Genomic DNA, 112,889 nt, shown 5'->3' with positions numbered 1-112,889 from the left:
GCTACCTCACCGACCCGGACCACCGCCTCGACGACCGCGCCTGGGAGGCGCTGCAGATCCCGGTCGGCGTCGCCTTCTTCTTCCGCAACGCCGCGCTCGACCGGCTGGTGGCCCTCTATCCGAGCCCCGCCGGTGCCACCGAGAGCGAGCTCGATCCGGCGACCTGGACGGCCGTTCTCGGCGACAGCCGCCTCGCCGAGCTGCTCGAACCCGATGTGGAGGCGCTGCTGCTGCGCCGCGGCGACGGCCGCTGCTCGTGCTACCTCGTGCCCATCGACATCTGCTACGAACTGGTCGGACGGATGCGCCTGTTGTGGCAGGGCTTCGACGGCGGGGCCGAGGCCCGCGCGGCCCTCGACGCCTTCTTCGAGCAGGTCGCGCGCCGCGCCCGGACCGTGGGCCAGGAGGGGCGGCCATGACGGAGTTCTCCTTCGCCTGCGACGGCGTGCGCGCCGACCGGTTCGCCGCCGGACCGACCCTCGTCTTCCGGCTGCGCGTCACCGCGACCGGCGACGAACCGGTCCACGCGATCGCACTGCGCTGCCAGATCCGTATCGAGCCCGCCCGGCGCGGCTACGAGCCCGAAGAGGCCGAGGGCCTCGCCGACCTCTTCGGGGAGCGCTCGCGGTGGGGCAGCACCCTCCAGCCGGTGCAGTTCGCGCAGGTCTCCGTCATGGTCCCGGCCTTCACCGGGGAGACCGAGACGGACCTCGTGGTGCCCTGCACCTACGACATGGACATCGCCGCGACCCGCTACTTCGCCGCGCTCACGAGCGGCGAGGTGCCGCTGCTGATGCTCTTCTCCGGCACGGCGTTCACCGGAGCGGGCGGATTCCGTGTCGAACCCGTCCCGTGGGACCGGGAGGCGGTGTTCCGTATGCCGGTGGCCACCTGGCGGGAGATGGTCGAGCAGCACTTCCCCGGCTGCGGCTGGCTCCGGCTGCCCCGCGACACCATGGACGCCCTGCTCGCCTTCCGCTCCCGACGGGCGCTGCCCTCCTGGGAGGCGACCGTGCGGGCGCTGCTCGACGAGAGCGGCACGGCGCCCCCCGACCCACCCCGGCGGCCGGGTCTCGCCCTCACCGGCACCACGGGAAGGACCGCTCCGTGAGCGTGACCACGTTCGCCCCGGAGACCGAGGCACGCCTCGCCCTCGCCCGGCAGGTGGCCGACGCCGTCCTCTTCGAGGGCTATGTGCTCTACCCCTACCGGGCCTCGGCGGCCAAGAACCGGCTGCGCTGGCAGTTCGGCGTGCTCGTCCCGCCCGACTGGGGCGCCGACTGCGAGGAGCACGACTTCCAGCACACCGAATGCCTGATGGAACCCAAGGCGGACGCCACCCTCGCGGTCGAACTGCGCTTCCTGCGCGTCCGGCGGCGCACGGTCCAACAGGTGCGCCCCGACGGCGGCTTCGACACGGTCCCCGAACTCCGGCTCGGCGACCGGATCCTGGTCCCCTGGGACGAGGGAACCGAGGAACGCGTCGAGGCGGTCGTGCCGGTCGACGAACTCCTGGGAGACGGAGTCAGGGTCCCCTTCGACCGACCCGCCGGCGAGGAGACCGAGCCCGTCCTGGACGAGACCGGCGCCGCCGTCGGTCGCCTGGTCCGCCGCCACGAGGAGATCAACGGCGCCCTGCGGCTGTCGGCCCGCGCACTCGACGGGCCCTACCGGGTCCTGCGGCTGACCGCGATCGTGGAGAACACCAGCACCTGGACACCCCCGGACGGCACGGCCGCCGGCCGGGACGCGGCGCTCCCGCGCTCCCTGGTCGCCGCCCACCTCCTCATGGGCCTGAGCGCCGGGTCGTTCCTGTCGATGACCGATCCCCCCGAGTGGGCGAAGGGCGCGATCGCGTCCTGCCGCAATCTGCACACCTGGCCCGTGCTCGCCGGCGAACCCGGCCGCACGGATGTGGTGTTGTCCTCCCCGATCATCCTGGAGGACCACCCGGCCATCGCCCCGGAGAGCCCCGGGGCCCTGTACGACGCCACCGAGATCGACGAGATCCTCACCCTGCGCACGGCCGCGCTCACCGACGAGGAGAAGCGCGAGGCCCGGGGCACCGACGAGCGTGCGGCCGCCGTGATCGACCTGGCGGACACGATGCCCCCCGAGGTCCTGGAGCGCCTGCACGGGGCGGTGCGCGGTCTGCGCGAGGTGACCGGGTCGGCTCCCGCGCCGACCGCGGACGCCTTCCCCGACGAGTACGGCGTTCCGCGTCCGGACACCCCCTGGTGGGACCCGGCGAGCGAGGCCGGCTTCGACCCGGGACACGACCGGATCGTCGTCGACGGCCGGTCACTGGGCGCGGGAAGCCGGGTGCTGCTGCGACCGGGCCTGCGCCGCACCGACGCACAGGACCTGTTCCTGGCGGGGCGGACCGCGAAGATCGAGGCCGTCCTGCACGACGTGGACGGCGCAGTGCACCTGGCGGTGACGGTCGAGGACGATCCGGGCGCCGACGTCCGCCGCGAACAGGGCCGCTTCCTGTACTTCCAGCCCGACGAGATCACCCCGCTGGAGGACGAGGCATGAGCCTGCCAGTGGACCCACCCCGCCAGGAGAACGGCAAGGTCCTTGTCGCCGGAATCGGGAACATCCTCCTCGGCGACGACGGCTTCGGCGTCGAGACCGTACGTGCCCTCGCCGGGCGGCGACTGCCCCCGCACGTCGAGGCCGTGGACATCGGCGTACGGGGCGTGCACCTCGCGTACCAGGTCCTCGACGGCTACGACACCCTGATCCTGGTCGACGCCACCGCACGCGGCGAGGCACCCGGCACCCTGTACGTCATCGAGCACGACGGCGCCGACGCGGGCGAGCCGCACGGCGTACCGCTCGACGGCCACCGGATGACCCCCGACGCCGTGCTCGCACTGCTGGGGACGCTCTGTGCCGCAGCCGGCGGGCAACCGCCACGGCGCACGCTGGTGGTCGGATGCGAACCCGCCTCGGTGGAGGAGGGCATCGGTCTCAGCCCGCCGGTCTCCGCCGCCGTACCGGAGGCCGTCCGGCTGATCGAAGAGTTGCTGCGGGCCGACGAGCCGGGAGAGTCCGCGCCGCGGGCCACGGCCGTAGACGCCGCGAAGTGAGGAGAGACGCAATGATCAAGACCCTCATCGGCGGCGTGGTGGCCGCCGTTGTCGCCGTCGTCGTCGTGCAGTCCCTGCCCGACATCAGGCGCTACCTGCGGATGCACAACATGTGACGGGCCGTTGCGGCGAACGGCTTAACGCGGCCGGGCGGGACGGCGTGCCGGTCCGGCGCCCTCGGACGCCTCCCCTCTAATGAGGGGCGGCGGACGCCCTGCCCGACCGACAGGCCTCCGCCGGGACGGAGACCGATCGATGCACGAGATGTCCATCGCGCTGGCGGTGATCGGCCAGGTGGAAGAGGCGGCGGAGCGGGCCGGTGACGTCACGGCCGTGCGCTCGGTGCGGCTTCAGGTGGGCGAGTTGGCCGGTGTCGTACCCGACGCACTCTCCTTCTGCTTCGAACTGGCCTGCGCCGGAACCGTGCTGGAAGGCGCCGAACTGGTCACCGACGCGGTTCCGGGACGAGCCCGTTGCGCACCCTGCGCGCACGAATGGGCCGTCGGTATGCCGCCCCTGCTGAGCTGCCCGCGCTGCGGCGGCGCCACCACCGACCTGCTGACGGGCCGTGAACTACAGATCGTCAGCGTGCGGTGGGAGGACGGCCCGACGCCCGCACCCACCCGCGAACCGATCCCCGAGGAGGCTTGAGAACCATGTGCCGTGTGGTCGACCTGCAGCAGGCCGTCCTGGCCAAGAACGACGAGAGCGCGCACACCCTGCGCGCCGCACTGGCGGCCCGCGGCACCACGGTCGTCAACCTGCTGTCCAGCCCCGGCAGCGGCAAGACCGCCCTGCTGGAAAAGGAATTGGCGCTGGCGCGCAAGCGGTCCGTGCCGGTCGCGGCGCTCACCGCCGACCTCGCCACCGAGAACGACGCGGAGCGGCTGGCGCGCTCGGGCGTCCCGGTCAGACAGGTCCTCACGGACGGGCTGTGCCACCTGGAGGCCGGGATGCTCGGCCGCCACCTGGACGGCTGGCTGCCCGACGGCACCCGGCTGCTGTTCGTGGAGAACGTCGGCAACCTCGTCTGCCCGGCCTCCTACGACCTCGGGGAGACCCTGCGCGTCGTGCTCGCCTCCGTGACCGAGGGCGAGGACAAGCCGCTGAAATACCCCACCGCCTTCGGCCTCGCCCACCTGGTGGTGGTCACCAAGACCGACATCGCCGAGGCCGTCGAGTTCGACGAGGCGGCGTTTCGCGCGAACGTCGAGCGGGTCAACCCGGGAGTGGACGTGCTGCTGACCTCGGCCCGCCGGGACCGGGGCGTCGGTGCCCTGCTCGACCGGGCACTGGAGGCCGCGGACGGCGCGCCGCTCCACACCCCCGTCATGGCGCGCCGAACGGACGGCTCCTCACATACCCACGATCACGGCCACGGCCACGGTCATGAGCACCCGCACGGTACCGGCGCCGTGGCGCAGTCCCGCTCGTGAGCGGTCCGCCGTCCCCGACCGCCGTCGCCGATGAGACGCCGCGGCGCCGCCGGGTCGTCGTGCGGGGCGTGGTGCAGGGCGTCGGCTTCCGGCCGTACGTCTACACGCTCGCCACCGGCCTGGACCTGTCCGGGCACGTGACCAACACCCCGGAAGGCGTCATCGCGGAGGTCGAGGGAGCTCCCGCGGCCGTCGCCCGGTTCTGCGAACGAATCGCCGCCCAGGCACCGCCGCTGGCCCGCGTGGACTCCGTCGACCACCAGGAGGTGCCCGTCACCGGCGGGGCGGCGTTCACCATCCTCGCCTCCCGCACGGACGGACCGGCCAGGACGCTGATCCCGCCGGACACCGCGACCTGCGCCGCGTGCCTGCGCGAGCTCGCCGACCCCGCCGACCGGCGCCACCGCCATCCCTTCATCAACTGCACGCACTGCGGGCCCCGGTTCACGATCGTCACCGGGCTGCCGTACGACCGCGCCCACACCACCATGGCCGGCTTCCCGATGTGCTCCGACTGCGCCCGCGAGTACGCCGATCCCGCCGACCGGCGCTTCCACGCGCAACCCGTCGCCTGCCCGGCCTGCGGCCCACGACTGCGGCTGCTCCTTGCCCGGCCGGGCGTGAGCGGCCCTCCGGCGCCCGTCGCCGAGGCGGATCCGGTGGCCGAGGCCCGCAGGCTTCTGGCGAGCGGCGCGATCCTCGCGGTCAAGGGCCTGGGCGGCTACCACCTGGCCTGCGACGCCACGGATTCCGCAGCCGTCGCCGTGCTGCGCCGCCGAAAGGCCAGGGGGGACAAGCCGTTCGCCGTCATGGCCCGGAGCCTCGACGACATCGAGCACCTCGTCCGGCTCAGCCCCGAGGAGCGGAGCCTGCTCACCGGCGCCACCCGCCCCATCGTGCTGCTGCGCCGCCGTACGCGGACACCGGTCGAGCCGGAGTCGTCGCTTGTGCCGGAGACGCCGGTCGCGCCGGGGGCACCACGGCCCGCCGAACCGGTCGCGCCCGGCAGCCCCGACCTCGGCGTCATGCTGCCTTACACCCCCCTGCACCATCTGCTGTTCGGCCTGCCCGGCGACGCCGAGGGACCCCGGCTGCTCGTCATGACCAGCGGCAATGTGTCCGGTGAGCCGATCGTCACCGACGACGGGGAGGCGCTGGAGCGGCTGGCGCACCTGGCCGACGGCTGGCTCACCCACGACCGGCCGATCCATGTGCCGTGCGACGACTCCGTGGTGCGCGTGTGCGACGGCGAACCGCTGCTGGTGCGCCGCGCCCGCGGCTACGCGCCCCTGCCGCTGACCCTTCCGGTGCCCGTGCGCCCGGCTCTCGCCACCGGCGGGGACCTCAAGAACGCGCTCTGCCTGGGCGAGGGCCGCCAGGCCTGGCTGTCCGCCCACATCGGGGACATGGACGACCTCGCCACCCAGCGCGCCTTCGAACACGCCGTGACACAACTGGAGTCGATCACCCCGGTGCGGCCACAACTCCTGGCGGCCGACCGGCACCCCGGGTACCGCTCGGCCCAGTGGGCCGACCGGAACGCGACGGGCCGGGCCGTCGTACGCGTCCAGCACCATCACGCCCATGTCGCCGCCGCGATGGCGGAACAGGGGCTGGACGGCAGCCGGCCGGTGATCGGGGTCGCTTTCGACGGCACGGGCTATGGCGACGACGGGGCGGTGTGGGGCGGGGAGATCCTGCTCGCGGACTACGACGGCTTCACCCGGTTCGGGCATCTCGCGTATGTGCCGCTGCCCGGTGGCGACGCGGCGGTGCGGCGGCCGTACCGGATGGCGCTCGCGCACCTGCGTGCGGCCGGGATCGCCTGGTCGGACGACCTGGCCTGCGTGGCCGCCTGCCCGCCCGACGAACGGCTGGTGCTGCGGCGGCAGTTGGAGCGCGACCTGAACTGTGTCCCCACCTCCAGCATGGGCCGGCTCTTCGACGCGGTGTCCTCCCTCGCGGGCGTCTGCCACCGGTCCGGATACGAGGCCCAGGCGGCGGTCGAGTGGGAGGCCGCCGCGCTGCGGGCTCCCGCCGGGGACCCGGTCGCCTACGCGTTCGCGCTACGGCCGACCGAGCCGACCGACGGCGGGCTGTCAGCGAATGACGCACGCGTCCTTGTGGATCCGGGCCCTGTTCTCGCGGACCCGGCACCCGTGCTTGCGGCGATCGTCGATGACCTGCGGGCAGGTGCGGGGCCCGCCGTGGTCGCGGCGCGGTTCCACCGGGCCGTCGCCGGACTCGTACACCAGGTCTGTGCGCTGGCGAGGGAGCGGCACGGAGTGGAGACCGTCGCCCTGACCGGCGGTGTGTTCGCCAACTCCCTGCTCTCCTCGGCCTGCGCGGCGACCCTGGACGCGGACGGCTTCACGGTCCTGCGCCACCACCTGGTCCCGCCGGGCGACGGCGGTCTGGCCCTCGGCCAGCTCGTGGTGGCCGCGCGCGCCGAGGACCGTACCCGAGCCAACGACTGACCGACAGCGAGGAGAGGCCCATGTGCCTGGCGGTACCCGGCAGAGTGCTGGACATCGAGGAACGTGACGGCACCCGGATGGCCAACGTCGACTTCGGCGGGGTGGTCAAGGAGGTGTGCCTGGAGTACCTGCCCGACCTCCAGGTCGGCGAGTACGCCATTGTCCACGTCGGATTCGCCCTGCAGCGCCTCGACGAGGAGTCGGCGAAGCAGACGCTCGAGCTGTTCGCCACCCTCGGCCTGCTGCAGGAGGAGTTCGGCGACCCCTGGGACATGGCCGGGGAGGCGGGCGCGGCCCTGCCGCCAGCGGGAGAGGATGCGCGCAAATGAAGTACATCGACGAGTTCCAGGACCCCGACCTGGCGCGCCGGCTGCTCGACGACATCCACTCCACGGTGACCAGGCCATGGGCGCTGATGGAGGTCTGCGGTGGACAGACGCACACCATCATCCGCCACGGGATCGACCAACTCCTGCCGGACCAGGTCGAGTTGATCCACGGTCCGGGCTGTCCGGTGTGTGTGACCCCCTTGGAGGTCATCGACAAGGCGCTGGAGATCGCCTCCCGCCCGGGGGTGATCTTCTGCTCCTTCGGCGACATGCTCCGGGTTCCCGGCACGGGACGGGACCTGTTCCAGGTGCGCGGAGCGGGCGGCGACGTCCGGGTCGTGTACTCGCCGCTGGACGCCCTGCGGATCGCCCGGCGGAACCCGGACCGCGAGGTGGTCTTCTTCGGCATCGGCTTCGAGACGACGGCGCCGCCCAACGCGATGACGGTGTACCAGGCCCGCAAGCTCGGCATCCCGAACTTCAGTCTGCTGGTGTCCCATGTGCGCGTACCGCCCGCCATCGAGGCGATCATGCGGTCGCCGAGCTGCCGCGTCCAGGGCTTCCTGGCGGCCGGGCACGTGTGCAGTGTGATGGGGGTGGGGGAGTACCCGGAGCTGGCGGAGCGCTTCCGTGTTCCGATCGTCGTGACCGGATTCGAGCCCCTGGACATCCTCGAAGGCGTGCGCAGGACCGTGAGGCAACTGGAGCGCGGCGAACACAGCGTCGACAACGCCTACCCGCGAGCCGTTCGTCCGGAAGGGAATCCGGCCGCGCGGGCCATGCTGGAGGACGTCTTCGAGGTCACCGACCGGGCCTGGCGCGGCATCGGAGTGATTCCGGACAGCGGCTGGCGGCTGGCCCCGAAATACCGTGACTACGACGCCGAGTACCGCTTCTCGGTCGACGGCATCCAGACCCGCGAACCGGCCGAATGCCGCAGCGGCGAGGTCCTGCAGGGCCTGCTCAAGCCGCACGAGTGCGAGGCGTTCGGCACGCTCTGCACCCCCCGCACCCCGCTCGGCGCCACCATGGTCTCCAGCGAGGGCGCCTGCGCCGCGTACTACCTCTACCGGCGCCTGGACATCACCCCCGCGCCCCGGAAGGCGACCCCCGTTGTCTGAGACCACCGGCACCACCGATCTTCGTACACCACCTACACCACCTACACCACATACGCCGCGTACGTCGCGTACGCCCGTACCCGACCCCGCGGCCTGGACCTGCCCGGCGCCGCTGCGCGACCAGTCCCGTGTCGTCATGGGCCACGGCGGGGGCGGGGCGCTCTCCGCCGAACTCGTCCAGCACATCTTCGCGCCGGCCTACGGCGGTGATGTGCTCGCCCAGATGGGCGACGCCGCGGCACTGTCGCTGGGCGGTGTCCGCCTGGCCTTCTCCACCGACTCCTTCGTGGTACGGCCGCTGTTCTTCCCAGGCGGCAGCATCGGCGACCTCGCCGTCAACGGCACCGTCAACGACCTCGCCATGAGTGGCGCCCGGGCCGCGTACCTCTCCTGCGGCTTCATCCTGGAGGAGGGCGTCGAGATGGAGACCGTCGCCCGCGTGGCCGAAGCGCTCGGTGCGGCGGCGCGGACCGCGGGCGTCGAGGTGGCGACCGGCGACACCAAGGTGGTGGAGGCCGGTCACGGCGACGGCATCTTCATCAACACGGCCGGGATCGGTCTCATCCCGGCGGGCGTGGACCTGCGCCCGCAGCGGGTCGTGCCCGGCGATGTCGTGATGGTCAGCGGTGCGATCGGCGTGCACGGTGTGGCGATCATGAGCGTCCGCGAGGGCCTGGAGTTCGGGGTGGAGATCGAGAGCGACTGCGCGGCGCTCGGCGGTCTGGTCGGCGCCATGCTCGCCGTCACCCCGGACCTGCACGTCCTGCGCGATCCCACCCGCGGCGGGCTGGCGGCCGCGCTGAACGAGATCGCGGCGGCCTCGGGCACCGGGGTCGCCATCAGGGAACGCGACGTCCCGGTCCCGCCGGCCGTCGCCAACGCCTGCGCCGTGCTGGGCCTCGACCCCATGTACGTCGCCAACGAGGGCAAGTTGGTGGCGTTCGTGCCGCGCGAGCATGCCGACGCCGTCCTGGACGCCATGCGGGCGCACCCGCTGGGTACGGAGTCCAGGATCATCGGCGAGGTCGTGGACGCCCATCCGGGGATGGTGGTGGCCCGCACCGGGCTGGGCGGCACCCGGGTGGTCGACCTGCCGATCGGCGAACAGCTGCCGAGGATCTGCTGAGGCGTGGCGGGAGCGCGGTGCGGGCGTCAGGTGGTGAACCCCACGTGCACATGGTCGTGGTGGGTGTCGTCCGAGAAGAACTGATTGCCCGAACCGCCCGCCGGCAGCACCGGCCCGCCCACGTTGTACGACCCGGCCGCCGCCGCGTCCCGCATGAACGCCTCGACCAGCCGCCGCGACGTCCCGGGATCGACGACCGCGTGCCCGTCGATCTGCCACACGTCGAAGGCCCGACCGCGCGGATGGTCACTGGACCGGCTGGTGCCGAACACGTCCAATGGATGCCCGGAGCGGACCACGCTCAGGTACATCCGGTACGTCCCGGCCAGCTCCAGCAGTGCCCGTGCCACGCTCGCGTGGACGTTCCCGCTGCGCAGGTCGGCCCGTGCGGCGGGCGGCAGCACGATGCGGGGGTCGGCCAGCACCTGTTCGACGGCGGTGGGGAGTGACGCGGCGGCGGCACCGGGCCGCGCCGGGTGGAGGGCCGTGACGGTCCACCGGGGCAGTGCCCGGGACAGCCGTACGTCGACGGTGGTGCCGCCGGTGTGCCCCGGGGTCCGCTGACGGCACACCACCAGCACGCTCGCGGAGTCCGCCAGGATGCCGCCGTACTGCGCGTCCACCACTTCGAGCGCGGCCTCGTCGGCCGAGGACAGCAGGGCGCCCGCCTGGTCCACCAGCGAGGGCGCCGCGCCGAGTGCGGCCAACCGCTTCCGCGCCGCCGGGGCGCCGCCCTGCCCGGCCGTCCAGGCGCCGATGGCCTCCACGACCCGTACCGCCCGCAGCTTCACGGCGGGTTCGACGTCACCGCGGTTCGGGCGCCAGGCCGCGGTCGAGGGGAGGGACGGGGCGGCGGAAGGCGACGCGGAGGGGGCGGAAGTCGTGGGTGCGGAGGCCGCGGTGGACGAGGACGACGGTTCGGCCCGCGTCTTCGCTGTTCCCGACCGGGAGCAGCCGACGGCCGCGGCCATCAGTGCCCCGCCCGCACCCAGCAGCAGTGCTCGGCGGTCGACCGGATGCCCCATGGCGCACCCTCCTCACCCGCAAGCCCGTGGCGGTCACGCCCGCACGGCCAGTGTCCTACGCGAGACGCTCGGCGTCCCGGACGTCGCCCCGCGAGACGGCCAGGTAGCCGACGAACCCGATGATGGCGACGGTCCAGGACAGGGTGACGGGGCCCAGACCGAGGGCGAGGCCGCCGCGGGCGTGACTCAGGGCCATCCAGTCGGCGACCGAGGCGCCGAGCGGTCGGGTGATGACGTACGCCGCCCAGAAGGCGGCCACGGCGTTGAGAGCGCCCCACTTGTGCATGACGGCCGGCACGGCGATGGCGACGGCGTACAGGACGGCCGAGCCGAGGTAGCCGAGGCCGATCGTGGCGGAGAGGTCACCGGCGGCGGTGCCGAGCGCGAAGGTGGCCAGGACGGTGGCCCAGTAGAAGATCTCGCGGCGGCGGGTACGGATGCTGTGGATGGAGAGAGTCTTCTCGCTGGCGTACCAGAGGGCGAACACGGCGGCCAGCGCGACCATGAAGAACGGGGTCGAGATGGTGTACGGGACGCCGAGGCCGACGTGCAGGACGTCGGCGGCCATCGTGCCGAACACGCTGACCATGACGACCGCCGTCCAGTAGATCCAGGCGACGTAGCGGCGGGCGGTGAGCTGGAGGACGAGCGCCGCTACGAGGGCCAGCCCGCCGAGGCCGACGGCGGGGATCGGCCCGAGCTTCTTGGCGAGGAGGTCCGAGGCGGTCTCACCCATGCCGGTGGTCAGCACCTTGATCACCCAGAAGTAGACGGTGACTTCCGGAACCTTGTTCGCCAACTGGGTGGCGCCGGTGGCGTGACGATGGTGGGTGAGGTGCTCTGTGGTCATGCCCGCACGATGACATGGCGAACTGCCCTGGTCACAGGTGTTTTTGCCATTGCTTTGGGGCTTCTGGTGCAGGAGTTGCCAAGGGCCTTGGCGGGCCTGAACACAACCTGAACCCTTGCGCCGAAACCCCGGGATCCGTTGGTCAACGGCATGATTCCGATGATACGAAGAAGGGTCATGGCGGTTGAGTGACCGACACCTCCTGACTCCCCCTCCTGTTCCATTGCGCTTCCCGACGGCCCATGAGAATATCGTTCTCATTTAGAAGAATGTACTTCTTTTGGGCGGTTGAACTCAATGACGAGGGAGACACGTTGGAAGCGATGGAGTACGGGCAGGCGGCCGTCGGCCGGGTGCTGAAGGCCGAGGACCAGTTCCATCTCGGCATCGTCGTCGAGGACTTAGAGACGACCTTGGCCGAGTTCTCTTCCCTGTTCGGGTACAAGTGGTGCGGCGAGATCGGCGGACCGGTCCCGGTGACGCTGCCGGGCGGAGATGCCGTCGTCGAGCTCGGGTGCGTCTTCTCGACGACGACACCCCGCCTCGAGATCGTCCGGCGCGTCCCGGGAACCCTCTGGGAACCGGCGGCAGACGGCGCCGTCCATCACGTCGGCTACTGGTCCGACGACGTCGCCGCGGACGCCGGCGAACTGGAATGCCACGGTTTCGTCCGGGAGGCGACGCGTACGGGCGCCGACGGCGCCCCCTTCGCGTTCCTCCGCAGCCCGGCCAGCGGCTATCGCGTCGAGCTGGTGAGCCGGGTGGCACAGCAGAGCCTGGAGCGGTTCTGGGGGATGAGCGCATGACGACCGTCGGGATCGTCACCGGTGCCGGCCGCGGCATGGGGCTGGCCTGCGCGCGGCGGCTCATCGACCAGGTGGACATCCTGCTCCTCGTCGACCGCGACGAGGCGACCGTGACCGCCGCGGCCAAGGACCTGTCCACCGGCGCACAGGGTGCCGTCGTCGAGCCCTTCGTCCTCGACATCACGGATGCGGAGGGCCTGGCCGGGCTCGCCACGCGCGTCGGCGAACTCGGCACCCTGCGCGCCGTCGCGCACGCCGCGGGCATCTCGCCCACGATGGCCGACTGGCGTCGTATCTTCACCGTCGACCTCGTCGGGACCGCGCTGCTGGCCGAGACGCTCCGCCCGCTGGCCACCGCCGGCACGGCCATGGTGTGCTTCGCCTCGATGGCCCCGCTGCTCGGCGGCACCGAACCGGACCCGGCCATCGACGCGGTGCTGGACGACCCGCTCGACGAGCGGTTCCTCGACCGTGTCCACGAGGCCGTCGGGCCGCGCATCGAGGACACCGGGATCGCGTACACGTGGGCCAAGCGCGGGGTGCATCGCTTCGTCCAGCGGGAGGCGGTGCGCATCGGACCGCTCGGTGCTCGTGTCTGCTCGGTGTCTCCGGGGCTGATCGACACTCCCCAGGGCCGGCAGGAATCCGCGAGCCATCCGGGGATGGAGCTGCTCCTGCGGCAGACCCCGCTGGGCCGGCAGGGCCGCTCCGAGGACGTCGCCGCGGCCGTCGCCTTTCTGCTGTCGTCGGAAGCCGGTTTCCTCAGCGGTATCGACCTCCTCGTGGACGGCGGTGTGTGCGCCGCCGTCCGGACGCGAGCCGGTCGCACATGAACCCGTACCGAAGCAGGCCCGGAAGCGCCCGCCGGAGACGCGGGCGACGGTGGCGATGCCGGACGCCATGGCCACCACCGTCAGTCCACCGAGATGGCGCGCTCGGGACAACTGCCCATCGCCGTACGCACCGCCCCCTCGAACTCGGCGGGCACTTCGGGCGTGATCACCACCGCGTAGCCGTCGTCGGTCAGGTCGAACACCTCGGGGCAGAGCGACCAGCAGACGCCGTGTCCCCGGCAGCGGTCCTCGTCGACTTTCGCCTTCACCGCGCCCGCTCCCCGGCGAGGGTGAACTCCACGTTCAGGTTGGTCAGACCGCGCAGGATGTACGTCGGGAGATAGGTGTACCGGCGGGCGCCCTCGGGGCCGTGCACGCGCTCCGAGAGCCTGATGTCGGCCGTGCGGTCGAGCAGCCGCTCGATGGCCACCCGGCCCTCGGCACGGGCGAGCGGCGCGCCGGGGCAGGTGTGGATGCCGCGGCCGAACGCGAGGTGGTGGCGGGCGTTGGCGCGGGCGGGGTCGAAGGTCTCCGGCTCCTCGAAGTGGCGCGGATCCCGGTTCGCGGCCCCGTTCAGGATCATCACCGTGGAGCCGGCCGGGATGTCGACCCCGCCCACCGTGGTCGGCACCCGGGACAGCCGGAAGTCGCCCTTGACCGGGCTCTCCATTCGCAGTGCCTCTTCGATGAAGTTGGGGATGCGCTCGCGCTCCGCGCGCAGCAGTCGCTGGAGCCCGGGGTCCTCGACGAGGAGCTTGAGCGCGTTACTGAGGAGCCGGACCGTGGTCTCCTGGCCCGCAGCGAAGAGATTGGTCGCGACCCGCGCCACATCGGCGACGTCGGGCGTCGAGCCGTCCGGGAACGTCGCGGCGGCCAGACCGCTGAGCACGTCCTCGCGCGGTGCGCGGCGCCGGTCCTCGACATAGGACGTGAACCGCCCGTAGAGGTACTCCAGCGGAGAGTGCTCCATCTCCTTTTCCATGCTGCCGATGCCGGCATCGGACTGCGGCCGGTGCTCCAGACCCCCGACGAACTCCTCGCGGTCCTCGTGGGGCACGCCGAGCAGGTCGGTGATGACGCGCAGGGTGAAGGGACCGGCGAATCCGCTGATGAAGTCGCCCTCGCCGGCGGCGAGGAACGAGTCCAAGTGGCTGTCGGCGAGCTGCCAGATGGCCTCCTCGTTCTCCTTGAGGCGCCTCGGTGTGATCAGCCGCATCAGCAGCGCGCGGTGATCCGTGTGCTGGGGCGGGTCGAGCGTCGTGATCTGGTCACTGAAGGGGAGTTCGCCACGGTGCCGCTCGATCAGCTCGCTCACGTCGTCCCCTTCGAGGGGGACGGGGAACCCGGGGAAGGGACCGGACACCGAGAGGCACGATGAGAACTTCTCGCTGTCGTTCAGTACGTGAACCGCTTCGTCGTACCCCGTCACCATCACCACGTCATGGTGACTCTCGCGCTGTACGGGACACTTCCCGCGCATCGCCTCGAAGTACGGGTAGGGGTCCGCGACGAGCCCGTCGTCCCGGAAGAAGTTCATCGCCTCGAAGTCGTTCACCGTGTGCAACGCTCCCTTCGGACACCGCAACGCGTGTGTCCCGCCGGTGGTGAATTGAGTGGTTCGCTGAGCGTGAGTGGTGCGAGTGGTTATGCCAGTGGTGATGGAGTGGTTCATCGAACTGAGCGGCTCGGGCAGTCGTCGAGTCGGCTCAGGGCACTGGCTCGGCGTTGCGTCGGGTCGGACCGCGGGCTCGGCGATCGCGTCGCTTGTCTCGCGTTCGGCGAAGTCGGTCGGCGGCATCGGCGTGCGAAGTGTGGCACGGGGCTACCTCTCCTGTTCGGGCGCTGCGCCCACGCTGTCGAACGCCCCGACCGGCAGGCGGCGGACGCCCACGCTGAAGAGCCGCCGCGCCCGCCGCGGAATACTTTCGACCTCGCGGTTGGGAACTGCATTCTCTTCATTGAGCATTAGATTTCCACGGTGCGGCTGCGCAGTCAACGGTCGACGAGGTGCCGGGTGAATCCGGCATCGTGCGCACGGCGCGGCGGCTGCGGGGGCGGCACGGGAGACGCCACTCGGCCGGGCCGGTGCCAGTGCGGGCGGCGTCACCCCGGCTTCCGGGCCGCGGTCCCGTCGTCGATGATGGTGTGCATGACACCACAGAGGAGAGCCGAGATGTTCATCGACGAGGAGGGGGACCCCCGGTTCACCGGCAGTGCCACCGCCGACGAGCGCGCCCTGCTCGTCGACTTCCTCGCGGCCCAGCGCGCCACGCTGGGGCTGAAGTGCGCGGGTCTGGGAGGGGAGTTGGCGCGGCGGTCCGTGGCACCGTCCACGCTCTCCCTGCTAGGCCTGGTCCGGCACCTCGCCGATGTCGAACGACGCTGGTTCCGGAGCGTCCTGGCCGGTCAGGATGCTCCGCCCCGCTTCTCCTCCCCGGAACTGCCCGACGCGGACTTCGACGGCGCGGTGCCCGATCCCGCGGTCGTCGCGGCGGCGTGGGAGGCCTGGCGCGGCGAGGTGGCGTTCGCCGACGCGTTCGTCGACGCCGCGCCCGACCTCGACCTCGTGGGCGAGGACGCCTGGCGCGGACCGGTGTCGCTGCGCTGGGTACTCATCCACATGGTCGAGGAGTACGCCCGTCACAACGGGCACGCCGATCTGCTCAGGGAGCGGATCGACGGGGCGATCGGCGTGTGAAGACCGTGGGTCACCTGCTCAGGCGGCCAGGGGTACCGCCGCCGCGACCGCGACGACGGCGCCCCAGACGCCCGGCGCCTGGCCAGGCCGTACCGAGTCCTCACTGACACCCCGTACGGGTCACCAGAACGCGCCGACCCCCACCCGCCCTCGATGCAATGGACGGGTGACCGCGCCCCCGGACGACTGCCTCGCGCGCAACGAGTGGATCTGCGGTGCGTACCTGAGCACCCGCCGGCAGATCCTCCTCGACGCGGTCGTCCAGCACCTCCAGCTCACGGCGCTCTCCGTCCTCATCGGACTCGTCATCGCGGTGCCGCTGGCCGTACTGGCCCGTCTCTGGGGCTGGGCGGCCGGTCCGGTCCTCGCGGTGACCACGATCCTCTACACCATTCCGTCCCTCGCGATGTTCTCGCTGCTCCTGCCCGTGTACGGGCTGTCCGCCACGCTGGTGGTCGCGGGCCTCGTCCTCTACTCGCTGACCCTCCTCGTCCGGAACGTTCTCGCGGGCCTGCGCGCCGTTCCCGAGGAGACCCGGCAGGCCGCACGCGGCATGGGCTACGGCCCCATCCGCCTCCTCCTCACCGTCGAACTGCCGCTCTCCGTACCCGCCGCGATGGCCGGACTGCGCATCGCCACCGTCTCGGCGGTCTCGTTGGTGACGGTCGGCGCGATCGTCGGTTTCGGAGGACTCGGCAACCTCATCTACTCCGGCATGAACACCTACTTCAAGGCACAGGTCCTCACCGCGTCCGTGCTGTGCGTCGTCATCGCCGTCGCCGCGGACCTCCTCCTGCTCGGAGTGCAGCGGCTCATCACCCCGTGGACCCGAGCGGCCCGCGGATGAACACCCTCACCGACGCCTGGAACTGGCTCACCGACCCCGCACACTGGTCGGGCGACGACGGCATCTGGCACCGCCTCGCCCAGCATCTCGTCCTGACCGTCGTCTGCCTCGTCATCAGCTGTCTGATCGCACTGCCGGTCGCCCTCGTCCTCGGCCACCTCGGCAAGGGCGGCGCGCTCGCCGTCAACATCTCCAACATCGGCCGCGCCGTCCCCACCTTCGCCGTGCTGGTCCTTCTGCTGCTCACCCCGCTCGGTAAGTGGGGCGAGGGCCCGACCGTCGTCGCGCTGGTCCTCTTCGCCGTGCCGCCACTGCTCACCAACGCATACGTCGGGATGCGCGAGGTCGACCGCAGTGTGGTGCGCGCGGCGCGCGGGATGGGGATGACCGGGCGACAGATGTTGTTTCACGTCGAACTGCCCCTTTCGCTCCCCTTGGTCATGAACGGCGTACGCATCGCCGCCGTCCAACTCGTTGCGACCGCCACCATCGCCGCGCTCGCGGGCGGTGGCGGACTCGGCCGGATCATCACCGCGGGCTTCAATCTGGCGAGCACCCCACAGGTCGTCGCCGGTGCCGTCCTCGTCGCCGTGTTCGCGCTGGTCATCGAGGGGATCTTCGAGATCGCCGAACGACTGGCGCCGCGCTGGGCCAGGGGCTCGCGATGAAGCGACCCGCCGTCGTCATCGGCGCACTCCTGCTCACCGGCTGCACCACCGGCCCGTCCCTGGAGAACCGGGGCGCGGTCACCGCACCGCCCGGCGACAGCAAGCACCTGATCATCGGCTCGGCCGGATTCACCGAGAGCGACCTGCTGGCCCAGATGTACGCACTGCTGCTCAACCAGGCCGGATACAAGGCGTCCACACTGACCGTCGCCAACCGCGAACTCTACGAACCCGCCCTGGAATCGGGTCGGATCGATGTCGTACCGGAGTACGCGGCCACCTTCGCGGACTGGCTGAACGCCAAGACCCACGGCGCGGGCGCGCCACCCGTCGGCTCACCCGACCTCACCGCCACGATGAAGGCGCTCCGATCCCTGGCGACACCGCGCGGCCTCACCGTCCTCGACCCGGGCAGGGCCGTCGACCAGAACGCCTTCGCGGTGAAGGCGACGTACGCCCGGCAGCATCACTTGAAAACCCTCGGCGACCTCGGCGCGTCCCGACTGCCGGTACGGCTCGCGGCGGGCGACGAGTGCGTCCAACGGCCGTACTGCGAACCCGGGTTGAAGAAGACGTACGGCATCGACATCACCGCCGTCGACCCGAAGGGCGTGGGCACCACCCAGGCGAAGCGGGCCGTACAGAGCGGCCAGGACCAGATGGTGCTGACCACGACGACGGACGCCACCCTGGACGAGTTCGGCCTCGTCCTCCTCGCCGACGACAGGCATCTGCAGAACGCCGACTACATCGTGCCCGTCGTCAACCGCTCGCGCGCCGGCAGCGAGCGCGTCACCAAGGCACTCGGCAAGCTCAACGACGTACTCACCACGGCGGACCTGGCGTCGATGAACCAGCAGGTGGACAGCCGGCGACGGCTGCCCGAGGACGTGGCCCGGACCTACCTCAAGGACAGGGGCCTGCTGGCGGCAGCCTCTCCCGCCGCGGCCGGCGGCTCCAGCCCGGCGATCAGCACGGGGTCCTGCTCCGCCCCCGCCCGGCCGAGCCCCCACGCCGCGAGATCGGCGCGCGCCCGCTCCAACTGGGTGGCGATCACCTCCGCGTGCTGGAGCACGACCCGGCCTGCCCGGTCAGCCGGACACCCCGCCCGCGCAGCGCGACCAGTCGACGCAGGTCAATACTGAAGGTGCTGCTACCGGTCCCATGAAAAAACATTGACTGGACCGGATGGACGAGCAGGACGGACGATCACCACCATGACCTCGATCTCACGCTCCTACCTGATCCTGCACGGCTGGCAGAACCACCGCCCCGAGGGTCACTGGCAGCACTGGCTCGCCTCCGAACTGACCGCCCTCGGCCACGCCGTGACCTACCCCCAGCTCCCGGACCCCGACCACCCGCGGCTGGAGGTGTGGCTCGACCGGCTCCACACCCATCTCGACGCGCAGCGGCACGAGCGCGTGGTCGTCTGCCACAGCCTCGCCGTCCCGCTGTGGCTGCACGCGGTGGCCCGGGGCCGGGTCCGCGCCGACCGGGTCCTCCTGGTCGCGCCGCCGTCCGAGGAGGTCATCGCCGGTTACGAGGACATCGCCGGTTTCGGCGCACCCGCCGCCACCGCCGCACACCTGCGCACCGCCGCACCCGTCACCCGGCTCGTGGCCACCGACAACGACCCGTACTGCCCGCACGGCGCGGCCAAGGAGTACGGCGTCCCCCTCGGCCTGGACACCGACCTCATCCCCGGCGCCGCCCACCTCGACATGGAAGCGGGCTACGGCGACTGGCCGTCGGCCCTCACCTGGTGCCTGAACCCCACGACACGAATCTCCGCCCGCCCGACCAGGGCGTAACGCACCCCGCAATAACGCGCCCCGCACTGCAGCGCCCCGTAAGGGGCGCGGGGCTGTGACATGTGCGGCTCCGCCGCGTGGGCGCGCCCAGCCCCACAACCGGCACCCGGCAGACAACCCGCATCCCCGCCCCGCCCAGCGGAGCGCCTACGCATCGGACACCGAGTCGAACGACACCTGGCCCCGCGCCACACCACGCGCATCCGCGTCCACCGACCGCCGCAACGCCTCATGCAGCTTCGCCGGCGTCAGTACCCCCAGGAATCGCGCCCCGTCCAGCACCGCGACCCACCCCGCGTCGTGCTGAAGCATCACGCCGAACGCCTGCTTCAGCGGGGCGCCCACCGGTACCCACGAGTTCATGCGGTGCGCGCTGTCGCCGACGGACCCGCCCGCGGCCAACTCGTCGACGCCGACCCACCCGTGCAGTTCACCCTCCGCGTCCAGTACGACCGCCCAGCGCGCCCCCTCCGCGTGCAGCCGGGCGGCGGCCCGCTCGGCGGGCTCGTCCAGGCGGGCGACGGGCGGCTGGTCCAGGTCGGCGGGCTGGATCTCGGTGACCGACAGCCGTTTCAGCCCGCGGTCGGCGCCCACGAACTCGGCGACGTACGGTGTGGCGGGGGTGCCCAGCACGGCCCCCGGTGTGTCGAACTGCTCGATGCGCCCCTGTCCGTACACCGCGATCCGGTCGCCGAGCCGCACCGCCTCCTCGATGTCGTGCGTGACCAGCAGCACCGTCTTGCGCACGGTCTCCTGCATCCTCAGGAACTCGTCCTGCAACTGTTCCCGGACCACCGGGTCGACGGCCCCGAAGGGCTCGTCCATCAGGAGTACGGGCGGATCGGCGGCCAGCGCCCGCGCCACCCCGACCCGCTGGCGCTGACCACCCGACAACTGCTGCGGATAGCGCGAGCCGTACGTCTTCGGGTCCAGGCCCACCAGGTCGAGCAGCTCGGCGGCGCGCGCCCGCGCCTTCGCCTTCTTCCAGCCGACCAGCGTCGGCACGGTCGCGGTGTTGTCGAGGATCGTCCGGTGCGGAAACAGCCCCACCTGCTGGATGACGTAACCGATCCGCCGCCGCAGTCGCACCGGGTCGACCGTGGCGATGTCCTGGCCGTTCACGAAGATCCGGCCCGAGGTCGGTTCGATCAGCCGGTTCACCATCATCATGGTCGTCGTCTTGCCGCAGCCCGACGGGCCTACGAGGGTGACGAGTTCGCCCTCGGAGACCTCGAAGGAGAGGCCGTCCACGGCCGTTGTGCCGTCCGGATAGCGCTTGGTGACCTGCTCGAACCGGATCATCTCCTCACGCTAGCCGCGCCGGTCACTCCCCGCTCACCAGCACTACCTCCAGGGTGCGCGGACCGTGCACCCCCTCGACCCGGTCCAGCTCGATGTCGCTGGTCGCCGAAGGACCGGAGATCCAGGTCAGCGGGCGGGTCGGGTCGAGGCGCGCCAGGGCCTGGGGCACGGAGGAGACGACCTGGCCGGGAACGCGGACGACACAGATGTGGTGATCGGGGACCAGGGTGATGCGGCGGCGGCCCTGATCGGGGCCGCCGTCCAGCACGAGGGTGCCGGTCTCGGCGATGGCGAGCGCGCAGCCGGTGACCACACTCTCCACCCTGTCCAGCTCGGCAGGGGTGCTCGCGGCGCGGTCGTGGATCCGCGTGGGATCGGCGGCCGCCATCCACCCGGGCGGCAGCCCCGGCGGTACGAGGACGCTCTGCGAGCCGCGTGCGGCCAGCAGCCGCATGATCAGGTACGGCAACTCCTCGGTGTCCGTGCGGTGCACGAGGGCCCGGTAGTCGGCGAGGTTCTCGGCGAGCAGATCCACCGTCTCCTCGACGCTCCGCCCGCCGTGCTCGCGCAGATACCCGCGCTCGATGGCCTGCTCGTACGGCGTGTCGTCCTGCGGCACATCGGCGAGCGCGCGCCGCACCCGGCCCAGGATCAGATCCCTGCTGCTCACTTGTCCGTGTCCTTTCCGCCCTGCGTACGCTGCCACCAGTCGCGGAACGGCTCCGCGGGCACCGCCGGCAGATCACGGGTCCCGCTCCACGCCTTGCCCGGACCGGGCAGCGACCGCGGATGGAAGCGGCGCGTCCGGGACGCCAGCCGCTGGCCGGTGCGCAGCGCGCCGGGGTGACTGAACGTCCAGCGTGCCGCCCGCATCGCCGCTCGCTCGGCGGCGTGCCCCTTGGCGGGCTTGAGGACGACCTTGTTGCCCTCCCGCGTCACCTGACCGCCCTCGGCGACCCGTTCGCGCAGGTGGACGAGGACTTCCGGGATGTCGATGGCGACCGGGCAGACCTCGTAGCAGGCGCCGCAGAGTGTGGAGGCGTACGGCAGTGAGGCGTCGATCTCGCTGGCGGTGCCCCGGAGCTGGGGGCTGAGGATCGCGCCGATCGGGCCGGGGTAGACCGAGCCGTAGGCGTGGCCGCCCGCGCGCTCGTAGACCGGGCAGACGTTGAGACACGCCGAGCAGCGGATGCAGCGCAGGGCCTGGCGGCCGACCTCGTCGGCGAGTGTGTCGGTGCGGCCGTTGTCGATGAGGACCAGGTGGAAGGTCTGTGGGCCGTCCTCGTCGGTCGTGCCGGTCCACATCGAGGTGTACGGGTTCATGCGCTCGGCGGTCGACGAGCGGGGGAGGGTCTGGAGGAAGACCTCCAGGTCCTGCCAGGTCGGCACGATCTTCTCGATGCCGACGACCGAGATCAGGGTCTCGGGGAGGGTCAGGCACATCCGGCCGTTGCCCTCGGACTCGACGACCATCAGGGTGCCGGTCTCGGCGACCATGAAATTGGCGCCGGAGATGCCGACCTTGGCGCGCAGGAACTTCTCGCGCAGGTGGAGGCGTGCCGCCTCGGCCAGTTCGGCGGGCGTGTCGGTGAGGCCTTCCGGCGCGGGGCGGCCCCACTCGCTCATCTCGCGGGCGAAGATGTCGCGGATCTCGGCGCGGTTGCGGTGGATGGCCGGGACGAGGATGTGGGAGGGCCGGTCCTTGCCCAACTGCACGATGAGTTCGGCGAGATCGGTCTCGTAGGCGTGGATGCCCTCGGCTTCCAGGGCTTCGTTGAGGCCGATCTCCTGGGTGGCCATCGACTTGACCTTGACGACCTCGCTCTCCCCGGTCATTTTGACCAGGTCGGCGACGATCCGGTTGGCCTCGTCGGCGTCGGCGGCCCAGTGCACGATGCCCCCGGCCGCGGTAACCGACTCCTCCAACTGCACCAGATAGCGGTCGAGATGACGGAGCGTGTGGTCCTTGATCTGCTTTCCGGCCTCGCGCAGCGCGGCCCAGTCGTCGAGTTCGGCGACGGCGACCGCCCGCTTGGCGCGGATGGTGTGGGTGGCGTGGCGCAGATTGCCGCGCAGGGTCGGGTTGTTGACCGCATCGCGGGCGGCCACGGGGAAGGCCGGGTGGGCGGGTGGGGGAAACACAGGCATGCCAACGAAGGTGCCACTCATGCGCTCGGCTCCTCTTCTGTACTGGCCAGGATCTCCGCGATGTGCACCGGCCGCATCTCCGTCTCCAGCCGGGCCATCGTGCCGCCGATGTGCATCAGACAGGAGTTGTCGGCGGCGCACAGCACGTCGGCGCCCGTCGACTCCGCATTGCGCACCTTGTCCGCGCCCATCGCCGCCGAGACATCGGAGTTCTTGACGGCGAACGTGCCGCCGAACCCGCAGCACTCGTCCGCACCGGGCAACTCACGCAGTTCGAGCCCCTTGACGGCCTGGAGGAGCCGGCGCGGCCGGTCGCCGAGACCGAGACTGCGCAGCCCGTGACAGGTGGGGTGGTAGGTGACGGTGTGCGGGTAGTACGCGCCCACGTCCGTCACACCGAGTACGTCCACGAGGAACTCGGTGAGCTCGTACGTCTTCGGCACCACCGGGGCGAGCGTGGCCGAGAGGCTCTCCCCGCGGCCCTCCGCCCGCGCCCGCTCACCCATCCGCGGATACAGCTCCCGCACCATCGCGCCGCACGACCCGGAGGGCGTCACGATCGCCTCGTACTCACCGAAGACATCGGAGAAATGCCGGGCCAGTGGCTCGGCCTGATGTCGGTACCCGGTGTTGTAGTGGGCCTGTCCGCAGCAGGTCTGCGCCATCGGGAAGTCGACCTCGACGCCCAGCCTGGTCAGCAGTTTCACCACGGCGCGGCCGGTGTCCGGATAGAGCGTGTCGTTGACACAGGTCAGGAACAGGGCGACACGCATCGCAGCTCCTTGGGATCGATCATCGGATGAGTGCAGGGTACGCGGCGGGCGAGCGGCAGGGGAGCCCTCCCGCTCAGGGACAGGGGCGAGTCGCCGTTCACGGACGGGTGAGCCGGTCCTCCGCGGCACGCCAGGCCGCCGCGTCGCCCCGGGGCTCGTACCGCCGCAACGGCTGCGTACGGGCGAGGAGTCGCCGCATCGACGTACGGTCGCCGACCAGGCCGTGTGACCGGGCCTGTACGAGCACGTTGCCGAGCGCGGCCGCCTCCGCCGGGCCGGCCACGACCGGCAGTCCGCAGGCATCGGCGGTCAGTTGACACAGGAGCTCGTTGCGGGTGCCGCCGCCGACGATGTGGACGACGTCGACCGGGTGGTCGGCGAGCTCCTGCGCGTCGGTGACGGCCCTGCGGTGGGCGAGGGCGAGGGAGTCGAGGATGCAGCGGGTGATCTCGGCGCGCGACTCGGGCACGGCCTGCCCCGACTCCCGGCAGGCGTCGGCGATCCGGGCCGACATCCGGCCGGGCGCCAGGAACTCGGCGTCTCCGGCGTCCACGACCGACCGCAGCGCGGGCACCTCCGCGGCGGCCCGCAGCAGCTCACCGAGATCGGGCTGTCCCCATTCCCGTACGCACTCCTGGAGCAGCCACAGCCCCATGATGTTCCGCAGATAGCGGACCGTGCCGTCCAGGCCCAGTTCATTGGTGAAGTTGGCCGCGCGGCTCACCTCGGTGAGGACCGGCGCGTCCAGCTCCAGGCCCGCCAGGGACCAGGTGCCGGTGCAGATGTAGGCGAACCGCTCGCCCACGGCCGGAACGGCGGCCACCGCGGAGGCGGTGTCGTGCGAGCCGACGGTCGTCACCGGGACAGGGCCCCTCAGCCCGGTCTCCTCCAGGACGTGCGGCCGCAGCAGACCGGCCGCGTCGCCCGGCTGCCGCAGCGGCGCGAACAGCTTGAGGTCGATGCCGAGCCGCTCCGCGAGATCGTACGACCAGTCGCGGGTGCGCGGGTCGATCAACTGGGTGGTGGAGGCGTTGGTGATCTCCGTGCCGGCCTCGCCCGTGAGCCAGTACGTCAGCAGATCGGGGACAAGCAACAGCCGCCTGGCGGCGGCGAGTTGAGCCGTCGAGCGGGCCGCCGTGAGCTGGTACAGGGTGTTGAAGGGCGCGTACTGGAGCCCGGTCGCCGCGTACAGCTCGGCGGCGGGCACGGTGGCCCACACCTTCTCCGCGACACCCTCGGTGCGGGCATCGCGGTAGTGCACCGGGTTGCCGAGCAGCGCTCCGTCGGCGTCCAGCAGCCCGTAGTCCACGGCCCAGCTGTCGATGCCGACCGAGGAGAGCCGTCCGCCTGCCGCGGCGCCCGCCGCCCGCAGCCCGTCCAGGACCCCCGCGTACAGCGAGAGAATGTCCCAGCGCAGTCCCTCGGGAACCCGCACCGGCCGGTTCGGAAAGCGGTGCGCCTCCGTCAGCTCCAGCGCCTCGGGGCCGACGCGGCCGGCCATGACGCGCCCGCTGGACGCGCCGAGGTCGACCGCGGCGAAGGTCTTCACTTGCTCGCTCATCGCAGGAATGCCGCCGCGACACCGGCGTCGACCGGGACGTGCAGACCGGTGGTGTGGGTCAGGTCCCCGCCCGTCAGGGCGAAGACGGCGTTCGCCACATGCTCCGGCAGCACCTCGCGCTTGAGGATGGTCCGCTGGGCGTAGAACTCGCCGAGCTTCGCCTCCTCGATGCCGTACGTCGCCGCGCGCTGCGCGCCCCAGCCGCCCGCGAAGATCCCCGAGCCGCGCACGACCCCGTCGGGGTTGACGCCGTTGACCCGGATGCCGTGCCCGCCCAGCTCGGCGGCCAGGAGCCGGACCTGATGCGCCTGGTCGGCCTTGGTCGCGGAGTACGCGATGTTGTTCGGACCGGCGAAGACCGCGTTCTTGGAGGCGATGTAGACGATGTCGCCGCCCAGCTCCTGCTGGATCATCACCCGGGCCGCCTCACGCGACACGAGGAAGGAGCCGCGGGCCATGATGTCGTGCTGGAGGTCCCAGTCCTTCGCGGTGGTCTCAAGGAGCGGCTTGGAGATGGAGATACCGGCGTTGTTCACCACCAGGTCGACCCCGCCGAAGGCGAGCACCGCCGCCTTGAAGGCCTCGGCGATCTGCTCCTCGGAGGTCACGTCGACGGTGACGGCGACGGCCTTGTCGGGGCCGCCCAGCGAGGTGGCGACCTCGGCGGCGTTCTCGGCGTTGAGGTCCGCGATCACCACGCATGCGCCCTCGGCCACCAGCCGCTCGGCGATCGCCCTGCCGATCCCGCTGCCCGCGCCGGTCACCAGCGCCACCCGGGTGGCGAGCGGCTTCGGCTTCGGCATCCGCTGGAGCTTGGCCTCCTCCAGCGCCCAGTACTCGATGCGGAACTTCTCCGACTCCTTGATCGGGGCGTACGTCGAGACCGCCTCGGCGCCCCGCATCACATTGATCGCGTTGACGTAGAACTCGCCGGCCACGCGCGCGGTCTGCTTGTCCTTGCCGAAGGAGAACATGCCGACGCCGGGGATCAGCACGATCGCCGGGTCCGCGCCGCGCATCGCGGGGGAGTCGGCGTCGGCGTGCCGCCGGTAGTAGGCCGCGTACTCCTCGCGGTACTCGGCGTGCAGCTCCCCCAGCCGCGCGACGGCCTCCTCCAGCGGAGCGGACGGCGGCAGGTCCAGGACCAGCGGGCGGACCTTGGTGCGCAGGAAGTGGTCGGGGCAGGAGGTGCCGAGCGCGGCGAGCCGCGGGTGCTCGGCGCTCGCCAGGAAGTCGAGGACGACATCGGAGTCGGTGAAGTGGCCGACCTGCGGCTTGTCCTGCGAGGCGAGGGCCCGGATGTACGGCGCCAGCGCCGCGGCCCGCTCCCGGCGCTCACCCTCGGCCGGCGCCCCGTACCCCTCGACGACCGGTCCGAACGGCTCGGCTTTCCCGCGCTCGACGAGAAACGCCTCCGCGGTGCGGATGATGTGCAGCGAGTTCCGCTCGCACTCCTCCGCCGTGTCGCCCCAGGCGGTGATGCCGTGCCCGCCGAGGACGCAGCCGATCGCCTGTGGATTGGCCTCCTTGACCGCCGCGATGTCCAGACCCAGCTGGAAGCCCGGCCGACGCCACGGCACCCACACCACGCTGTCGCCGAAGCACTCGGCGGTCAGCTTCTCGCCGTCGGCGGCGCAGGCCAGCGCGATCCCGGAGTCGGGGTGCAGATGATCGACGTGCGCGGCGTCCACCAGTCCGTGCATGGCGGTGTCGATGGACGGAGCGGCCCCGCCCTTGCCGTGCAGGCAGTAGTCGAACGCGGCGACCATCTCGTCCTCGCGCTCCACCCCCGGGTAGACCTCCGTCATCGCCCGCAGCCGGTCGAGGCGCAGCACGGCGAGGCCCGCTTCGGTCAGGGTGCCGAGGTCACCGCCGGACCCCTTCACCCACATCAGCTCGACGTCACCGCCGGTCACGGGATCGGTGTCAGTACCCTTCGCGGACGCGTTGCCGCCCGCGTAGTTGGTGTTACGGGGATCAGCACCGAGCCGGTGCGACCGGGCCAGCAGAGCGGCGGCTTCGGGATGGGATGCCATGTTCTTGGTCCTTAGAGAAAAGAAAGGGTGAGGTGTGAGGTACCTGATGAGGTGAAGCGCACTGAAGGGGCGCGGGGCTGTGACCTTTTTGCGGCTCCGCCGCGTGGGCGCGACCAGCCGCATCGGACCCGCAGCCTGCAACGGTCCGAACCAGGCAGACGAGACTCAGCCGCTCAGGCCCCCCACCCCGCCTGCTGTCCACCCACCCGCTCCGCCGCGATCTTCTCCGCCCACCCGGACCGGCGGTACGCCGAGACGGGATCCGCGTCCAGCCCCAGCTCCTCGCGCACCTCCGCGAGCAACGGCCGCACATCCGTGTTGTACGCGTCCATGATCACGGCGTTCGCGGCCAGCACATCCCCCGTGCGCTGCGCCTCCGCCAGCTCCGCACGATCCACGAGCAGTGCCTTGGCCGTGGCTTCCTGCACGTTCATCACCGAACGAATGATCGCCGGGATCTTCGCCTCGATGTTGTGGCACTGGTCGAGCATGAAGGCGACGTCCGGTGTGAAGCCACCGCCCCGGATCACCTCGTACATGATCCGGAACAGCTGGAAGGGATCGGCCGCGCCCACCATCAGGTCGTCGTCGGCGTAGAACCGCGAGTTGAAGTCGAACCCGCCGAGCTTCCCCTCGCGCAGCAGCGTGGCGACGATGAACTCGATGTTGGTGCCGGGGGCGTGGTGGCCGGTGTCGACGACGACCTGGGCCTTGGGGCCGAGCTTGAGGCAGTGCGCGTACGCGGTGCCCCAGTCCGGGACGTCCGTCGAGTAGAAGGCGGGCTCGAAGAACTTGTACTCCAGCAGCATCCGCTGGTCGTCCCCGAGCCGCTCGTAGACCTGCGCCAGGCCCTCGGCCAGCCGGTCCTGGCGCGCGCGAATGTCGTCCTGACCGGGATAGTTCGTGCCGTCTGCGAACCAGAGCTTCAGGTCCTTCGAACCCGTCGCGTCCATGATGTCGACGCACTCGAGCAGGTGACCGACGGCCTTCCGGCGGACCGTCGCGTCCGGGTGGCAGATGGAGCCGAGCTTGTAGTCGTCGTCCTGGAAGGTGTTGGAGTTGATCGCCCCCAGCTTCAGGCCGCGCTCCTCGGCGTACTTCGCCAGCTCCGCGTAGCTGTCGGAGGCGTCGACCTTGTCCCAGGGAATGTGCAGCGCGACGGTCGGCGCGGCGCCCGTGAAGGCGTGCACCTGGGCGGCGTCGTCCAGTTTCTCGCGCGGATTGCGCGGGACTCCGGGCTGTGCGAACACCTTGAAGCGGGTTCCCGAGTTCCCGTACGCCCATGACGGCGTCTCTACTGCCTGGGTCTTGAGGGCGGTCTTCACCGCGGCAAGCTCGGTCACTTCGGGGCTCCTGTGACTTCGGGTGTGGCTTCGGTTTCGAATGACTGTGGAGTCGGGTCCGAGCTGCTCTTCTGCCTGATCTGAACAGCCCTTCTGTCTGAAACGATCTGAAACGATTCAGAACGCTGAAGCTATGAGCCCCCCGAAGGGCTGTCAACCCCCTGGGTGAAGCGGGCCCTCCGTGACTCGGTTGTGACCTTTGGCTATCGAAAATTTCGGCCCGAACCCATTGACGTGACCTGGGCAACATGTCTAACGTCCCGGCAACCTAGTTGAAACCTTTCACGACGTCGTGAGGCTTCTCCGCCCGCGTCGTTGAGGAGCTCCCATGACCCACCGGTCCGACGCGGGTCCGGCCCCCGTACTGGCGCTCGAGGACATCTCCAAGTCCTTCGGCGCGGTACGCGCCCTGCGGGACGTGTCCCTGGAACTGTTCCCCGGCGAAGTGCACGCACTCGCCGGTGAGAACGGCGCGGGCAAGTCGACCCTCATCAAGACGCTCGCCGGCGTGCACCGACCGGACGCCGGCCGGGTGCTGCTGGACGGTGAGCCCACCGTCTTCCACGGTCCCGCCGACGCCCGCGACGCGGGCATCGCGGTGATCTACCAGGAGCCCACGCTCTTCCCCGACCTGTCGATCGCCGAGAACATCTTCATGGGCCGCCAGCCGCGGCGCGCCCTCGGCCGTATCGACCACAAGGCCACCCACGCGGCGACCGCCGCGCTGATGAAGCGCCTCGGCGTCGACCTCGACCCCGACCGCCCGGCGCGCGGACTGTCCATCGCGGACCAGCAGATCGTCGAGATCGCCAAGGCGCTCTCCTTCGACGCCCGCGTCCTGATCATGGACGAGCCGACCGCCGCCCTCACCGGCAGTGAGGTGGCGCGCCTCTTCGGTGTCGTCCGCACCCTGCGTGAGCAGGGCTCCGCGGTGCTGTTCATCTCGCACCGCCTGGAGGAGATCTTCCAGATATGCCAGCGGGTCACGACCTTGCGCGACGGTGCCTGGATCTCCAGCGAGCCCCTCGACGGCATGACCGAGGACGACCTGGTACGCCGGATGGTCGGCCGCGATCTCGACGAGCTCTACCCCAAGCAGGACGTCGAGGCGGGCGAAGTCGCCCTGAGCGTGCGCCGTCTGACCCGCGAGGGCGTCTTCACCGACGTCTCCTTCGACGTCCGGCGCGGCGAGATCGTCGGACTCGCCGGACTCGTCGGCGCCGGGCGTACGGAGGTTGCCCGGGCCGTCTTCGGCGTCGACCGCTGGGACGCCGGAGAGGTCGAGGTCGACGGGAATTCACTGACGAACGGGGCGCCCTCCACGGCCATGGCCGCCGGGCTCGCCCTCGTTCCCGAGGACCGGCGCGCCCAGGGCCTGGTGATGGACATGTCCATCGAGCGCAACATCGGGCTCACCGGGCTGCGTACGACCGTCAAGGCGGGCCTGATGGACCGCGGCGCCGAGCGCAGCCGCTCCCTCGACTGGGCGGTCAAACTCCAGGTGAAATACGCCCGGATCGCCGACACCGTCTCCACGCTCTCCGGCGGCAACCAGCAGAAGGTCGTCCTCGCCAAGTGGCTCGCCACCGGCCCCAAGGTGCTGATCGTCGACGAGCCGACCCGTGGCATCGACGTCGGCACCAAGGCCGAAGTACACCGGCTGCTCAGCGAGTTGGCCGCCGACGGGGTGGCCGTCCTGATGATCTCCTCCGACCTGCCCGAGATCCTCGGCATGGCCGACCGCGTGCTGGTGATGCACGAGGGCCGGCTCACCGCCGAGATACCCCGCTCCGAAGCCACCGAGGAGACCGTGATGGCCGCCGCCACGGGGAGGGCTGCCGCATGACGTCGACAGCCACGGAGAGCGCCGCCCTCGGCGTGGCTCCGGCAACGACCGGGCCGGGCGGCCAGCTCGCTCCGGCAGCGGCCGAGCGGGCCCCCGGTACGGATTTCGGAGCCGCCGGTTCGGCCGCCCGAAGCGCGTCGGCTGCCACGCAGACGCCCGCCTCCCCCCAGTGGGGCGTTCGCATCACCTCGGTGGCCCCTCGGACGGCCGCCCGCCAGATTCCGAACATCCCCCGGAGGGCCGCCGCATGACGGTGACCGCACCCAACCCCGCCCCCGCCGCCGAAGTGCCCAAATCGAGTGGCACCCGGCTGGCGGACCGCGTTTTCAAGATGCGCGAACTCGCCATCCTGGCCGTCTTCCTGGTGATGATCGCCATCACCCAGATGGGCAACAGCGAGTTCCTGTCCGAGCAGGGCATCAAGGACCTGCTGCTGAACGCGACGATCCTGGTGCTGGTCGCCACCGGCCAGTCGCTGGTGGTGATCACCCGGAACGTCGACCTGTCGGTCGGCTCCACGCTCGGCATCAGCGCCTTCGCGGCCGGTACCTATCTGCACGGCGGTGGGAACCCCGTCGTCGCGGTGTTCCTGGCCGTCCTGCTCGGCATCGGCTGCGGTCTCGTCAACGGGCTGCTGGTCAGCCTCGGTCAGGTGCCCGCGCTCGTCGTCACCCTCGGCACGCTCTACATCATCCGCGGCATCGACTCCATCTGGGTCGGCTCCCGTCAGATCACCGCGGCCGACCTCCCGGGCAGCTTCGTCGACTTCGGCTCCGGCGGTATCTCGGCGGTCCCGTACCTCGCCCTGATCGCCCTGGCCGTGCTGCTGGTCACCGCGTACTACCTCAAGCACTTCGGCAGCGGCCGCGAGCTGTACGCGCTGGGCTCCAACCCGGAGGCCGCCCGGCTCGCCGGCATCCCCGTCCGCAAGCGGATCCTCACCGCGTACGTCGTGTGCGGCGGCCTCGCCGGACTCGCGGGCGCCCTGTACCTCGCCCGGTTCGGCAACGTCGACTCCGGCACCAGCACCGGCTATGAACTCACCGTCGTCAGCGCGGTCGTGGTCGGCGGTGTCGTCTTCACCGGTGGCTCCGGCAGCGTCTACGGCGCCGCGCTCGGCGCACTGCTGCTCACCTCCATCAACAGCGTGCTGCCCGCCCTCGGTGTCAGCTCCGTCTGGGTGCTCGCCATCAACGGCATCCTGCTCATCCTCGCGATCGCGGTCGACCGGATCGTCGCGCTGCGCGTGGCCTCCGCACTGAAGAAGAGGAACGCCCGTCATGGCTGACTCGCCCCTCGCGCGCGCCGTCCGCTGGGACACGGTCGTCGGCGCCCTCCTCATCGTCCTGCTGCTGTTCTCCTTCGGGTTCGTGGACGGCTTCGGCAACTCCCTCAACCTGTCGTTCCTGATCGGCAACACGCTGCCCATCGCTCTGATCGCGTTGCCGATGACCCTGCTGGTGGTGGCCGGGGAGATCGACCTCTCCGTCGCCTCCACGGCCGGACTGTCCGGCTCGGTGATGGGCGCCCTGTGGAACCAGGGCATGTCGATCGAGACGATCATCCCGATCTGCCTGCTCCTGGGAGTGGTCTGCGGGCTGGTCAACGGCCTGCTGGTGACCCGGCTCGGGCTGCCGTCCCTCGCCGTCACCATCGGTACGCTCGCCGCCTACCGGGGCATCGCACAGATCGTGCTCGGCTCGGACGCGGTGACCGACTTCCCCACCCAATACCAGGACTTCGCGTCCGGACGCATCGGGAACACCTTCATCCCGCAGGCCTTCCTGCCCTTCCTTGTGCTCCTCGCGATCGCCGTGGTAGTACTTCACGCCACCCCCTTCGGACGCTCGGCCTTCGCGGTCGGCGCCAACGAGGAGGCCGCGCGGTTCGCCGGCATCCGCGTCAAGCGGCAGAAGCTGATCCTCTTCGTCGCCACCGGCTTCATGGCCTCCCTCACCGGCATCTTCTGGGCCCTGCACTACGCCAGCGCCCGCTACGACAACGCCACCGGGCTGGAGCTGTCCGTCATCGCGGCCGTCCTCCTCGGTGGCATCGACTTCGACGGCGGCAAGGGCACGCTCGGCGGCGCGATCGCGGGAGTCTTCCTGCTCGGCGCGCTGCAGAACGTGATGAGCCTTCAGGACGTCTCCGCCCAGTCGCAGATTGTCGTCACCGGCATTCTGCTCGTCGTCTCCGTGCTCGGCCCCCGGGTCGCGCGGCAGATCTCCATAGCGAGGGCGGGCCGCAGAGCCACGTAAGCGCTCCGCTGGATCGGCCGTTCGCAAAGCCGCCGGCCGTCCGTGGCTGGTCGCGCGGTTCCCCGCGCCCCTTCGGGGCGCACCCACTCACCCCCGTAAAGGACCCCGCCATGCGCAAGTCTTCGATCCGCCGCACCGGCGCGGCGCTCGCCGCCGTCACCTCGCTCGCCCTGGCCGTCACCGCCTGCGGCGGCACCACCAAGGACGATGTGAAGAGCGAGGGCGGCTCGGCCGCCGCGACCGGCTCGGCCGACCCGAACGCGGCCACCAAGAAGGGCCTGACGGTCGGTTTCCTGCCCAAGCAGGTCAACAACCCGTACTTCACCTCGGCGGACAAGGGCGGCGAGAAGGCGCTGACGGAGCTGGGCTCCAAGTACAAGGAGGTCGGCCCGAGCAGCGCCACGGACACCTCCGGCCAGGTGAGTTACGTCAACACGCTCACCCAGCAGCAGGTCAACGCCATGGCCGTCTCCGCGCAGGACCCGGGCGCCCTGTGCACCGCTCTCAAGCAGGCCATGAGCAACAAGATCAAGGTCGTCACGTACGACTCCGACACCAAGCCCGAGTGCCGCAACGCCTTCGTCTCGCAGGCCAGCGCCGAGGACCTGGGCCGCACCGAGGTCCAGCTGCTCGCCGAGCAGATCGGCTACAAGGGCGAGATAGCGATCCTGTCCGCCGCGCAGACCGCCACGAACCAGAACACCTGGATCGACTTCATGAAGGAGGAGCTGAAGGACCCGAAGTACAAGGACATCAAGCTGGTCAAGGTCGCCTACGGCAACGACGACGCCCAGCAGTCCTTCCAGCAGACCCAGGGCCTGCTCCAGGAGCACCCGAACCTGAAGGGGATCATCTCCCCGACCACCGTCGGCATCAAGGCCGCGGCTCAGTACCTGTCCGGCTCCAAGTACAAGGGCAAGGTCAAGCTGACCGGCCTCGGCACCCCCAACGACATGCGCAAGTACGTCAAGAACGGCACCGTCGACGCCTTCGAGCTGTGGGACCCGGCGAAGCTCGGCGAGCTCGCCGCGCGTACGGCCGTGGCGCTGTCCTCGGGGCAGATCACCGGCAAGGAGGGCGAGACCTTCAAGGCCGGTGACATGGGCTCGTACACCATCGGCAAGGACGGCGTGATCAACCTGGGCAAGCCGACCGCCTTCGACGCCAAGAACATCGACCAGTTCAACTTCTAGCAGTCCACCTTCCAGCAGTCGTCCCAGCAGTTGTCCCAGCAGTCGTCTTTCTCGGCCCCGGAGGGTCTTTGATGCAGCGTGTGTGCTTCCTGCTGAAGGTCCGTGCGGACCGTCTCGACGAGTACCGCGAGCGGCACGCCGCCGTGTGGCCCGAGATGCTCCAAGCGCTCTCGGCCACCGGCTGGCACAACTACTCGCTCTTCCTGCGCGAAGACGGCCTGCTGGTCGGCTACTTGGAGACCGAGGACTTCGCGGCCGCACAGGCCGGCATGGAAGCCACCGACATCAATGCCCGTTGGCAGACGGAGATGGCGCCGTTCTTCGAATCGCTGGACGGCGCCCGACCCGACGAGGCCATGAAGCCCCTCACCGAAGTCTTCCACCTCGCCTGACACCCGCGCGAAGCCCTACCCAGGAGTCCCGGACATGAGAAGACGCACCTTGTTGGCGACGGCCGTGCTCGGCGCCGTGGCAGGCCCCGGTATCGCCGGTACGGCACGCGCGGCCGACCCCGGCCCCTCGGTCACCCTCACCGGCAGCACCCAACTGGACGCCCAGGCCCTCTTCTTCGTGTCGTACGACGGCCTGGTCAACAACAACTCGTTCCAGAAGAACGGGCTGTTGACTTACAAGGGCTATCAGTACGCCGTCTGGTACACCACCGACCGCAGCGCGGTGGTCGCCCGCCGGGCGCTCGGTGCGTCGAGCTGGTCGACGGTCACCCTCGCCCACCAGCTCAAGAGCTCCGACTCGCACAACGTGATCTCCATGGGCGTGTCGAAGACCGACGGCCGGCTGCACCTCAACATGGACTCCCACAGCGACGGCTTCTTCTACGTGAAGTCGGTGGCCGGGCTGCTCGACAACCCCGCCTCGACGGCCTGGACCTCCGCGGTCTTCGGAGCCGTAGGGACCTCGCTGGACGGGCTCGCGCTCACGACACAGTTCACGTACCCCCAGTTCGTCTCCACGCCCGACGGCAAGCTCCAGCTGAGCTACCGCGTGGGCATCTCCGGAAACGGGCGCAACGCCCTCGCGGAGTACGACGGCTCGTCCTGGACCGCTCTCGGGGAGTGGTCCAGCTCGACCGGCACGTACACCAGCGAGCACGGCTCCAGCACCGCCCGCAACATGTATCTGCACGGCATCGACTACGACGTCGACGGACGGCTGCACTCCTTCTTCACCTGGCGCGAGCAGAACGGCGCCGTGATGTGCAACAGCGGCGGCATCACCAACCACGACACCGGCTACGTCTACTCGACCGACCGTGGCCGCACCTGGCGCAACGACGCGGGCACCGTCGTCGGCACCACGGGCGGCTCCGACACGGTGGCCGTCACCGACGCCGGGCTCGTCGTCGACCCGCTCAATCCGGACCACTCCCTGATGAACCAGGAGAGCCAGGCCACCGACTCCACCGGCCTGCCGCACGCGATCATCAGCTATGTGCCCGGCCGCTTCGGACAGTGCACCACCGACTACGTCACCGACCGGACGAACAACGGCCGCGCCTTCCACCTGCGCAAGAACGTCTCGGGGACCTGGACCAAGACCGAGATCCCGATCGCGCTCAGCTCCAGCCAGCGCACCAAGCTGATCCTGGACAAGTACGACAACGTCTACGCGATCATGCCCTTCGGCCGGATCGCCGCCGCATCGAAGTCCTCCGGATACACCGACTGGAAACTCCTGTACGACGGCGGCGGTCTGAACGCCTTCGGCGAGGTCGTGATCGACGAGATGCGCGTCTCGCAGGACGGGACGCTGTCGGTCATGTACCAGGAGAAGTCCAGCGGGACCACGCCCTCGGCGCTCCATGTCGTCGATTTCCGGCTGCCCGCATGATCACCGAAGTCGGCGGACTCGCGGGTAATGTGAAGACCCGCCCGCCGCTACTCGTCCCCCTGGAGGTTCCTGCCTGATGGCCCAGTCGGTGGGTATCAAGGACGTCGCCCGCGCCGCCGGAGTCTCCGTGGGCACGGTCTCCAACGTCATCAACCGCCCGGACTCCGTCGCCTCCGAGACCCGGGCGCGCGTCCTGTCGGCCATAGACCGGCTCGGTTACGTCCGCAGCGAGTCCGCCCGCCAGCTGCGGGCCGGGCGCAGCCGGATCATGGGCCTGCTCGTCCTCGACATGGGCAACCCCTTCTTCGTGGACGTGGCCCGCGGCGCCGAGCGCGCCGCGCGGGACGCCGGGCTGGGCGTGATGGTCTGTAACAGCGCGCAGAGCGCGAGCGAGGAGGCCGACTACCTGTCGCTCTTCGCCGAGCAACGGGTCCGCGGCGTGCTGCTCACGCCCGCCGACGCCACGGGACGCAACATCGAGACGTTCCGCCGCAACGGCATCCCCTTCGTCCTGGTCGACCGGGTCGCCGAGGGCACCACCGAGTGCTCGGTCTCGGTCGACGACGTGGCGGGTGGCGCGCTGGCCGTACGGCACCTCGTCGACGCCGGTCACCGGTCGATCGCGTACGTCAGTGGACCCCCCGGGTTCAACCAGGTCAGGGACCGCCGCACCGGCGCCCTGAACGCGCTGGCCGAGGCCGGCCTTGCGCCCACCGCGCTGCGGGAGCTGCCGACCGAACGCCTCGACGTGGCCGCGGGCCGCGACGCGGGCGCCCGGCTGCTGGGCCTCTCCGACCGCCCGACCGCCGTCTTCTGCGCCAACGACCTGCTCGCGCTCGGCGTCCTGCAGGCCATGTACGCGGCGGGCGTCGGCGTCCCCGACGACCTCGCGATCGTCGGCTACGACGACATCGAGTTCGCCGCCGCCGCGGCCGTCCCGCTCACCTCCGTACGCCAGCCCGCCATGACCATGGGCGCCCTCGCCGCCGAACTGCTGCTGGAGGAGACGGAGGCCGAGACGGCGCCCACGCCGCACGAGCACCGCCGGGTGGTGCTCCAGCCGGAACTGGTGGTCCGCCGCTCCAGCCTGTCGGCGCGCTGAGGCGTGGCACGGTCCGCGTGCCGCGTGTGCTGAGCGACCATTCAGTACGGTTTTCTTGATCCCCGGACTCGGCCGGCCGGGGATCATGTGCTCAACTGGGACGCAGCCTGGATCCGTACGTCTCGGGAGCCCTGTTGACCGTCAGCTATCGCCAGCCCGGTGTCGCCCTGACCGACCACCGCTTCACCGTGCCCCTCGACCACGACGACCCGGCGGGGGAGAGCATCGAGCTCTTCGCCCGCGAGGTCGTCGCGAGCGACAAGGCGCGCCAGGACCTCCCCTGGCTGGTCTACCTCCAAGGCGGCCCCGGCTTCGGTGCCAACCGTTTCGTCGGCAAGCAGGCCTGGCTCGGCCGCGCGCTGAAGGAGTTCCGGGTCCTGCTGCTCGACCAGCGCGGCACCGGCCACTCCACGCCCGCCAATCGCCAGACGCTCCCGCTGCGCGGCGGCCCCCGCGCCCAGGCCGACTACCTCACGCACTTCCGCGCCGACTCCATCGTCCGCGACTGCGAGACCATCCGCCCCCGGCTCACCGGCGGCGCCCCCTGGACCGTACTCGGCCAGAGTTTCGGCGGCTTCTGCGCGGTGCACTACCTGTCCACCGCGCCGGAAGGGCTGCGCGCCGCCGTCCTCACCGGCGGCCTGCCCTCCCTCGACGCGCACGCGGACGACGTCTACCGGGCCGCGTACCCCCGTATCGAACGCAAAGTCGCGGCACACTACGCGCGATACCCCCAGGACATCGAGCGAGCCCGGCAGATCGCCGAGTTCCTGGGCCGCCAGGAGTCCGTCCTGAGCAACGGCTACCGCCTGATCGTCGAGGCCTTCCAGTCCCTGGGCATCCTCCTCGGCGGCGGCGAGGGCAGCCACCGCCTGCACTACCTCCTGGAGGAGGCCTTCGTCCGCACCCCGCAGGGCCCGGCTCTCTCCGACGCCTTCCAGGAGGAGGTGCAGAGCCTGCTGTCGTACGCCGGCCACCCCCTGTACGCGCTCGTCCACGAGGCCTGCTACGCCCAGGACGAGCGCCCCACCGCCTGGTCCGCCGAGCGGGTGCGGGCCGAGTTCCCGCAGTTCGACGCGGCCAAGACCCTCGCGGGCGACGGACCGCTGCTGTTCACCGGGGAGTCCGTACACCCCTGGATGTTCGACACCGACCCGGCGTTGCGCCCCCTGCGCGAGACCGCCGAGGAACTCGCCGCCCGCACCGACTGGCCGCCGCTGTACGACCCCGCCCGCCTCGCCGCCAACGAGGTGCCGGTGGCCGCGGCGGTCTACCACGACGACATGTACGTCGACACGGAGCACTCGCTGCGGACGGCCCGCGCCATCGGTGGTCTGCGTACCTGGGTGACGGACGAGTTCGAGCACGACGGGGTACGGGCCGGGGGGCCACGTGTCCTGGACCGGTTGCTGGCGCTGACGCGCGACGAGGTCTGACGGGAGAAGGGCGACGATGGACGAGAGCGAGCTCCGAGCGGCGTACATGAACCCCTTGGACACGCTCATCAAGCAGCACGTGGTGCCGGTCACCCCTCATGGGGTACCCCCATTGGCTCAGTACGCTGATGACATGCAAGAAGACAGCGGAACAGCAGTCCACGGCCGGCGCCTCGAGCTGCGGGCCGACTGCGGTCGGTGCTTCGGGCTGTGCTGCGTCGCGCTGCCCTTCGCCCGCTCGGCGGACTTCGCGATCGACAAGGATGCCGGAAAGCCCTGCCCGAACCTGCGGACGGACTCCCGGTGCGGGATTCACACGCAGTTGAGGGAGAAGGGGTTCAGCGGGTGCACGGTGTACGACTGTTTCGGCGCCGGCCAGCAGGTCTCCGAGGTCACCTTCGGCGGCCAGGACTGGCGCACGGGCTCGCGAGAGCGGGCCCGGCAGATGTTCGACGTGTTCCCGGTCGTCCGCCAGCTCCACGAACTGCTCTGGTACCTGAACGAGGCCCTGACTCTCCCCGCGGCCCGCCCGATCCACGCCGACGTCCGCCGCGCCCTCGAGGAGACGGAGCGGCTGACGAATCAATCCCCGGAGGAGCTTGGGGAGTTGGACGTGAACGCACACCGGCAGCAGGTCAACCCCCTCCTGCTGCGGACCAGCGAACTCGTGCGCGCGGGAGTCGGGCGCGGCAAGAAGAAGGACCGTCGCGGCGCCGACCTCATGGGCGCCCGCCTCAAGGGCGCCGACCTGCGGGGTGCCAACCTGCGCGGCGCCTACCTCATCGCCGCCGACCTCACCGGCGCGGATCTGCGCGGCGCGGACCTGATCGGTGCCGACCTGCGCGACACCGACCTCACGGACGCGGACCTGACCGGCGCGTTCTTCCTGACCCAGCCCCAGCTGAACGCGGCCAGGGGCGGTGCCGGGACCAGGCTGCCGCGGTCAGTCGCCCGCCCGGGCCACTGGACGGCTCAGGACTGAGTCGGGCGCGGGCGCGCGGGTGTCGAGGTGCAGCCGCAGCCCCTCCGGCATCAGCGTCAGCCGCTCGGTGATCCGCAGCCGGTAGTCCGGCTCGGGTCGCAGCTCATAGCGGCGCAGCAGCAGCCCCAGCACCAGCGTCGCCTCGTGCAGCGCGAACTGCCGGCCGATGCAGGCCCGCGCGCCGGTGCCGAACGGCTTGAAGGTGTGCGCGGGCCGGGACCGTATCGCCTGCGGGTCGAAGCGGTCCGGATCGAACGCCTCGGCGTCCGCGCCCCACACCTCGGGATTCCGCTGCAGCAGCGCCGTCAGCACCAGCGCCCACGCACCCGTCCGCATCGGGTGGACCCCGCCCAGCACGGTGTCCCCGCGGGCCTCGCGCGCGAAGGCGGGCGCCGTCGGCCACAGTCGTAGCGACTCGTCGAGGACCCGGCGGACGTAGCGCAACTTGGCGACCTGGTCGTAAGCGGGCAGGGGAGTGTCGCCCCAGACCCGGTCCACCTCGGCCCGTGCGCGGGCGGCGACGTCCGGGTGCTGGGCGAGATAGTGCAGGGCGAAGGAGAGCGCGCCCGAAGTCGTCTCGTGACCCGCGATCAGGAAGGTGATCACCTGACGCCGGATGTTCTCGGCCGTCAGCCGCTCCCCGGTCTCCGGATGGGTGGTCTCCAGCATCCGGTCGAGCAAGTCCCCCTCACCACTGGCGCGTTGACGGGCCGACACCACACCGTCGACCGTGCGGTTCAGATATGCCATGTCCGCCTCGTTGCGCCGGCCGGCACCGCGCAGCAGCACCGGAGCCAGCGGCGCGGGCAGCACATTGAGGCGCTGCGCGTAGGTGAGGGTTCCCACCATCGCGGTCACGAAGGGATGCGGGCGGGAGCGCTCGAAGGAGCCGAAGTCATGGCCGAAGCCGGTGCGGGCGATCGTCTCCAGTGTCAGTTTCGTCATGTCACCGGGTACGTCCACCGCGCGCCCCGCCGTCCGCTCCCCGTCCCAGCGGTCCATCAGCCGCTCGGTCACGGCGAGCATCATCGGGTGGTAGCCCTCCATGGCCTCACGGCTGAAGCCGGGGGCCAGGATGTCGTGGGCCAGCTGCCAGTTCGGTTCGTGGTTGTAGGCCGTGAACAGACCGTCCCCGGCGACCGGCCGGAGGTTGGCGACCCCGAGGCCGACGTGCTTGGCGAACCGTGTCTCGTCCGCCAGCTCGGCCGCGAGCTCGGCGCCCCACACGAAGACGATCTCCTTGCCGAAGCCCTTGCGCCGGAAGATCGGCCCGAGCCGGCGGCCGAAACGCATCGAGTCCTGCAGTGGAGAACGGACGTTGGCGCCGATCACATCCCCGACGAGGGGGAGCCGGTAGGGCGGACGGGGAATGCGGTGCAACTCCGGCCAGCCCAGCTCCGCACTCCGGAACCCCTTGGGCAGCACGGCCCCTGTCGTCTCCGCCATGACGCCATCTCCCTTGTGCCCGCGGCACGTCGACTCTGCTGCCCTGATCTGTTGCCCTGACCATGTTGTACGTGGGTTCAATAGCGGTTTTCAGTGTGATCCCGTTGTTGAACCGACGTCAAGTAAGGTGCGGCCATGATGGGCGAACAGGGGGAGCGAGGGGAACGCACGCGCCGTCGGCTGAGTACCGAGGAGCGCAGGGAGCAGCTGCTGTCCGTCGGGGCGCGGCTGTTCTCGGAGAGCCCGTACGACGAGGTGTGGATCGAGCAGGTCGCCGAGATCGCCGGGGTCTCGCGCGGTCTGCTCTACCACTACTTCCCGACCAAGCGGGACTTCTTCGCCGCCGTCGTGGAGCGCGAGAGCGAGCGGATGCTGCGGATGACGGCGGCGGTACCCGGCGTTCCCGTACGCGAGCAGCTCGGCGCCGGGCTCGACACCTTCCTGGAGTACGTCGAGGCGCACGCGCACGGTTTCCGCGCCTTCCACCGTGCCGACGCGGCCGGTGACCAGGCCGTGCGGAGGGTCTATCGGCGGGCACTGGCCGCGCAGGAGGAACAGATCCTGGCGGCGCTCGCGGCGGACCCGGACTTCGGCGGGGCGCCCGAGGACCGGCCCGAGCTGCGGATCGCCGTCCGCGGGTGGCTCGCCTTCACCACCGCCGTCTGTCTGGAGTGGCTCAGGGGGGCCGAGCTGACCCGGGAGCAGCTGCGCGATCTGTGTGCGCGGGCGCTGCTGGGCGCCATCGCGCCGTAACCCACAGGGGAGTCGGAGGTGTGTCGTGGTTGGCGTACACCCCGATCTCCGCTAAGTTAGGCAAGGCTTACCTAATAAGGGAGGTTGGGATGGGTGACCGCATGGGTGACCGTCATGCCTGGACGGCCGCGCCCGCCGCGGCCGAGCGCGCCCGCTCGGTGCTCGCCTCGGCATGGTCCTGCGCGGTGACCGCGGAGGGCGGCCGGGAGGAGCTCGTCGGCGCGCACACCGTCACTGCGGACGGGCGCCTGCACCTGCATGTGCCGCAGGACAGCGCGCTGCTCGCCGCCGCGTTCCGCGCGCCGCGCGGGGAACCGTCCGCGGTCCTGGAGTTCGCGGACGTCGCGCCCGTTGCGGTACGCAACAGGATCCGCGCCCGCCTCTGGATCGCCGGCTGGTTCGTCCTGGCCGACGGGCACCTGGAGTTCCAGCCCTCTCGCGTGGTGCTGCGGGAGGCGCCCGGCGCGGTGGTGGTCGACCTCGACGAGTTCGCGGACGCCGCCCCCGACCCCCTGGCCGCGGCCGAGTCCACGCTCCTCACCCACCTCGCCGACGCGCACCCGGACGCCGTCGAGCGGCTGACCCGCCTCGTCGAGCCCGAGGGCCTGCAGGGCGCGGTCCGCGTCCAGCCGCTCGCCGTCGACCGGCACGGCCTGACCCTGCGCATCGAACGGGCGCGCGGCAACGGTGACGTACGCCTGCCGTTCCACACGCCCGCCGACGATGTCTCGCAGCTCACCGAACGGATGCACGTGCTGCTCACCCAGGCGAGCTCCGCCTCCTGTCCCCGCGCTCTACAGCGGCAGCGCACAGACAGCGACCGGTGAGGCGAACGGCGCGCCCGCGAGCCGGAGTTCACCGCTCTGTTCGTCGACGTGGAAAACGCTGACCGTGCCCGACCGCTGATTCGCCGCGAACAACAGTCCCTCGTCCGGCGAGAAGGCGATGTGGCGAGGGAAGTCGCCGCCGACCGGGACGGTGTCCAGGAGCCTCAACCGGGCGCCGTCCGCCTCGACCGCGTACCGCGTGAGGCTGTTGTGGCCGCGATTGGCGAGATAGGCGTACGACCCGTCCGACGTCACCAGGAGCTGCGCCGGGTAGTTCGTGCCTTCGCCCGTGCCCGTGGACTGCGGGTCGCCCGGGGTGAGCCGTCCGCTCGGCGGGTCGTACGCGCAGACCACGACCGTGTTGTCGACCTCATTGGCCAGATAGGCGAAGCGGCCGGCGGGGTGGAAGGTGAGATGGCGAGGCCCGGCGCCCGGCCGGGTGTGCGCCTGGGAGACCTCGGCGAGCGTGCCCTTCGACGGGGCCAGCCGGTAGGTGTAGACGGTGTCGGTGCCCAGGTCGACGGCGAGGACATGGCCGCCGTCGGGGCTGGTGACGAACTGGTGGGCGTGCGGGCCTTCTTGGCCCGGGCCCGGCGCCGGACTGGAGTGCGTGACCAGGTCGGTGCGCTCGCCCAGTGCGCCCGAGGCGCCGATGGGGTGCACGGCCACACTGCCCGAGGTGTAGTTGGCGCTCAGCAGCCAGCGCCCGCTCGGATGCACGGACAGGTGGCAGGGGCCGGCGCCGCCGGTGCTCCGGGCACCCAGCACCCGGTTGTCGGCGAGCCGTACGGCCGTCACGCCGCCCTCCTGCCGCTCATTGACGGAATACAGCGTGCGGCCGTTCGGATGCACGGCGAGATACGACGGGTCGGCGATCTTGGTGAGAGTGCCGGTGGCCGTGATGCCGCCCGTCGCGGGGTCGTACGTGGCCAGGCCGATCCCCTTCCCGCCGCCGTCGACCGAGGTGTAGGTGCCGAGGAACAGCCGACGGGGGGTGGGGGAGGAGGCAGTGGAAGGAGTGACGGGAGCGGAGGGGGAGGGGGTGACGTCGGTGGGCGCGGTTGTGGCCTTCGCCGACTCGGTGCGCGGCGCGGCCGGTGCCGGGACCGTCGTCACCACGGCGGCCCCCGCCAGCACTCCGACGAACCGGCGCCTGCTCCAGCCGCCGCCCGTGCCCCGCGCCGGTTCTGCACCACTGCTCATGCCTGCACCTCGGGTGTCGGTTGCCTCAGCTGTGACAACAACCTTGGCGCGCGACACCCGAGAAGTGCAAAAAAGGCAATGGATCGTGCCAAAAAGGCAATGGATGGTGCACGGTGCGCAACGACCTGACCGGGCCGCCTACCAGTCACCGTCCTCGACCGGCTTGCCCGGCGCGTCCCCGAGCGGCTTCACCTGGCCGGGCGAGGGCTCCTGCCAGGGCTCGTGGTCGGCGCCGAGCCAGTCGCCGACCGGCTGCACCGAGCCCAGTGTGTCGGTGGGGGCGACGTCCTGCGCGTCGTTGTCGTAGTACTCGAACCAGGGCAGCCCGGCCCGTGTGCAGGCCGCGCGGTCGACGGGGGACGGCGGGGGAGCCTCGCCCGTGATGCGGCGCGGCCCGGTCTTCCTCACATAGAACGACTCGAGGCCGGGGGACGGTTCCGGTCGCGACGGGGCATCCGCGGCATCCGCAGACGTTCCCGCAGCCGGGCGAGGTGCGGTCGGCGTTCGCGCTGTTCGCGCGTGCCGCGGTCGAGCTCCTCCAGGAGCCGCCGTGAGCGGTGCTCCGTGTCGAGCTCGTCCAGGATGCGGTTGACCTCCGTGAGGACGGCGCCGTGCAGATGCCACTCACGGGCGTCCCGCTGGACCCCGTCGAGCAGCAGCTGGGCCAGTTTGTCGCGGGTCGCCACCGCCGTGGTGAGCTCCGCGGCGAGCCGGGCCTCCGCCGACTCGGCGCTGTCGCTGACGTCCGTGGTCACCAGGACGGCGAAACTCACCACGGCGTCGGCCACCTCCGACAGCAGCTGCTCCACCGTCGCACCCACCTGCGGTTCGAACAGAGGCTCGGGATCGCGCTCCTTGGCGAGGTCGGTCAGAGTACGGGCGAGTACCCGCAGCACCACCGTGCAGATCTCCAGCGTGTCGAGGCCCGTGCGCAGCACGATCCGGTGCAGCAGACCCTCCCGTACGCGGGGATTGAGCTTCAGACTGTCCTCGGCCTGCCGCAGCGCCGCGTCCACCTCGACGATGTCGTGGTCCAGGCGGCGCGCCTCGTGCAGCCGGGCGGTGGCGTGCTCGACGGGGGTGCGGCCCGCTGCCTCCTCACCCATCCGCAGCATCAACCGCCGTACCCGTCGGGCCAGTCCCTCGATGGACTCACCGGCCGCGCCCACCCACACCGGGGGAGCGAAGAGCAGATTGCAGCCGAGTCCGACGCCCGCGCCGATCAGCGTCTCCAGCACCCGGGCCCAGGCCGTGTCCCCGACCCTGGTCACGCCCAGCACGAGCATGGCGCTGATCGCCACCTCGGGCACGAACTCGCTGACCCGGACGAGATGACCGACGGCCAGCGAGGCGAGAATGAGCAGGGCCAGGCTCCACCAGGTCAGCCCCACGAGGACGCTGAAGCCGATGGCGACGACGACACCGGCCACGACGGAGTTCACCCGGCGGATGCCGGTGGTGAGGGTGGCGTAGAGCGTCACCTGCACCACCAGGAGCGCGGTCAGCGGAGCGGTGAGCGGCGCGGGCTCGGGGCTGAGACGCAGCGCGATCACGTACGCGATGGTCGCGGCCGCCGCCGACCGCACCGACTGGACGACCACGGGTTCCTGGTGCCACTTCCGAACCTGCGCGCCCACCTCGGCCCACGCACCACGTACGTCTCGCATCCTTGGCCTTTTCCCCTTTCGCAGGTGTACCGAACGTGATGATCGAGGACCGGATCTGTCCGTAAGGGAGCCTAGATTGTTCACCGGGGAATCAGGGGAATCGGGGGGATCAGGGGGATCAGGCGTACAGCTTCTCCAGGAAGGCGGAGAGGTTGCCGACCGTCCGGGCGATCTGCTGCTCCATCGTGAGGCTCTCCTCGAAGCGGCTCCCGGACTCCGGGACCTTCTTGCCGCGTACGTACAGGGAGCAGGCGAGGTCGGCGCACATGTACATGCCGACGGAGTTGCCCTCGCGGCCGGCCGCGCCCGCCTTGCGGGCCGTCATCAGCGAGACCCCGTTGCCCGGGTGGGTGGTCAGACAGAGCGAGCACATGCTGCGGTGCAGGAAGCCGCGTTGGGAAGAGGGGAAGCGCAGGGTGATGCCGATGAGCTCGCCGGCTCGCTCGGTGACGAGATAACTGCGGTCGGGCGCCCCGGGGTCGCGCCAGCCCAGGAAGTCCAGATCGTCCCAGGGGCGCAGGTCGAGGTCGCGAGGGGTCGCGAGCCGCTTGGCCTCCCCCTTGGAGCAGTTGATAAATGAGTTGCGGATGTCCTGCTCGGTGAGTGATCTCAAGGGGGTCTCCGTGGCGGGGGGCGATGGCGTGAGTAAACCTAGAGGTACTAGGTTTTTCCTTAAGGTACATAGCCGCAGGGGAGGGTTCCAGTGGATTTCGGAGGCGGTCGCACCGCGCGGGAGCGGGCCCTGCGCCATGTCGCGGCCCGCTCCCACGGCCCGGCGGTCGACCCCGCGCTGCGCGTCACCCTGAACTTCCACCCCGACCGGCTCGTACGCGGGCGGCCGATCCTGGAGGCGCTGGCCCAGGACGGCGCGTACCGCTCGCAGTTCGTCACGGGCACGAGCAACGGCGGGCTGACCGCGCACCCCGGCGGCGACCGCTGGCGCTGGGAGAGCCGGATCTTCGGTGCGGCGTACGACAGCGCGCCCGCGCACGAGCGCCCGGTGTACGGCGGCCTGAACTTCCGGCGCCAGGTCGTCGGCGCGGCGCCCCGGTTCGGCTCCTCGCACTTCCGGCTGACCGGCGCGGCACTGCGCCGGGCCACCTTCTGCTACCCGGACAGCGCGGCCGAGCCTTCCGCGTTCGGGGTCGCCGCCGGGATGTCCCTGATCGAGCTGGCCGAGGCGGACGAGCAGGACGCGCTCAACGACTACATCGAGGCGCAGGTGCACGGACCCGTCGCCCTGGCGAGCGACATGGAGGCGCTGGTCCTCGACGCGAGCTACCGCGGCACACCCGTCGAGACGGCCGCCCGGAGGCTGCCGTGCCCGGTCGAGTGGCACCCCGGGTACCGGCTCCCGGTCGAGGAACTGCGCCGCCACCCTGACTTCCGCGGCCCCGGGTTCGTCGCGCTCGGCGCCCGGATCGCCGAGGACGGGCACCTCGACCCCCGGATCATCGGGGACGCCGCCCGCACCGGCCGCCACGCACCGCAGGACCTGAAGATGGTGTGGCACTGCCTCGCACGCTTCGGCGCGCCTCGGGGAGCGGGCACGGCCTCCTCGGTGACATCGAGCGGGACACGTCCTTCCCGGCCGGATATCAGGAGGCGGGCGGCCGGGTCGAGTGCGACGCCCCGGCCCGACGACGCCTCGCCCGCCACCGGAGCCACCTCTGCGTGATCACGCTCATCGAAACCGTGCCCCGCGCGGTCGGCGAGGAACATGCCGCGTGGGGCGTGTGACAGGGTTCGGCATGTGATCAGCAGGGATGGCGGCCGCCGCCGCGCGGGCGTCCGGGAGCCGATGACCCCCGTCGCCACGATCGGCGGGTGACGGGGGCGGCGACTTTGCCGAGCCATCGGCTGACGTCAGGCCGCGCTGCGGCTCCTCTCCCCGTGGGCCCGGATGATGTCCGCGTACCGGTATCCGCTCCCCTTCACCGTGCGCCGCTGCGTCGTGTAATCGACGTGCACAAGACCGAAGCGCTTGTCGTAGCCGTAGGCCCACTCGAAGTTGTCGAGCAGGGACCAGGCGAAGTAACCGGCGAGGGGTACGCCCTTGCGGGCCGCGGAGGCGCAGGCGGCGAGGTGTCGCTCCAGGTAGCGCGTGCGCTCGGGATCGTCCACGGTGCCGTCGGGACGGACGGCATCGGGATAGGCGGACCCGTTCTCCGTGACATACAGCTTGCGGGCGCCGTAGTCGTCCGTGAGGCGGAGCAGGAGGCGCTCGATACCGGAGGCGTCGACCTCCCAGTCCATGCCGGTACGCGGGACGCCGGGCCGGCGGACCGTGCGGACACGCGGGGCCGGGCCGGTGGGGTCGTCGGCGGCGGTCGTCGGGAAGTAGTAGTTGAGGCCCAGCCAGTCCAGGGGCTGCGCGATGGTCTCCAAGTCACCCGGCTGTTCGGGGAGTTCGACGCCGTACACCTCGCGCATGTCCGCCGGGAAGCCGCGGCCGTGCACCGGGTCCAGCCACCAGCGGTTGGTGTGCCCGTCAAGGCGGCCGGCCGCCGCGACGTCCTCGGGGCGGTCGGTCGCGGCCTCGATGCTGGACAGGTTGTTGACGATGCCGACCTGGGCGCCCGGCGCCGCCGCGCGGACGGCCTGCACGGCCAGGCCGTGACCCAGGAGCAGATGGTACGAGGCGCGGACCGCGACCGTGAGGTCCGCCAGACCGGGGGCCATCCGGCCCTCCAGATGGCCGATCCAGGCCGAGCACAGCGGCTCGTTGAGCGTGGTCCAGTGCCGGACGCGGTCGCCCAGACGCTCCGCGACGATTGCCGCGTACGAGGCGAAGTGGTGCGCCGTGTCGCGGACCGGCCAGCCGCCGCTGTCCTGGAGCACCTGCGGCAGGTCCCAGTGGTAGAGGGTGACGGAAGGGGTGATGCCCGCCTCCAGCAGGGCGTCGATCAGCCGGTCGTAGAAGTCGAGCCCCTTCGCGTTGACCGGGCCGTCGCCGCCCGGCAGCACCCGGGGCCAGGCGATGGACAACCGGTAGGCGTTGGTGCCCAGCCGGCGCATGAGCGTGATGTCCTCGCGCCAGCGGTGGTAGTGGTCGCAGGCGACGTCCCCGTGGTCGTCCTGGTCGATCTTGCCCGGGGTGTGCGAGAAGGTGTCCCAGATGGAGGGGGAGCGGCCGTCCTCGGCGACGGCTCCCTCGATCTGGTACGCCGACGTGGCCGTGCCCCACAGGAAGTCCTCGGGGAGGGCGGCAAGGTCGATGGTCACGGAAGTCCCTTCAGGGGATGAGGAGTTGATCACTTGACGGCTCCTGCCGTCAGGCCGGCGACGAGGTAGCGCTGGAGCAGCAGGAAACCGGCGACCACCGGGACGCTCACCACGAGCGAGGCGGCCATGATCTGGTTCCAGTAGACGTTGTTGAGCGTGGAGTAGCCCTGGAGTCCGACGGCGAGCGTGCGGGTGGTGTCGTTGGTCATCACCGACGCGAACAGCACCTCGCCCCAGGCGGTCATGAAGGCGTAGACGGCGACGGCGACGATGCCGGGGATCGCGGCGGGGACGACCACCCGCAGCAGCGCGCCGAGCGGCCCGCAGCCGTCCACCAGCGCCGCCTCGTCCAGATCGCGCGGCACCGAGTCGAAGTACCCGATCAGCATCCAGATCGAGAACGGCAGGGAGAAGGTGAGATACGTGAGGATCAGGCCGCCCCGCGAGCCGAACAGCGCGATGCCCGTGGCGTTGCCGATGTTGACGTAGAGAAGGAAGAGCGGGAGGAGGAAGAGGATGCCCGGGAGCATCTGCGTCGACAGCACGGTCACCGTGAAGACGCGTTTGCCTCGGAAGCTGTAGCGGCTCACCGCGTACGCCGCGAAGACCGCGATCACCACCGAGCAGACCGTCGCCGCGCCCGCCACGATCAGCGAGTTCACGAAGTACCTCGCCAGCGGGACCGTCGACCAGATGTCGATGTACGGACGGATCGTCAGGCCGCTCGGCAGCCAGCGGAACTTCCCCGAGACGTCCGCGAGCGGCTTCAGGGAACTGGAGACCATGACGTAGACCGGCACCAGGACGAAGCCGGTGAGCAGGGTGAGGAAGATCCGCCGGGACCAGAGGAAGGACTGCGGGGGAGCCATCGGCGAGCGGGGCGCCTTCGAGGCACTGGACGCCGCCTGCGAGGTGCTAGACATCGGCCGTCTTCCTTCCTCGTGAGGTCAGCAGGAGGTAGACGCCCGTCACGACGAGCAGGAAGAGCAGCAGCAGGACCGACATGGCGGATCCGGTGCCGAAGTTCCAGGTGACGAAGGACGCCTGGTAGATGTGCACCGAGATGAGGTCCGCGGCCTCCGGAGCGGTCCTGCCGAACAGGACGTACGGCGTGTTGAAGTCGTTGAACGTCCACAGGAACAGGACCAGCACCAGCACCTGGTTGACCGGGCGCAGTGACGGCAGGGTGATGCGGCGCAGCTGCTGCCACAGACCGGCACCGTCGAGGGCGGCCGCCTCGTACAGCTCTCCGGGGATGTTCTGCAGGCCGGCCATGACGATGAGGAAGGCGAACGGCCAGCCCTTCCACACCGAGACGGTGAGCAGGGCGTAGAAGCTGTTGTCGCCGATGAGCCAGAAGGACGGCTTGTCGGTGAGGTGCAGCTGGTCGTGCAGCACGTGGTTCACCAGGCCGTTGTCGTGCTGGAACATGAACACCCAGGTGATGACCGCGGCGTACACGGGCAGCGCGTACGGGATGAGGAAGAGCGCCCGCAGCAGACCGCGGCCGCGGAAGGTGTCCTGCATGTAGATCGCGGCCGCCGTGCCGATCAGCCAGCACAGGCCCACCGACAGCAGGGTGAAGCCGACGGTGACGAGGAACGAGTGCAGCAGCGCCTTGCCCACCGGTGCGCTGAAGTCCACCGAGACCCTGTAGTTGTCGAAGCCGGACCAGGGCGCGGTGCCCCAGTCACGGATGTAGAACTGGGTGAGCTCCTTGAAGCTCATGAAGATGCCGATCACCATCGGCACCAGGTGGACCAGGAGTTCGAGGAGCAGGGCGGGCAGGAGCAGCAGATAGGGCAGTGCGATGCGCCGGATCCGCCCGGTGCGGCGCGGCCCGCGCGCCGCACCGGGGGAGCTCTTGCGCACCGTCCGTTCGCCGGATTCGCCGGATTCGGCGGAGGCGGTGGTCGTGGTGATCATGAAGTTTTCCGCGCTCACTTCGCCGGCATCTGCTGCTGGGCCTTCTCGAGCCCCGCCTTCACCGACTCGGTGGTCACCGCGCGTCCGGCGGCCGCGTCCGCGAACAGCTCCTTGACGGCCGTCCCGACCGCGGTCTCGAACTGGGACTCGTCGGCGACCTGTGGCAGCGCGGCGGCGCTCTGAGCCAGGGTGTCCTTGAGGACCGCGTTCGCCGGGGTGTTGAAGGTGGCGTCCGTCTGGGCCGTCTTCACCGGCGGGATCGAGCTGTACGCCGTGTTGAGGACCTTCTGCTCGGCGTCGCTCGTCATGAACTTCACGAACTTGGTGGCGCCGTCGAGGTTGTGGGTGTTCTTGAAGACGGCCAGGTTGATGCCCGCGACCATCGAGTTGACGTTCGTGCCGGTTCCCGGGGTGCCGGACTGCACGGGGACCGGGGCGATGCCGTACGCGTCGTCACTCATGCCCTGCGACTTGAGATTGGCGGACGCCGACTGCCACAGCAGCATCGCGTTCTTGCCCTTGGCGAAGTCGCTCACGGACTGGTTCTGCGCGTACTCGGCGTTGCCGGGCGCGATGATCTTGTCCTTCGCCATCAGGTCGACGTACTGCTTGACCGCCGCGACCGTGCCGTCCGAGGTGAAGTCCGGCTTCCCGTCGGCGGTGAAGAAGTCGGCCCCGTGCTGCTTGGCGAAGACGAAGGTGTGGTGGATGTTCTCCGAGGGGTTCGAGCCTTCGGCGCCGAGGCCCCACTTGCCGTTCTTGGAGAGCTTCTTGCCGTCGGCGATCAGCTCGTCCCAGGTGGCCGGCGGTTTCGGGATGCCCGCGTCGGCGAACATCTTCTTGTTGTAGTAGAGCGCGTACGCCATCGAGTAGAGCGGGACCGCGGCCGGGTCCTTGCCCTGGGCGCCCGTCGAGCCGAGTGCCGAGTCGACGAAGCGGTCCTTGCCGCCGATCTTGGCGAAGTTGTTCGCGTCCCACGGCAGCAGCGCGCCGGTGGCCTGCAACGAGGCGCTCCAGGTGTTGCCGATGTTGAGGACGTCGGGGCCCTGACCCGACGTGGTCGCGGTGAGAATCCGGTTCAGCAGGTCCGACCAGGGGACGACCTCCACCTTCACCTTGATCCCGGTCTGCTTCTCGAACTTGTCGAGTTCGGGCTGGAGGACCTTCTTGTCGACCTCGATGCTGGCGCCCTGGTTGGAGGCCCAGTACGTGAGCGTCTTCGGAGAGTCGTTGGACCCGCCGCCCGTCGACGAGCCGCCGCCACAGGCGGTCACGGCGGTCAGCAGGGAGACGGTGACCGCACCGGCGGCCGCGGCTCGGATTCTGCGCATGGCTGCGTATTCCCTTTCCCGGAGGGAGAGCCGTGAGAGGCGCCCGCGTTCACTTCTCGAACGACCCTCATGGCTTAATTTAGGACGTGAGTTAAGACCCGGAAGAAAGTCGCGTCAAGGGATCGCGCAGCGGTATCTTGCAGGTCGGGCAGGCCGGAAGGGATTCTCATGGCGGGGCGGAACGGGCGGACAGTGCGTGACCTGCGACGCGGCAATCGCACCGCCGTGCTGCAACGGTTGTATTTCGATGGCCCCATGAGCCGCTTCGAGCTGGGCCCGGCGACCGGGCTGAGTTCCGGTTCCATCAGCAACGTGGTCGCGGAACTCGTCGCGGACGGGCTGGTCGAGGAGGCCGGCAGCGTCGACTCGGACGGCGGCCGCCCGCGTACGTTGCTGCGGGTCGCGCCCGGCAGCGGCCACATGATCGGCGTCGACGTCGGCGAGACCCGCGTCCGCGTCGAACTCTTCGACCTGACCCTCACCGAACTCGCCCGCACCGAGCGGCCGTTGGAGCGCCCGGGGTACGAGGCCAACCGTTCGTCGAAGCGTCGGGAATACGACGTCGATGTCATCGTCGGCCACATCCGCGACGGCATCGCCGAGGTCCTCGCCGAGGCGGAGATCGCCCCCGGGCAACTCCTCGGCGTCGGCATCGGCGTCCCCGGCATCGTGGCCCGCACCCCGGAGCGCGGCGCGGTGGTGCACGGCCAGACGATCGGCTGGGACGCCGTCCCGCTCGAATCCCTGCTGCGCTCGGCCTGTGAACTCCCGGACTCCGTCCCGTACTTCGCTGACAACGGCGCCCGGACCCTCGGCCAGGCCGAGATGTGGTTCGGCGCGGGACGCGGCGCCCGCAACGCGGTCGTCGTCCTCTTCGGCTCCGGCGTCGGCGCCTGTCTCGTCACGGAGGAGGTGGAGAACGGCCGGTCCGTGGAGTGGGGCCATCTGACCGTACGGGTCAGGGGGCGCCGGTGCCGCTGCGGTGCCCTGGGCTGTCTGGAGGCGTACGCGGGCGCGGAGGCGCTGCTCGACCGCTGGCGCGAGGAGGGCGGGCATCCCCCGGAGGGCACCGACGAGGAGACGGCGCTCGCCGCGATGCTCGCCGCCGCCTACCCGGCCGGGGACGCCGAGGCCGACCCCGTGGCGCTGGCCGTCCTGGAGGAGACCGCCGAGTACCTGGGCGCCGGCCTGTCCGACCTGATCAACCTCTTCCAGCCCGAGCGCATCCTCATCGGCGGCTGGGCGGGCCTGCAGCTCGGCACCCGCTTCCTGCCCGCCGTCCGCCGGTACGCGGCCTCCTACGCCCTGCGCTACCCCGCCGAGCGGGTCTCCATCGACCTCGGCAGACTCGGCCCGGACGCGGTCACGGTCGGCGCCGCGATCCTCCCCCTCGCCGACTTCTTCGCGCGGGGCGGGCGACGCGCCGAACCGGTGAGCGAGGGGCCGGCTCCGGCTTGGCGCACGGTGCTGGAGGAGCGGGCTCCGCGCTGATCGTCGGCCGGTGGGTTTGCGGGTCGCTCCCGAGGTACTCGCGCCGGACCCGGAAACGGCCCGGCCGGCGCGTGCGGGCCGCGCCGATCTGCCGAAGAACGGAGCACGCCGTGACCGAACACCGGCTGGAGGGTTCGGGCGAAAACGGTGATCCGATCCCGCGGGACCTCTCCTCGCGGGCTCCGCCCGCACCCGCTTCGACATCTTCGAGGCCGGGATCGCCTCGGCCGAGGACCCGAAGTACACGGTGGTCCCGCAACGGGCGGGCATGACCTGAGAGGTAATCGACCCCGCCGCGGCCTCCCGGAATCATGAAGGGCGTACCGACTCGCCCCTCACGCCAGCGGAATCCGGGAGGATCCCCATGCCGTACTTCGAGAGCCCCGTCGACGGTGCCCGACTGCACTTCGTCGACTATGGCCCCGCCGCCGGGCAGGTGGTCGTGTTCGTCAACAGCGCCTACTTCGGCACGGAGATGTGGGAATACCAGATGCTGCCGCTCGCCGAGGCCGGGTACCGGTGCGTCGGGTTCGACCGGCGGGGACACGGCCGGTCCGACGACGTGTGGGGCGGCTTCGACCTCGACAGCCTCGCCGAGGACGTCGACGGGCTGCTGCGGCACCTCGACCTTCGGGAAGTGACGCTCGTCGGGCACTCCATGGGGGCCGCCGAAGTCGTCCGCTGCCTGACCCGGCACGGTGTCGAGCGGGTGTCCAGGGTCGCGCTGGTCGCGGGCCTGACGCCGGGGCCCGCGCGGTCGGCCGACCACCCCGGAGGTGTCGACCCGGCGCTCATCGAGGCCGGCAACGAGACGTTCCGCCGTGACCGGGCCGCGTTCTTCACGGACGGCGCCCGCGGGTTCTTCGCCCTGGACCTCCCCGGCAACGAACTCTCCGAGGCGTACGTCCAGTCCATGGTCAATCGGTGTCACGGAGCGACGGCGCGTGCCGGGTCGGCCCTGGGTGATCTCGTGGTCACCCTGAACCTGGCGCCCGAGCTGGCGAAGCTCGACCTGCCCGCCCTCGTCGTGCACGGCACGCACGACGAGTCGGCGCCGCTGGACCTGACCGGCCGCCGGGCCGCGGAACTGCTGCCCGACAGCACGCTCAAGGTCTACGAGCACGCCGGCCACGGCCTGTTCGCCACGCACCGCGAGCAACTCACCGTGGACCTGCGGGACTTCATGGCCCGGGGCTGACGTTCACGCACGTCACGCGAACGCGTTCACCCCGGTCAGTTCCGCCGACAGCGCCCACAGTCGCGCGGCCTGCTCGGGGTCGATCGCGTAGTCGCGAACGCCGGTCCGCTCACCGTCCGCCGGAGCGGGCTCGGCGATGTCGCAGTCCTCGCAGTACACCCCGCCCATTCCGGCCAGCTGCGGCGAGGTCGCGGCCCACACCTGGGTCGCCGCGCCCTGCTGCGGAGTCTTGAAGGCCTCGGGGTGCAGTACCTTGCCGTCCTCGTCGATCCAGCCGCGCTCCACCATCTCCTCCTTGGCGAGGTGGCGCTGCAGCGGGGTGAGGATGCCGCCGGGGTGAAGGGAGAAGGCCCGTACGCCGGACTCCGCGCCGAGCCGGTCGAGGTGGACGGCGAACAGGATGTTGGCGGTCTTCGCCTGCCCGTAGGCCTCCCACTTGTCGTAGCCGCGCTGCCAGTGCACGTCGTCCCAGCGGATTCCCGAGTTGTGGTGACCGAGCGAGGACACGGAGACGACCCGCGCGCCGCCCGGCTCGATCGCGGGCCAGAGGCGGCCCACGAGCGCGTAGTGGCCGAGGTGGTTGGTCGCGAACTGGGCCTCCCAGCCGGGCCCGACCCTGGTCTCCGGGCAGGCCATGATCCCGGCGTTGTTGATGACGATGTCGACGGTGCGGCCCGAGTCGAGGAAGCGCTCGGCGAAGGTGCGGACGCTGTCGAGGTCGCCGAGGTCGAGCTCGTCCACCTCGACCCCGTCGATGCCGTCCACCGCTTCCCGGGCCACGGCCGCGCGCCGCGCCGGGACGACGACGTGGGCGCCCGCCTCGGTGAGCGCGCGCGTGGTCTCCAGGCCGAGCCCCGAGTACCCGCCGGTGACGATCGCGAGCTTCCCGGTCAGGTCGATGCCCTGGAGGACGTCGTCGGCGGTGCTGTGGGCGCCGAAGCTCGAGCCGATCTTGTGCTGTGCAGTGGTCATGCTTCGACGCTACGGATTGGAGAGCACTCGAAGTCAAGTGGAGGCCCCCGTCCCGGGGCAGGGAAAAGGCCCCGACCGGACGGGGGAATCACGGTCGGGGCCGTCTGTGGTGGGCACGAATGGCGGTCGCGAGGCCCGGGGACACTGACCCATCCGCACCCACGGTTGGTTCAACGGGGAACTACCGGTGGGTGTTCCTCCGTGACCAGGGCATACGCGGTGATGTGTGTCACCCGGTGCGTGCGAGAGGGCCGGCCGGACGGCTCTTGCGACCGGCGCCGGCGGGCTGTCGGGCAGCAGGTGACGTGCAGGTGGTGGGTGTCGGCAGGGGTCCGTCACGCGTGCCGCGGCAGCGGCTGGGCACAGGGGCAAACGATCCGCTCCAGCAGGAACGCGATCCGGTCCAGGGCCTCGACGGGATCCATCCGCACCACCTTCAGTGAGCTCCCCACCCCTTCAAGCCTTGCCCAGCCGTCCTCGGCCCGCACGGCGGGGTGTCGCTCACCTCGGCCCGCTCGCGGGAATCGATCTACGCTCTAGGCATGACCGAAATCTCGAGCCCTCGCATCTCCTACCCGCGGGTCATGGTGCTTGGGGTGCAGCCGTGCGACCCGCCGTTTCGGATCGTGGAGATCGACCGTGAAATGGTGGGTGAGGCGAAGTCGATCACCGATGTCCTGACGATTGCCGCCGAACACGGGATCCACATCCACGATCTCGAGGACCCGGACGTGGTGCGCTGGGTGGGCGGCGACAAGTTCACCTGGTCGCCGCACTAGGCCCGGTCGGGCGGGACACGAGGCGAGGGCCGCGGAGCGTGCGGACCCCCGGGTTTCGCGCCGGTGCGAGCTGTCTCGGGAGGAATGACCCCACACCCCAGGAAAGATCATCAATCGGTGGGAACCGCGCATGGGCCGATTCCCGCGAGGGCACGGTTGGTCTTGCCGGGAGATCGAGACCGCCCCGGCGTCCCCCTTCCCTCTGGGAGTCGTCATGCCCCGTGGCTTCGCCGCGCCCACCGCCGCCCTCCTCGCCTCGACCGGCCTCCTGGCTTCGACCGCCCTCCTCGCCGCCGTACCGGCGAGCGCCGCGCCGCACGGCGCCTCGCGCGCCGGGGACGTGTGCTTCTGGACCGCCGCCGGACAGCACGGCTCGTCGTGGTGCTACACCCCACCGGGCTATACGGACGTCCCGGAGTTCCTGCACGACAAGGCCGCCTCCTTCCGGTCCAACGCCGACACCGCGGTGTACGCCATCGACTGGGGCCGCGGCACCTGTTACGCCCGGCTGATCCGGGCCCACGACCTGGCCGACAACTGGCCCTGGGGCGCCCGGCTCGACGGCGTCGCCGACACCGCGATGGGCTGCGAGGTCGGCTGACCCGTGCGACTCCTTCGCGCGCTCGCCGCCGCGCTGACGGTGCTGGCGCTGGCGGGGTGCGCCACGACGACGGCGCAGCGGACAGCGCCCCCGCTGCCCAGGACCGAGCGTGACCGCGACGACCTCATCGACGCCGCCCAGCAGGCGCTCGTCGACCACTGTCTGGCCCGGCAGGGACTGACCCTGCGGCACGCCTCGGACACACAGGACCGCCGACTGCAGGGCGCGCTCTTCGGCCGGGGCCGTCCCGAGCTCTCCGTCACCCTCGCCACCGGCTACACCGTCACCGCCCACACGGACGGCTGCCTCGCCGACGCGCAGCGCGAGCTGTACGGCGACCAGCGGCTCTGGTTCCGTACCCGGGTCGTGGTGAACAACCTGCGGGCCGAGGCCCAGCAGCGTATGAAACGCGACCCCGACTATCGCGCCGCGACCGCCCGCTGGACCCGCTGCGCCACCCCGGCGCACGGGGCCCGCCCCGGCCGCCCCGACCCCGATGTCTCCGCGCGCTGCGCCCGAGACAGCGGCCTCACCCGGCTGCGCGCGCGGCTGGAACCGTCCCTGCTGGCCCGGGTCCGCGCCGAGCGACACGGACAACTGACCACCTACTGGCAGTTGCGCACCCGCGCACTGCGCCGCGCGGCGGCCCTGTACGCCGAGCGGACCGTCCAGGCACCCCAGAAGAAAGGCAGTACCCCTTCGTGATCACCAAGCGCCTCGCCCTCCGCGCCGCCGCGGCCCTGCTCGCCCTCAGCGGTGGCCTCGCCCTGGCCACCCCCTCCGGCGCGGCCGACTGCCCCAGCGGCAACTTCTGCGTCTGGGAGAACGCCAACTTCGACGGCCAGCGTGCCAACTGGTCGGGGGACGACGGCTGGTGGGAGAGCTGGATCGCCGACACCGACTCCTCGTGGGCCAACCACGGCCTGTCCGGACCGGGCGTCAAGGACCATGTCAAGGTCTACGAGGACGCCTGGCAGGGCGGCGACATGACGATCTGTCTCGCACCGGGGGAGGAGGTCGGCTACAACGCCGTGGCGAACGACCGCGGTGACTCGCACACCTGGTCCATGGGCTGCTGACCGGCCGGCCCCGGCCGACCGGCGCCGTCCGTCCGTGGTGGGGACCGCGGGCGGACGGTCACGGTGCGCCGTCGCTCAGCCCTCCGGGACCTCACCCCGGTCGCGGCGGCCCCGGCGACGGCCCCGTGGATGCACCGCCCGGCCGATCCGCCGCCCCAGCAGCAGATAACCCACCAGCGCACCGGAGGTGTTCAGGATGACGTCGTCGATGTCGAAGGCGCGCCCGGTGATCAGCGTCCCCTGGACGAGCTCGACCAGCAGCATGACCGACGCGGTGAGCACCAGGACGCGCAGGATTCCCCGCGCCCTCGGAATCAGCACGGGCAGCAGCACCCCGAAGGGCACTCCGAGCACGACGTTCCCGCCGACCTGCTTCACCGCGTCGCGCAGCGCCGGCTGGTCGAGATAGGCCCGCAGGGAACGGCCGGGGTGCAGATTGGTGTGGATCAGCGCCGACGACGCCGGGGACGGCTCCAGCGTCAGCCGGGCCAGCGCCACTGCGAACGCCACCATGGCCACGAAGGCCAGCAGCATGACGAGCAGTCGCACGGGCAGCGGAAGCGCCTTGGGCTCCTGCGGCGGGACCGAAGAGCGGCGACCGGACTTCGCTGTACCTGTGGTGCGCAGGGTGCTCGAGGGTAACGCCGTACGGACCATACGATCCTCCCGGTTTCAACAGCCCTATGGACAAGGCGGTTACCCGGAAAGCGGGCTTCGATGCTGCCCCCGGGTGCCCCGCTCAGGCGACGTAGTTGACGCTCACCTCCTTGAAGCCGAGCGAGCGCAGCAGGCCGTCGAGCATGCTGGTGGTGTTCTCCTCGGCCCGCGTGGTGAGCTCGCTGTCCTTCGCGGCCTCGCCGATGTGCTTGACCGCGAGTTTCTGCACGGCCCGCTCGTTGTTCGGGTTGTCGGAGAAGAAGTCGCCGAGCCGGTCCAGCAGACCGCGCTGCTTGGAGACGGCGTACGAACGGTCGGGATCGAGTGCGGGTTTGCCGAGGGTCGCGTGCGGCAGCCGCAGGGTGGCCGTCGTGCGGTCGGAGTTGACCGTCACGTCCTTCTTGCCGAGCGTGCCGAGGTCGACGTACGCCTCGACCGTGCCGGCGCCCACGTACAGCGTGCGGGTGCCGCGGATCGCGTCGGGCAGGTACTTCGTGTCCTTCTCCAGGTCCACCACCACCTGGAAGTTGCCCGAAGCGGCGTCGTAACGGCTCATGTCCTGGATCGACTTGAGGAGGGCGGGCCCGGAGCGGTCGTGCGTCTGCGTACCGAACAGATCGCGCAGTCCGGGGAGAACGGCCAGCCGCAGCCCGGCGAACAGCACCACGAGCACCAGCACGAGGGCAGTGATCACCTTGGCCCACCCGGGCATGCGCCTGGGGATGCGCTTGATGGACGTCGTCATGTCGACGGTCCTCCTTTCCCTTCACCGGATGCCCCTCAAAACCCTTACTAGGCCGACGTGTTGGCGGACCCGCGGCGTCGACCGGAGCACGGGCGGGAGCGCGTCCACCTCCGGTGGCACCGGCCACCACAGTTCGCCGTACGCCGAATGAGCACCGCGTCCGCCCGTAGTACCGCGTCTGCCGCACTACACACGGCGGTCGCCCGCGGGGCGCGACCACCAGACCCCTTCCCCGTGGGTGAGCCCCGGCAGCCGCAGCTCGATCTCCCGTACCCGCCGGGCCGGCAGCTCGCCGGTGACCAGCCAGGAGGTACGGCCGCCGGTGGTCTCCCCGAACTCCGCCCCGCGTGAGGCGAGGTGAGCCGTGACCGGGGCCAGCGCGTCGAGCGGGAGCTCCACCTCGAAGGCGTGGTACGGCTCGTACACCCGCGTCCCCGCCCGCTCCAGCGCGCGCCGCAGCACGACCGGGGTGAGCCCGCGGAAGTCGGCGGCCGTGCTGAGGACGGAGTCGAAGCCGGAGCGCGTCAGCGTGACCTTGTAGTCCGTGACCGTCCAGCCGTGCAGACCCGTGACCAGGGCCGAGCGGGCCGTGTCCTCGATCGCCTGGTGGAAGGCGCGGGGGAGCGCGCCGAGCTCGGTCTCGTACGTGAAGACGCCGCCGGAGCCGCGCGGTCCCGGCTCGATGCGCAGCCCCACCGTGGCCCAGAAACCGGTGTGCCCGTGCCGCTGGATCTCCTCGTACGCCTCACCGGTGCCGTCCGGCCGCTCCAGGAATCGCACCCGGCTCGGTTCGAAGTCCGCCTCGATGCCGAAGTCCTGGGCGAGCGTGTCCGCGAGGACCTCCTTCTGGACCTCGCCGTAGAGGAGCAGCGCGGTGCCGCCGGACGCGGTGGGCCGGGCGTGCATCAGCGGGTCCTGGTCGGCCAGGGCGAGGAGGGCGGAGCGCAGGGGGGCCGCCTGGGCGGGCTGCCTGGCTCGCACGAGAGTCTCCAGAGTAGGAGCCGCGAACTGCGGTGCGCGGTCGGTGACTTCGCCGAGACGGTCGCCGACCCGGATGCCGTGGACGCCACGCAGCGCGGCGATGTTGCCCGCGGTGAGCGTGCCCGTCCCGGGCCGGCCCACGACCTCCAGCTCCCTTGCCCGGCCCGGGAACTGAGTGGTGCGGCCGTCGGTCTCGCGCCGGGTGAAGGTGAGCCGCTGACGGAGTGTCACCTCACCCGCGTACAGGCGGAGATATGCCGTGCGCTCGCCTCCGGGGCCGGGGCGCACGGCGAAGACCGTGCCCTGTGGCTCGGCGAGGACCGTGTCCCGGGGTTTTGCGGAGTCGGTCGCCGGCGGTCGCGGGGCGAGCCGGACCAGGCCCTCGACGAGCTCGGCGACTCCCTGCCCACCCAGGGCGGACCCGAAGTGGACCGGGTGGAGGGAGCCGTCGGCGGTGCGCGCGGCGAGCGCGGCGGTCAGCTCGTCCGGGGTCGGCGCGGGTCCGTCCACGACCGCGGCGAGGACGTCCGCGTCCACCTCCGCGAGGGTGCCGGCCGCCCTCTCGTCCAGCGGGTGCGGCACGACGGAGGCATGTGAGGTGCCGATGTCCCGGACGTCCGTGAGCGGGACGACGTGCGGCGTGAGGCGGCGCCGGATGTCGTCGAGGAGCCCCGCCTCCCGCGCCCCGGCCCGGTCGACCTTGTTGACGAAGAGGAGCGTGGGCAGCCCGAGCCGCCGCAGGGTCTTCATCAGGACGCGTGTCTGGGCCTGGACGCCTTCCACGGCGGACAGGAGCAGCACGGCGCCGTCCAGGACCTCCAGGGCGCGCTCGACCTCGGCGATGAAGTCGGCGTGCCCGGGGGTGTCGATCAGGTTGATCTGGACGTCACCGACGGTGAAGGCGGCGACGGCCGAGCGGATGGTGATGCCGCGCCGGCGCTCGATCTCCCCGTCGTCCGTGCGGGTGTCACCGGCGTCGACACTGCCGAGCCGGTCGATGGCGCCGGCGTGGAAGAGCAGCCGCTCGGTGAGGCTGGTCTTACCCGCGTCGACGTGGGCCAGAATGCCGATGTTCAGCGTGTGCATGCGTGATCGAGTCCTCGGGAACAGTCGTCCGGTGGGGGCGCTGAGAAGTTCCGAGGAATCGGCGCATGTCGTTCTCCCGTGGGTGAGGGGGCGCTGGCGCGGTCATCATGGCGTACACCCGGTGACCGTCCGCAACCGATTTTCCCCCGGTGGGGGTACCCGGCCGGGGCCAGTAGCATGAGGCACGCATCCCGGGTCGATCATGCCAACCGGCGGCGCACCCGGATCGATCTTGCGAGGAGCGGTCGTGCGTGACATCGCCGTGTTCAGCGGTAGTGCCCATCCCGAGCTGGCGGCAGAGGTCTGCACCCATCTCGGCGTGCCCCTCAGCCCGACCCGGGTCAGCCGGTTCGCCAACGACTGCCTGGAGGTGCAGCTCCAGGCGAACTGCCGCGAGCGCGATGTCTTCCTCGTGCAGCCGCTGGTCACCCCGGTGCAGGAGCACCTTGTCGAACTGCTGATGATGTGCGACGCGGCACGGGGCGCCTCCGCCGGGCGGATCACCGTGGTCATGCCTCACTATTCGTATGCCCGTTCGGACAAGAAGGACATGCCGCGGATCTCCATGGGCGGGCGGCTGGTCGCGGACCTGCTGGTGGCGGCCGGGGCGAGCCGTGTGCTGGCGATGACGCTGCACTCTCCGCAGGTCCACGGGTTCTTCTCGGTGCCGGTCGACCATCTGCACGCCCTGCGGGAGCTCGCCGCGCACTTCCGCGGGTACGACCTGTCGCGTACGACGGTCGTGTCGCCGGACCTGGGCAACGCCAAGGAGGCCGCGGCCTTCGCGCGGCTGATCGGCGCCCAGGTGGCCGCCGGCGCCAAGCAGCGGTTCGCCGACGACCGGGTGAGCATCAGCTCCGTCATCGGTGAGATCACCGGGCGCGATGTCATCGTGCTGGACGACGAGATCGCCAAGGGCAGTACCGTCCTCGAACTCCTTGAACGGCTGCGGGAGTTGGGCCCTCGCTCGATCCGGGTCGCCTGCACCCACGGGCTGTTCGCGGCGGGCGCGCTCAAGCGGCTCAGCGAGCAGGAGGACATCCTGGAGATCGTGTGCACCAACACCGTGCCGGTGCCGGACGAGGAGCACACCGAGAAGCTGCGGATCCTGTCCATCGCCCCGGCCCTCGCGGAGGCCGTGCGCCGCATTCACAACGGTGAGTCCGTCAGCGCCCTGTTCGACGCGCCTCCGAGCGAATAAACAGGAAGAGCGACACTTCCTGACCTCGTTCGGCGCTCGGCCTGACCTCGTTCAGCGCTCGGCACATCGCTCGGCCCCAGCCAGGAAGCGGCGCAGCAACGCTCGGCGTCACCCAGGTGATCAGGAGGGCTTGCAGTGGCGAAGGCGAAATTCGAGCGGACCAAGCCGCATATCAACATCGGCACCATCGGGCACATCGACCACGGGAAGACAACACTCACGGCGGCCGTGACGAAGGTGCTGCACGACCGGTTTCCGGATCTGAACCCCTTCACACCGTTCGACCAGATCGACAAGGCTCCCGAGGAACGCCGGCGCGGCATCACCATCTCGATCGCCCATGTCGAGTACCAGACGGAGCACCGGCACTACGCGCACGTCGACTGCCCCGGGCACGCCGACTACATCAAGAACATGATCACGGGAGCCGCCCAGATGGACGGCGCCATCCTGGTCGTCGCCGCGACCGACGGCCCGATGCCGCAGACCAAGGAGCACGTCCTGCTCGCCCGGCAGGTCGGCGTCCCGTACATCGTCGTCGCGCTCAACAAGACGGACATGGTCGACGACGAGGAGATCCTCGAACTCGTCGAGCTGGAAGTGCGCGAACTGCTCACCGAGTACGAATTCCCCGGCGACGACGTCCCGGTCGTCCAGGTCTCCGCGCTCAAGGCCCTGGAGGGCGACCCGAAATGGAGCGCCTCCGTCCTCGAACTCCTCGCGGCCGTCGACGAGTTCGTGCCCGAGCCGGTGAGGGACGTCGACCGGCCCTTCCTGATGCCGGTCGAGGACGTCTTCACCATCACGGGCCGCGGCACGGTCGTCACCGGCCGGATCGAGCGCGGGGTGCTCAAGGTCAACAACGAGGTCGAGATCATCGGCATCCACGAGCGGAAGACCAGGACCACCGTCACCGGTATCGAGATGTTCCGCAAGCTCCTCGACGAGGGCCGGGCGGGCGAGAACGTCGGACTGCTGCTGCGCGGGGTCAGGCGTGACGACGTCGAGCGGGGCCAGGTCGTGATCAAGCCGGGCTCGGTCACCCCGCACACACAGTTCGAGGCGCGGGCGTACATCCTGTCGAAGGACGAGGGCGGTCGGCACACGCCGTTCTTCGACAACTACCGGCCGCAGTTCTACTTCCGTACGACGGACGTGACGGGTGTCGTGACCCTTCCCAGGGGCACGGAGATGGTCATGCCGGGCGACAACACCACCATGAACGTGCAGCTCATCCAGCCCATCGCCATGGAGGAAGGGCTGAAGTTCGCCATCCGGGAAGGCGGCAGGACGGTCGGGGCGGGGCAGGTCACCAAGATCCAGAAATAGCCATGGGGCGGTCGGCCGCGGTCATGTCGTGAGGAGGCCGGAAACGGTCATAACGTGCCCGACGTGGCCTCCGGCAGTCCCAGCGCCTCGTCGAGCGTCGCGGAGGGCGGCAGGAGGTGCGCCAGGCCGGTCACCTTGAGGACACGCAGCGTCAGCGGGTGGTCGCACACGAGGTGCAGTCGTCCGTCCCGGGCGAGGGTCCGGTTCCTGGCCCGGTGCAGCAGGCGCAGCCCCGAGCAGTCGAAGAACTCCACGGGCCGCAGGTCGATCACGATCTGCGGCTCCGGGCGCCCCGTGACCGCGTCCAGGTACGGCATGATCTCCAGTGCCGCGAGGATGTCGATCTCCCCGTGGAACTCCAGCACGGTGTGGCCCCGGTCCCGGCGGACGCGCAGATGCCGGGTCAGCGGTGCGGGGTCGTGTGTCACGACGGCATCGCCTCCAACCGGCTGCTGACCCGCTCCTGGCGGTAGGGCCGATAAATCCGGTCCCTGCTCTGAAAGTTACCCTCGATGGAGTGAATTCCAGCATGTTCGATTGGTATCTGAGACGCCGGTGTAGCAGCGATCATCCCTGACGGCAAACGTGCAGGTCGCAGCGTTAGAGCCCCGGAGTGATCCGGGGCTCTTGCTCTACCCGTGCTGAGTGTGTGCTGACCTGGAGGCACCTGCGATCACCCCAGGAAACCTGTCCCGTGCTGGGTTGGTGCTGATCTCCTTGTGTATTCCCGTCTCGGGCGTGGCGTTGCCGTGGTGGTCGACTGCTGCGTCTGTGTGTAGCGGAGCGTCATCGCAGACCCGCCACCGCAACGCGCATCCGGCGTCGGGAGAGTAGGTGCCGGTCCGTGAGTGCGAGGCTCGCGCCAATCACGGTGCGCCTCTGTGGCCCGGACGTGGCTGCTCACGCCATCTTCACTCGCTCGAAGCCGTTCGCGGAAACAAGCCTGCCCCTCCGTGACGTTCTCGATCTTCGAGCCGAGGAGGGGAAGGTGTCGGGCCTGAAACTGTTCCACACGACGCATCACGTCGAGTGCGTCGCGATCCTTGAGCCTGCCGGAAAGGGCTCCTGACCTGCGGTTCCGCGTGTGCGCATTATGTGCGGTATTGTCGTTATTGGCGATATCTTTACGATGAAATGACGTCGTGACGGTCATTTGACGCTCGTTATGATGCGGTGTCAGGCATGCTGCGCCGCTGGTCAGGCGATCTCAGACATAGCCCGGTGAAGCAGCATCGCCGAGATTCCTTGGCGCCAAGCGGCTTACTCACCCACTTAACGCAGGGCGCCCAGCAGGTTCTTGGTCTGCTGGTGGTACAGCAGTTACACCCAAGCTGACCAGCGGAAACAGTAGATGGTGCGGCTCTCTGGCGGGGGCTGGTCCGGAAATGGTCCGGATCTTGGTCCGTATCGGCTTGCGCAATGTGCTGCTGCTGGGCGGGGCCTTCTCGGACCGGCGCTGTGATCGGCAGTGCGACGAGCTGGATTCCGCCGGGGACCTCCTCCGATTGCCGAGCGCGGCCGCCGGGTTCAGACGTTCAGGCGGCGCCGGGCAGGCCGTTGAGGAAGTCGGTCGCCTTGTGGCCTTCGGCGGTCAATGAGTCGCAGCGGAACCGTTCGGACGCTGCGGAGGCGGAGGCAGGAGCGGCAGCGAGGAGCATGGCGGCGCCAACCCCGAGGGACGACGCAGCACGTCGTAGGGGAGGAGCGGCCAGGGTCATTAGGCGTTGCTCCACCCGGTTGTGCTGGAATACGAGTCCAGCAGGTCCACCACGAAGACCAGGGTCGAGCCCGCCGGGATCAACGGCGAGTGCGACTGATTGCCGTAACCGAGACGCGGGGGAACGATGATCTCGCGCCGACCGCCGACCTTCATCCCCCTCACTCCCCGGTCCCAGCCCTTGATGACCTTGCCACTGCCCAGGGCGAACTTGAACGGCTGGCCCCGGTCCCAGGAGGCATCGAACTCCTTCCCGGACTCGAAGGTCACCCCGACATAGTGGACCCTTACCACCATGCCCGGCTTCACCTCAGCCCCGTCCCCGACGACCAGGTCCCGGATGGTCAGCTCGGTAGGAGTGTCACCCTCCGGAACGTCGACCTCGGGCTTCGTCAGTTCACTCATTGCAGCCTCATCACTCTCCGTCGGAAGCCGTCGCACGGACCAGCCGGACACATGGACACTCCATGCGGCAGATGGTCACGCTACCGAGAATGCCGGCCCCCGGAGCACACCAGATCCAGCGGCCATACGTGATGATCTTTCGCACAGCCGATGAACGCGACCGCCACGCACAGGTTACGCAGTAATCGCCAGCAGGCGCAGCTAGGTGAAGGCGCTGGACGGGTCGCCAGCGGCGAGCAGGGCGGGCGGTGTCCGTTGCGGCGCGGGCCGGCGATCGGGGGTGGGCAGGGTTGCGTGGGCGAGGTCGGTGTCGCTGAGTTCGTGGTGGATCCCGATTTGGTAGAGCGTGCACTGGGTCACCGACAACTTGTGGCGGGGTCCGGTCGTGTGAGTGCGGGCCAGGCGTCGGGCTGTCTGCTCGGCCAGGGTGGCTCAGTCCTGGGCGAGGAGCGGCTGGCGGGCCTGGGCGGCGGTCAGCGCGATCGTCCCCGCCGCGTCCCAGGCGGTGGGGGCGGGCCGGGAAGCCGCGGTCAACTGGTGCACTTCGTGAACCGCGGGGGATGGTGATCGGTCGGCCACGGCCTTGGGGAATTTTGCGCTGGTCGAGGTCCTGCTCCGCTCCGCCGACATGTTTCCGATGACGCATCATGTGGAGTGCGTGGCGATTCTGGAGCCGGTGGCGAAGGCTTCCTGACCTGCGGTTTTGTGCGTGTGCTTTATGCGCGGTGTGGGCGTTACGGGCGATATCTTGACGCTGAAATGACGCTCGTGACGCTCATTTGACGCTCCTTCTGATGGGGTGTCAGGTTCATTGGTGGGCTGGTCGGGCCACTTGAAATGACGAGTGCCAAGGGTTTCTCCGACGGAACAAGACGTCAGTCACCGAGGAGATCTTCTTGACGTTGTCTACCTGGTGGCGCTGACCTGCGGTGATGCTGCTGGGAACGTCTCTGGCCTGGGCTGATCCGTCTTTCTGGGCCTTTCACGCTCGTGCCCGGTTACCCAGTCGATTCTCCCCACACGCTCCCCAGGGCCGCTCGTTCCCCCCAGATTCTCCCCAGATGGCGGCTCGTTGTAGGGGCATGGGATGGGATTGTTCCGTGTGCGGCGCGGGGAGCCCCCTTCACAGTCCGTTATCGATGTCGCCGTGCAATGGCCTGCCGCCCCGTGCCGAAGTTCGTTCGACGAGTCGAGCACGGGGCGGCGTAGCCCACCTCGGTCAAGCTGTGTTTGGCTGCGAGTCGGTCAGGTCATTCAGGACCGCGTTTACCACGGGCCAGCACATGTTCAATGTGTCGCGGTCTGGGGCGTGGGTGGGCACGCCGCCGACCAGCGCCTCACTGCCCTCGTCCACAGGGCGAACGCCGCCTGACCCGCGCCGCCAGCGTCTGTCTTGGGTCGTCAGGGCCGGATCGGTGGCGCACTCATCGCTGCCGTCAGGAACGTGATCGCCCATCGCCGGGCCGCCTCGCCCGCTACCGGGGACACGCAGCCAGGGGAGGGCTGCTGGTGGACCTGGAGGCGGTCGACGGCCGTCACGGCAAAGATCCCCCGCATCCGGAACCACAGCTCCTCCGGGGAAAGGCCGGGCAGTACGCGCGCGAAGGCTGCGAAGTAGCGCTCACGGACCGAGTCCTCGGCCGGGCCGGTCCAGCTGCGTGCCTCCTCGGCCGGGTCGCTGAGGATCGTCACGATCAGCCGGGACGTCCGGGCGCCGCCCTCGTAGCCGGCCGGCATCTCGTCGAACAGCGGCCCCGCGAATGCCTCCACCAGTTCGCTGACCGGTGGGTCGGGGGTCCGGGCGAGCAATTTGTCGAGCCCGGCGCACTGGGCAGCGGTGATGGGCTCGACCACGCGGCGGGCGACTGCCGCCATCAGCTCCGCCTTCGAGCCGAAGTGGTAGCCGACGGCGGCCAGGTTCGCTCCGGCGAGTTTGGTGATCGCGCGGACCGAGGTGCCGCGGTATCCGTGCTCGGCGAAGAGGTGCTCGGCCGCGTCGAGGATCTGGGTGCGGGTGTCTGGGGTCGCCACACGAGGGACTATACATATGTTTGAATGAAACGAACGTATGAATCAAGCGGACGTATGAAAGAGGATTGTCATGAAGCTGCTCGTGTACGGCGCCGGGGTTTGCGGCAGCCTGTTCGCCGCCCGCATGCACGAGGCCGGCCACGACGTCTCGCTCCTCGCCCGGGGCGAGCGCCTGACCGCCCTGCGCCGGCAGGGAGTGCAGCTCGCCGAGGAAGACGGCCCTGTCAGGCGGGTGCCGGTACCGGTGGTCGAGCACCCGGACGGCGGGTACGACCTGATCACCGTCTTCGTCCGCACCCACCAGGTGGATGCAGTGCTGGAATCACTCGCCGGTGTCCAAGGTGACGTGCTGTTCCTGCTCAACTGGGCAGCCGGCCCGGAGGCGCTGGGTGCGGTGATCGGCCACGAGCGGGTGCTGCTCGGCTTCCCCACGACTGGCGGCACGATGGACGGCGACGTGGTCCGCTACCGCAAGAGCAATTTCATCACCCGCCGGGTCGCGATGCCGATCGGCGAGCCCGGCGGCCGTACCACCCCGCGACTGGTACGGATCGTGGAGACGTTCCGTACCGCTGGGATCAACGCCAAGGCCGAGCCGCAGATGGATGCCTGGCTCAGGACGCACGCCGCGTTCGAGGTCCCGCTCGGTCAGGCGGTACACGCGGCGGGCGGCCCGGTAGTGCTGGCCGACGACCCGGGCGCGGTCCGCGGCATGCTCCACCTCATGCGGCAGAACCTCGCCGCGATGGAGACGCCGCCGGTACCTCGCGCGTTCGCCGCGTTGCGGGCTCTGCCGCAAGGGCTCCTTGTGGCCGTGCTCCGGCGCTTCCTGAAGAGCCCGACGGCCGTGCACAGCGGACTCAACGACCCCTCGCCTGCCACGGCGGCCGAACTCGAGCGGCTGGCCGAACAGCTCCGTGCCCCGGCGGGAGCCCGCTAAGCGTGTGTAGGGGGAGGCCGTGATGGTCCAGGTGGGACGGTCGATGCTGGGGCCGGCCCAGTAGGTCCAGGTGGCGAGGGTGCTGTGGGGGTTCTGGGCGGCGAAGGCGTCGAATTGGACCCCCGCGTCCTGGGGCGAGTTCGTCCAGCGGATCCAGCGTCCGTCGACGGTGTGCCTCCAGCCGGCGTCCGTGAGGGGTTGGGTGGCGGTGGTGACGGTCTTGTCGGTGATGGGGCTGCCGATGGCGGTGTCCCAACCTTTGCCGTCGGCGAGATGGTTCAGCAGCGTCTGGAGCACGGGGGGCGGGGGAGGAACCGGTCGCGGTGAGGTGCCACATGCGGTCGGAGACGGGCGTCTCGTATCCGGCCACGGTCCAGGCGGTTTCGCGGGGGTGGCCTTCGTGTACGCGCTCGATGCGCACGGTTTGTGATTCGTGGATGGCGTGGGTGGTGTCTTCGGTCCAGGTGCGTTCCCTAATAGGACCTACCGAGGCTCCATCCGGCAGACTCGGCGCCTGGTAGCCGCCGGCAGGTGAGCACTCTTTGTTCCCTGGACACCGAGTCCTGTTGACAGATCGTGCCCCTGCCGGTCGGCCAGGAGCGAAATCGCTGATGGGATGTCGTGCCCGCCCGGTTGCGGCGTGAGCACAGCCTTATTAGGTCGCTGTTGGTTCTCCTGCGGGCTACTGCCGATCGAGGTCGATGACGGAGGACGAGTTGCTGTTCGTTGGGGATGACTGGGCCCAGGACCACCACGACGTCGAGTTGATGGACGCCGCGGGCCGTCGGCTGTCCAAGGCTCGGCTGCCGGAGGGCGTGGCGGGAATCGAACGGTTGCACGCGATGATCGGTGCGGAGCTCGACGAAGACAGCAAGGCCGAAGTCGTGATCGGGATCGAGACCGATCGGGGCCCGTGGGTGCAGGCGCTGATCACCGCTGGCTACACGGTGTACGCGGTCAATCCACTGCAGGCCTCCCGGTACCGGGAACGCCTGGCGGTATCGGGGGCCAAGAGTGACGCGGCCGATGCGCACATGCTCGCTGACATGGTGCGTACCGATTCCCACCAGCTCCGCCCGATCTCCGGGGACAGCGCCGACGCCGAAGCGGTCAAGGTCGTGACGCGTGCCCATAAGACCCTGATCTGGGAACGCACCCGCACCACGCAGCGGCTGCGGCACGCCCTGCTCGACTACTTCCCCGCCGCCCTGCTGGCGTTCGACGACCTGGACGCCCCAGACACCCTGGAACTACTGGCCAAGGCACCTGATCCGGTGGCCGCGGCGAAGCTGACGGCCACACAGATCGGCGCGGCCCTCAAGTGTGCCCGCCGACGCAACATCCCCGACAAGACCTCTCAGATCCAAGCCGTACTGCGCGCCAAGCACCTGAGTCAGCCCCCCGCTGTGACTGCGGCCTACGCTGTCTCCGTACGCGCGCTCGTCGCGATGCTGATCACTCTGAACGAGCAGGTCGAGTTCCTGCGCGGGCAGGTCGAGGCCTATTTTGGCCGGCATCCAGACGCTGAGATCATCCGCTCCCAGCCCGGACTGGGAGCGATACTCAGCGCCCGGGTACTCGCGGAATTCGGCGACGACCCTCACCGTTACGCCAGCGCCAAGGCCCGCAAGAACTACGCCGGCACCAGCCCGATCACCCGCGCCTCCGGCAAGAAGAAGGTCGTGACCGCGCGGTTCGTTCGCAACGACCGGCTCATCGATGCCCTGATCGCCCAAGCCTTCTCCGCGCTGCGGGTCTCCTCCGGCGCCAGGGCCTACTACGAGCAGCAACGCGCCCGCGGCATCGAATTCAACGCCGCCCTACGTCAACTCGCCAACCGGCTCGTTGGCATCCTGCACGGCTGCCTGAAAACCGGCACACCGTATGACGAGGCGACAGCTTGGCCTCACCGAGCCCACGCACTCGCCGCTTGACACTCCAGATCAGCTGAGACCGCGTCCACCGCCAGCACTAAAATAGCTCGTCGCGGGCACCAGGGGTTCGGCAGGATGTCGAGCATGGATCGGGTGTTCGCAATCGCGTGGCAGTACGTCGTCGGTCTTGTCTCGCCCGAGGATCTGCCGATGGAGGCGGCTCAGTTGCTGGCCGTCGGCTTGGATTCTCCCGCACTGCGTGACCTGGCGGGACGTTCCCGACGCGACGACACCGCCGAGTTCAGAGGACTGTTCCAGCAAGCCGTAGGCGAGCTCGGCACTGCCATCCCCGACGAGGAGACCGCCGAACGCTGCCTTCTCCATTACCTGGCAGGCCAACTGGCAGCCGGCGCCATGACGCCCGGAGAGGTGGCAGCCAGGGTCTGGCAGGGCCTGACAGCAGCGCAAACCGGTCCCGAACGCGCATTTCTTCAGGCCGTGGGCGACGAGTACCACGTCGACTTCATCGCGGGCGAGCAACCTGACGCCTTCCACGCTTGGGAGACCGCGCTCCGCTCGGCAGCGGAGCGGCTCAACCAGACAACCTCCGCCGAAGTCGGCGCCCTCCACGAAAGATCACGCTCGGCAGCAGACTGACCACAGCCAAGACGGCGGGACCCGTTCCCGGACCCCCTGGTCCCGCCGGCCCCACGCACTCGCTGTTTGACAGGCCAGCTCATGGGATGTCTGTCAAGTTCTGCGTGTTGAGCTGCTGTTGGACTGCACCGCTGGCCCATGGCTTTGGCAGCGGTTCGTGGCCCACTTGGCAATCAGGGCTGGACCCAACGGTGTTGACGGCAAGGTGATGTGGGGGAGTTTTGGCCCCACCGTCCTTGTTGCGGTCGGAGCATCGATGTGATCTCCGGCGGGAGGAGGCGTCGATGCGGCCGAAGTCCAAGGTCGATCTCTTGAGCGCGAGACCCCTCAGCCGCGACCAGGCGCGGCCTCATTCCGCACAGCAGGCCCCAGAGGTGCCCGTGCCAGGTGAACCGTCTCGTCCGCAGGGCCCGCTCGAACGCCGCGTCGTGGGCCGGCTCGTACTCGATGCATGCCGGCTCGGTGTTGCGCGTCAGCGGTGGTCGACGTAGGCGACGAGTCCGCCGACGGTCAGACCCACTGCGCATCCGTGGCGGAAGTATTGGTGGCGCATGCGCGGGGTGTACTGCGCGTCGGTCATCGCGTACGGTGCGCGGACCCCCAGTTCCACGCCGCACAGGCACACGACGTATCCGTGACGCAGGGCGGCGGCCTCCCACTCGGGGTCGTGCGGGACCCAGGTCCGGGAGTAGATCTCACCGTCGGGCGTCCGCAGTTCCAGCCTGGAGTAGGTGTCTCCGAAGTGCTGCCACGGTCCTGGCTGGTCATCGGGTATCTCGTGCAGTTCCCATCCGGGGATCGAGCGCAGGTCGGCGTAGCCGGGCGGCCTGCGTTTCATGCCGAAGTAGACCTCGTCGGGGTCGCGTCGCGGTGGTTCAGGCATGCGCAGCTCGTCGAATATGGTGGGCCGCTTCTTGTCGAGGCAGACGCCGTCATCGTCGGATCGCGGCGGGTCGGGCAGGCTCAGGTCGGAGAATTCAGGCGGTAGGCGCTGCATGCCGAACAGGATGGCGCCTTCGATCTGCGGTTCCTTGGGTACCTCGTCGATCGAGGCGGCCTGCGGCACCATGTACTGGATGCCATAGCCGCCCACGCTCGCGGCACGCCTGAACTCGAAGAGGGCAGCGGGCATGTGACGTGTCTGCGCGTGATCGAGGGTGACTGTGCCTTCCGCGGTCTCCAGACCCATCAGGACGCCCCCGAGCAGCAGCGCGGGGTCGTCGCAGAACAGGATCTGCCCGAGGTCGTCGACCTCTTCGTACTGACCGTACTGACGCCTGCTCATCTCCTTCACCTCTCCGGTTGGTTACCGTTCCGCGTCCGCGAAGCAGACGACTGGATGTTGAACCATCCTATTGAAGGATCGTTGAACAATCCATACATTGGAACGCGTGCACCACCAGGCCGGCGGTTTCATCGAGAACAGGGGTGAGGGTGAGCGCGGAGGAAGCAAGCCAAGGGCGGACAGGCGTGGGTCGGCGGGTGCTGGTGGGCGCCGCAAGCACCGGCGCAGCGTTGGCGCTGTGGGCGATCGTGCGTCTGATCGGGTGCACAGCCTTCGTCGCGCACGCCCCGTGGATCGACGCGCTGTGCGCGCTGGCGATCCTCCTCGGCTGCGTGTTCCTGTGCACGTGCTGGTACTTGGACCTCCGGTGGCTGCTGTGTGCGGTGTGCCTCTTCGGGGTGCTGTTCCTGCAGAACCTGGAGCTGGATCAGCAGGCACTGCACCAGCACGGGCGTACCGAACACGTCAGGGTCCGACAGATTCAGTGGTCCGCGGGCGACGGCGCGGGTGCGAGCGTCCACCGCTACACAGTCACCGTCATCGACGGCCCACCGCTGGCTCCGATCGAGGAGAACGGGCTCATGGGCTGGAAGTGGGCGGTAGGCGGCACTTACACGGTGACCGTCGATCCGCAGGGCCGTGCCCCGCTCAGGCGAGGGGACAAGCCCGGGCCTCCGGTAATCCAGCAGTTCCTGCAGATCCCACTCGTCCTCGGCCTGGCCTTCGCCCTGTGGCGGCCCGCAGGCCGACTCCTGCGCCGACAAGGTGTCCCGTCAGCCGGCCCCGCCCAGCCATAGGGGCTGTGATCGAGCGGCGCCCGGGCGCCGACGATCGCACCTGCTCTGGTCCCGGGAGTGTGGATGGTCGGCGACGGCCGCCATCGGACCGAACCACAAGATCAGCAACTGGCGGCTTTTGAGCTTACCTCGGCGATCCCCCAGTGGGCCCTTGAACGCAATCACGGGATCCGGTCGGGGCGAGGCTGGGACGGCAATGCCTTGACGGCGGCTCCGGGTTGGGACAGCGCACCACGCAGTTGCCGGTTCTCCACGGTCAACTGGTTGACAGCGCGTACGAGGTGGTCGACGTCGGTGCGCAGCTGGACCAGCTCCGTGGCGTCCTGCTGGCGGAGTTCCTTCAGTTTGACGATCTGCTTGCGCAGGCGGATCTCGGAGTCCGGGATCTGTCCGCGGGCCCTGACCTGCGCGTGGAAGTCGTTCTTGAGGTCGGGGTGGCGCTGGGTCAGTGCGTTGCGGGGTACGCCGGCTTCCAGGGCCAGGGCGACGACCGTCAGAGCGCCGTTGGAGTGCTGCGGCGTTCCTTGCAGGATGCGGTCCATGGCCGTGCGGATACGGTCGCGTTCGTCGGGTGCAGGGCTCATGCGGTTCCGTCCTGGAGGGTGACGCGGGTGCGGTGGTGGGCGTCGGCGAGGTTGCGCAGGCGCTCGGCGTTGCCGCGCAGCCGCTCGCCGAGCGGGCCGGGCACGTGGGCTGCCCGCTGATCGAGCACGGTGGCGCGGCGTAGGAGGCTGGCGGCGTGCTGATCGGTGCGGGCGATGTTCGCGCAGGTGGCCGCGAGCCGTACGGCGGAGCGGCAGCGCACCGCGGTACGCCAGCGGACGGGGTTGTCGTACGACAAGGCGAAGGCCCGGAAGATCGCCGAGGCGGTGATGCGGAGCGAGGCCGTGTCGAAGAACCGCCCGGCGGACCTGATCAACATCGCGCTGGAGAAGGTCGTCGAGGCCGGCCTGGAGCTGCCGGGCTTCACCACGCTGGACGCGCTCGCGGCGAAGGTTCGTACCGAGGTGAACGCCTCGATCTGCATGGGCATCTACGACCAGCTCAGCGAGGCCCACCGGGAGCGGCTGCTGGCTTTGCTGTCGGAGAAGGACGAGTCCGGCACCACGAAGTTCAACAGGCTGAAGCAGTCGGCGAAGGCCCCAACGTGGTCGCACTTCCGTGGCCAGGCCGAGCACCTGGGGTGGGTGGACGAGCTGGGCGAGACCGGGGTGTGGCTGTCCGGCGTCGCCTCGGGGAAGATCACGGACTTCGCCGGGAAGGCGGACGCCGCGGACGCGCCGGGGCTTCGGGACTACAACCTGGTGAAGCGGCTCGCGCTGCTGGTGTGCCTCGTGCACAAGGCGCGGATGCGGGCCCGGGACGACCTGACCACGATGTTCTGCAAGCGGATCGCGTTGCAGGTCAAGCGGGCCAAGGCAGAGCTGGAGAGTATCCGGGAGCAACAGCGGGCCATCGTCGAGGCGCTGATCGGAAACTATCGCACCATGCTCCAGCACATCGACGCCGGCGGCCCCGTACAGGCCGCGCGGGAGAAGGCGGCCACGCTGACGGCGGAGATCCTGGCGGTGGTCGGGGAACTCGATCAGGACGCGGATGCCGACGCCGTGGCCGCACGGTTCGGCGGCCAGCTCGCGCCCGGCCTGCACACGATGGCGAAGGCTCTGCGGGTGCAGGCTGGCGCCCTGGGGGTGCCCGCGGCGGCGGTGGACGACTTCGGAGGGTTCGAGGGGCAGTACGAGCAGATCGAGAAGGTCGCCGCCCACCACGGCAACTACTGGGAGGTGCTGCTGTACGGACACCTGCTCAAGGACCGCTCCACGATGTACGACCTGACCACCCGCCTGGAGCTGACGGCCACCTCGGAGGACAACCGCGTCCTGGACGCGCTCGCGCACGCCCGCCGGTACAAGACCTCCCGCGACTACATCCCGGAACGGCACGAGGACGGCCGCCCGGTCGACATCTCCTTCGCCACACTGAACTGGCAGAAGGCCATCCGGGACAAGAACCGGCCAGGCGCCTTCGTCCGCAAGCACTTCGAGGCGATGGTCTTCGCCGCGCTCGCCGGGGAACTCAGGACCGGCGACGTCGCGGTGGCCGGCTCCGAGGAGTACGCGGACTGGAGCGAGCAGCTCCTGCCGTGGGAGGACGTCGAGGTAAAGCTGGGCGACTACCTGGTGGAGGTCGGCCTCGCCGAGCCCGGCGACGATGCGCCGTACGACGCGGTGTCGTTCCGCCGGCAGCTGGAGGACAAGCTCACCGCGGCCGCCGCGACGGCCGATGCCGGCTACCCGGACAACGAGGGCCTGGTCATCGCCCCCGAGACCGGCATTCCCTCTCTCAAGGCCCACCGTTCCGAGGGCCAGCGGGCCTCAGCGAAGGCACTGGAGCAGGAGATCAAGGCCCGGATGCCGGAGCGCTCCCTGATCGGGATCATCTCCCGCACGGCGTACTGGGTGGAGTGGTGGCGCCGCTTCGGCCCCGCCTCCGGCAACGAGCCGAAGCTGAAGGACCCCTTCGGCCGGTACGTGATCACCACGTTCGTGAAGGGCACCAACATGGGCCCCTACGAGGCCGCCCGCCACATCCCCGGCGTGAGCGGGCACGAGCTGTCGCTGGCCGCGAACCGGCACTTCTCCATCCCGACGCTCAACGAGGCGATCGCCGACCTGGTCAACGCGCACGCCCGACTCGACATCTCCCAGGCATGGGGCGACGGCTCCACGGTCGCCGCGGACGGCACCCACATGGACACCTACCTCAACAACCTGCTCTCCGAGACGTCCGTGCGGTACGGCAAGCCGGGCGGCATCGCCTACCACCACATCTCGGACACGTACATCGCGCTGTTCACACACTTCATCCCGTGCGGCGTGTGGGAGGCCGTCTACATCATCGAGGGCCTGCTCAAGAACACCTCCGAGCGGAAGCCGACCACCGGGCACGCCGACACCCAGGGTCAGTCCTTCCCGGTCTTCGCGCTCGCCCACCTGCTGGGCTTCGATCTGATGCCCCGCATCAGGAACTGGAAGGACCTCACCTTCTACCGGCCCACCAAGCAGACCGAGTACGTCCACATCGACGCGCTGTTCGGCGAGAGCGGCCGCAACGTCATCGACTTCGACCTGATCGAGTCCCAGTTCCGGCACCTGATGCGGGTAGCGATCTCGGTGCGCGAGGGAGCCATCTCCTCCACTCTGCTGCTGCGGCGCCTGCGCGCGGGCTCCCGCAAGAACGCCACCTACACCGCCTTCCGCGAGGTCGGCCGCGTCATCCGCACCGTCCAGCTGCTGCGCTACCTCTCCGACGCCCCGCTGCGCCGACGGGTGACCGCGGCCACGAACAAGGTCGAGGCGTTCAACGGCTTCTCCCAGTGGATCGGCTTCGGCAACGGCGGCGTCATCACCGACAACGACCCCGTCGAGCAGGAGAAGACCGCGAAATTCAATGCGCTGCTCACGAACGCGGTCATCTTCCACAACGCCCTGGACATCGCCGAGATCGTCCGTCAGCTCCAAGGAGAGGGCGACGTCGTCGACCCCGAGGACCTGGCCCACATCTCGCCGTACCTGACCGAGCACATCCGCCGCTTCGGCGAATACTCCACCCACGAACTCGGCATCCAGCCCGAGGCGTACGACCCGCACCTCGACGTCGACTTCAGCCCGCTACGCGGCGACGACCGGGCCGGAGCCGACGGCTACGGACAGGCAGCCTGATCCCGAGCGAGCGTCGCGTCCCGTTCACGGCCGTCGTCGGCGGTGCGGATCCAGGCAGGATGCAGGGCCGCGAGGATCAGACACGCAAAGGACATGGCGCACCACAACCCGAGAGTTCCAGCATGCTCAAGCAGCTGTGTGCCGATGAGCGGGGCGACAATCCCGCCGATGCCCCAGCTTGTGCCGTAGACCGCCAGGTATCGCCCCTTCCCTCCGGCGGGGGCCATGCCGGCAACGAGTGCGTACGCGCGGCCCACGAGGAGCAGGTCGCCCACGCTCCACACGATGGTTGCCGCGATGTAGGCGACCAGGCCGTGAGCGAGAGCGTATCCGGCAAGCCCAAGCGCCAGCAGGAGATAGCCGCCGGCGAAGGCGGCAGGTGCCGGGAGTGTGGCGAGTCGTTTGAGCCGCAACAGTGGCTGCCCGGCGGTGATGGTGAGGGCGGACGTGGTGAACAGCAGCCCGGCGTCGGCCGGTTGCAGTCCGCGGAGTTCCAGGGACAGCGGCAGCGCGATCATGATCTGGAGGTAGACCACCGCGAACAGCGTCCCTGCCGCGAGCATCACGAGCAACGAGCGATCTCGCCAGGGGGCGACGGTGACCGCCTGCTCTGTTGCCGCTGCCGCGGAGGGGCGGTCCGCGGGCAGGACCAGGTGCACGGTCAGCGCGCAGAGCAGGCAGGTGAGGGCATCGACCACGAAGAGCCACCGCAGGTCCCAGCGCCCCAGCCCGGCCGCCAGAAGGCCCGCACCCATGCCCGCTACTGCCAGGGCCGCGTTCAGCAGACCGTAGACGCGGACCTGCTCACCCGGCGCCACGACATCCGCGATCATCGCCTGGCTGGGCGGCTCGTAGATTTCGAAGGCCAACCCCATCAGCACCGCGAAGCAGGCCGCCGGCACCAGCTCATTGGACGAGGCGATGCCCAGTTGCGCCACCGCGCACGCGGTCAGCCCGACCACGATCGTGCGCCGTCGGCCGATACGGTCGGCCAGGCGACCGCCGACCAGGCGCGAGGGAATCGTGGCGAGCCCGAAGGCGGCGCTGATGTACCCGGCGACGACGGTGCTGGCACCGAAACTCGTCGTGATCAGCACGGTGAGGAACGGCAGGGAGAACGCCCCCAGCCGGTTCACCGCCCGCGCCACAATCAGCAACCGCACCGCGCGCGGCAAGTGCTTCCCACCCTGTGCAGACCTCACGAAACCCCCTCGCCCGCGACCACCACGTCAGCCGCGGCGCCATCCGAACCGCCGTCGCCGACCTGCTGCCCGAGTACACGGCCGCCGATCCCCCGGACGCCCTGGCCCCGGAGTTGCCGGTCGTTCTCGACATGCCGGGCAAGATCGCCGACTTCCTCCGCGCGTCCGACCTCGACGACGCCGAGCGCGCCACGCTCGATCAGGGCGTAACCGTACGGCGCGGCCAGGGCTACACCCTGCGCGTCACCGCCCCGCCTGCGATCCACCGCCGACTCCTTGACCTCTGCCAATCCCTCGACGGCACCCCTGGAACCTCGGCGGTACCGGCGCAGCGCAAGGCTCGCCGCGAGTACGAGAACCGCGTCAACGCCCTCGCGACCGACACCCTGTAGCAAACTCCCCAGCCTCGAAGATCATCCCGTGGCGGGTTTCTGGCGTATCTGGGTCATGCCCCGGGGAGGGGCCCGCGAGCGGCGCGGCACGGATGCTGCCTCCTCCGCGCCGCTCGTCGGCCCCTGGGCCGTCTCTTTGCCCGCTGTCGTAGCTCCGCCTACCGCGCGGCAGTCGGGACTTCGGGGCGAGGGTCGATCGGCGTGAACACGCCGAGGCGGTCCTCGATCTCCTGGGCAGCGGCCAGGCATAGGTCTTCCCGGAACGCGCGCCCGATGATCTGTACGCCGGACGGCAGTCCGTCGCTGACTCCGGTCGGCACGGCGACCGCGGGAACGCCCACAAAGCTGGTCACCGTGCACAGGCGCATGCTCTCGGAGACCCGTTCCCGTCCCGCTTCGTCGCGTGACTCCAGTCCCGGTTCGACGGGCGGCTCGGTGAACACCGGTCCGAGCAGCAGCGGGAACTCGTCGAGGAACTCCGCCCAGGAGCGGCGGATGCCGAGCCAGGTCCCCATCAGCTTCGTGAGCTCTGCGGCGTTCGCGGGCGGAGTCTTCTCCATGGCCATCTGGATGTAACGGTCTCCGCCTTCGCCGAGCAGTTTCCGCACCGCTGGCCAGGGCGGCGCGAATTCGGTCACGGTGATCCGGCCGTACGCCGCGAGTGCCTCGTCCAACCGCGGAACATCCGCCATCTCCCGCACGTCGTACCCGGCGTCGCGCAACGCGTCCGCTGCCGCCGCGACGGCCCCGCGGACCGTGGGATGAACGCCGTGGCCGCCAGGGTCGGTCACGACCGCGACCTTGACCGGTCCCGGCAGCGGTTCGCCGTAGAGGGGCACGGGTACGGCCCGCGGGTCCCGCGGGTCGGTCCCGGCCAGCGCCTCGTATGCCAGCCGCAGGTCGGCGACCGTACGGGCAAGGGGCCCGTCGGTGACCAGCATCTGTGAGGCTGGTCCCGGGTCGTCCGGTCCGAGGACGCGGTGGTCGGCGGGGAACCGCCCGGTGGTCGGCTTCAGCCCCGTCACGCCGCAGAACGAGGCCGGGATCCGTACTGATCCGCCGGAATCATTGCCGAGTCCGAGCGCGGCCATGCCAGTGGCGACGGCCACTCCGTCACCGCCACTGCTGCCGCCCGGGGTCCGGCTCCGGTTCCACGGGTTGACGGTGTCGCCGAACAACTCGCTGCGGGTGTGCATCCCGGCCAGAACCAGGGTGGGCATGTTGCTGTGGCCGATCGGTATGGCTCCCGCCGCGCGGAGCCGGGCCACAGGAGGTGCGTCGGCCGGAGCCACCAAGTCGCGGAAGCGTGGCGTTCCGAGTGTGGTCGGCACGCCTTCGACAGCAGTGGACTCCTTCACCGTGAACGGCACGCCGGCCAGCGGCCCGAGTTCTTCGCCCGCTGCTCGCCGCTGGTCCGTGTGTGCCGCGGCCTCGCGGGCTCGCTCAGCCAACAGCTGCGTGACCGCGTTGACCTGCGGGTTGACCTCGGCGATGCGTTCCAGGTGGCTGTCGACCAGTTCGACCGCCGATATCTCTCCGCCTCGGACCGCCTCCGCCTGGGCGGCGGCCGTCATTGCCCACAGGGCGTTCTGCCTGATCATCGCGCTTCCCATCCACATGCCGAAGTGCTTGTGTCCGAACCCTGGCCCGGTAGCGATACGATCGTATTGGAATAAGGAGGCTGACCGAGCATGCCCAAACAGGTGGACTACGAAAGCCGACGCCGCCGGATCGCCGAGGCCGTCTGCCTCCTCGCCGACGAACACGGGCTGGAGGGAGTGAGCATGCGCGACGTCGCCGCCCGCGCGCAGGTCTCGCTGGGCGCCGTTCAGCGCTGCTTCCGCAGCAAGGGTGAGATGCTCCTCTTCGCCGTCGACCACGTCGGCGACCGCATCACCGAACGTGTGAGGACCCGCCTGGCCGTAAGCCCGGCCCAGTCGGCCGCCACCGCCCTGGGCCACGCGACCCACGAGATTGCCCTGCTCCACGAAGAACACCGCGCCGAAGCACGGATCTGGCTCGCGTTTGTCGCTCAGGCCGCTGTCAGCGAGCCACTCGCTGGCCCGCTGAGAACCAACTACGCGGCCCTCCAGAATCTCGTCGTCCGCCTCATCACGGAGGCCGCCGAGAGCGGCTCGGCCGACGAAGGCGCTACGCCGCCCGACCCGCAGCACGAGGCTTGCACTCTGCTCGCCCTCGCCGACGGCCTCACCACCCATGTACTCATAGGCCACTTGACCGCAGAGGAAGCCGAGGAAGTCCTGCACGCGCATCTGATCGGCCTCTGGGAACGCCTCGGCACCACCCGCCCCCGAAAGGCCGTCTGACACTCAGAGCGCTCATCGCCTTGCGCGTGCCGTGTCGGCTGCACCGAATTACCAGGGCCGGGGAGCTGTCACGGGAACCAGGTCGAGCCGCTTGTCCATGGCGAGCCGGAACGTCCCGTACGGGTTGACGTTCGACCAGAACAGCGCGGTCAGGCCTCACCGGTCTTCTCTGCACCGGCGACGTGGACGCCGTCTTGCGGCTGAGCCGGTAGCTGTACCAGGTCACCCCGTCCCTCCCGAGCACTTCGCCGATACCCGCGCCAGCCGTACACCAGCGCCCCTACCGTCCAGCCCGAAGATCGATCACGGGGCTTGTGGAAGGGACCGAGCTGTGGGGCGGGATCTGGGTCTGGACGGGGTGGTGGACCACTTCACCCTGTCCGGCGACGAGGCGGGCTGGTTAAGGAACAAGACCGGCGCCACGAGGCTGGGCTTCGCCGTCCAGCTGAAGTTTCTGACCTGGCGCGGTCGGTTTCCCAAGATGCGTCTGGAGCTGTCGCCCGATGCGGTCGAGCATGTCGCCAAGCAGGTGGGCGTTGCCGCGTCCGAGCTGGGGTTCTATGACTTCACCTCCCGCGTCGCGAAGCGGCACCACAGCGAGCTGCGGGATCTGACCGGGTGGCACGAGTGCTCGAAGACCGACCTGGTCAAGCTCGTCTCGCACCTGGTGGACGTGATCTGGCACGACGAAAGCCGCGAGGAACAGGTGCGGGCCGAGCTGCTGCGGCAGATGCGGGTGGACCTGATCGAGCCGCCGACCGCGGCCCAGATTGCAACGATCATCCGGTCCGCGCTGCACCAGGCCGACGACCGGGCCGTCGTCGAGGTCGCCGCACGCCTCGCGCGGGAAGAAGACTGCCCCCGCCGGCTGGACGCGCTGGTCTTCACGGATCCGACCGGCGACAGCGAGCAGGATGACGACATCGAGTCCGTGGACGGCGACGGTGCGGACGAAGACCTGGAGTCGGTGCTCTCCGACATCAAGTCCCATCCGGGCAACGTCAGCCTCAACTCACTGCTGGACGAGATCTCCAAACTCAAGCAGGTCCGCGCCGTCAGCATCCCGGCCAAGGCGTTCACCGGCATCGGCGTCCAGGTCATCAACGTCTGGCGGGCCAGAGCCTCAGCCGCTGCCCCGAGCCACCTGCGCCGCTTCTCCCCCGAGGTGCGGCACGTCCTGCTCGCCGCGCTGCTGTTCCAGCGTCAGCGGGAGATCACCGACACCCTCGTGGAGCTGCTGAACTCCACCGTGCACCGCATCAACGCGCGGGCGGAGAAGAAGGTGACCGAGGCATTCGTCGCCGAGTTCACCAAGGTCCGCGGCAAGTCCGGACTCCTCGGAAAGATCGCCGCCGCCTCGCTCGGCGCCCTCGACGGCTCGGTCCGCTCCGTGGTCTTCCCGGCGGCCGGCGGAGAGAAGACGCTGAAGGACCTGGTTGCGGAGATGAAGGCGACGAACGCCGAGTTCGCCCGCTCCAAGCGGGAGGTGTTCAAGTCCTCCTACTCCAACCACTACCGCAGCGGGCTGATGAAGCTCCTCGGCGTGCTCGACTTCCGCTCCTCCAACGACCAGCACAAGCCCGTCATGGACGCGTTGAAGCTGATCGAGCGGCACAAGGACTCCTCCACCACCTACCTTCCCCTCGGCGGGACCATCCCGCTCGAAGGCGTCGTACGCAAGGACTGGATGGAGTTCGCGCTCTTCACCCCCGACAAGGGACCCAAGCGAGTCATGCGCACCGTGTACGAGGCGTGCGTCTTCCAGGCCCTGCGCGACCGGCTGCGTTGCAAGGAGATCTGGGTCGTCGGCGCCGACAAGTGGCGCAACCCCGACGACGACCTCCCGGACGACTTCGAAGTCAGGCGCGCGGACTACTACGAGAAGCTCAACAAGCCGGGCGAGGCGAAGGTGTTCACCGCCCAACTCCAGGCCGAGATGCGCGCCGAGCTCGGCGCGCTGGACACCAAACTGCCGAAGCTGCCGTGGGTCACGATCAGCGGCAAGCACCGCAACGGCGCGATCAAGTTCACCGAGCCCGAGCCGCAGAAAGAGCCGAAGAACCTGCGCAAGCTCAAGAAGGCGATCCGCAAGAAATGGGGCACCGTCGCCCTCATCGACATCCTCAAAGAGGCCGCCCTGCGCACCGGGATGCTCAAGGCCCTCGCCCCGGTCGGCACGCGGGAGGCGATCGACGAGGCGAAGCTCCTGGAACGCCTGCTCCTGATCGCGTACGCCTACGGCACCAACTCAGGGATCAGCTCCGTCGCGTCCGGCGAGCACAAGCACACCGAGGAAGAGCTGCGCTACACGGCCCGCCGCTATCTGACCGCCGTCGGGCTGAAGGCCGCCGGCGTCGAGATAGCGAATGCCACCTTCGCGGCCCGCTCCGAAGCGGTCTGGGGCCAGGGCACCACCACCGTGGCCTCGGACTCCACGCACTTCAAAGCCTGGGACCGCAACATCTTCACCGAGTGGCACTCCCGTTACGGGGGCCGCGGCGTGCTCGTGTACTGGCACATCGAAAAGGGTTCGATGGCCATTCACAGCCAGCTTCTGAACTGCACCGCCTCGGAGGTCGCCGCCGCGATCGAGGGCATGATGCGGCACGCCACCACCATGCAGGCCGAGGGCAACTACGTCGATTCGCACGGCCAGTCGGAAATCGGGTTCGGACTGACCAGGCTCCTGGGCTACGACCTGCTGCCGCGCATCAAGCAGATCAACAAGGTCAAGCTGTACCGGCCCGGCCGCGAGGACGATGACACCTACGAGCGCCTGGCGGACGCGATGACCCGCCCGATCCGCTGGGACGTCATCGAGAACAACTACGACCAGCTCATCAAGTACGCCACCGCGATCCGGGTCGGCACCGCCTCCACCGAGGCGATCCTGCGGCGCTTCACCCGCACGGCCTCGCACCCCGTCTACCAGGCGATGCTCGAAGTCGGCCGCGCCCAGAAGACCATCTTCGTCGCCCGCTATCTGCGCGACCGCGACCTTCAGCGCGAGATCCAAGAAGGGCTCAACGTCGTCGAGGGCTGGAACGGCGCCAACGACATCATCTTCTTCGGCAAGAGCGGGGAGCTGAGCAGCAACCTCCGTGACCAGCAAGAACTCTCTGTTCTCTCACTCCACCTCTTGCAAACGGCGCTGGTCTTCGTTAACACCTTGATGATCCAAGACATGCTCGCCGATCCGGAGTGGGCAGACCTCCTGACTGACGAGGACAAACGCGCCCTGACCCCGCTGTTCTGGATGCACATCCAGCCCTACGGCGAGGTACGGCTAAATATGGGCCGCCGTCTTCAGCTCGCCCAGCTCGCCCAGCCCGTCCCGCAGGAGCCAGACCCCGAGCCAGCCGCCGTGTAGCCCGACCCCAGAACCTCAGAGGACCCCGGCCACGGCCGGGTCCTCTGACATGCGCGCATACGGAGCGTCTTCGATCCAAAAGCTACTGGCAGGTTACTTGTCACCTGGTTCGCCGCTCGTTAACGGCACCCCTACGGCTGCGGATCGACTTCACCCGCACCATCCACCCGGACACCTACGGCGGGCTGCGCGTCGCGGTCGTCCACACGGACCGCGTACCCCTCCGGTTGCAGCGCGCCACTTAAGGCTTCTTTACTAATAGGTACAAATCCATCTAAACCATGCGGTCCGTGAGCTAGGACGCGGAGGACTCCGTCGTCGGTTGGGGCGTAGCTGCTGCGTGCCGGCGCGCTGGGCATTCAGTCCGTCTCTGGTCGGGTTGCCGCAAGAGAGATGTGGGCATCATGGGACAGCTTGATGGCAAGATCAGCCTGGTGACTGGCGGCTCGACCGGGATCGGTCTGGCCATAGCCCGTCGGTTCGTCGCCGAGGGCGCCACCGTCTACCTCACAGGCCGACGTAAAAACGAACTTGATGCGGCTGTGGAAACCCTCGGGGGACGGGCCATCGGCATACAAAGTGATGTCTCGGATCTCGAGGCGCTGGATCACCTCTTCGAGATCATCCAGGGCGGCAGCGGGCGTCTGGATGTCGTCGTGGCCAACGCCGGCGGCGGCGAGCTGGCACGGCTGGAGGAGATCACCGAGGAGCAGTACCGTTCGACCTTCGACATCAACGTCAAGGGGACGATATTCACGGTCCAGAAGGCGCTGCCGTTGCTGCCGGAGGGGGCCTCGGTCATCGTGCTCTCGTCCACCAACGCCTCGATGGGCGTCCAGGCCATGACGGTCTACAGTGCCACTAAGGCCGCCATCCGCAACCTGGCCCGCACCTGGGCCGCCGAACTCGCAGGGCGCGGCATCCGTGTCAATGCTCTCAGCCCGGGACCGATAGAGACCCCGGGCATCCGCGGTATGGGCAGCCCGGCAAAGGGCGAACAGCAACTGGCGGACCGTCTCGCCGACGAGATTCCCCTCGGCAGGATAGGACGCCCCGACGAAGTCGCCGCCACGGCCGTCTTTCTCGCCTCCGACCAGAGCTCCTTCACCACGGGAGCCGAGCTCTTCGTTGACGGCGGCCTTGTCCAGGTCTGAATACGGCCGCCCTATGTCGGCATAGCCGCGAAGAGAGGCCGGAAGACGGATCGGCCCGGCTGCCAGCGGAGGCTGGGGAACTGCGCCCCGTCTTTGAAGGGCTAGTTCTTGCCGCAGGCATCGAAGAGCTCGGAGCCGGGAAGGGCCAACCCATGCCGACCAGTGGCTGCGATTGGTCAAGACCGCGCTCAAGAGCCTCCCGTCGTAGCGTGAGCCCCGTCGTGCCGGGGCCGTGCCCGGCCTACGTGCGGTGCACGCCGGGGCGGGCGGCCCCCATTATTGGACGACTGGCGCGTCAGTACAGTGTGGGGCCGGCTGCCGGTGTAATGCCTCGATCTAGGGGAGCAGATCATGCCCTCGCGACAACCAGGCCGCCGAATCTGGGGCGATAGAGCCTATCCTCACCTTGCGGGAGACCAGCTGGCCCGACTTTTTGAGTTCGGAGTTCCGCAGAACATCTCCGCAGGGCAGTTTATATTCCGCCTTGGAGATGACAAGTATGACCTGGTGGTAATCGAAGAAGGCCAGCTTGAAATCATCAGAGAGGCAGGTCCGGGTTATTCCGAGGAGGTGATTGTCACCTTCGGGCCCGGAGAATTTATCGGTGAACTCAGTATTCTCACGGGACAGTTCGTGTATCTCCCTGCCCGCGCTGCCACGGATGGCCTTATCTATCGAATTCCACCCGACCGGTTTCGCTTGCTGATGGAAACCGAGACCGCACTATCCGACATCCTGCTCACCGCTTTCAGGGCTCGACGTGAAATTTTGATGGAGTCTGCCTCGCGCACCATTGAGGTCATCGGAGGCGCTTCCTCTGCAGAGTGCCTGGCGCTGCGCTCGTACCTTGAACACATGGCACTTCCGTATCGCTGGGTGGACGACGCAACCCCAGACGGGTTGCTGCTGATGGGGCTCGCTTCGCTCACCGCAGGTGATTTGCCTGCCGTTCTCCTTCCGGGGCGCTCGCTGCGCAACGCCACGCCCGGAAACCTCGCGATGAATCTGGGACTGTCACATGAAGGAATCAAGGATGAAGAGATAGACCTAGCTGTCATCGGGGGTGGCCCTGCCGGGCTGGGTGCCGCGGTGTATGGATCATCAGAAGGACTCGGAACTGTCCTGCTTGATGCCGTGGGCCCTGGAGGTCAGGCAGCAGCAAGTTCCCGCATCGAGAACTACTTGGGATTCCCCAACGGAATCAGTGGCGCCGAACTGACCCGCCTCGCCGCTATACAGGCGCTGAAATTCGGATCTCGCCTGTACTCGCCTTCGCGTGCCGTAAGCCTCCAGCCCCTTGCCGACCGGATACAGATTTCCCTGTCCGACGGCACGGATATTCATGCGCGCGCCGCTATTATCGCTACCGGCGCCCGCTACCAGTCCCTTCCAATCGCCCGCTGGAAACACTTCGAAGGGGCGGGAATCTATTACGCTGCCACTGAGCTGGAAGTCCGTTCGTGTGCGGGGAGATCGGTGTCCGTGCTGGGAGGGGCGAACTCTGCAGGGCAAGCGGCTCTGTTCCTGGCCGGTAAATCAATTGCAGTCAACATCATCCTGCGCCGCGACAACATCAGGGCCCGCATGTCCTCTTATCTTGTTCGCCGCATCCTCGCGGATCCGCGCGTTACCGTGCATACGTCAAGCGAAGTGACAGCACTCGAAGGGGAAGACTCCCTGGAGGCCGTCAGGATCAGAAATTCCGCTACTGGCGTCGAATCTCTGCTGGGATGCAGCGGGCTTTTCTGCTTCATAGGTGCAACACCGGCAACTGATTGGCTAAATGCGGCCTGCGCAGCCGACAAGGACGGATTCATATATACCGATGTGCACATTGCTGAAAAAGATCTGGGGCCGTCCTGGCAGGAACTGCAACGTTCCCCGCTTCCCTTTGAAACGAGTATTCCCCGTGTCTTTGCCGCTGGCGACGTACGACATGGGTCAATCAAGCGTGTCGCCGCTGCAGTCGGCGAAGGGGCCTCTGCCGTTTCTTCCGTTCATCGGGTCATAGGGGTTCCCGGGGTGCCCTTCTGAGGGCGAGCGGGGCGGGCAGTACAAGCTTGGCCGTTCGGGCAAGCCGATGTTCGCAAGCCTCGAAACAGGCTCGTACTGTCCTGTCTTCGTCCCGTAATGCCCCGTACACGGCGTACAGTTTTCTTATGTCCCGGCCTCGGCAGTTTGACGACGAGGAAGTCGTTCGGGCTGCTCGCGACCAGTTCTGGTCCCACGGCTACGACCGAACCTCCATCGACGATCTGAGCGCCGTCACGGGCTTGGGACGCGGAAGCCTGTACGGGGCCTTCGGAGACAAACACGCCCTGTTCCTGCAAGCTCTGGACAGCTACAACAGTGACGCGATCGGAGCCTGGCGTTCGGCTCTGCGCGGCCCGGGACCGGCCCTCCCGCAGCTGGAACGCTTTGTATGCGACGTCTCCGAAGCGATCAGCAGGGACGTGGAGCGGCGCGGCTGCATGATGGCCAGGAGCGCCACGGAACTCGGCGCAGTCGACAAGACCGTCGCCGAGCGGATTGCTGCGACTGTCCGCGGAATGCACAGCCAGCTGTCGGACTGCCTTGCCCGGGCCCAGGAGGAGGGCTCGCTGGACGCCGAAGCGGACACGGACGGGCTCGCAAGCCTTCTCCTTGCTGTGCTGCGGGGACTGGAGGCCCTGGGCAGAGCGGGAGCCGCAGCGGAGGTTGTCATCGGGGCTGCCGAGCAGGCATTGGCCCTTCTTCCCCGCGTGTCCACGAGCGAGCCGGCGCCGGATCGGCTGGAGGACCGTTCAGCGCCGTGACCCGGTCCTATTCTGGACGGCCCTTGGGTTTTCAGTGCTACGGGCCGCACGCCGGGGAGGTCTTGCCTCGCCAGGCGTCACGGGCGTCGCCTGACGAGTCCGTCCGGTTGTGATGTCACTGTGCGTCTTTCTCTCAAGTAGCTTCCGTGTGCACGTCATTCCCAGTGGGCGGCACAGGCTCGGCTTCGAGGGGCCAGGTGACGGAGATGTGTGTGAGGTCGATGGTGACCAGGACCGGCTCGCTAAGGACCTGTCCGTTTTCGTTGGTGGGCACGACGTAGCGGTGGGTCGGAAACACCAGTCCGGATATCGTTGTGTGCTTCTTGCACAGGTGTGCGGCCGGTAGGCCGCCGAGCACGTCCGCGGTGTCAGACGCGGCCTACAACAACATCCACCAGTGGACAGCCGAAACCACCGCCGACTCTCGTGAGCAGTGGGCGCGCGCCGCCGAGAAACTCGCCGCACTGAACCCTGCGCACGTGATTGCCGGGCACAAGGACCCCGACCGCAACGGCAGTCCAGATATCCTGGCCGAGACAGCCCAGTACCTGCGGGAATTCAACTGCTTTGCGCCGCTGCGAGACGCGGGGAGGGGGGCCGGGCCTGCGCTACTTCTTTCCTGGAACGAGGTAAACCTTGCCTTGCCTGCCCGTCTGCTCTGCTTGAGTAACGGCGTCATGGATTTCTTCGAGCGAGTACTTACGCCCGGGAGAGGTCTTAAGGATTCCCTCGCGCATGAGCTCAATGATGTCCTGACCCAACTGCCTTCGCTCTGAATCATTGAATCTCAACAGCCAGTAGCCGAGCCAGAAGACTTCCAAAATACGGCGGCCCGCCAGGATGTACCGTGGATCCTCGCCTACGCGGATCGGCTCTCCCGTGAGTGAGCCGTAGACCAGCATGCGGCCATCCTCATGGAGCGCCTTGAAAATCTGGGTTCCGGTTTCACCTACCACAGGGTCGATGGCGTACTTGACACCTTCGGGATCGATCTTACTGCGGACCTGTTCGTCGATAGGCCCTTCCGTGGAGACGATGACGGCATCGGCACCAAGGCGCTCCAGTTCCGATGCCGATTCGCGCCTGCGGACAACATTCACGGTGCGGATTACCTGGCGCTTGGCCAACCTGATGATCATCCGCCCTAGTTCGGACCCGGCGGCGGACTGCAGCAGCCACTCGCCTTGGGGGACCGCTAGCACATGGCGGACCATGACGATGGCGGCGGCGGGATTGACGACGAAGGAAGCCGCTTGGTCATCGGGGACATCATCAGGCACGTGGAACAGGTCGCGAGCAGAGACGACAGCATATTCGGCCCAGTTACTACCGCCGAAGTTGACGATGGAAACTCGCTCCCCTGTGGCGAAGTCGTCCACTCCGGATCCGAGGGCTTCTACGATACCGACGCCTTCAAACCCGGTTGGCGCCGGAAAATGCGCTTGGATGCCAGCATAGTGCCCACGTACATACAGGAGGTCAGACGGATTCACTGGGGATTCCAGGATGCGAACCCTTACCTGCCCTGCCACGGGTTCCGGAACAGGCACATCTTCTACACGAAGGACCGAAGTCGGCTCCCCATATTGAGCGAAGCGGATTGCTCTCATGCTTCAATTCTCCCGTTCGCGCCGGTCGTCCCATACGAGATGGTCACTTGCTGCTGGAACTGCCCATGATCGACGCTGCAAGGATGCGCGGCGGAACAATGCTCGACTGCACCGCAGCCGCAGCGTCGCGGCGATTTAGTATCCGCAACTTCTACCGTAACTAGCGCATCGGCTTTGCGCATTCCGGTCGCGTATTTCGCCGACACCGGACCAGTGGAAGCCGAACCTCGGGCAGTCATTTTCCTGACATTCTCAGAACGTTCCCTGGGCGCATATCGTGAAACGGACCGCCGACGTCAAGGGCTTCAAGGTTCTGCCCCAGGGTGGCGTCGTTGCGTCGTTCAGGCGATGCATCCGGGGTGATGTGGATCCGAGGTAGGGGGACTGCCTGTCGAGGGAGGTGTCTGACAGCCAGTGGCCGATGCTCCTGCCGAGCAGCGTTGGCGATTTGTGTCCCTGGACGCGCGGGGCTCATGGGGCGACCAGGTCGTGGCTGCCCTCTATCAGCTCCCGGATCAGTTCGTCCGGGACATCGCCGGCCAACGAAATGTTGACCCAGTATCGCTTGTTCAGCTTGTACGCCGGGTGCACTGCATCGAAGCGGTGCTGCAACTCGGCGACCCGCTCCGGATCGGCCTTGACTGTCACCTGGTCGTCCGGGAACTCATGGCCACTGAGGATGGCAAACACCTTGTTGTTCGCCGCTGTCTTGAACACCACGCGGTCCGGGGCGAACGGACGCGACTCGCTGACTCCGGCGAAAGAGAGCGCCAGCTCCCGGACGTCGTCCACGGTCATGGCTATCTCGCTTCCATAACTGAAGTTATAGGACTCCCGCTCCTGGTAGCGGCGGCTACTACTAGGGGCGGATGAGGACGGTGCCGACCTTGCCGGGCTGCACCGCGTGCTTCACGGCGGTGGCCAGCTCGCCGAGGTCGTACGTAGCGGCCACGTCGAACTGGTCTTTGAACGCCAGCGCGATCAGCGTCGCGGCGACCGCGTCCGATGCCCGCCTCTCGGCGGATGCCTCCAACAGCCACCGGCCCAGGTTCGCGCCCCGCACCGTCAACGACTGGTAGAGCAGCGTCGACGCATGCACCGAGATCGGCTCCTCGGCCAGTTCCCCGTAAATGACCAGCCTGCCGCCCGGCGCCAACAGGTCTAGAAGGCTTTCCGTCAGCTTTCCGCCGACAGGGTCGAAGGCCACACTGAGCGGGCGGCCGCCGGCTGCCTTGCGGACCTCGTCGGCCCAGCCCGGATTCTCTGTCGCCACGACCGGGACGTCCGGGAACCGCTTGCGCAGCTCGGCGGCACCGCGGTCACTGCGGACGACGTTGACCAGGCCCACGTTGTGGTACTGCATCACGCCCGTTACCAGCCGCCCCACCGACGAGCCTGCGGCGGCCTGCACCAAATATCCGTCGTATCCCAAGGCCAGGTGCTGCTCCGCTTCACGGCGCAGCATCACCGCGGTGAGCGGGTTCGTCAGCATCTGCGCGGCGACCTCGTCCGACAGCTCATCAGGCACGGGGACGACAATCTCGGCGTCCGCCAGGATCCACTGTGACCATCCCCCCGGCAGGGGAAAGACGGTTACACGGCCGCCGACCTCGACGCCCTGAGCCACGCGCGCATCCGGGCCGATGGCCTCCACCACGCCGGTGGCCTCCACACCGACTGGAACCGGCTCAGGTGCGGTCCCGGGGTATGCCTCGACGGCCAGGAGATCACCACGGTGGACGGGGAAGGCCGTGGTGCGGATGAGGACCTGACCGTGTGCGGGCGCTTCCGGCTCGGGCTCCTCGATGACGGTCAGGACGTCGGCGGGCAACCCGCCGCGGGTGTAGACGACACGTCGGTTCATGATTGTCCTCCTGTGCGCTGGTGCGTATGAGGCTTGGCCGGGGCGTCAGCCGACGTCCATGAGCAGCAGGTGTTTCGCGCTGAGTGCTCCGTCCAGCTGCATCAGCCGGCCTCCCTCCCGTAGACCGCCGAGGTCCAGGGCGGCGAATCCGAATTCGTCGAGCAAGCCGGCCACGGCCGCCTTCGCGTCGGTGTCGTCGCCCGCGTAGAAGACCACCTGACGGCCTTCCTCGTGCTGGGGGTCCGCGGCGATGAACGCGGCGAACAGGCTGTTGAACGCCTTCACGATCCGCGCGCCGGGCAGGCGCTCGGCGACCCACTCGCTGCCCGTGAGGTCTCCGACGTCGTACCGGCCCCTCCAGGGGTTGGCCGCCGCGAACTGATTCGTCGTGTCGACGACCGTCTTCCCGGACCAGTCGGTAAGGCTGGTCAGGTCCGGCACTGCGGAGAACGGCACCGCGAGGAAGACGAGGTCTGGCTGCGCTGCCTCCTCGGCCGTCACCGCGTGGGCCTTCGGCCCCAGCTGCTCTACGACTGCTTTGAGTGTCTCCGGGCCCCGGCTGTTGCCGATGAGTACCTCATGTCCGTGACGGATGGCCTTGTCGGCGACGGCCCGGCCGATCTCTCCCGCGCCGACAATGCCGATAGTGCTCTGTGCGGCCATGCTGCCCATCCTTGATCGTGTGTCGGGGGTCGGTGCCCCGGCAGCGGCTGTGTGATCGGCTCCGGCCGCTTCCTGCCGGGATGGCCCCGGCCTCAGCGGCAGGTGCGGCGGCGCCTACGCGCGATGCGGGTTGAAGTCCAGGAGGACCTTGCCCTTCTCCCGGAAATACGCGAGCGCCTCGGGAAAATCCGCCGCCTTGTAGACGGGAGCGGAGGGCAGGACGAGTCTTCCCTCGGAGACCAGCCGCGCGGACTCCGCGTTCAGTGCCGGAAGCCGGGGAAGGAACTCGTCCTGGTACATCCAGAATTCCGTCGTGGTGATGTTCTTCGTCCTCAACACGTCAGGATCGGGCGTGAACGGCCGGCCGCTCAGATACCCGTAGATCGCCAGCAGGGCGCCGTCGGTCAGTACGTCCAGCAGCAGTGCGGTCGCCGCACCGCTGACACCGTCAAGGCCGAGGAGCACCGGATCGGATCCGATGGCTTCCCGCACGCGCGCGTCGGCGTCCGCCGAGTCGACCACCACGATGTCGGCGCCGAGGTCACGGAGTTCGCTCACGAGTTCCGCGCGGCGCACGATGTTGATCGTGCGCAGCCCTCGTTCCTTGGCGAAGACGATGACGGACCGGCCTACCCCGCTGTTGGCCGCGTTCTGCACCACCCAGGAACCGGCCGGAAGGTCACGCAGGCCGACCAGGAGCCCCGCGCTGACGGGATTGATGGTGAGCATCGCTGCCTGTTCAAGACTGATGGACTTGTCCACGACGGTCAGGTCCGCTGCCTCGGCCAGGACCCGCTCGGACCAGGAAAAGACGCCGAAGGGAAGCAGGACCCTATCGCCGGGGCTGACCTCCATGACGCCGGGCCCTGCGGACACGACCGTCCCGACGCCCTCGTTTCCGATAGCCGTCGGCAGCTCAGGGCGTACGGGGTAGATACCTTGCGCCAGGAGAAGGTCGTGGTGGTCGAGCGGGGCATACTCGACCTGGACCAGCGCCTGTCCGGCGGTGAGAGCCGGGGGCTCGGGCACGTCCACCACCTTCAGGCTCTTCTCCGGCTCCCCGAACTGAGTGAGATGAATGGCGAGCATGGGACACGACTCCTTGCTTCGTCGCTTCCTCGCAATTCGAGACATCGCTTTGGATGCCGACGGCCCGGTCCCCGAGGGTTTCCACGGCTGTATCCAGCTCGGTTCTGCTCAGGCCCGTGAGGACCACGGTGGAGCCCTCGGCGACGAAGCGACGGACTATAGCCAGACCGATCCCGGTCGAGCAGCCACCAAACTGACCTTGCGGTCAAGCTGTCCCAGGATGTCCACTTCTTCCTCGATGTAGCTCACCCGGAGACCTGCAGAGAGCACATGACGCCGACACGCGGCAACCCATGCCCGTCCAGCTAGTGAGCCCTCGTCGACGACGGAATGCTCCGCCACGCCACCTCACGGACCGCACGGTTTAGTGAGATTTGTACCTACTAGTAAAGAACCCGAACCGGGGCACTGCAACCGGAGAGGCACTCGCCCTGCCCGGGCTCGCAGCTGGCTGAACGGAACGGGCGCCGTCGAGGGTTTCGAGCATCATGCGGTCGAGCCGGATGCGGCTGTCGCGCCACCAGACCGTGGGGATGAAGAGGTGCGGCGCGTCGGCGGTGACCAGCGTCCACAGGGGCTTGAGCCTGCGGCAGTCAAGGCGGTCGCTTCGGGTGGTGGCCAGGACCATCCGGCCGAGGGACTGGTTGGCAGCGATGCCGCTGAGGATGGTGGCGACCCAGGAGGCGTCGGCGAGGACGTCGAGTGCATGGTCGCCGCGGATGAGCACGCTGGCCATGGAGCCGAGGGTGAAGGCGGCGGTGGCGAGGTCCAGGCCGACGGCGAGCGCGAACCACAGCACGCACCGGCGGACGTCGTGGGCGAGGTCGGGCCGGTCGGGCAGCGCGACCTGACGGCACAGGACCATCGTGGCCACGATGGCGCCGATGAGGGCGGTGAAGTAGACGATCTTCAGGGCGGTGACGGCCGGGACGCGCGCGTAGTGCGGAGCGAAGTGGAGTGGGGCGGCCGCGCCGGGGAGGTCGGCGATCGCGTAAAGGATGAGCATGAGGGCAATCGCTGCCAGGTAGAAGGGCCGCCACGCTCGGACCGCCTGGCGGCGGGCCTCAGGGGTGTGCCGCTGGGGGTGCCACAGCAGGGTCATGTAGTGCGCGTGGCCGACACAAACCAGGGTGAACGTGTCGATGGCCAGCGCCGGCAGGTTCGACGAGTGGGCGGTGCTCCCGAACCACCGGTAGATAGGCGGTGTGGCCAGCAGGAAGATGACACCCGCGAACAGCAGCACGGACGCCGTCAGTTTCAGCGCGGGGCCGGGCTGCCGACGCGCGGCAGCGGCCTTGGTCACGCCCAGGCTGAGCGAGACGATCGCGATAGTCAGGCTGACGGTGGTGAGAGTGGTCTGCCACATGTCACCAGGAGCGGTTGGAGAAGGCCGAGCGGATGGCATCGGTCGGGTGGTCCGTTCCGCCGCCCGGGGCCAGCAGCCGCGATACGGCCGTGGCCCAGGCCTCGGCCGCCAGCTCCGAGCCGGTATCGAACCGGGCGCGTTGCTTGATCGACTGATTCGGGTTCAGGATGTCCTGCACCAGGTCGGAGGGAAGGGTTGCCAGCTGGTCGGTGAGGGCTTCGTGGTCGAGATCGATGCCGTGGCCCTGGCCGTGTCCGCTGACCATGCAGTCGTCGGAGGCGGGGTCGATCCACGGCAGCAGATGCCCCAACTCGTGGACCTTGACGCGCCAGCGCTGCCAGTCGGTGTTGTCCCGGCTGACAATGATGCGGTCTTCCTCCGGTCCGCGCAGGCACAGTCTGCTGAAGACCGGGGCGAGATCACGTTCTTCCATGGTGATCGTCCGCTGGTTGTGGGCGGCGATCGCGTCCACGAGCTGCTGCAGATGGGCGCCTGGCGCGAGGCCGAGCCTTGTGCGGTAGATCTGGCACGACGTCGTGCTGATGGAACGTCGCGGCCTGCCGTTGGATGCGTCACCACACGGTGTCAGGCGGTCGGCGCTGCGGAAGCCGCCCGGGTCGCAGCCACGGTCACCGATCACGCGCTGACCACACCGACTGCGCCGCCCTGCCCCCCTGGTCCGTCACGCCTGGGGCATTGCCGTGCCTGGCTCCTGCTCGCCGGATGGAGTGCCAGGCTTGAGGATGACGGAGGTGTAGTGGTTGGCGAAGAAGTACGAATAGGACAGGGCTTCGTCGATGTTGCCGAACTGGTTGCTCATCATGGACATCAGCGCTGTCGTGCGGGTGCCGTCGCTGGCGTAGGCGGTGAACTGTTGGTTGGGCGGCAACCCAGCGGCTCCGATGGTGACTTCGTTGATGCCTGGGAGTGCCCGGATCAGGGCCGTGCCCTGGCCGGAGCTACCGGAGACGCGCAGGGGGAGGTTCTGCGTGCGCATGCCCAGGCCTTGCCGGCCCAGGTTGTTTGTGCTGGTGGCTGGAGTGCTGCGGGCCACGTACACCAGCGCCATCGGCGACTGGCCGATGGGAAGGGTCTTGATCACCGAGTTCGTGTGCGTGTCGATGACGTCGACCGCGTCGGAGTTCTGCAGGGCGACGTAGATCCTGGTGTTGTCGGGGCTCGGCCAGATGCCGTGTGGACCGTGGCCGTTGTTGTGGATGGTCTTCACCAGGGTGGGCGGCGCCCCGTTGCGCGATCGGCGGTAGACCAAGGTCTCGTTCAGTCCGCCCACGGTCTGGTAGGCATAGTCGACACCGCCAACCGTGACGAAGTTGGGGTGGTTGGTGCGCGGCCCGGTGTGCAGCACCGCCTCCACACGGGAGGTGGCCGTATTGACCACAGCGGTGGTCCGGCCATTGGTGGGCATGCCGAGCCAGACGTCCCGGCCGTCGGGTGAGATGGCCTCGTCGGAGGACCCGCCCGCCTCAGCGGGGATCGGCACGCGCCTGATGATCCGGTGGGAGGCCACATCAATCACGTCCAGCACCAACGTGCGCAGGTGGTTGACGTAGGCGAGTTTGCCGTCGGGGCTGAACACCACCTTCGACGGCGCGTCCTCGGTGGGGATCCGGTCGACCTCCTTGTCGGCCCGCCAGTCGATCACCGAGACGTAGTCCTGGCCGCGCACGGCCACCCACAGTCGTGTGCCGTCCGGCGAGAAGAATCCCTCGTGCGGCGCCCGGCCGACGTACATGGTGCGCACTACTTTGTTGGTTGCGGTGTCGATGACATGGATGGCGTTGGTGGTCACGTCGATCACGTCGAGCCACTTCCCGTCCCGGGAGAAGCCCAGGCCGTGCACGTCGATCTCCCCGTCGTACATCGCCCCCAGCACGTCCTTGCTGGGGGCCAACCGCGGCTCGCCCAGAGCGATCGTGCCCAGCACCGTGTTCGTCGCGGGATTGATGACACTGACCGTGTTGGAGTCCTGGTCGGCGGTGTACACCCGGTCGTTCCCCGAGATCGGCTGCGCCCCGGGCAGCGCCGGAGGTTGGATCAGCGTGCCATGCACTGAGGGGTTGGCGTTCGACCCCACTATGGGGCCTGGCACCGGATCCAGGTGGGAGGCCCCAGATTCCTGCGTCCCGGTCGTCGTGCAAGCAGCGATTGACGCGGACACGACCGTCGCCACGAACGCGCGGGCCAAGATGGGTTTTATACCCATGTTCACTCCTTGTGGTCACGTCGCCGGCGGATAACCCGCGTTGCAAGCTGCCACCGGCGCTTGGCTCGTGGGGACTGTGCCGCGTGGCGTGAGAGGTTGCGGCCGAGACTGGTCGCTGCGTTCATCAAAGGCCGCTGGCGAGAGCAGCGCCTGTCATCGCGGCGCCGAGGTCACTTCTTCCGAACGCGGTCAGGCATTCCCGAACAAGTGACCGATGACGTCTGACGTCGGTAACCTGAATCATCATCGAGCCATCAAGAAATCTAACGGACACTTTCGACATCCTCACCTCGGCCCGAGGTTTTCACTCGGACGGCCCGTCTGTCGGCGAACGGCGGACAAGTGCACGGCCGTGCAGACTTCGTGCGGTGTACGCCGAACGGCTTCACGATGACTCACGACGGGCCGACCCCAACTGCGATCGCGGCCACACGGGGCAGTACCCGGCGCGGTCGGCGGAGTCTTAGGACTCAGATCAAAAAGAGGCTTTGAGGCGTCGCCAGCAGATGATGGCGCAGCCGAGGGTGAGGAAGGCCTGGTGGATGTCGGCGCGGATCTCCCAGCGGATGCGTAGTCGGTGGAACCAGTGCAGGAGCGCGAAGGCTGCTTCTACGACCCAGCGGTTCTTGCCCAGGCCGCTGCCGTGTTCGGTGCCGCGGCGGGCGATGAGCGGGCGGATGCCCGGCTTGCGGACCTGGCGGCGGTAGATGTCGTGGTCGTAGCCGCGGTCGGCGTAGAGCACGTCGGGGCGCTGGCGGGGTCGTCCGCGTTTGCCACGGATCGGCGGCACGGCGTGGATCAGGGGCAGGAGCTGGGTGACATCGTTGCGGTTGCCGCCGGTCACGGTGGCGGCCAGCGGGATGCGGGTCTGTTCCGTAGTCGGTGGTGACGCTGCGTCCTTGTTATTGGAGGAGGATGCGGTGGCGGAGGAGGTCGAATCCGGCACGGCCGTGCATCTGGCGCCTGATCTTCTTGGTGCGTGTGTTGACGCCTTCGGTGCGGCCGTTGTGGTGGGGCAGCGTGAGGCCGGCGTTCACGGCGGCGCGGTCGAGTTCCAGGCCGTTGCAGAAGCTGTGCAGGTGGGGCAGGTCGGCGGCGCGGACGTCGGCGATCCACTGGGTGAGCTTGGTGTCGTTGCCCTGGGCCGGGGTCAGGAGGGCGGCGAACTCGCCAGCAAGGCAGGTGAGTTCGGTCATTTCCGGGCAGGCCGCTGTGAGGAGGCCGAGCAGGTCGGTGTCCTTGGTCCACAGGTGCTCGGGGTGGGTGAGCAGGAGCCAGGTGGCGCGCTGCGGGGTGGTCACCGGCCGGTCGCCCTCGGCCCGCCCTTGGGTGAGGTAGCGGTAGAGCAGGTTGAGGCCGCCGGTGTAGCCGAGTTCCTTGATCTCGCGGACCGGCACTTTCACATTGGCTGGCGCGTGGGATGATCTCCGAGTTGATCCGGCTGGAGGAGGGTGTCCGTGGGGGACGACGCGTCGCGGTCGTGGAAGGGGCACCGGTAACCGGTCGAGGTCATCTCCCACTGCGTATGGCTGTACCACCGCTTCCCGCTGTCGTTCCGCGAAGTCGAGGAACTGATGCTGGAGCGCGGCGTGATCGTCTCGTATGAGACGGTCCGTCGCTGGTGTGGGAAGTTCGGGCAGCAGTACGCCAATGCGCTGCGTCGCCCCCAGCCCCGGCCCGGGGATACGTGGCATCTGGACGAGGTCTTCATCAAGATCAACGGGGAGCGGCGCAGAACCCGACAACGCCTCCGGCCGACAAGCCAGACGATCTTCGCCGAAGTCATCCGCCCGCGACCAGCACGAGCATCCCGAACCCCACGCACACCAGATCCGTGACCTGCAACTTCACGATGCACACTGCCCAGTGCTTCTGGCCCTTGTACCTACGGAACGTCCGCCACGGACAAGCCGACTGCAGAAGGTCGACAGGTGCCGTACCCCAGTCCCGGTCCTCCACAAGAGCACCACGCTGCTGACGGATACTCACCGTCGCCGTGACACTGTCCATCGCGTACCCCCGCCCCACGGGCAACGACCCGTACAGCCAAGGGTGTCAGCCAGGCACTGACGGGCGGAGCGGGCCGGAACCCCGCCACCCGAAAGGGTGAGAACCCCTGTCCGTTCTCATCCATCGTGTCAGGGAGCCATGTCGGCGAGCTGCGCACTGACAACTGCCTTGAGACAAGACGGGCGAGCGATCCGGCTGGGATCAATGGGCTTGGACGTCACGGGGTCGATGTCTCAATGGTCTTGTCAGCTCCGGTGAGCGCCGACCAGGCAAGTGACAGAACCACAGAGACCCCGCGCGGTGGATTCTCATCGATCTTGTCAGTTTTCCGAGCCAACACCGCCTCATCTACGGGCGCGCCAACGCGCACCATGCGGCATGAGCGGAGGTCGTCCGGCGGTGTCCTACCGAAGCGTGGTCCCTCTCGACACGTTATGTGACACCTACGGCTTGGCCGACGAGGTGATCGGCGATCCGGCCGGGGCTGCGGAGTCCGGCACCCCCGCGTAGTCGGGCAGCTCGACGCCGTTGATCGCGCGTCCGACCAGCTCGGTGAACCATTCGCTGGCGAAATCGGGGCACGGCTCGGCGTCTGGCCCGGGGACGTCGCGGCTGCGGACGTTCAGCCGGCCGATCTCCTGGTTGGCCTCGACGAACGAGCGCATCCGCGCCTCGTAGCGGGCGAACCCGGCGTCGGGGTCCCAGCCGGCGGCGGCCAGCTCTCCGGCCAGCAGGTAGGCACCGACCAGGGCCAGCCCGGTGCCCTGCCCGGACATCGGCGACGAGCTGAACGCCGCGTCCCCGAGCAACCCCACCCGTCCACTCGACCAGCGGTCCATCACCACCTGGGCGACCTGGTCGAGGTAGAAGTCCGGAGTGTCGTCCAGGTGCGCGAGGATGTCCGGGGTCAACCAGCCCAGGCCCGCCATCCGCTCCCGCAGCAGGACCTTCTGGGCCGCGACGTCACGGTGGTCGACGTCGAAGTCAGCCGAGGCGAAGTAGAACATGGCCATCGCCCGGGTAGCGTCCTGGATGGGCCGCAGGAGGGCGGAGCGCCCGGACTCCTGATCCTGGTACTCCAGCAGCCAGCGGTCCAGCCCGAACTCGTTGGGCACACTGTAGAAGGCCAGCACGTGCCCGAGGTGGCGGAGGAACCGCTCATGCGGCCCGAAGACCATCGCTCGCAGCGCCGAGTGCAGCCCGTCGGCCCCGACCACCAGGTCGAAGCGCCGCCGGTCGCCCCCCGCGAAGACCACGTCGACCCCGTCCGCGTCCTGGGCGAGCCCGGCGATTCGGTCGCCGAAGACGTACTCGACGCCGTCGCGGGTGTCGTCGTAGAGCACCTGGGACAGGTCCCCGCGCAGGATCTCGATGTCCGCGATGAACCCGTCGCCACCGTCGTCGTCGGCACGGAAGGTCTCCAGCACCTGCCCGTCCGCGTCCACAGTGTGCGCGCCGGCGGTGTCGGTGCACGCCGCGCGCACCGCCGCGTCCAACCCCATGCGCCCGATGACCTCCTTGGCGACCCCGCGCGCGTCCACCGCCTGCCCGCCGGGACGCAGCTCGGGAGCCCGCTCCACCACGGTCACCTCGGCCCCCCACCGGCGCAGCCAGTGGGCCAGCGCAGGTCCCGCGATGCTCGCCCCCGCCACCAACACCCTGGGACCGCTCACCCGCGTCCCCTGCCCGCCCGTCCGGATCGCGTGCCCCTGGTCGGAGTCGTCGACGCTCATCACTGCCTCCATCTGCTTCCTCCCGCGCTGGAACGTCCCCAGCACAGGCCCACTGCTGTCGGTGTATCCAGCCGTATCGACCACGGATCCGCACAAAACTCATCGGTCACGGCAGACATTGATGAGAAACGCCAACTCCGATGAGACTCACATCAACCCAGACTGGTGCAAACCAGGTGAACCAGCCTGTCAGCTAGGCCGTCGCCTGAGAATTCGCCAGATCTGCGCGCAACACAGTGAGACGCTGAAAGGACCAGTGAGAACGGACATCAGACCAACGGCCCGACATCACCAATAGTGAGAATCCGCCAGCTGCACTGCGACAGGACACCAGCGAGTCTCACGAAGACGGCATAAGTGCCGCCGATGTGCCATCGGAGATGAGACTGTGCCGCGAAATCTGAGACCCTACACGAGGCGGTGATTGGGCAGTTGGCCTGTCGCAGTGAAGTTAGTCGGCCGGGTTGTGCTGACCTGCGTGGACTAGTGCCGCATCAGGCAACGTTCGCCCGGTCGAGCCGCGGGGCGGGGGCGCCGCAGTGGAGTGCGTAGTCTCGCGGCATGCATTCACATCTGCGTTTCCAGAACCCTCCTGCCCTGCCGCATGACGTGGTAGTCGAGACGTTGGAGCGGGCGCTCGGGGACCGGGCGTATGAGTCCGAGGCAGCGAGTGTCTTGGTCGGGAGTGCCTTGAACGACGACGATCAGGAGTTCGTTGAGCACTGGTGCATGCAGGTCGGGACGCGGGCTGTGTCCGGCAGCCCGCTGCTTGGGCTGGCCGGCCTGTGCCTGGGACATACCGCTCGACGGTTCGGACATCTCAGCGATGAGGCCCTCGCACTGGCGCAATCGTTGGCGGCGCGTGCTGAGGTGGATCCGTCGGACGTGGACGGTCGGGCGCTCGACGGCCTCGACGACGTCCGGAGCTTCCTGCACCTCTGGTGAGGCTGGCTGCTGCAGCGTTGGGTCAGGCGACGTTCGCCCTGGCCACGACCTGGCGGAGGCGCTCGTCGGTGGCGTGCTTGTTCCGCCAGATGATGTAGCGGCGGATCATGCTGCCCTGTTCCTTGTGGCTTGCGTGATCGGTGCCGTCCAGCGCGAAGTAGCGCAGCGCGGTGAACTGGGCCTCGATACGGTTGAGCCACGAACTGTTGGTCGGTGTGTACGCGAACTCGACGTTGTTCGCCGCGGCCCAGTCTCCTACCCGGGTGTCCTTCTTCGTGGTTAGGCGCGGAGAGAAGTTGTCGAGCACGATTGCGATGCGGACCTGGGGCGGGTAGAGGCTGCGCAGGTAGCGGCAGAACTCCAGGAACTTCACCCGGTTCTTCCTCGGCTTGATGTGCCCATAGAGCTTGTCCTTACCCAGGTCGTAGGCGGCGAACAGGTGCCGGACCCCGTGCGGGCGGGTGTAGGTCGCCCGGCGGCGGGGCCTGGGCTCCCGCTCGGGGTCCTTGCGCTTCCCGCCGCGTTCGGCCCACTGCCTGCCGGGGTGGGGTTGCAGGTTGAGCGGGCCGAACTCGTCCAGGCAGACGACGACTTCGGGTTCGCCTTCCTCGGGTATGACATCGCCGTCGGCGATCGCGTAGAGGTGCTCGACCCGGGCCTTCTTGGTGGCGTAGTCGGGGTCGCGGGATGTCTTCCAGGTCTTCACGCGTTGAAAGGACACGCCCTCCTCGCGGAGCAGGACCCGAAGGCCCTCGTGGCTGATGTCGTCGACCACCCCCTCGGCGACCAGGAAGTCGGCCAGCTTGGCCAGGCTCCAGGTCGAGAACGGCAGGCCGTGCTCGGCCGGCTTGGACTTGGCGATCTTCTTGATCTCGCGGCGTTCGGACAGGGTGAAGGTACTGGGCCGTCCGCCCTTGTACTTCGGGTAGAGGGAGTCGAAGCCGTCGGCGTTGAAGTTGTGGATGACGTCCCGGACCCGGTCCGGGCTGGTGAACGTGACCTCGGCGATCTTCGCCACGGTCATGCCCTGCGCGGACAGAAGCACCATCTGGGCCCGCCGCCAGATCACCACCGATCCGGTGCCCCTGCGGATGGTCCGCAGCAACCGCCGGCCCTCATCGTCATCGATCTCACGAACGCGTACTCGATCTGCCACCGGCACACCATGCCGGGGGCGCACCGACTGGGAGATCAATCCAGACGGCGCGCCACATCACGACAGGGCAAACGTTCCGGATGCTAGGCGTCCACCCGCTCCTCCAGGCGGACGGTCACGGTGTCCCCTTCCTCCTTGCCGATCGCCTTGCGCACTTCCGCCTTCACAGGCAGCTTGTGCGTGCCGTCCCCCAGGGCCATGAACGAACTCCGGAAAGGATGACCGTCGATCGTGCCTCGGACCTTCACCAGGCCGCGGGTGCCGAAGAACTCAGCCGACTCGGGCCACACGACGTAGGTCCAGCCGCCCTTGTTCGGACTTTTCTGCAGGATCGCGGTGAACTGCTTGTCCATCATGGATACCGCCTGTTCAGGAGCTCTCGACGAGAATGAGGCTGTTGCCGTCCGGGTCACGCACAGCGAACATCGCAGGCACTGCGGGTCCCATCCGCAGGACCCCCGCATCCGCATCGACGCCGCGTGCGCGCAGGTCCGCGTGGTCGGCGTCGGCGTCCCGGGTCGTAAGACGGATGCCGGCCGGGACCCCTTCGGGAACGAGCGCGATAGTCGTCGTCGCCCCAGGCGGTGCCACCTCGATCCAGCGCCCGTTGCCGAACGGTACGTCCCGGCGTACTTCGAAGCCGAGCTCGTCGACGTAGAACTCTGTTGCTTTCTGCTGGTCGGTGACGTGAATCCCCACCGTGGCCACCTGTGTGATGCGGGTGGTCTCGCTCATCCCATGCCTCCGCTTCCTTGGTGTTCACCAGGTAAGACGGAGGCAGGCGGGGAAACTCATCGCTGACCACGAAGATCGACCGGACAGGGCTCGTCAACAGGGCGAACGTTGCCTGATACGGCACTAGGAACTGGTCGCGGATCGGGTCGAGGATGCATGATTGGATGGCAGGCACGGGTCCCTCGGTGATCATGAAGTGTAGAGAATTCGATGGTCGGGTGAACCGTGCTTGCGCTGCTACTGCCGCTCAGTTCGGCACCTACTGCGGGCGGATGGCTCTCTCGGGACCGTGTGCATCGCGATCCGTGACTCCTGTGCTGCGCAACCCTCGAGATTCCTTGCCGAACGTGGAATCACCTTGGTTCTCGCCGGTGAGGACCTGTCGGCGGCTCGGGCCGAACCACCAGCGTCTGCGGGTCCTCGGCCAGTGGGCGCGGGACTGATCAGGTCCGGTGGTCTGCTCGGGTATCGTGCGCCGGCACCGCCTCCCTGCTGTCGGCGCGCCGTGCGCGGCGGCGGCGCTCGGCGCGGTTGGCCGCGGTTGGCGGTCAGGCGACGCCGATGTGCTGGACGTGGCCTCCGGCCGGTTCGTGGACGGGCCAGCCGGGATTGCCGGTCTCGGCGAACCGTATCCACGATCGGTGGATCTGGGCGGCGAGTGGGGCGGGCGGTTCGGCGTTGCCGAGGAGCCCTCGTGGGCCGCGCAGCGATGGCAGGGACAGGCGGTCGAAGACGAAGGGCAATTCCATGACATGGCTGGCGCCCAGCCGCCCGTCGATCGCGTCGGAGCGCCAGACGAATTCGTAGCAGTACGTCCGTCCGGCGGCGGCGCTCGCGTGTGCGGCGGCCATCTTCCGGGTGCCGGCTGTGAACAGCCCGTCACCGAGGATGATGGTGCGCAGATCGGCGGCTGAGGCGGACGGGTGCTGTGCCCGGTAGGCACGGACGGCTTCGTCGGGGTCGGGGTGGAACCGTGCCGCGGTGTCCCGGACATCGGCGTCAGTGGTATTCGCCAGGAGTCCCAGTGGGGCCAGGTAGAGACTGCCCTCGTCGAGATTGGCGCCGATCAGCAGGTCGACCTCGCCTCCCTGGCCGGCGGCGACCGCGGTGACCGGCTGGTGCTCGCTGACCAGGCTGAAGGAGGTGATGCCGCCGAGAGGGTCGTGGTGGGTGGACGTGCGCAGCTCCAAGCCGGTCAGGCTGGCCATGACGGTGACCAGGCGCTCGTCGGGGATGTCGGCCAGGGTCTTGGCGGTGGGTTCGAGGTCCAGCTCGCGTCCGATGGCCGCGGTGACGATGTTCGCCTGGTCGGGAGTGAAGGCGCCGGTGCCGCTGCCGCTCTGGATGATCGCCCGTCGGAAGAGGCCGGAAGATGCCGGGTCGGCGAGGATGCCGCCGACGATGATGGCTCCGGCGGACTGGCCGAAGAGCGTGACGTTGTCGGGGTCGCCGCCGAAGCGTGCGGCGTTCTCCCGGATCCAGTGCAGGGCGGCCTGGACGTCGAGCATGCCGCGGTTGTCCGGGGCGTCGGGCAGGTGCAGGAAGCCGGGGATGCCCAGGCGGTAGTTGACGGTGATCAGGACGACGCCGTCGCGGGCGAAAGCCGTTCCGTCGTAGAGCGGTGCACGGCTGGAGCCCGCGACGAACCCTCCGCCGTGCACGAACACCATGACCGGCCGGGTCGGTCCGTCCGGTTGCGGGGCCCAGACGTTCACGGTGAGGTAGTCGTCGCCGCGCTGCCAGCCCGGGCCGAAGTAGGGCGACATGTCGAGGGTGCCGAAGGAGTCCCGGGCGGGCTGGGGCGCGGTCGGTCCCGGTTGCGTCGCGTCTCGGATCCCGGTCCACCGTTCGTGCGGGCTCGGCGCGGCGAAACGCCTGCATCCGGCGGGCGGTGCGCCGTAGGGCACATTGAGGAAGACGGACCCGTGTCGGTGGAGGCGACCGCGGATCGGGCCTGAGGTGGTGGTGACGGTGGCGGGATCGGCGGGTGACATCTCGGTTCTCCTGGCTGCTGGTTGGTCAGGTGGGTGCCGCCGCTCCGGGGTGGCAGGAGCGGCGGCGGGGAGGAGCCGAGGTCAGTACCGGGTGATCGGCGCCCACTTCTTGATCGCGAATCCGCTGCCCTTGTGCTCGACTTCGAGGGCGCTGTGGCCGCTGAAGTGGGCGGGCAGGACGAGGGCGCCTGTGTCGGCCGCCCAGCCGAGCAACCTGCGGCGGGTGGTGCGGGCCTGGGCCGGGTCCTGGCAGAAGCAGCTGTTGTGGTCGGGGTGTGTGATCTGCAGGGGGGTGTGCATCAGGTCGCCGGCGAACAGGGCCCGGTCGCTGCCGGAGGTCAGCTTGACGACGCTGGATCCGGGAGTGTGGCCGGGGGCTGCTTCCAGGCGCAGGCCGGCGTCGATGGTGTGGCCTTCCTCCCACAGCTGGACCTGGCCCGCGGCGTGCACGGGGGCGACGCTGTCCTCGAAGACGTTCTCGTTGACGCCGCCGGTGATGTCCGGGTTGTTCGCCGGGTTCCAGAACTCGAAGTCGGCCTTGGGCATCAGGTAGGTGGCGTTCGGGAACGTGGGTACCCAGGCGCCGTCGATCAGGCGGGTGTTCCAGCCGACGTGGTCGACGTGCAGGTGGGTGTTGACCACCAGGTCGACGTCCTCGGGCCGCACGCCGGCGCGGGCGAGGTTGCCGAGGTAGTCCAGTTGCAGGTGGTCCCATCCGTCGACGGCCGGGCGGGTCTTGTCGTTGCCGACGCCGGTGTCGATCAGGATGGTCTGGCCCTCGCTGCGCAGCAGCCAGGTCTGCATCGCGACGTTGACTATCGCGTCGTCGGCACCCAGATGATCGGGCACCAGCATCTCGCGGTGTTCCTGCCAGGCGTGCTCGGGCAGGTCGGGGAAGAACTGGTCCGGGGGCATGATCGGACAGTGCATCTCCTCGATGCGGGTGACGGTGACGTCGCCGAGTTTGAGCTCGCGCGTGTTCTGCATGGCGTTCTCCTGACGTGCGGGCTTTGGGGGGATCGGGGTGGCCGTGACGGGCTGAGCCGGAGTTGACGGAGCGGGCCGTCCCGAGGGTCCGGTGTGCTTCCCCGGGTGGGCGCTTTCGGCCGGCGCGGTGCTAGTCGTTCAGGTGGGCGAGGAGAAGGTTGGGGTCCTTGGCGGTGACGTAGGCGGCGCTCAGCACGTAGGCGGTGTCGCCGCGCAGGGCGATGGATGTGGGGTTCTGCAGGCCGTCGGCCGGGGTCAGCACGATGGAGTGGCTGCCGTCGGGCTGGACGAGCGCGACCTCACTGGGGCCGTTGAGCGCGGCCAGCAGCTGGTCGCCGTGGCCGGTGAAGGCGAAGTCGTCGATCCCCGGCAGGCCGGTGGCCTCCTTCCGGACCGAACCGGCGCGCCCGTCTTGGAGGATGGGGATGCGCAGGACGGTGCCCTTGTCGAGGTTGGTGGCCCAGACCGCGCCGTTGTGGATCTTCAGGCCGTTGGCGCCGAGGAAGCTGGTGGAGGCCAGTTCGGGGGCAGTGGACCACGCGGTGGGGGTACCGCCGGCGGTGGGCAGGCTCCAGACGGTGCCCAGCACGGAGTCGGTGACGTAGAGGGTGTGGGTGCGCGCGTCGAACGCCAGGCCGTTGGGAAGGCCGTTGGCGGGCAACGCGGCGATCCGCTGGGGTTCGCCGCCGGGGCGCAGGCGCCACACGCCGGTGAGGTCCGGGGTGCCAGTGGCGTAGAGGAAGTACAGGGTTCCGTCGTGGGCACGGACGATGCCGACGGTCAGCGGGAAGCCCAGGACCGGAGTGTGGATACCCCCGTCGGCGGGCTTGGGCAGGGTGGCCAGGATCCGGATGGTGCCCTTGGGGGAGACCTCGGCGATCTGGCGGCCCTCGGCGAAGGTGACGTACGCGGCGCCGCCCGGTGCCAGGGCGACGTTCTCCGGCGTCTGGCCCTTGGCCAGGTCGAAGTGCACGGCGATCCGCGCGCTGCTCAGCGGGGCGGAGACGGCAGACGCCGCAGCCGGGCTGAGCGCTGCGGCAGCGGCCGCGACAAGGACGGCCGCCGACACGGCGGGCGCGGAGAGCTTCTTGAACATGGTTCCTTCACTGGTTTTCGGGCATGCGGCAGCAACACGCCGACGCACGCGTGGAGATGGGTGGATTCCGCTCGGGGCCCTGTGGCCCCGGGGGCTGATGCCGGCGGCTGGTCGTCGGCCGTGCCCGGGTGGGACGGGTGCTCGCAAGTGCCGACCGAGCGCCCGGTGGCGTTGTGTGAGGTCAGCCGGCGTCGGCCCGTGGCGCCGACTGCGCCGGGTCGGCCGGGACGGTGTCCTGGGTGATGGCCTGGGCGAGCAGGGCCAGGGCGGCCCGCGAGGGCGAGCCCACCTGCGTGGTGGCGACCACCATGTTGGGGCCCGGTCCGTGGCTCAGGGTCTGCTGAACGACGGTCAGCGGGCCGACCAACGGGTGCCGCATCTCATAGGCGGCCACGGTGCACGCCTTGACCCGATGGTCGGCCCACATCGACGCGAACTCACCGCTCTTTGCGCTCAGTTCACCCAGCAGCGCGTGCAACGCCGCGTCCTGCGGGTGCTGGCCCGCCACCAGGCGCAGATTCCCCACCACCGCCCTGGCCTTGCTCGGCCAGTCCGCGTACAGGTCGCGGGTATGACAGTCGAGGAACACCAGTCTGGCCATGTTGGGACGCTGCGCCGACAGGTCAGGGGCGCCAGGGTCCAGGTGCCCGGCGAACAGCGCGTGGCCCAGGCGATTCCACGCCAGCACGTCGCTGCGCAGGCCGAGCACGATCGCGGGAACGTCCGCCAGCACCTCCAGCAGCTGAACTGCCGCCTCCGTCACACGCTCCGGCGCAGGCCGCCGGCCCCGAGTGCGATTCCTGTCCGCCCGGGCCAGATCGTGCAGGTACCGCCGCTCGGACTCGTCCAGCCGCAGCGCCCCGGCGATCGCGTCCAGCACCTCCGGCGACGCGCTCAGCGACTGCCCCTGCTCCAGCCGGGTGTAGTACGAGGCGCTCACACCCGCCAGCAGCGCCAACTCCTCGCGCCGAAGCCCCGGCACACGCCGGCGCTCCCCATAGGTGGGCATCCCGATGTCCTCGGGACGCAGCTGGGAGCGCCGCGCCTGCAGGAAGTCCCCGAGCTGCGATTTTCCGGTCATGGATCCGAGTATGGGCCGACTCGAAACCCACAGCCTGCCCCAGCTGTGGATAGGCACCAGCCGGTCTGGCTCCCCGGCAGGACTGGTGATGACGTAGGCATCGCCGACCCGGCACCACCCCGCACGCACCCAGGAGGACGCCTTGAGCGCCACCACCAGCGAACACGACCTCTTCGAGGCTCTGGACGCATCAGGCTTCGCCTTCACCAGACGCACATGGGTGGATGCTGCACCCGCCCGGGTCTACGACCTGGTCAGTGACGTGTCCGCGATCGGCCGCTGGAGCCCCAACGCGACCGACGTCACGTTCGACCAGGGCGCCGGACCCCGGGCCGGCGCCTGGTTCAGCGGCCGCAATCAGAAGGACGGCCGGGAATGGACCACCCGCTCCCAGGTCGTACGAGCCGACCCCGGCGACGCCTTCACCTTCGTAGTCGGCGGCGCCGAAGACGGCATCGTGCAGTGGAACTGGACCTTCCACCCCCAGGGACGCGGAACCGTCGTCGAGCAGTCCTGGCAACTCCTCCGCCTCGACCCGGTACTGGGCACCACCCGCGGCGACCTCGACGCACTCCGCGACTACATGACGAACAGCGTCGAAACCACCCTGCTCTCCCTCGCCCAATGGATCGCCGAAGAGTGAGGTTCCCGGGTGCGGCTTCGTCGACGGCGGCAAGCGCGAGCGACACGCCTGGACCCTCTACCGCTGGGATACCCGCCCACGAAACCCCGTATCCGATGACCTACTGGCGGACGCTCTTAAACGGTTGACGTGCCCTTCGACGACCCCGGAGCTGTAGTCGAGCGTCATGCCGGCGAGGACGGCGTCCCAGTCCTGGCGGAGGAACCCGGCGAAGCCCCGCACGGGCCCGGGGCCGTTGGTCTCGGCCTCGCGGACCCAGTCGGCGAGAAGGTGTCCGCGGCGGTCGCGGACCAGGCCGGTGAAGACGCGTGCCTGGTCACAGGCGGTGGCGATGTCCGGGCAGGCGATGCGCACCTCGTCGAGCTGGTCTTGTTCCTCGCGGCTGAGTCCGTCGCGTGGCCTCATGATCCATGAGGTGATCTTGCGTGGTGTGGGGATGGGACGAGGAGGCTCGGCTGCGGCAGTGCCGCCGCGCATGGTGCGGATGTAGAGACGGACGGCCTGGTGGTTGCCGCGGTAGCCGTGTTCGTGGATCTCGCGGTAGGGCGCTGTCACGTTGGCTGACCGGGTGAGATGATCTTCGGGTTGATCTGCTGGAGGGGGGTTGTCGGTGGCGAGTGCGTCGCCGTCGTACAGGGGGCACCGGTACCCGGTCGAGGTGATCTCGCACTGCGTGTGGCTGTACTTCCGCTTCCCGCTCAGCTTCCGCGAGGTCGAGGAGCTGATGCTCCAGCGAGGCGTCATCGTCTCCTACGAGACAGTGCGCCGCTGGTGCGCCAAGTTCGGCCAGGCCTACGCGAACGGACTGCGCCGCCGCCGTCCCCGGCCCGGGGATAAATGGCATCTGGACGAGGTGTTCATCAAGGTCAACGGGGAGCGGAAGTACCTGTGGCGGGCCGTCGACCAGGACGGCAACGTGCTCGACATCCTCGTGCAGAACCGGCGGGACAAGGGCGCGGCCCGGCGCTTCTTCCGCCGTCTGATGAAGAGGACGCGTGCGGTGCCGCGGGTGGTCGTCACGGACAAGCTGCGTTCCTACGGCGCGGCCCACCGTGAGGTCATGTCCTCCGTCGAGCACCGCTCGCACAAGGGCCTGAACAACCGGGCCGAGAACAGCCACCAGCCCACCAGGCAGCGTGAACGCGTGATGAAGGGCTTCCGCAGTGTGGGCGCGGCCCAGCGGTTCCTGTCCGCGTTCAGCGGCATCTCACCCCACTTCCGACCCCACCGCCACCTGATGACAGCCTTCGACCACCGAGCCGAGATGACCATCCGCTTCGCCATCTGGGACCAGATCACCGGCACTGCCAGCCGGCCCGCCACGGCCTGAACACAGGCCCGGACCGCAGACCCACCACACCCCGACGCACCATCAGACAGTCACGCACCCAACAACGTGACAACGCCCGGACGAGTTCCGCCGGGAGTGGGCGCTCTCCGTCTGGCTCATGGCGGGCCTCGGGCTCCGGAAGGGCGAGATGCTCGGCCTGCGGGTCGGAGACTTCCTCGACGACCGTGTGAGGCTCCGCCGCCAGGTTATACGCGTCAAGGGGGCCGTCCTGGGCCCGCTGAAGCACCGTAGGAAGGGGGTCTGGCGGGACATCCCGTTGGCGACGCACCTGTCCGACGCCGTGGGTGAGCACGTGGCTCGTTACGGCACCGGTCCGGACGGCGCCCTGTTCCAGACGATGACCGGAACCCTGGTGGCCACCTCGAACTACTCGTATGCTTTCCGTAAGGTAGTGAATACCTTGGGTTACAAATGGTCGCCTCACGACCTGCGCCGCTGGTTCGCCTCGACCGCGCTCAGCAACGGCTTGCCACTCTTGGACGTGTCCCGGTGGCTGGGGTACAAGAGCATCACGGAGACGGCGGACACGTACGGGCACCTCACCGCTGACGCCACCGGCCGGGCGGTCATGGTGATGGATGCGGCGCTGATCTAGCGTTTCCGCAGGTCGGACGGCCAGCTTCGATATGTTCGATCGACATATGTCTGCGATTTGAGCGACGAGTCGGCCCGCAAAGTGAGCGGACGGATCACGACAGTGCGTGCCACGCCTTGGACAGCGCCTCGCGGAACTGATCCGTCTGGTGCGTGGTGAGCTCCCGGACCATGCGTTCCTCCAGCTCCCGCACGGCCCCGGCGAACCGCTCCAGCAGCTCGCGCCCCTCGTCGGTCAGCAGGATCAGCAGCTCGCGCCGGTTGCGCGGATTGCGCTCGCGGCGCACCAGGCCTCGGTTCTCCAGTGACCGCACCAGGTCGGCCATGGACTGTGCGGTCACGAACGAGTCGCGCGCGAGCTGCGCCGCCGAGAGGCCGTCGTGCCGCTCCAGCACGGTGAGCGAGGTGTACTGCAGTGCGGTGATCCCCGCCGGCTTCACCAGTTCGTCGAGGTGGGAGCGGACGACCAGCTCCACCTGCTTGACCATGTAGAGCAGCGACGGAGGTGCCTTTGTTGCCTTGGTGCCGACCATGGGTTCAGCCTATGGCATTGACAGGAAACCTGTCTGTAATGAGACTGCGAACACGCAGGAATCCTGTTGGTTGAAACCTTAGCGATCAAGGTGTCGGGATCACGGCACGAAGGCACGAAGGCACGAGGGCGCGAAGGCATGAAGGCATCAAAGGCTGAGGAGTGGGCAATGACGACCACCTTCGAGAGCGGGCCCGGGCGGCTGTTCATCGGCGGACAGTGGCGTGAGGCGGCCGACGGTGCGCGTACGGACGTGATCGATCCGTCCACCGGCCAGCTGGTCACGACGGTCGCGGAGGCGGGTGCGGCCGACGTGGACGCCGCCGTACGCGCCGCCCGGGAGACCGCCTTCATGCCCGCCTGGTCGGCCTCCATCAGCATCCGCGCCGCCCGCACACCGAGCCGCGCGGCCTCCTTGTAGAACTCCTCCGGTCCCATCGGCAGGATCGACACCACGATCCCGCCCTCGCGCAGCACGCGCGGCGAACGGAAGGTGGTCTCCCCGCCGATCGCGTCCAGGACGACGTCGACCTCCCGCACGGCCTCGTCGAACTCGGTCTCCCGGCTGCTTGCTGAGCGCCGAACGATCACCGTCCCTCGTGCGTCGGAGACCAGACCGACCGGCACCACCGTCGCCGCTGAGAACCTCGTGGTCGCCGGCACGCCCCCGGCCACGCCGTACGCCGGGCAGGGGGGAGGCGTGGCCCGCGACGAGGGAAACGGTGACCTGCGTGTGCGCCGGTGGGGGAGGCGTCACCGGCTCATGTGCAACGCGACCAGCAACTGCCAGACCTGGTGGGCGACTTCCTCCGGGGTGCCCTCCAACAGCCCGTGCAGCCAGTCGGCGAGGACCCCGGCGAAGGTGGCGGCGACGGCGGAGGCGACGAGCGGGGCGTCCGCGGCGCCCGCGAGGGTGCGTTCGGCCAGGCTGCGGGCGCGCAGGTCCCGGTGCAGGACGAGGCCGAGCGGGCCGCCTCCGCCCGGGCTCAGGAGTGCGCGGTAGAGCCCGGCGTGCGGGGCGAGATCCGCGAAGAACGCGAGCAGGGCAGGCGGCGCGGACACCGGGTCGGGCCGACCGCGCCACGCGTGCAGCGCTTC

The 112,889-nt window shown here is 69.3% G+C and carries 107 protein-coding genes and 9 pseudogenes (2 of these 116 cut by a window edge); 58 read left to right on the top strand and 58 right to left on the bottom strand.

Annotated elements, in window-relative coordinates; genetic code table 11:
* The 11 genes from OG747_RS03475 to hypE all read left to right on the top strand — a co-directional run.
* Positions 1-419, top strand: partial view of a DUF5947 family protein gene (locus tag OG747_RS03475; protein ID WP_405877657.1) — the 3' portion only. Its footprint begins 238 nt before the window's first position; only the last 419 of its 657 coding nucleotides appear in the window; its start codon lies off the left edge, out of view; it ends in the stop codon at positions 417-419.
* Positions 416-1,111: a DUF6084 family protein gene (locus OG747_RS03470; RefSeq protein WP_405877655.1), complete on the top strand. Its 696-nt coding sequence runs from the start codon at positions 416-418 to the stop codon at positions 1,109-1,111. Before OG747_RS03475 ends, OG747_RS03470 begins: the two co-directional genes overlap by 4 nt.
* Entirely contained in the window at positions 1,108-2,538 is a 1,431-nt protein-coding gene (locus tag OG747_RS03465) for a hypothetical protein (protein ID WP_405877653.1), read from the top strand. Before OG747_RS03470 ends, OG747_RS03465 begins: the two co-directional genes overlap by 4 nt.
* Positions 2,535-3,095, top strand: coding sequence for a hydrogenase maturation protease (locus OG747_RS03460; RefSeq protein WP_405877651.1), 561 nt, complete (start codon positions 2,535-2,537; stop codon positions 3,093-3,095). Before OG747_RS03465 ends, OG747_RS03460 begins: the two co-directional genes overlap by 4 nt.
* Before the next feature lie 11 nt (positions 3,096-3,106).
* Positions 3,107-3,211: a DUF6893 family small protein gene (locus OG747_RS03455; RefSeq protein ID WP_405877649.1), complete on the top strand. Its 105-nt coding sequence runs from the start codon at positions 3,107-3,109 to the stop codon at positions 3,209-3,211.
* A 139-nt stretch (positions 3,212-3,350) separates the two neighbouring features.
* On the top strand, positions 3,351-3,746 hold the full coding sequence (gene hypA / locus OG747_RS03450; protein ID WP_405877647.1) for a hydrogenase maturation nickel metallochaperone HypA: 396 nt from the start codon (positions 3,351-3,353) through the stop codon (positions 3,744-3,746).
* A gap of 5 nt (positions 3,747-3,751) precedes the next feature.
* Positions 3,752-4,531, top strand: coding sequence for a hydrogenase nickel incorporation protein HypB (gene hypB / locus OG747_RS03445; protein ID WP_405877645.1), 780 nt, complete (start codon positions 3,752-3,754; stop codon positions 4,529-4,531).
* A complete protein-coding gene (hypF, locus tag OG747_RS03440; protein WP_405877643.1) occupies positions 4,528-7,008 on the top strand; it encodes a carbamoyltransferase HypF in 2,481 nt (826 codons plus the stop codon). The genes hypB and hypF overlap by 4 nt, the downstream gene beginning before the upstream one ends.
* A 20-nt stretch (positions 7,009-7,028) precedes the next feature.
* The gene (locus OG747_RS03435) at positions 7,029-7,337 is read left to right on the top strand and encodes a HypC/HybG/HupF family hydrogenase formation chaperone (RefSeq protein WP_405877641.1); all 309 of its coding nucleotides are present in this window, start codon (positions 7,029-7,031) and stop codon (positions 7,335-7,337) included.
* Entirely contained in the window at positions 7,334-8,458 is a 1,125-nt protein-coding gene (gene hypD, locus OG747_RS03430) for a hydrogenase formation protein HypD (RefSeq protein WP_405877639.1), read from the top strand. Before OG747_RS03435 ends, hypD begins: the two co-directional genes overlap by 4 nt.
* 112 nt (positions 8,459-8,570) lie before the next feature.
* On the top strand, positions 8,571-9,584 hold the full coding sequence (gene hypE / locus OG747_RS03425) for a hydrogenase expression/formation protein HypE (RefSeq protein ID WP_405885435.1): 1,014 nt from the start codon (positions 8,571-8,573) through the stop codon (positions 9,582-9,584).
* 26 nt (positions 9,585-9,610) lie between these two features.
* Here hypE and OG747_RS03420 read toward each other — a convergent pair whose 3' ends face one another.
* Together OG747_RS03420 and OG747_RS03415 are read right to left on the bottom strand one after the other, a co-directional pair.
* Entirely contained in the window at positions 9,611-10,609 is a 999-nt protein-coding gene (locus OG747_RS03420; protein ID WP_405877637.1) for a hypothetical protein, read from the bottom strand.
* 55 nt (positions 10,610-10,664) lie between these two features.
* Complete coding sequence (locus OG747_RS03415) at positions 10,665-11,459, bottom strand: hypothetical protein (RefSeq protein WP_405877635.1); 795 nt, start codon at positions 11,457-11,459, stop codon at positions 10,665-10,667.
* Between the two features lie 323 nt (positions 11,460-11,782).
* On the opposite strand from OG747_RS03415, the gene OG747_RS03410 reads away from it, so the two are divergent.
* A complete protein-coding gene (locus OG747_RS03410; protein WP_405877633.1) occupies positions 11,783-12,265 on the top strand; it encodes a VOC family protein in 483 nt (160 codons plus the stop codon).
* Complete coding sequence (locus tag OG747_RS03405) at positions 12,262-13,098, top strand: SDR family oxidoreductase (RefSeq protein ID WP_405877631.1); 837 nt, start codon at positions 12,262-12,264, stop codon at positions 13,096-13,098. Before OG747_RS03410 ends, OG747_RS03405 begins: the two co-directional genes overlap by 4 nt.
* Positions 13,099-13,178: 80 nt before the next feature.
* On the opposite strand, the gene OG747_RS03400 is transcribed toward OG747_RS03405, so the two are convergent.
* Entirely contained in the window at positions 13,179-13,367 is a 189-nt protein-coding gene (locus tag OG747_RS03400; RefSeq protein ID WP_405877629.1) for a ferredoxin, read from the bottom strand.
* Positions 13,364-14,653, bottom strand: a complete 1,290-nt coding sequence (locus OG747_RS03395) for a cytochrome P450 (RefSeq protein ID WP_405877627.1) — start codon at positions 14,651-14,653, stop codon at positions 13,364-13,366. The genes OG747_RS03400 and OG747_RS03395 overlap by 4 nt, the downstream gene beginning before the upstream one ends.
* A gap of 594 nt (positions 14,654-15,247) precedes the next feature.
* Here OG747_RS03395 and OG747_RS03390 point away from each other — a divergent pair.
* From OG747_RS03390 to OG747_RS03370, 5 genes and pseudogenes are all read left to right on the top strand, one after another.
* A complete protein-coding gene (locus OG747_RS03390) occupies positions 15,248-15,796 on the top strand; it encodes a DinB family protein (protein WP_405877625.1) in 549 nt (182 codons plus the stop codon).
* Positions 15,797-15,962: 166 nt separating this feature from the next.
* Positions 15,963-16,643 (top strand): ABC transporter permease, encoded by a 681-nt coding sequence (locus OG747_RS03385; protein WP_405877623.1) that lies wholly within the window; start codon positions 15,963-15,965, stop codon positions 16,641-16,643.
* Positions 16,640-17,311, top strand: a complete 672-nt coding sequence (locus OG747_RS03380) for an ABC transporter permease (RefSeq protein ID WP_405877621.1) — start codon at positions 16,640-16,642, stop codon at positions 17,309-17,311. The genes OG747_RS03385 and OG747_RS03380 overlap by 4 nt, the downstream gene beginning before the upstream one ends.
* A pseudogene (locus OG747_RS03375) lies at positions 17,308-18,237 on the top strand (ABC transporter substrate-binding protein); the annotation flags it as partial. The gene OG747_RS03380 and the pseudogene OG747_RS03375, both read left to right, overlap by 4 nt.
* Before the next feature lie 291 nt (positions 18,238-18,528).
* Positions 18,529-19,125, top strand: coding sequence for an RBBP9/YdeN family alpha/beta hydrolase (locus OG747_RS03370; RefSeq protein ID WP_405877619.1), 597 nt, complete (start codon positions 18,529-18,531; stop codon positions 19,123-19,125).
* 147 nt (positions 19,126-19,272) lie between these two features.
* Here OG747_RS03370 and OG747_RS03365 read toward each other — a convergent pair whose 3' ends face one another.
* From OG747_RS03365 to rhaI, 7 genes are all read right to left on the bottom strand, one after another.
* On the bottom strand, positions 19,273-20,427 hold the full coding sequence (locus tag OG747_RS03365; protein WP_405877617.1) for a betaine/proline/choline family ABC transporter ATP-binding protein: 1,155 nt from the start codon (positions 20,425-20,427) through the stop codon (positions 19,273-19,275).
* A gap of 22 nt (positions 20,428-20,449) precedes the next feature.
* On the bottom strand, positions 20,450-21,097 hold the full coding sequence (locus tag OG747_RS03360) for a lactate utilization protein C (RefSeq protein ID WP_405877615.1): 648 nt from the start codon (positions 21,095-21,097) through the stop codon (positions 20,450-20,452).
* On the bottom strand, positions 21,094-22,596 hold the full coding sequence (locus tag OG747_RS03355) for a LutB/LldF family L-lactate oxidation iron-sulfur protein (protein ID WP_405877613.1): 1,503 nt from the start codon (positions 22,594-22,596) through the stop codon (positions 21,094-21,096). Before OG747_RS03355 ends, OG747_RS03360 begins: the two co-directional genes overlap by 4 nt.
* Entirely contained in the window at positions 22,593-23,348 is a 756-nt protein-coding gene (locus OG747_RS03350; protein WP_405877611.1) for a (Fe-S)-binding protein, read from the bottom strand. Before OG747_RS03350 ends, OG747_RS03355 begins: the two co-directional genes overlap by 4 nt.
* A 97-nt stretch (positions 23,349-23,445) precedes the next feature.
* On the bottom strand, positions 23,446-24,909 hold the full coding sequence (locus tag OG747_RS03345; protein WP_405877609.1) for a rhamnulokinase family protein: 1,464 nt from the start codon (positions 24,907-24,909) through the stop codon (positions 23,446-23,448).
* On the bottom strand, positions 24,906-26,945 hold the full coding sequence (locus OG747_RS03340; RefSeq protein ID WP_405877607.1) for a bifunctional aldolase/short-chain dehydrogenase: 2,040 nt from the start codon (positions 26,943-26,945) through the stop codon (positions 24,906-24,908). The genes OG747_RS03345 and OG747_RS03340 overlap by 4 nt, the downstream gene beginning before the upstream one ends.
* Before the next feature lie 173 nt (positions 26,946-27,118).
* A complete protein-coding gene (gene rhaI, locus OG747_RS03335; protein WP_405877605.1) occupies positions 27,119-28,288 on the bottom strand; it encodes an L-rhamnose isomerase in 1,170 nt (389 codons plus the stop codon).
* Positions 28,289-28,616: 328 nt separating this feature from the next.
* Between rhaI and OG747_RS03330 the strand changes: the two genes are divergently transcribed.
* The 10 genes from OG747_RS03330 to OG747_RS03285 all read left to right on the top strand — a co-directional run bounded on the left by OG747_RS03330 (position 28,617) and on the right by OG747_RS03285 (position 38,953).
* On the top strand, positions 28,617-30,134 hold the full coding sequence (locus tag OG747_RS03330) for a sugar ABC transporter ATP-binding protein (protein WP_405877603.1): 1,518 nt from the start codon (positions 28,617-28,619) through the stop codon (positions 30,132-30,134).
* Positions 30,131-30,385, top strand: a complete 255-nt coding sequence (locus OG747_RS03325) for a hypothetical protein (protein WP_405877601.1) — start codon at positions 30,131-30,133, stop codon at positions 30,383-30,385. Before OG747_RS03330 ends, OG747_RS03325 begins: the two co-directional genes overlap by 4 nt.
* Positions 30,382-31,422, top strand: coding sequence for an ABC transporter permease (locus OG747_RS03320; RefSeq protein ID WP_405877599.1), 1,041 nt, complete (start codon positions 30,382-30,384; stop codon positions 31,420-31,422). Before OG747_RS03325 ends, OG747_RS03320 begins: the two co-directional genes overlap by 4 nt.
* A complete protein-coding gene (locus OG747_RS03315) occupies positions 31,415-32,392 on the top strand; it encodes an ABC transporter permease (RefSeq protein WP_405877597.1) in 978 nt (325 codons plus the stop codon). Before OG747_RS03320 ends, OG747_RS03315 begins: the two co-directional genes overlap by 8 nt.
* Positions 32,393-32,502: 110 nt before the next feature.
* On the top strand, positions 32,503-33,585 hold the full coding sequence (rhaS, locus tag OG747_RS03310) for a rhamnose ABC transporter substrate-binding protein (protein ID WP_405877595.1): 1,083 nt from the start codon (positions 32,503-32,505) through the stop codon (positions 33,583-33,585).
* Positions 33,586-33,656: 71 nt separating this feature from the next.
* The gene (locus OG747_RS03305) at positions 33,657-33,977 is read left to right on the top strand and encodes an L-rhamnose mutarotase (RefSeq protein ID WP_405877593.1); all 321 of its coding nucleotides are present in this window, start codon (positions 33,657-33,659) and stop codon (positions 33,975-33,977) included.
* Positions 33,978-34,011: 34 nt separating this feature from the next.
* Positions 34,012-35,433 (top strand): BNR repeat-containing protein, encoded by a 1,422-nt coding sequence (locus OG747_RS03300; RefSeq protein ID WP_405877591.1) that lies wholly within the window; start codon positions 34,012-34,014, stop codon positions 35,431-35,433.
* Between the two features lie 76 nt (positions 35,434-35,509).
* Entirely contained in the window at positions 35,510-36,535 is a 1,026-nt protein-coding gene (locus tag OG747_RS03295; RefSeq protein ID WP_405877589.1) for a LacI family DNA-binding transcriptional regulator, read from the top strand.
* 134 nt (positions 36,536-36,669) lie between these two features.
* Positions 36,670-37,971, top strand: a complete 1,302-nt coding sequence (locus OG747_RS03290) for an alpha/beta fold hydrolase (RefSeq protein ID WP_405877587.1) — start codon at positions 36,670-36,672, stop codon at positions 37,969-37,971.
* Between the two features lie 133 nt (positions 37,972-38,104).
* Positions 38,105-38,953, top strand: a complete 849-nt coding sequence (locus OG747_RS03285; RefSeq protein ID WP_405877585.1) for a pentapeptide repeat-containing protein — start codon at positions 38,105-38,107, stop codon at positions 38,951-38,953.
* Here the strand turns inward: OG747_RS03285 and OG747_RS03280 are convergent.
* The gene (locus tag OG747_RS03280) at positions 38,915-40,399 is read right to left on the bottom strand and encodes a cytochrome P450 (protein ID WP_405877583.1); all 1,485 of its coding nucleotides are present in this window, start codon (positions 40,397-40,399) and stop codon (positions 38,915-38,917) included. The two genes, OG747_RS03285 and OG747_RS03280, sit on opposite strands and share 39 nt — an antisense overlap.
* Positions 40,400-40,534: 135 nt before the next feature.
* Here OG747_RS03280 and OG747_RS03275 point away from each other — a divergent pair, with 135 nt between their 5' ends.
* Positions 40,535-41,152, top strand: coding sequence for a TetR/AcrR family transcriptional regulator (locus tag OG747_RS03275; protein WP_405877581.1), 618 nt, complete (start codon positions 40,535-40,537; stop codon positions 41,150-41,152).
* Between the two features lie 101 nt (positions 41,153-41,253).
* Positions 41,254-41,979 (top strand): DUF2470 domain-containing protein, encoded by a 726-nt coding sequence (locus OG747_RS03270; protein WP_405885434.1) that lies wholly within the window; start codon positions 41,254-41,256, stop codon positions 41,977-41,979.
* Here OG747_RS03270 and OG747_RS03265 read toward each other — a convergent pair.
* The 4 genes and pseudogenes from OG747_RS03265 to OG747_RS03250 all read right to left on the bottom strand — a co-directional run bounded on the left by OG747_RS03265 (position 41,947) and on the right by OG747_RS03250 (position 45,462).
* Complete coding sequence (locus tag OG747_RS03265; RefSeq protein WP_405877579.1) at positions 41,947-43,182, bottom strand: lactonase family protein; 1,236 nt, start codon at positions 43,180-43,182, stop codon at positions 41,947-41,949. The two genes, OG747_RS03270 and OG747_RS03265, sit on opposite strands and share 33 nt — an antisense overlap.
* Positions 43,183-43,320: 138 nt before the next feature.
* Positions 43,321-43,575 (bottom strand): annotated as a pseudogene (locus tag OG747_RS03260) (hypothetical protein); the annotation flags it as partial.
* Between the two features lie 11 nt (positions 43,576-43,586).
* Complete coding sequence (locus OG747_RS03255) at positions 43,587-44,849, bottom strand: FUSC family protein (RefSeq protein WP_405877577.1); 1,263 nt, start codon at positions 44,847-44,849, stop codon at positions 43,587-43,589.
* Positions 44,850-44,967: 118 nt separating this feature from the next.
* Positions 44,968-45,462, bottom strand: coding sequence for an FBP domain-containing protein (locus tag OG747_RS03250; RefSeq protein WP_405877575.1), 495 nt, complete (start codon positions 45,460-45,462; stop codon positions 44,968-44,970).
* A 90-nt stretch (positions 45,463-45,552) separates the two neighbouring features.
* Between OG747_RS03250 and OG747_RS03245 the strand changes: the two genes are divergently transcribed.
* Positions 45,553-46,527 (top strand): DUF3626 domain-containing protein, encoded by a 975-nt coding sequence (locus OG747_RS03245; RefSeq protein WP_405877573.1) that lies wholly within the window; start codon positions 45,553-45,555, stop codon positions 46,525-46,527.
* 188 nt (positions 46,528-46,715) lie between these two features.
* Here the strand turns inward: OG747_RS03245 and OG747_RS03240 are convergent, their stop codons facing one another.
* From OG747_RS03240 to OG747_RS03225, 4 genes are read right to left on the bottom strand one after another with little or no spacing between them, the layout of a single operon-like run.
* Positions 46,716-48,074 carry a GH1 family beta-glucosidase gene (locus OG747_RS03240; RefSeq protein WP_405877571.1) on the bottom strand — a complete coding sequence of 453 codons (1,359 nt, stop codon included), beginning with the start codon at positions 48,072-48,074 and terminating at the stop codon, positions 46,716-46,718.
* Positions 48,075-48,103: 29 nt separating this feature from the next.
* Complete coding sequence (locus tag OG747_RS03235; RefSeq protein WP_405877569.1) at positions 48,104-48,997, bottom strand: carbohydrate ABC transporter permease; 894 nt, start codon at positions 48,995-48,997, stop codon at positions 48,104-48,106.
* Positions 48,990-50,000 (bottom strand): carbohydrate ABC transporter permease, encoded by a 1,011-nt coding sequence (locus OG747_RS03230; RefSeq protein WP_405877567.1) that lies wholly within the window; start codon positions 49,998-50,000, stop codon positions 48,990-48,992. The genes OG747_RS03235 and OG747_RS03230 overlap by 8 nt, the downstream gene beginning before the upstream one ends.
* A 14-nt stretch (positions 50,001-50,014) precedes the next feature.
* Positions 50,015-51,331, bottom strand: coding sequence for an ABC transporter substrate-binding protein (locus OG747_RS03225; protein ID WP_405877565.1), 1,317 nt, complete (start codon positions 51,329-51,331; stop codon positions 50,015-50,017).
* A 168-nt stretch (positions 51,332-51,499) separates the two neighbouring features.
* Here OG747_RS03225 and OG747_RS03220 point away from each other — a divergent pair, with 168 nt between their 5' ends.
* From OG747_RS03220 to OG747_RS03210, 3 genes and pseudogenes are all read left to right on the top strand, one after another.
* On the top strand, positions 51,500-52,822 hold the full coding sequence (locus OG747_RS03220) for an ROK family protein (protein ID WP_405877563.1): 1,323 nt from the start codon (positions 51,500-51,502) through the stop codon (positions 52,820-52,822).
* 169 nt (positions 52,823-52,991) lie between these two features.
* Positions 52,992-53,099: pseudogene (locus tag OG747_RS03215) on the top strand (polysulfide reductase); the annotation flags it as partial.
* An 87-nt stretch (positions 53,100-53,186) separates the two neighbouring features.
* A complete protein-coding gene (locus tag OG747_RS03210) occupies positions 53,187-54,020 on the top strand; it encodes an alpha/beta fold hydrolase (protein WP_405877561.1) in 834 nt (277 codons plus the stop codon).
* Positions 54,021-54,032: 12 nt separating this feature from the next.
* Here the strand turns inward: OG747_RS03210 and OG747_RS03205 are convergent, their stop codons facing one another.
* Positions 54,033-54,992 carry an SDR family NAD(P)-dependent oxidoreductase gene (locus tag OG747_RS03205; RefSeq protein ID WP_405877559.1) on the bottom strand — a complete coding sequence of 320 codons (960 nt, stop codon included), beginning with the start codon at positions 54,990-54,992 and terminating at the stop codon, positions 54,033-54,035.
* 542 nt (positions 54,993-55,534) lie between these two features.
* Here OG747_RS03205 and OG747_RS03200 point away from each other — a divergent pair.
* The 4 genes from OG747_RS03200 (at position 55,535) to OG747_RS03185 (ending at position 57,451) form a co-directional block, all read left to right on the top strand.
* Positions 55,535-55,771: a hypothetical protein gene (locus OG747_RS03200; RefSeq protein ID WP_405877557.1), complete on the top strand. Its 237-nt coding sequence runs from the start codon at positions 55,535-55,537 to the stop codon at positions 55,769-55,771.
* Positions 55,772-55,985: 214 nt separating this feature from the next.
* Positions 55,986-56,372: a hypothetical protein gene (locus OG747_RS03195; RefSeq protein ID WP_405877555.1), complete on the top strand. Its 387-nt coding sequence runs from the start codon at positions 55,986-55,988 to the stop codon at positions 56,370-56,372.
* A gap of 3 nt (positions 56,373-56,375) precedes the next feature.
* On the top strand, positions 56,376-57,077 hold the full coding sequence (locus tag OG747_RS03190) for a hypothetical protein (protein ID WP_405877553.1): 702 nt from the start codon (positions 56,376-56,378) through the stop codon (positions 57,075-57,077).
* Positions 57,074-57,451 (top strand): peptidase inhibitor family I36 protein, encoded by a 378-nt coding sequence (locus OG747_RS03185; protein WP_405877551.1) that lies wholly within the window; start codon positions 57,074-57,076, stop codon positions 57,449-57,451. Before OG747_RS03190 ends, OG747_RS03185 begins: the two co-directional genes overlap by 4 nt.
* Positions 57,452-57,526: 75 nt before the next feature.
* Here OG747_RS03185 and OG747_RS03180 read toward each other — a convergent pair whose 3' ends face one another.
* From OG747_RS03180 to otr(A), 3 genes are all read right to left on the bottom strand, one after another.
* Positions 57,527-58,108 (bottom strand): VanZ family protein, encoded by a 582-nt coding sequence (locus OG747_RS03180; protein ID WP_405877549.1) that lies wholly within the window; start codon positions 58,106-58,108, stop codon positions 57,527-57,529.
* A gap of 82 nt (positions 58,109-58,190) precedes the next feature.
* The gene (locus OG747_RS03175; protein WP_405877547.1) at positions 58,191-58,853 is read right to left on the bottom strand and encodes a DUF4230 domain-containing protein; all 663 of its coding nucleotides are present in this window, start codon (positions 58,851-58,853) and stop codon (positions 58,191-58,193) included.
* Between the two features lie 186 nt (positions 58,854-59,039).
* Positions 59,040-60,920 (bottom strand): tetracycline resistance ribosomal protection protein Otr(A), encoded by a 1,881-nt coding sequence (gene otr(A) / locus OG747_RS03170; RefSeq protein WP_405877545.1) that lies wholly within the window; start codon positions 60,918-60,920, stop codon positions 59,040-59,042.
* A gap of 247 nt (positions 60,921-61,167) precedes the next feature.
* On the opposite strand from otr(A), the gene OG747_RS03165 reads away from it, so the two are divergent.
* Both OG747_RS03165 and tuf read left to right on the top strand, forming a co-directional pair.
* Complete coding sequence (locus tag OG747_RS03165; protein WP_405877543.1) at positions 61,168-62,121, top strand: ribose-phosphate diphosphokinase; 954 nt, start codon at positions 61,168-61,170, stop codon at positions 62,119-62,121.
* A 135-nt stretch (positions 62,122-62,256) separates the two neighbouring features.
* A complete protein-coding gene (gene tuf, locus OG747_RS03160) occupies positions 62,257-63,450 on the top strand; it encodes an elongation factor Tu (protein ID WP_405877541.1) in 1,194 nt (397 codons plus the stop codon).
* A 47-nt stretch (positions 63,451-63,497) separates the two neighbouring features.
* Here tuf and OG747_RS03155 read toward each other — a convergent pair whose 3' ends face one another.
* Entirely contained in the window at positions 63,498-63,878 is a 381-nt protein-coding gene (locus OG747_RS03155; RefSeq protein ID WP_405877539.1) for an anti-sigma factor antagonist, read from the bottom strand.
* Positions 63,879-64,294: 416 nt separating this feature from the next.
* Here OG747_RS03155 and OG747_RS03150 point away from each other — a divergent pair, with 416 nt between their 5' ends.
* Positions 64,295-64,519: a hypothetical protein gene (locus OG747_RS03150; protein ID WP_405877537.1), complete on the top strand. Its 225-nt coding sequence runs from the start codon at positions 64,295-64,297 to the stop codon at positions 64,517-64,519.
* A 466-nt stretch (positions 64,520-64,985) separates the two neighbouring features.
* Here the strand turns inward: OG747_RS03150 and OG747_RS03145 are convergent, their stop codons facing one another.
* The 4 genes from OG747_RS03145 to OG747_RS03130 all read right to left on the bottom strand — a co-directional run bounded on the left by OG747_RS03145 (position 64,986) and on the right by OG747_RS03130 (position 67,603).
* On the bottom strand, positions 64,986-65,108 hold the full coding sequence (locus tag OG747_RS03145; RefSeq protein ID WP_405877535.1) for a hypothetical protein: 123 nt from the start codon (positions 65,106-65,108) through the stop codon (positions 64,986-64,988).
* Positions 65,109-65,167: 59 nt separating this feature from the next.
* Positions 65,168-65,572, bottom strand: coding sequence for an FKBP-type peptidyl-prolyl cis-trans isomerase (locus OG747_RS03140; RefSeq protein WP_354733873.1), 405 nt, complete (start codon positions 65,570-65,572; stop codon positions 65,168-65,170).
* A 201-nt stretch (positions 65,573-65,773) separates the two neighbouring features.
* Positions 65,774-65,932 (bottom strand): hypothetical protein, encoded by a 159-nt coding sequence (locus OG747_RS03135; RefSeq protein WP_405877533.1) that lies wholly within the window; start codon positions 65,930-65,932, stop codon positions 65,774-65,776.
* Between the two features lie 1,041 nt (positions 65,933-66,973).
* Positions 66,974-67,603 (bottom strand): TetR/AcrR family transcriptional regulator, encoded by a 630-nt coding sequence (locus OG747_RS03130; protein WP_405877531.1) that lies wholly within the window; start codon positions 67,601-67,603, stop codon positions 66,974-66,976.
* 70 nt (positions 67,604-67,673) lie between these two features.
* Here OG747_RS03130 and OG747_RS03125 point away from each other — a divergent pair, with 70 nt between their 5' ends.
* The 3 genes from OG747_RS03125 to OG747_RS03115 all read left to right on the top strand — a co-directional run bounded on the left by OG747_RS03125 (position 67,674) and on the right by OG747_RS03115 (position 71,074).
* Positions 67,674-68,543: a ketopantoate reductase family protein gene (locus OG747_RS03125; RefSeq protein WP_405877529.1), complete on the top strand. Its 870-nt coding sequence runs from the start codon at positions 67,674-67,676 to the stop codon at positions 68,541-68,543.
* Between the two features lie 716 nt (positions 68,544-69,259).
* On the top strand, positions 69,260-70,477 hold the full coding sequence (locus OG747_RS03120; RefSeq protein WP_405885433.1) for an IS110 family transposase: 1,218 nt from the start codon (positions 69,260-69,262) through the stop codon (positions 70,475-70,477).
* Positions 70,478-70,561: 84 nt separating this feature from the next.
* On the top strand, positions 70,562-71,074 hold the full coding sequence (locus OG747_RS03115) for a hypothetical protein (protein ID WP_405877527.1): 513 nt from the start codon (positions 70,562-70,564) through the stop codon (positions 71,072-71,074).
* Positions 71,075-71,546: 472 nt separating this feature from the next.
* Here OG747_RS03115 and OG747_RS03110 read toward each other — a convergent pair whose 3' ends face one another.
* Positions 71,547-72,359, bottom strand: a complete 813-nt coding sequence (locus tag OG747_RS03110; protein ID WP_405877525.1) for a hypothetical protein — start codon at positions 72,357-72,359, stop codon at positions 71,547-71,549.
* Between the two features lie 185 nt (positions 72,360-72,544).
* Between OG747_RS03110 and OG747_RS03105 the strand changes: the two genes are divergently transcribed.
* The gene (locus OG747_RS03105) at positions 72,545-73,156 is read left to right on the top strand and encodes a hypothetical protein (RefSeq protein ID WP_405877523.1); all 612 of its coding nucleotides are present in this window, start codon (positions 72,545-72,547) and stop codon (positions 73,154-73,156) included.
* Between the two features lie 161 nt (positions 73,157-73,317).
* On the opposite strand, the gene OG747_RS03100 is transcribed toward OG747_RS03105, so the two are convergent.
* Together OG747_RS03100 and OG747_RS03095 are read right to left on the bottom strand one after the other, a co-directional pair.
* Positions 73,318-73,740: a hypothetical protein gene (locus OG747_RS03100; protein ID WP_405877521.1), complete on the bottom strand. Its 423-nt coding sequence runs from the start codon at positions 73,738-73,740 to the stop codon at positions 73,318-73,320.
* Positions 73,737-74,078 (bottom strand): hypothetical protein, encoded by a 342-nt coding sequence (locus OG747_RS03095; protein WP_405886072.1) that lies wholly within the window; start codon positions 74,076-74,078, stop codon positions 73,737-73,739. The genes OG747_RS03100 and OG747_RS03095 overlap by 4 nt, the downstream gene beginning before the upstream one ends.
* Between OG747_RS03095 and OG747_RS03090 the strand changes: the two genes are divergently transcribed.
* Positions 73,984-76,878 (top strand): Tn3 family transposase, encoded by a 2,895-nt coding sequence (locus OG747_RS03090; protein ID WP_405885432.1) that lies wholly within the window; start codon positions 73,984-73,986, stop codon positions 76,876-76,878. The genes OG747_RS03095 and OG747_RS03090 overlap by 95 nt on opposite strands.
* Here the strand turns inward: OG747_RS03090 and OG747_RS03085 are convergent.
* Entirely contained in the window at positions 76,860-78,053 is a 1,194-nt protein-coding gene (locus tag OG747_RS03085; protein WP_405877519.1) for an MFS transporter, read from the bottom strand. The two genes, OG747_RS03090 and OG747_RS03085, sit on opposite strands and share 19 nt — an antisense overlap.
* A gap of 14 nt (positions 78,054-78,067) precedes the next feature.
* Here OG747_RS03085 and OG747_RS03080 point away from each other — a divergent pair, with 14 nt between their 5' ends.
* Positions 78,068-78,472 (top strand): resolvase, encoded by a 405-nt coding sequence (locus OG747_RS03080; protein ID WP_405877517.1) that lies wholly within the window; start codon positions 78,068-78,070, stop codon positions 78,470-78,472.
* 158 nt (positions 78,473-78,630) lie between these two features.
* On the opposite strand, the gene OG747_RS03075 is transcribed toward OG747_RS03080, so the two are convergent.
* Positions 78,631-80,073 carry an amidase gene (locus OG747_RS03075; protein WP_405877515.1) on the bottom strand — a complete coding sequence of 481 codons (1,443 nt, stop codon included), beginning with the start codon at positions 80,071-80,073 and terminating at the stop codon, positions 78,631-78,633.
* Between the two features lie 90 nt (positions 80,074-80,163).
* Between OG747_RS03075 and OG747_RS03070 the strand changes: the two genes are divergently transcribed.
* From OG747_RS03070 to OG747_RS03050, 5 genes are all read left to right on the top strand, one after another.
* Complete coding sequence (locus tag OG747_RS03070) at positions 80,164-80,799, top strand: TetR/AcrR family transcriptional regulator (protein ID WP_405877513.1); 636 nt, start codon at positions 80,164-80,166, stop codon at positions 80,797-80,799.
* A gap of 331 nt (positions 80,800-81,130) precedes the next feature.
* Positions 81,131-84,169, top strand: coding sequence for a Tn3 family transposase (locus OG747_RS03065; protein WP_405877511.1), 3,039 nt, complete (start codon positions 81,131-81,133; stop codon positions 84,167-84,169).
* Positions 84,170-84,573: 404 nt separating this feature from the next.
* The gene (locus OG747_RS03060; RefSeq protein ID WP_405885431.1) at positions 84,574-85,323 is read left to right on the top strand and encodes an SDR family NAD(P)-dependent oxidoreductase; all 750 of its coding nucleotides are present in this window, start codon (positions 84,574-84,576) and stop codon (positions 85,321-85,323) included.
* A gap of 351 nt (positions 85,324-85,674) precedes the next feature.
* Positions 85,675-87,357 carry an FAD-dependent oxidoreductase gene (locus OG747_RS03055; RefSeq protein ID WP_405877509.1) on the top strand — a complete coding sequence of 561 codons (1,683 nt, stop codon included), beginning with the start codon at positions 85,675-85,677 and terminating at the stop codon, positions 87,355-87,357.
* Between the two features lie 125 nt (positions 87,358-87,482).
* A complete protein-coding gene (locus OG747_RS03050; RefSeq protein WP_405877507.1) occupies positions 87,483-88,118 on the top strand; it encodes a TetR/AcrR family transcriptional regulator in 636 nt (211 codons plus the stop codon).
* 608 nt (positions 88,119-88,726) lie between these two features.
* Here the strand turns inward: OG747_RS03050 and OG747_RS03045 are convergent.
* The 11 genes and pseudogenes from OG747_RS03045 to OG747_RS02995 all read right to left on the bottom strand — a co-directional run.
* Entirely contained in the window at positions 88,727-89,728 is a 1,002-nt protein-coding gene (locus OG747_RS03045) for a zinc-dependent alcohol dehydrogenase family protein (RefSeq protein ID WP_405877505.1), read from the bottom strand.
* Positions 89,729-90,199: 471 nt separating this feature from the next.
* Positions 90,200-90,526, bottom strand: coding sequence for an MmcQ/YjbR family DNA-binding protein (locus tag OG747_RS03040; RefSeq protein WP_405877503.1), 327 nt, complete (start codon positions 90,524-90,526; stop codon positions 90,200-90,202).
* A 61-nt stretch (positions 90,527-90,587) separates the two neighbouring features.
* Positions 90,588-91,592 carry a zinc-binding dehydrogenase gene (locus OG747_RS03035; RefSeq protein ID WP_405877501.1) on the bottom strand — a complete coding sequence of 335 codons (1,005 nt, stop codon included), beginning with the start codon at positions 91,590-91,592 and terminating at the stop codon, positions 90,588-90,590.
* Positions 91,593-91,637: 45 nt separating this feature from the next.
* Positions 91,638-92,264 (bottom strand): NADPH-dependent F420 reductase, encoded by a 627-nt coding sequence (locus OG747_RS03030; protein WP_405877499.1) that lies wholly within the window; start codon positions 92,262-92,264, stop codon positions 91,638-91,640.
* A gap of 105 nt (positions 92,265-92,369) precedes the next feature.
* The gene (locus OG747_RS03025; protein WP_405877497.1) at positions 92,370-93,344 is read right to left on the bottom strand and encodes a zinc-dependent alcohol dehydrogenase family protein; all 975 of its coding nucleotides are present in this window, start codon (positions 93,342-93,344) and stop codon (positions 92,370-92,372) included.
* A gap of 31 nt (positions 93,345-93,375) precedes the next feature.
* Positions 93,376-93,519, bottom strand: a pseudogene (locus OG747_RS03020) (short-chain dehydrogenase); the annotation flags it as partial.
* 189 nt (positions 93,520-93,708) lie between these two features.
* Complete coding sequence (locus OG747_RS03015; protein WP_405877495.1) at positions 93,709-94,710, bottom strand: DUF6545 domain-containing protein; 1,002 nt, start codon at positions 94,708-94,710, stop codon at positions 93,709-93,711.
* Between the two features lies 1 nt (position 94,711).
* On the bottom strand, positions 94,712-95,350 hold the full coding sequence (locus tag OG747_RS03010; protein ID WP_405877493.1) for a hypothetical protein: 639 nt from the start codon (positions 95,348-95,350) through the stop codon (positions 94,712-94,714).
* Positions 95,351-95,392: 42 nt separating this feature from the next.
* Positions 95,393-96,781, bottom strand: coding sequence for a YncE family protein (locus OG747_RS03005; protein WP_405877491.1), 1,389 nt, complete (start codon positions 96,779-96,781; stop codon positions 95,393-95,395).
* A gap of 628 nt (positions 96,782-97,409) precedes the next feature.
* Positions 97,410-97,796 (bottom strand): annotated as a pseudogene (locus tag OG747_RS03000) (transposase); the annotation flags it as partial.
* A 40-nt stretch (positions 97,797-97,836) separates the two neighbouring features.
* Positions 97,837-98,322, bottom strand: a pseudogene (locus OG747_RS02995) (transposase); the annotation flags it as partial.
* A 123-nt stretch (positions 98,323-98,445) separates the two neighbouring features.
* Here OG747_RS02995 and OG747_RS02990 point away from each other — a divergent pair.
* Positions 98,446-98,667: pseudogene (locus OG747_RS02990) on the top strand (IS6 family transposase); the annotation flags it as partial.
* A gap of 49 nt (positions 98,668-98,716) precedes the next feature.
* On the opposite strand, the gene OG747_RS02985 reads toward OG747_RS02990, so the two are convergent.
* Complete coding sequence (locus OG747_RS02985) at positions 98,717-98,944, bottom strand: hypothetical protein (RefSeq protein WP_405877489.1); 228 nt, start codon at positions 98,942-98,944, stop codon at positions 98,717-98,719.
* Between the two features lie 443 nt (positions 98,945-99,387).
* The gene (locus tag OG747_RS02980) at positions 99,388-100,677 is read right to left on the bottom strand and encodes an FAD-dependent monooxygenase (protein ID WP_405877487.1); all 1,290 of its coding nucleotides are present in this window, start codon (positions 100,675-100,677) and stop codon (positions 99,388-99,390) included.
* Positions 100,678-101,367: 690 nt separating this feature from the next.
* Here OG747_RS02980 and OG747_RS02975 point away from each other — a divergent pair.
* Complete coding sequence (locus tag OG747_RS02975; protein WP_405877485.1) at positions 101,368-101,622, top strand: hypothetical protein; 255 nt, start codon at positions 101,368-101,370, stop codon at positions 101,620-101,622.
* A gap of 22 nt (positions 101,623-101,644) precedes the next feature.
* Here the strand turns inward: OG747_RS02975 and OG747_RS02970 are convergent, their stop codons facing one another.
* From OG747_RS02970 to OG747_RS02940, 7 genes are all read right to left on the bottom strand, one after another.
* Positions 101,645-102,778, bottom strand: coding sequence for an IS630 family transposase (locus tag OG747_RS02970; protein WP_405877483.1), 1,134 nt, complete (start codon positions 102,776-102,778; stop codon positions 101,645-101,647).
* Positions 102,779-102,861: 83 nt separating this feature from the next.
* Entirely contained in the window at positions 102,862-103,131 is a 270-nt protein-coding gene (locus OG747_RS02965) for a DUF1905 domain-containing protein (RefSeq protein WP_405885430.1), read from the bottom strand.
* Between the two features lie 16 nt (positions 103,132-103,147).
* Complete coding sequence (locus OG747_RS02960) at positions 103,148-103,513, bottom strand: VOC family protein (protein WP_405877481.1); 366 nt, start codon at positions 103,511-103,513, stop codon at positions 103,148-103,150.
* 548 nt (positions 103,514-104,061) lie between these two features.
* A complete protein-coding gene (locus tag OG747_RS02955) occupies positions 104,062-105,507 on the bottom strand; it encodes a carboxylesterase/lipase family protein (protein WP_405877479.1) in 1,446 nt (481 codons plus the stop codon).
* Positions 105,508-105,588: 81 nt separating this feature from the next.
* Positions 105,589-106,494: an MBL fold metallo-hydrolase gene (locus OG747_RS02950; RefSeq protein ID WP_405877477.1), complete on the bottom strand. Its 906-nt coding sequence runs from the start codon at positions 106,492-106,494 to the stop codon at positions 105,589-105,591.
* Positions 106,495-106,624: 130 nt separating this feature from the next.
* Entirely contained in the window at positions 106,625-107,590 is a 966-nt protein-coding gene (locus OG747_RS02945) for a hypothetical protein (RefSeq protein ID WP_405877475.1), read from the bottom strand.
* Positions 107,591-107,771: 181 nt separating this feature from the next.
* Positions 107,772-108,671 carry a helix-turn-helix domain-containing protein gene (locus OG747_RS02940; protein ID WP_405877473.1) on the bottom strand — a complete coding sequence of 300 codons (900 nt, stop codon included), beginning with the start codon at positions 108,669-108,671 and terminating at the stop codon, positions 107,772-107,774.
* Between the two features lie 142 nt (positions 108,672-108,813).
* Between OG747_RS02940 and OG747_RS02935 the strand changes: the two genes are divergently transcribed.
* The gene (locus OG747_RS02935; RefSeq protein WP_405877471.1) at positions 108,814-109,314 is read left to right on the top strand and encodes an SRPBCC family protein; all 501 of its coding nucleotides are present in this window, start codon (positions 108,814-108,816) and stop codon (positions 109,312-109,314) included.
* Positions 109,315-109,371: 57 nt separating this feature from the next.
* Here the strand turns inward: OG747_RS02935 and OG747_RS02930 are convergent, their stop codons facing one another.
* On the bottom strand, positions 109,372-109,869 hold the full coding sequence (locus tag OG747_RS02930) for a hypothetical protein (protein WP_405877469.1): 498 nt from the start codon (positions 109,867-109,869) through the stop codon (positions 109,372-109,374).
* Positions 109,870-109,924: 55 nt separating this feature from the next.
* On the opposite strand from OG747_RS02930, the gene OG747_RS02925 reads away from it, so the two are divergent.
* Together OG747_RS02925 and OG747_RS02920 are read left to right on the top strand one after the other, a co-directional pair.
* The gene (locus OG747_RS02925; protein WP_405877467.1) at positions 109,925-110,644 is read left to right on the top strand and encodes an IS6 family transposase; all 720 of its coding nucleotides are present in this window, start codon (positions 109,925-109,927) and stop codon (positions 110,642-110,644) included.
* A gap of 118 nt (positions 110,645-110,762) precedes the next feature.
* Complete coding sequence (locus tag OG747_RS02920) at positions 110,763-111,260, top strand: tyrosine-type recombinase/integrase (protein ID WP_405877465.1); 498 nt, start codon at positions 110,763-110,765, stop codon at positions 111,258-111,260.
* Between the two features lie 94 nt (positions 111,261-111,354).
* On the opposite strand, the gene OG747_RS02915 is transcribed toward OG747_RS02920, so the two are convergent.
* The gene (locus OG747_RS02915; protein WP_405877463.1) at positions 111,355-111,792 is read right to left on the bottom strand and encodes a MarR family winged helix-turn-helix transcriptional regulator; all 438 of its coding nucleotides are present in this window, start codon (positions 111,790-111,792) and stop codon (positions 111,355-111,357) included.
* Between the two features lie 168 nt (positions 111,793-111,960).
* Here OG747_RS02915 and OG747_RS02910 point away from each other — a divergent pair.
* Positions 111,961-112,138, top strand: a pseudogene (locus OG747_RS02910) (aldehyde dehydrogenase family protein); the annotation flags it as partial.
* Here OG747_RS02910 and OG747_RS02905 read toward each other — a convergent pair.
* Positions 112,136-112,355 (bottom strand): annotated as a pseudogene (locus OG747_RS02905) (zinc-binding dehydrogenase); the annotation flags it as partial. The pseudogenes OG747_RS02910 and OG747_RS02905 sit on opposite strands and share 3 nt — an antisense overlap.
* Positions 112,356-112,544: 189 nt before the next feature.
* Positions 112,545-112,889: the 3' portion of a TetR/AcrR family transcriptional regulator gene (locus tag OG747_RS02900; RefSeq protein WP_405877461.1), read on the bottom strand. Its footprint extends 210 nt past the window's final position; 345 of the gene's 555 nt are visible here — the last part of the coding sequence; its start codon lies off the right edge, out of view — the gene reads right to left on this strand; the stop codon is at positions 112,545-112,547.

It is taken from the genome of Streptomyces sp. NBC_01384 (genome assembly GCF_045040035.1).
Taxonomy (GTDB): domain Bacteria; phylum Actinomycetota; class Actinomycetes; order Streptomycetales; family Streptomycetaceae; genus Streptomyces.
Note: the sequence above shows the minus strand (reverse complement) of the source record. Positions and strands in the feature narration are given on the sequence as shown.

Bases quoted from the DNA above. Each gene is read 5' to 3' on its own strand.
- OG747_RS03195 (WP_405877555.1), top strand. From the start codon at position 55,986: ATGCCCCGTGGCTTCGCCGCGCCCACCGCCGCCCTCCTCGCCTCGACC.
- OG747_RS03255 (WP_405877577.1), bottom strand. From the start codon at position 44,849: ATGCGAGACGTACGTGGTGCGTGGGCCGAGGTGGGCGCGCAGGTTCGG.
- hypD (WP_405877639.1), top strand. From the start codon at position 7,334: ATGAAGTACATCGACGAGTTCCAGGACCCCGACCTGGCGCGCCGGCTG.
- OG747_RS03420 (WP_405877637.1), bottom strand. From the start codon at position 10,609: ATGGGGCATCCGGTCGACCGCCGAGCACTGCTGCTGGGTGCGGGCGGG.
- rhaS (WP_405877595.1), top strand. From the start codon at position 32,503: ATGCGCAAGTCTTCGATCCGCCGCACCGGCGCGGCGCTCGCCGCCGTC.
- OG747_RS02920 (WP_405877465.1), top strand. From the start codon at position 110,763: ATGGCGGGCCTCGGGCTCCGGAAGGGCGAGATGCTCGGCCTGCGGGTC.
- OG747_RS03070 (WP_405877513.1), top strand. From the start codon at position 80,164: ATGCCCAAACAGGTGGACTACGAAAGCCGACGCCGCCGGATCGCCGAG.
- OG747_RS03320 (WP_405877599.1), top strand. From the start codon at position 30,382: ATGACGGTGACCGCACCCAACCCCGCCCCCGCCGCCGAAGTGCCCAAA.
- OG747_RS02945 (WP_405877475.1), bottom strand. From the start codon at position 107,590: ATGTTCAAGAAGCTCTCCGCGCCCGCCGTGTCGGCGGCCGTCCTTGTC.
- hypA (WP_405877647.1), top strand. From the start codon at position 3,351: ATGCACGAGATGTCCATCGCGCTGGCGGTGATCGGCCAGGTGGAAGAG.
- OG747_RS03075 (WP_405877515.1), bottom strand. From the start codon at position 80,073: ATGATCAGGCAGAACGCCCTGTGGGCAATGACGGCCGCCGCCCAGGCG.
- OG747_RS03390 (WP_405877625.1), top strand. From the start codon at position 15,248: ATGACACCACAGAGGAGAGCCGAGATGTTCATCGACGAGGAGGGGGAC.
- OG747_RS03305 (WP_405877593.1), top strand. From the start codon at position 33,657: ATGCAGCGTGTGTGCTTCCTGCTGAAGGTCCGTGCGGACCGTCTCGAC.
- OG747_RS03280 (WP_405877583.1), bottom strand. From the start codon at position 40,399: ATGGCGGAGACGACAGGGGCCGTGCTGCCCAAGGGGTTCCGGAGTGCG.
- OG747_RS03405 (WP_405877631.1), top strand. From the start codon at position 12,262: ATGACGACCGTCGGGATCGTCACCGGTGCCGGCCGCGGCATGGGGCTG.
- OG747_RS02955 (WP_405877479.1), bottom strand. From the start codon at position 105,507: ATGTCACCCGCCGATCCCGCCACCGTCACCACCACCTCAGGCCCGATC.
- OG747_RS03175 (WP_405877547.1), bottom strand. From the start codon at position 58,853: ATGACGACGTCCATCAAGCGCATCCCCAGGCGCATGCCCGGGTGGGCC.
- OG747_RS03285 (WP_405877585.1), top strand. From the start codon at position 38,105: ATGCAAGAAGACAGCGGAACAGCAGTCCACGGCCGGCGCCTCGAGCTG.
- OG747_RS03325 (WP_405877601.1), top strand. From the start codon at position 30,131: ATGACGTCGACAGCCACGGAGAGCGCCGCCCTCGGCGTGGCTCCGGCA.
- OG747_RS03100 (WP_405877521.1), bottom strand. From the start codon at position 73,740: ATGAGCCCTGCACCCGACGAACGCGACCGTATCCGCACGGCCATGGAC.
- OG747_RS03415 (WP_405877635.1), bottom strand. From the start codon at position 11,459: ATGACCACAGAGCACCTCACCCACCATCGTCACGCCACCGGCGCCACC.
- OG747_RS02940 (WP_405877473.1), bottom strand. From the start codon at position 108,671: ATGACCGGAAAATCGCAGCTCGGGGACTTCCTGCAGGCGCGGCGCTCC.
- OG747_RS03035 (WP_405877501.1), bottom strand. From the start codon at position 91,592: ATGAACCGACGTGTCGTCTACACCCGCGGCGGGTTGCCCGCCGACGTC.
- OG747_RS03060 (WP_405885431.1), top strand. From the start codon at position 84,574: ATGGGACAGCTTGATGGCAAGATCAGCCTGGTGACTGGCGGCTCGACC.
- OG747_RS03410 (WP_405877633.1), top strand. From the start codon at position 11,783: ATGGAGTACGGGCAGGCGGCCGTCGGCCGGGTGCTGAAGGCCGAGGAC.
- OG747_RS03115 (WP_405877527.1), top strand. From the start codon at position 70,562: ATGGATCGGGTGTTCGCAATCGCGTGGCAGTACGTCGTCGGTCTTGTC.
- OG747_RS03095 (WP_405886072.1), bottom strand. From the start codon at position 74,078: ATGTTGATCAGGTCCGCCGGGCGGTTCTTCGACACGGCCTCGCTCCGC.
- OG747_RS03055 (WP_405877509.1), top strand. From the start codon at position 85,675: ATGCCCTCGCGACAACCAGGCCGCCGAATCTGGGGCGATAGAGCCTAT.
- OG747_RS02965 (WP_405885430.1), bottom strand. From the start codon at position 103,131: ATGGACAAGCAGTTCACCGCGATCCTGCAGAAAAGTCCGAACAAGGGC.
- OG747_RS03025 (WP_405877497.1), bottom strand. From the start codon at position 93,344: ATGCTCGCCATTCATCTCACTCAGTTCGGGGAGCCGGAGAAGAGCCTG.
- OG747_RS03295 (WP_405877589.1), top strand. From the start codon at position 35,510: ATGGCCCAGTCGGTGGGTATCAAGGACGTCGCCCGCGCCGCCGGAGTC.
- OG747_RS03350 (WP_405877611.1), bottom strand. From the start codon at position 23,348: ATGCGTGTCGCCCTGTTCCTGACCTGTGTCAACGACACGCTCTATCCG.
- OG747_RS03210 (WP_405877561.1), top strand. From the start codon at position 53,187: ATGCCGTACTTCGAGAGCCCCGTCGACGGTGCCCGACTGCACTTCGTC.
- OG747_RS03435 (WP_405877641.1), top strand. From the start codon at position 7,029: ATGTGCCTGGCGGTACCCGGCAGAGTGCTGGACATCGAGGAACGTGAC.
- OG747_RS03030 (WP_405877499.1), bottom strand. From the start codon at position 92,264: ATGGGCAGCATGGCCGCACAGAGCACTATCGGCATTGTCGGCGCGGGA.
- OG747_RS03200 (WP_405877557.1), top strand. From the start codon at position 55,535: ATGACCGAAATCTCGAGCCCTCGCATCTCCTACCCGCGGGTCATGGTG.
- OG747_RS03300 (WP_405877591.1), top strand. From the start codon at position 34,012: ATGAGAAGACGCACCTTGTTGGCGACGGCCGTGCTCGGCGCCGTGGCA.
- OG747_RS03180 (WP_405877549.1), bottom strand. From the start codon at position 58,108: ATGGTCCGTACGGCGTTACCCTCGAGCACCCTGCGCACCACAGGTACA.
- OG747_RS02950 (WP_405877477.1), bottom strand. From the start codon at position 106,494: ATGCAGAACACGCGCGAGCTCAAACTCGGCGACGTCACCGTCACCCGC.
- OG747_RS03225 (WP_405877565.1), bottom strand. From the start codon at position 51,331: ATGCGCAGAATCCGAGCCGCGGCCGCCGGTGCGGTCACCGTCTCCCTG.
- OG747_RS03050 (WP_405877507.1), top strand. From the start codon at position 87,483: ATGTCCCGGCCTCGGCAGTTTGACGACGAGGAAGTCGTTCGGGCTGCT.
- OG747_RS03230 (WP_405877567.1), bottom strand. From the start codon at position 50,000: ATGATCACCACGACCACCGCCTCCGCCGAATCCGGCGAATCCGGCGAA.
- OG747_RS03140 (WP_354733873.1), bottom strand. From the start codon at position 65,572: ATGAGTGAACTGACGAAGCCCGAGGTCGACGTTCCGGAGGGTGACACT.
- OG747_RS03235 (WP_405877569.1), bottom strand. From the start codon at position 48,997: ATGTCTAGCACCTCGCAGGCGGCGTCCAGTGCCTCGAAGGCGCCCCGC.
- OG747_RS03125 (WP_405877529.1), top strand. From the start codon at position 67,674: ATGAAGCTGCTCGTGTACGGCGCCGGGGTTTGCGGCAGCCTGTTCGCC.
- OG747_RS03470 (WP_405877655.1), top strand. From the start codon at position 416: ATGACGGAGTTCTCCTTCGCCTGCGACGGCGTGCGCGCCGACCGGTTC.
- OG747_RS03040 (WP_405877503.1), bottom strand. From the start codon at position 90,526: ATGACCGTGGACGACGTCCGGGAGCTGGCGCTCTCTTTCGCCGGAGTC.
- OG747_RS03015 (WP_405877495.1), bottom strand. From the start codon at position 94,710: ATGTGGCAGACCACTCTCACCACCGTCAGCCTGACTATCGCGATCGTC.
- OG747_RS03355 (WP_405877613.1), bottom strand. From the start codon at position 22,596: ATGAGTGGCACCTTCGTTGGCATGCCTGTGTTTCCCCCACCCGCCCAC.
- OG747_RS02985 (WP_405877489.1), bottom strand. From the start codon at position 98,944: ATGGACAGTGTCACGGCGACGGTGAGTATCCGTCAGCAGCGTGGTGCT.
- OG747_RS03460 (WP_405877651.1), top strand. From the start codon at position 2,535: ATGAGCCTGCCAGTGGACCCACCCCGCCAGGAGAACGGCAAGGTCCTT.
- OG747_RS03145 (WP_405877535.1), bottom strand. From the start codon at position 65,108: ATGCTCCTCGCTGCCGCTCCTGCCTCCGCCTCCGCAGCGTCCGAACGG.
- OG747_RS03330 (WP_405877603.1), top strand. From the start codon at position 28,617: ATGACCCACCGGTCCGACGCGGGTCCGGCCCCCGTACTGGCGCTCGAG.
- OG747_RS02960 (WP_405877481.1), bottom strand. From the start codon at position 103,513: ATGAGCGAGACCACCCGCATCACACAGGTGGCCACGGTGGGGATTCAC.
- OG747_RS03315 (WP_405877597.1), top strand. From the start codon at position 31,415: ATGGCTGACTCGCCCCTCGCGCGCGCCGTCCGCTGGGACACGGTCGTC.
- OG747_RS03340 (WP_405877607.1), bottom strand. From the start codon at position 26,945: ATGGCATCCCATCCCGAAGCCGCCGCTCTGCTGGCCCGGTCGCACCGG.
- OG747_RS03270 (WP_405885434.1), top strand. From the start codon at position 41,254: ATGGGTGACCGTCATGCCTGGACGGCCGCGCCCGCCGCGGCCGAGCGC.
- OG747_RS03380 (WP_405877621.1), top strand. From the start codon at position 16,640: ATGAACACCCTCACCGACGCCTGGAACTGGCTCACCGACCCCGCACAC.
- OG747_RS03275 (WP_405877581.1), top strand. From the start codon at position 40,535: ATGATGGGCGAACAGGGGGAGCGAGGGGAACGCACGCGCCGTCGGCTG.
- OG747_RS03110 (WP_405877525.1), bottom strand. From the start codon at position 72,359: ATGAGCAGGCGTCAGTACGGTCAGTACGAAGAGGTCGACGACCTCGGG.
- OG747_RS02980 (WP_405877487.1), bottom strand. From the start codon at position 100,677: ATGAGCGTCGACGACTCCGACCAGGGGCACGCGATCCGGACGGGCGGG.
- hypB (WP_405877645.1), top strand. From the start codon at position 3,752: ATGTGCCGTGTGGTCGACCTGCAGCAGGCCGTCCTGGCCAAGAACGAC.
- OG747_RS03205 (WP_405877559.1), bottom strand. From the start codon at position 54,992: ATGACCACTGCACAGCACAAGATCGGCTCGAGCTTCGGCGCCCACAGC.
- OG747_RS03265 (WP_405877579.1), bottom strand. From the start codon at position 43,182: ATGAGCAGTGGTGCAGAACCGGCGCGGGGCACGGGCGGCGGCTGGAGC.
- OG747_RS03345 (WP_405877609.1), bottom strand. From the start codon at position 24,909: ATGAGCGAGCAAGTGAAGACCTTCGCCGCGGTCGACCTCGGCGCGTCC.
- OG747_RS02915 (WP_405877463.1), bottom strand. From the start codon at position 111,792: ATGGTCGGCACCAAGGCAACAAAGGCACCTCCGTCGCTGCTCTACATG.
- OG747_RS03365 (WP_405877617.1), bottom strand. From the start codon at position 20,427: ATGATCCGGTTCGAGCAGGTCACCAAGCGCTATCCGGACGGCACAACG.
- OG747_RS03045 (WP_405877505.1), bottom strand. From the start codon at position 89,728: ATGAGAGCAATCCGCTTCGCTCAATATGGGGAGCCGACTTCGGTCCTT.
- OG747_RS03455 (WP_405877649.1), top strand. From the start codon at position 3,107: ATGATCAAGACCCTCATCGGCGGCGTGGTGGCCGCCGTTGTCGCCGTC.
- OG747_RS03370 (WP_405877619.1), top strand. From the start codon at position 18,529: ATGACCTCGATCTCACGCTCCTACCTGATCCTGCACGGCTGGCAGAAC.
- OG747_RS03220 (WP_405877563.1), top strand. From the start codon at position 51,500: ATGGCGGGGCGGAACGGGCGGACAGTGCGTGACCTGCGACGCGGCAAT.